Annotated in this window: 101 protein-coding genes (2 of these 101 cut by a window edge); 45 read left to right on the forward strand and 56 right to left on the reverse strand. The window is 68.6% G+C overall.

All coding sequences use genetic code 11. The annotated features are described in order from the left end of the window. Both AB0P21_RS02020 and AB0P21_RS02025 read right to left on the reverse strand, forming a co-directional pair. Window positions 1–778: the 5' portion of an ATP-binding cassette domain-containing protein gene (locus AB0P21_RS02020; protein ID WP_363693070.1), read on the reverse strand. It extends 251 nt beyond the left edge of the window; only the first 778 of its 1,029 coding nucleotides appear in the window; the start codon lies at window positions 776–778; its stop codon lies beyond the left edge, outside the window. 116 nt (window positions 779–894) lie between these two features. After that, window positions 895–1,938, reverse strand: a complete 1,044-nt coding sequence (locus tag AB0P21_RS02025) for a P1 family peptidase (protein ID WP_363693071.1) — start codon at window positions 1,936–1,938, stop codon at window positions 895–897. A 57-nt stretch (window positions 1,939–1,995) separates the two neighbouring features. On the opposite strand from AB0P21_RS02025, the gene AB0P21_RS02030 reads away from it, so the two are divergent. Further along, window positions 1,996–2,508, forward strand: coding sequence for a DUF2087 domain-containing protein (locus tag AB0P21_RS02030; protein WP_363693072.1), 513 nt, complete (start codon window positions 1,996–1,998; stop codon window positions 2,506–2,508). Window positions 2,509–2,555: 47 nt separating this feature from the next. Here AB0P21_RS02030 and AB0P21_RS02035 read toward each other — a convergent pair whose 3' ends face one another. Together AB0P21_RS02035 and AB0P21_RS02040 are read right to left on the reverse strand one after the other, a co-directional pair. Next, window positions 2,556–3,518, reverse strand: coding sequence for a phosphotransferase (locus AB0P21_RS02035; RefSeq protein ID WP_363693073.1), 963 nt, complete (start codon window positions 3,516–3,518; stop codon window positions 2,556–2,558). Window positions 3,519–3,651: 133 nt separating this feature from the next. After that, on the reverse strand, window positions 3,652–4,158 hold the full coding sequence (locus tag AB0P21_RS02040; protein WP_363693074.1) for a MarR family winged helix-turn-helix transcriptional regulator: 507 nt from the start codon (window positions 4,156–4,158) through the stop codon (window positions 3,652–3,654). Window positions 4,159–4,182: 24 nt separating this feature from the next. On the opposite strand from AB0P21_RS02040, the gene AB0P21_RS02045 reads away from it, so the two are divergent. Further along, a complete protein-coding gene (locus AB0P21_RS02045) occupies window positions 4,183–5,103 on the forward strand; it encodes a cyclase family protein (RefSeq protein ID WP_363693075.1) in 921 nt (306 codons plus the stop codon). Window positions 5,104–5,230: 127 nt separating this feature from the next. Here the strand turns inward: AB0P21_RS02045 and AB0P21_RS02050 are convergent, their stop codons facing one another. After that, window positions 5,231–6,115 (reverse strand): hypothetical protein, encoded by an 885-nt coding sequence (locus tag AB0P21_RS02050; RefSeq protein ID WP_363693076.1) that lies wholly within the window; start codon window positions 6,113–6,115, stop codon window positions 5,231–5,233. 203 nt (window positions 6,116–6,318) lie between these two features. Next, complete coding sequence (locus AB0P21_RS02055) at window positions 6,319–9,039, reverse strand: GNAT family N-acetyltransferase (protein WP_363693077.1); 2,721 nt, start codon at window positions 9,037–9,039, stop codon at window positions 6,319–6,321. A 45-nt stretch (window positions 9,040–9,084) separates the two neighbouring features. Between AB0P21_RS02055 and AB0P21_RS02060 the strand changes: the two genes are divergently transcribed. The 4 genes from AB0P21_RS02060 (at window position 9,085) to AB0P21_RS02075 (ending at window position 13,128) form a co-directional block, all read left to right on the forward strand. Further along, window positions 9,085–10,233, forward strand: a complete 1,149-nt coding sequence (locus AB0P21_RS02060; RefSeq protein ID WP_363693078.1) for an SLC13 family permease — start codon at window positions 9,085–9,087, stop codon at window positions 10,231–10,233. Between the two features lie 173 nt (window positions 10,234–10,406). Continuing rightward, window positions 10,407–12,116, forward strand: coding sequence for an AMP-binding protein (locus AB0P21_RS02065; protein WP_363693079.1), 1,710 nt, complete (start codon window positions 10,407–10,409; stop codon window positions 12,114–12,116). Continuing rightward, window positions 12,116–12,883 (forward strand): ABC transporter permease, encoded by a 768-nt coding sequence (locus AB0P21_RS02070; RefSeq protein ID WP_363693080.1) that lies wholly within the window; start codon window positions 12,116–12,118, stop codon window positions 12,881–12,883. The genes AB0P21_RS02065 and AB0P21_RS02070 overlap by 1 nt, the downstream gene beginning before the upstream one ends. Further along, entirely contained in the window at window positions 12,880–13,128 is a 249-nt protein-coding gene (locus tag AB0P21_RS02075; protein WP_363693081.1) for a DUF2630 family protein, read from the forward strand. The genes AB0P21_RS02070 and AB0P21_RS02075 overlap by 4 nt, the downstream gene beginning before the upstream one ends. Here AB0P21_RS02075 and AB0P21_RS02080 read toward each other — a convergent pair. Genes AB0P21_RS02080 through AB0P21_RS02095 form a run of 4 tightly spaced genes read right to left on the reverse strand, consistent with a single transcriptional unit; the run spans window position 13,125 to window position 15,920 of the window. Then, window positions 13,125–13,547, reverse strand: a complete 423-nt coding sequence (locus AB0P21_RS02080) for a TIGR03667 family PPOX class F420-dependent oxidoreductase (RefSeq protein WP_363693083.1) — start codon at window positions 13,545–13,547, stop codon at window positions 13,125–13,127. The genes AB0P21_RS02075 and AB0P21_RS02080 overlap by 4 nt on opposite strands. Window positions 13,548–13,576: 29 nt before the next feature. Continuing rightward, a complete protein-coding gene (locus AB0P21_RS02085; RefSeq protein WP_363693084.1) occupies window positions 13,577–13,990 on the reverse strand; it encodes a CoA-binding protein in 414 nt (137 codons plus the stop codon). Window positions 13,991–14,004: 14 nt separating this feature from the next. Beyond that, the gene (locus AB0P21_RS02090) at window positions 14,005–14,658 is read right to left on the reverse strand and encodes a response regulator transcription factor (protein WP_363693085.1); all 654 of its coding nucleotides are present in this window, start codon (window positions 14,656–14,658) and stop codon (window positions 14,005–14,007) included. Further along, window positions 14,640–15,920: a sensor domain-containing protein gene (locus tag AB0P21_RS02095; RefSeq protein ID WP_363693086.1), complete on the reverse strand. Its 1,281-nt coding sequence runs from the start codon at window positions 15,918–15,920 to the stop codon at window positions 14,640–14,642. The genes AB0P21_RS02090 and AB0P21_RS02095 overlap by 19 nt, the downstream gene beginning before the upstream one ends. Window positions 15,921–16,029: 109 nt before the next feature. On the opposite strand from AB0P21_RS02095, the gene AB0P21_RS02100 reads away from it, so the two are divergent. Both AB0P21_RS02100 and AB0P21_RS02105 read left to right on the forward strand, forming a co-directional pair. Beyond that, window positions 16,030–16,797 (forward strand): ABC transporter ATP-binding protein, encoded by a 768-nt coding sequence (locus tag AB0P21_RS02100; protein WP_363693088.1) that lies wholly within the window; start codon window positions 16,030–16,032, stop codon window positions 16,795–16,797. Next, window positions 16,797–18,773 (forward strand): FtsX-like permease family protein, encoded by a 1,977-nt coding sequence (locus AB0P21_RS02105; protein ID WP_363693089.1) that lies wholly within the window; start codon window positions 16,797–16,799, stop codon window positions 18,771–18,773. The genes AB0P21_RS02100 and AB0P21_RS02105 overlap by 1 nt, the downstream gene beginning before the upstream one ends. Here the strand turns inward: AB0P21_RS02105 and AB0P21_RS02110 are convergent. From AB0P21_RS02110 to AB0P21_RS02120, 3 genes are read right to left on the reverse strand one after another with little or no spacing between them, the layout of a single operon-like run. Continuing rightward, window positions 18,764–19,297: a hypothetical protein gene (locus tag AB0P21_RS02110; RefSeq protein ID WP_363693091.1), complete on the reverse strand. Its 534-nt coding sequence runs from the start codon at window positions 19,295–19,297 to the stop codon at window positions 18,764–18,766. The genes AB0P21_RS02105 and AB0P21_RS02110 overlap by 10 nt on opposite strands. Then, entirely contained in the window at window positions 19,294–25,014 is a 5,721-nt protein-coding gene (locus AB0P21_RS02115) for an RHS repeat-associated core domain-containing protein (protein ID WP_363693092.1), read from the reverse strand. The genes AB0P21_RS02110 and AB0P21_RS02115 overlap by 4 nt, the downstream gene beginning before the upstream one ends. 15 nt (window positions 25,015–25,029) lie before the next feature. After that, window positions 25,030–31,740, reverse strand: coding sequence for a LamG-like jellyroll fold domain-containing protein (locus tag AB0P21_RS02120; protein ID WP_363693094.1), 6,711 nt, complete (start codon window positions 31,738–31,740; stop codon window positions 25,030–25,032). Window positions 31,741–32,095: 355 nt separating this feature from the next. Here AB0P21_RS02120 and AB0P21_RS02125 point away from each other — a divergent pair, with 355 nt between their 5' ends. The 6 genes from AB0P21_RS02125 to AB0P21_RS02150 all read left to right on the forward strand — a co-directional run bounded on the left by AB0P21_RS02125 (window position 32,096) and on the right by AB0P21_RS02150 (window position 39,859). Then, window positions 32,096–34,546, forward strand: coding sequence for a DNA topoisomerase IV subunit A (locus AB0P21_RS02125; RefSeq protein WP_363693096.1), 2,451 nt, complete (start codon window positions 32,096–32,098; stop codon window positions 34,544–34,546). A 5-nt stretch (window positions 34,547–34,551) separates the two neighbouring features. Then, complete coding sequence (locus AB0P21_RS02130; protein ID WP_363693098.1) at window positions 34,552–35,262, forward strand: LppX_LprAFG lipoprotein; 711 nt, start codon at window positions 34,552–34,554, stop codon at window positions 35,260–35,262. Then, window positions 35,259–36,914, forward strand: a complete 1,656-nt coding sequence (locus tag AB0P21_RS02135; protein ID WP_363693100.1) for an MFS transporter — start codon at window positions 35,259–35,261, stop codon at window positions 36,912–36,914. The genes AB0P21_RS02130 and AB0P21_RS02135 overlap by 4 nt, the downstream gene beginning before the upstream one ends. A gap of 33 nt (window positions 36,915–36,947) precedes the next feature. After that, entirely contained in the window at window positions 36,948–37,958 is a 1,011-nt protein-coding gene (locus tag AB0P21_RS02140) for a sucrase ferredoxin (protein ID WP_363693102.1), read from the forward strand. Beyond that, window positions 37,955–38,473, forward strand: a complete 519-nt coding sequence (locus tag AB0P21_RS02145) for a carbonic anhydrase (protein WP_363693104.1) — start codon at window positions 37,955–37,957, stop codon at window positions 38,471–38,473. Before AB0P21_RS02140 ends, AB0P21_RS02145 begins: the two co-directional genes overlap by 4 nt. Window positions 38,474–38,548: 75 nt before the next feature. After that, on the forward strand, window positions 38,549–39,859 hold the full coding sequence (locus AB0P21_RS02150; RefSeq protein ID WP_363693106.1) for a hypothetical protein: 1,311 nt from the start codon (window positions 38,549–38,551) through the stop codon (window positions 39,857–39,859). 3 nt (window positions 39,860–39,862) lie between these two features. On the opposite strand, the gene AB0P21_RS02155 is transcribed toward AB0P21_RS02150, so the two are convergent. The 3 genes from AB0P21_RS02155 to AB0P21_RS02165 are packed head-to-tail and all read right to left on the reverse strand — an operon-like array spanning window position 39,863 to window position 43,104. Further along, on the reverse strand, window positions 39,863–40,324 hold the full coding sequence (locus AB0P21_RS02155) for a VOC family protein (RefSeq protein WP_363693108.1): 462 nt from the start codon (window positions 40,322–40,324) through the stop codon (window positions 39,863–39,865). A 39-nt stretch (window positions 40,325–40,363) separates the two neighbouring features. Continuing rightward, a complete protein-coding gene (locus AB0P21_RS02160; RefSeq protein ID WP_363693109.1) occupies window positions 40,364–41,023 on the reverse strand; it encodes an HAD family hydrolase in 660 nt (219 codons plus the stop codon). After that, a complete protein-coding gene (locus AB0P21_RS02165; RefSeq protein WP_363693110.1) occupies window positions 41,020–43,104 on the reverse strand; it encodes a DNA topoisomerase IV subunit B in 2,085 nt (694 codons plus the stop codon). The genes AB0P21_RS02160 and AB0P21_RS02165 overlap by 4 nt, the downstream gene beginning before the upstream one ends. A 456-nt stretch (window positions 43,105–43,560) precedes the next feature. Here AB0P21_RS02165 and AB0P21_RS02170 point away from each other — a divergent pair, with 456 nt between their 5' ends. Continuing rightward, a complete protein-coding gene (locus AB0P21_RS02170) occupies window positions 43,561–43,809 on the forward strand; it encodes a hypothetical protein (RefSeq protein WP_203590115.1) in 249 nt (82 codons plus the stop codon). A gap of 118 nt (window positions 43,810–43,927) precedes the next feature. On the opposite strand, the gene AB0P21_RS02175 is transcribed toward AB0P21_RS02170, so the two are convergent. Continuing rightward, window positions 43,928–45,406: a PLP-dependent aminotransferase family protein gene (locus tag AB0P21_RS02175; protein WP_363693111.1), complete on the reverse strand. Its 1,479-nt coding sequence runs from the start codon at window positions 45,404–45,406 to the stop codon at window positions 43,928–43,930. A gap of 86 nt (window positions 45,407–45,492) precedes the next feature. On the opposite strand from AB0P21_RS02175, the gene AB0P21_RS02180 reads away from it, so the two are divergent. Beyond that, window positions 45,493–46,122 (forward strand): LysE family translocator, encoded by a 630-nt coding sequence (locus tag AB0P21_RS02180; protein WP_363693113.1) that lies wholly within the window; start codon window positions 45,493–45,495, stop codon window positions 46,120–46,122. On the opposite strand, the gene AB0P21_RS02185 is transcribed toward AB0P21_RS02180, so the two are convergent. Beyond that, window positions 46,119–48,101, reverse strand: a complete 1,983-nt coding sequence (locus AB0P21_RS02185; RefSeq protein ID WP_363693114.1) for a glycogen debranching N-terminal domain-containing protein — start codon at window positions 48,099–48,101, stop codon at window positions 46,119–46,121. The genes AB0P21_RS02180 and AB0P21_RS02185 overlap by 4 nt on opposite strands. Before the next feature lie 41 nt (window positions 48,102–48,142). Here AB0P21_RS02185 and AB0P21_RS02190 point away from each other — a divergent pair, with 41 nt between their 5' ends. The 4 genes from AB0P21_RS02190 to AB0P21_RS02205 all read left to right on the forward strand — a co-directional run bounded on the left by AB0P21_RS02190 (window position 48,143) and on the right by AB0P21_RS02205 (window position 51,635). Continuing rightward, window positions 48,143–48,628: a DUF456 domain-containing protein gene (locus tag AB0P21_RS02190; RefSeq protein WP_363693115.1), complete on the forward strand. Its 486-nt coding sequence runs from the start codon at window positions 48,143–48,145 to the stop codon at window positions 48,626–48,628. Window positions 48,629–48,792: 164 nt separating this feature from the next. Next, window positions 48,793–49,359, forward strand: a complete 567-nt coding sequence (locus AB0P21_RS02195; RefSeq protein ID WP_363693117.1) for a hypothetical protein — start codon at window positions 48,793–48,795, stop codon at window positions 49,357–49,359. Between the two features lie 84 nt (window positions 49,360–49,443). Then, window positions 49,444–50,145, forward strand: a complete 702-nt coding sequence (locus tag AB0P21_RS02200) for a response regulator transcription factor (protein WP_363693118.1) — start codon at window positions 49,444–49,446, stop codon at window positions 50,143–50,145. Next, window positions 50,145–51,635: a HAMP domain-containing sensor histidine kinase gene (locus AB0P21_RS02205; protein ID WP_363693120.1), complete on the forward strand. Its 1,491-nt coding sequence runs from the start codon at window positions 50,145–50,147 to the stop codon at window positions 51,633–51,635. Before AB0P21_RS02200 ends, AB0P21_RS02205 begins: the two co-directional genes overlap by 1 nt. A gap of 23 nt (window positions 51,636–51,658) precedes the next feature. Here AB0P21_RS02205 and AB0P21_RS02210 read toward each other — a convergent pair whose 3' ends face one another. The 10 genes from AB0P21_RS02210 to AB0P21_RS02255 form a co-directional block, all read right to left on the reverse strand. Continuing rightward, window positions 51,659–51,850 (reverse strand): hypothetical protein, encoded by a 192-nt coding sequence (locus tag AB0P21_RS02210; RefSeq protein WP_363693122.1) that lies wholly within the window; start codon window positions 51,848–51,850, stop codon window positions 51,659–51,661. Window positions 51,851–51,950: 100 nt separating this feature from the next. Beyond that, on the reverse strand, window positions 51,951–52,859 hold the full coding sequence (gene ppk2, locus AB0P21_RS02215) for a polyphosphate kinase 2 (protein ID WP_363693124.1): 909 nt from the start codon (window positions 52,857–52,859) through the stop codon (window positions 51,951–51,953). Window positions 52,860–53,101: 242 nt separating this feature from the next. Then, window positions 53,102–53,737, reverse strand: coding sequence for a methyltransferase domain-containing protein (locus AB0P21_RS02220; protein WP_363693126.1), 636 nt, complete (start codon window positions 53,735–53,737; stop codon window positions 53,102–53,104). 57 nt (window positions 53,738–53,794) lie between these two features. Then, window positions 53,795–55,294, reverse strand: coding sequence for a hypothetical protein (locus AB0P21_RS02225; protein ID WP_363693128.1), 1,500 nt, complete (start codon window positions 55,292–55,294; stop codon window positions 53,795–53,797). Between the two features lie 37 nt (window positions 55,295–55,331). Continuing rightward, a complete protein-coding gene (gene yidC, locus AB0P21_RS02230; protein WP_363693130.1) occupies window positions 55,332–56,009 on the reverse strand; it encodes a membrane protein insertase YidC in 678 nt (225 codons plus the stop codon). A 50-nt stretch (window positions 56,010–56,059) separates the two neighbouring features. Continuing rightward, window positions 56,060–56,329 (reverse strand): DUF6412 domain-containing protein, encoded by a 270-nt coding sequence (locus AB0P21_RS02235; RefSeq protein WP_363693132.1) that lies wholly within the window; start codon window positions 56,327–56,329, stop codon window positions 56,060–56,062. Between the two features lie 20 nt (window positions 56,330–56,349). Beyond that, the gene (locus AB0P21_RS02240; protein ID WP_363693134.1) at window positions 56,350–57,648 is read right to left on the reverse strand and encodes an RNA polymerase sigma factor; all 1,299 of its coding nucleotides are present in this window, start codon (window positions 57,646–57,648) and stop codon (window positions 56,350–56,352) included. Window positions 57,649–57,869: 221 nt separating this feature from the next. Continuing rightward, window positions 57,870–58,487, reverse strand: coding sequence for an HhH-GPD-type base excision DNA repair protein (locus AB0P21_RS02245; RefSeq protein WP_363693136.1), 618 nt, complete (start codon window positions 58,485–58,487; stop codon window positions 57,870–57,872). A 1-nt stretch (window position 58,488) separates the two neighbouring features. Beyond that, the gene (locus AB0P21_RS02250; RefSeq protein ID WP_363693138.1) at window positions 58,489–58,917 is read right to left on the reverse strand and encodes a universal stress protein; all 429 of its coding nucleotides are present in this window, start codon (window positions 58,915–58,917) and stop codon (window positions 58,489–58,491) included. Window positions 58,918–59,304: 387 nt separating this feature from the next. Next, window positions 59,305–60,783: a glutamate--cysteine ligase gene (locus AB0P21_RS02255; protein ID WP_363693140.1), complete on the reverse strand. Its 1,479-nt coding sequence runs from the start codon at window positions 60,781–60,783 to the stop codon at window positions 59,305–59,307. A gap of 143 nt (window positions 60,784–60,926) precedes the next feature. On the opposite strand from AB0P21_RS02255, the gene AB0P21_RS02260 reads away from it, so the two are divergent. Both AB0P21_RS02260 and AB0P21_RS02265 read left to right on the forward strand, forming a co-directional pair. Then, window positions 60,927–62,285, forward strand: a complete 1,359-nt coding sequence (locus AB0P21_RS02260; RefSeq protein WP_363693142.1) for a DNA polymerase IV — start codon at window positions 60,927–60,929, stop codon at window positions 62,283–62,285. Beyond that, window positions 62,278–63,237 carry a tetratricopeptide repeat protein gene (locus AB0P21_RS02265; RefSeq protein WP_363693144.1) on the forward strand — a complete coding sequence of 320 codons (960 nt, stop codon included), beginning with the start codon at window positions 62,278–62,280 and terminating at the stop codon, window positions 63,235–63,237. Before AB0P21_RS02260 ends, AB0P21_RS02265 begins: the two co-directional genes overlap by 8 nt. Here AB0P21_RS02265 and ddaH read toward each other — a convergent pair. Then, the gene (ddaH, locus tag AB0P21_RS02270; RefSeq protein WP_363693146.1) at window positions 63,217–63,984 is read right to left on the reverse strand and encodes a dimethylargininase; all 768 of its coding nucleotides are present in this window, start codon (window positions 63,982–63,984) and stop codon (window positions 63,217–63,219) included. The genes AB0P21_RS02265 and ddaH overlap by 21 nt on opposite strands. Window positions 63,985–64,083: 99 nt before the next feature. Here ddaH and AB0P21_RS02275 point away from each other — a divergent pair, with 99 nt between their 5' ends. Then, entirely contained in the window at window positions 64,084–64,605 is a 522-nt protein-coding gene (locus tag AB0P21_RS02275; RefSeq protein ID WP_363693148.1) for a hemerythrin domain-containing protein, read from the forward strand. Between the two features lie 234 nt (window positions 64,606–64,839). Further along, window positions 64,840–66,075: an MFS transporter gene (locus tag AB0P21_RS02280; protein WP_363693150.1), complete on the forward strand. Its 1,236-nt coding sequence runs from the start codon at window positions 64,840–64,842 to the stop codon at window positions 66,073–66,075. Here AB0P21_RS02280 and AB0P21_RS02285 read toward each other — a convergent pair. Genes AB0P21_RS02285 through AB0P21_RS02305 form a run of 5 tightly spaced genes read right to left on the reverse strand, consistent with a single transcriptional unit; the run spans window position 66,065 to window position 70,080 of the window. Further along, window positions 66,065–66,796, reverse strand: coding sequence for an MBL fold metallo-hydrolase (locus tag AB0P21_RS02285; RefSeq protein ID WP_363693152.1), 732 nt, complete (start codon window positions 66,794–66,796; stop codon window positions 66,065–66,067). The genes AB0P21_RS02280 and AB0P21_RS02285 overlap by 11 nt on opposite strands. Beyond that, complete coding sequence (locus AB0P21_RS02290; protein WP_363693154.1) at window positions 66,793–67,185, reverse strand: YccF domain-containing protein; 393 nt, start codon at window positions 67,183–67,185, stop codon at window positions 66,793–66,795. Before AB0P21_RS02290 ends, AB0P21_RS02285 begins: the two co-directional genes overlap by 4 nt. Then, the gene (locus tag AB0P21_RS02295; RefSeq protein ID WP_363693156.1) at window positions 67,182–68,045 is read right to left on the reverse strand and encodes an alpha/beta fold hydrolase; all 864 of its coding nucleotides are present in this window, start codon (window positions 68,043–68,045) and stop codon (window positions 67,182–67,184) included. Before AB0P21_RS02295 ends, AB0P21_RS02290 begins: the two co-directional genes overlap by 4 nt. Beyond that, window positions 68,045–69,199, reverse strand: coding sequence for a saccharopine dehydrogenase NADP-binding domain-containing protein (locus tag AB0P21_RS02300; RefSeq protein ID WP_363693157.1), 1,155 nt, complete (start codon window positions 69,197–69,199; stop codon window positions 68,045–68,047). Before AB0P21_RS02300 ends, AB0P21_RS02295 begins: the two co-directional genes overlap by 1 nt. Further along, on the reverse strand, window positions 69,196–70,080 hold the full coding sequence (locus AB0P21_RS02305) for an SDR family oxidoreductase (protein ID WP_363693159.1): 885 nt from the start codon (window positions 70,078–70,080) through the stop codon (window positions 69,196–69,198). The genes AB0P21_RS02300 and AB0P21_RS02305 overlap by 4 nt, the downstream gene beginning before the upstream one ends. A gap of 73 nt (window positions 70,081–70,153) precedes the next feature. Between AB0P21_RS02305 and AB0P21_RS02310 the strand changes: the two genes are divergently transcribed. After that, window positions 70,154–70,744 carry a TetR/AcrR family transcriptional regulator gene (locus AB0P21_RS02310; RefSeq protein ID WP_363693160.1) on the forward strand — a complete coding sequence of 197 codons (591 nt, stop codon included), beginning with the start codon at window positions 70,154–70,156 and terminating at the stop codon, window positions 70,742–70,744. On the opposite strand, the gene AB0P21_RS02315 is transcribed toward AB0P21_RS02310, so the two are convergent. After that, entirely contained in the window at window positions 70,734–71,162 is a 429-nt protein-coding gene (locus tag AB0P21_RS02315) for a MarR family transcriptional regulator (RefSeq protein WP_363693162.1), read from the reverse strand. The genes AB0P21_RS02310 and AB0P21_RS02315 overlap by 11 nt on opposite strands. A gap of 57 nt (window positions 71,163–71,219) precedes the next feature. Here AB0P21_RS02315 and AB0P21_RS02320 point away from each other — a divergent pair, with 57 nt between their 5' ends. The 4 genes from AB0P21_RS02320 (at window position 71,220) to AB0P21_RS02335 (ending at window position 75,928) form a co-directional block, all read left to right on the forward strand. Beyond that, entirely contained in the window at window positions 71,220–71,687 is a 468-nt protein-coding gene (locus AB0P21_RS02320) for a DUF2269 family protein (protein WP_363693164.1), read from the forward strand. Between the two features lie 22 nt (window positions 71,688–71,709). Then, a complete protein-coding gene (gene xth / locus AB0P21_RS02325; RefSeq protein WP_363693166.1) occupies window positions 71,710–72,513 on the forward strand; it encodes an exodeoxyribonuclease III in 804 nt (267 codons plus the stop codon). A gap of 24 nt (window positions 72,514–72,537) precedes the next feature. Next, the gene (locus AB0P21_RS02330; protein ID WP_363693168.1) at window positions 72,538–74,610 is read left to right on the forward strand and encodes a S9 family peptidase; all 2,073 of its coding nucleotides are present in this window, start codon (window positions 72,538–72,540) and stop codon (window positions 74,608–74,610) included. A 358-nt stretch (window positions 74,611–74,968) separates the two neighbouring features. Continuing rightward, window positions 74,969–75,928, forward strand: coding sequence for a sigma-70 family RNA polymerase sigma factor (locus tag AB0P21_RS02335; protein WP_363693170.1), 960 nt, complete (start codon window positions 74,969–74,971; stop codon window positions 75,926–75,928). 79 nt (window positions 75,929–76,007) lie between these two features. Here the strand turns inward: AB0P21_RS02335 and AB0P21_RS02340 are convergent, their stop codons facing one another. Together AB0P21_RS02340 and AB0P21_RS02345 are read right to left on the reverse strand one after the other, a co-directional pair. Then, entirely contained in the window at window positions 76,008–76,730 is a 723-nt protein-coding gene (locus AB0P21_RS02340; RefSeq protein ID WP_363693172.1) for an HAD family hydrolase, read from the reverse strand. Between the two features lie 54 nt (window positions 76,731–76,784). Beyond that, entirely contained in the window at window positions 76,785–78,176 is a 1,392-nt protein-coding gene (locus AB0P21_RS02345; protein ID WP_363693174.1) for a CPBP family glutamic-type intramembrane protease, read from the reverse strand. Between the two features lie 49 nt (window positions 78,177–78,225). Here AB0P21_RS02345 and AB0P21_RS02350 point away from each other — a divergent pair, with 49 nt between their 5' ends. From AB0P21_RS02350 to AB0P21_RS02360, 3 genes are all read left to right on the forward strand, one after another. Continuing rightward, entirely contained in the window at window positions 78,226–79,545 is a 1,320-nt protein-coding gene (locus AB0P21_RS02350; protein WP_363693175.1) for an MFS transporter, read from the forward strand. Continuing rightward, the gene (locus AB0P21_RS02355) at window positions 79,542–80,948 is read left to right on the forward strand and encodes an aminotransferase class V-fold PLP-dependent enzyme (RefSeq protein ID WP_363693177.1); all 1,407 of its coding nucleotides are present in this window, start codon (window positions 79,542–79,544) and stop codon (window positions 80,946–80,948) included. The genes AB0P21_RS02350 and AB0P21_RS02355 overlap by 4 nt, the downstream gene beginning before the upstream one ends. Before the next feature lie 64 nt (window positions 80,949–81,012). Continuing rightward, window positions 81,013–81,981 carry a Dyp-type peroxidase gene (locus AB0P21_RS02360; RefSeq protein WP_363693179.1) on the forward strand — a complete coding sequence of 323 codons (969 nt, stop codon included), beginning with the start codon at window positions 81,013–81,015 and terminating at the stop codon, window positions 81,979–81,981. 9 nt (window positions 81,982–81,990) lie between these two features. On the opposite strand, the gene AB0P21_RS02365 is transcribed toward AB0P21_RS02360, so the two are convergent. After that, window positions 81,991–82,866, reverse strand: a complete 876-nt coding sequence (locus tag AB0P21_RS02365) for a hypothetical protein (protein WP_363693181.1) — start codon at window positions 82,864–82,866, stop codon at window positions 81,991–81,993. A 267-nt stretch (window positions 82,867–83,133) separates the two neighbouring features. On the opposite strand from AB0P21_RS02365, the gene AB0P21_RS02370 reads away from it, so the two are divergent. The 3 genes from AB0P21_RS02370 to AB0P21_RS02380 are packed head-to-tail and all read left to right on the forward strand — an operon-like array spanning window position 83,134 to window position 86,257. Then, window positions 83,134–84,681: an ATP-dependent DNA ligase gene (locus AB0P21_RS02370; RefSeq protein ID WP_363693183.1), complete on the forward strand. Its 1,548-nt coding sequence runs from the start codon at window positions 83,134–83,136 to the stop codon at window positions 84,679–84,681. Next, window positions 84,671–85,354 (forward strand): class I SAM-dependent methyltransferase, encoded by a 684-nt coding sequence (locus tag AB0P21_RS02375; protein WP_363693185.1) that lies wholly within the window; start codon window positions 84,671–84,673, stop codon window positions 85,352–85,354. Before AB0P21_RS02370 ends, AB0P21_RS02375 begins: the two co-directional genes overlap by 11 nt. A gap of 33 nt (window positions 85,355–85,387) precedes the next feature. Then, window positions 85,388–86,257: a helix-turn-helix transcriptional regulator gene (locus AB0P21_RS02380; RefSeq protein WP_363693188.1), complete on the forward strand. Its 870-nt coding sequence runs from the start codon at window positions 85,388–85,390 to the stop codon at window positions 86,255–86,257. Between the two features lie 26 nt (window positions 86,258–86,283). Here AB0P21_RS02380 and AB0P21_RS02385 read toward each other — a convergent pair whose 3' ends face one another. Beyond that, the gene (locus AB0P21_RS02385; protein WP_363693190.1) at window positions 86,284–87,045 is read right to left on the reverse strand and encodes a methyltransferase domain-containing protein; all 762 of its coding nucleotides are present in this window, start codon (window positions 87,043–87,045) and stop codon (window positions 86,284–86,286) included. Between the two features lie 250 nt (window positions 87,046–87,295). Between AB0P21_RS02385 and AB0P21_RS02390 the strand changes: the two genes are divergently transcribed. Next, window positions 87,296–87,832: a hypothetical protein gene (locus AB0P21_RS02390; protein ID WP_363693192.1), complete on the forward strand. Its 537-nt coding sequence runs from the start codon at window positions 87,296–87,298 to the stop codon at window positions 87,830–87,832. Between the two features lie 68 nt (window positions 87,833–87,900). Here AB0P21_RS02390 and AB0P21_RS02395 read toward each other — a convergent pair whose 3' ends face one another. From AB0P21_RS02395 to AB0P21_RS02405, 3 genes are all read right to left on the reverse strand, one after another. Further along, complete coding sequence (locus AB0P21_RS02395) at window positions 87,901–88,698, reverse strand: hypothetical protein (protein ID WP_363693194.1); 798 nt, start codon at window positions 88,696–88,698, stop codon at window positions 87,901–87,903. Window positions 88,699–88,894: 196 nt separating this feature from the next. Continuing rightward, window positions 88,895–89,986, reverse strand: coding sequence for a crosslink repair DNA glycosylase YcaQ family protein (locus AB0P21_RS02400; RefSeq protein WP_363693196.1), 1,092 nt, complete (start codon window positions 89,984–89,986; stop codon window positions 88,895–88,897). Further along, window positions 89,987–90,883 carry a hypothetical protein gene (locus AB0P21_RS02405; protein ID WP_363693198.1) on the reverse strand — a complete coding sequence of 299 codons (897 nt, stop codon included), beginning with the start codon at window positions 90,881–90,883 and terminating at the stop codon, window positions 89,987–89,989. A 196-nt stretch (window positions 90,884–91,079) separates the two neighbouring features. Between AB0P21_RS02405 and AB0P21_RS02410 the strand changes: the two genes are divergently transcribed. From AB0P21_RS02410 to AB0P21_RS02420, 3 genes are all read left to right on the forward strand, one after another. Then, the gene (locus AB0P21_RS02410) at window positions 91,080–91,691 is read left to right on the forward strand and encodes a papain-like cysteine protease family protein (protein ID WP_363693200.1); all 612 of its coding nucleotides are present in this window, start codon (window positions 91,080–91,082) and stop codon (window positions 91,689–91,691) included. Between the two features lie 3 nt (window positions 91,692–91,694). Continuing rightward, on the forward strand, window positions 91,695–92,453 hold the full coding sequence (locus tag AB0P21_RS02415) for a hypothetical protein (RefSeq protein ID WP_363693202.1): 759 nt from the start codon (window positions 91,695–91,697) through the stop codon (window positions 92,451–92,453). A 336-nt stretch (window positions 92,454–92,789) separates the two neighbouring features. Continuing rightward, window positions 92,790–94,919, forward strand: a complete 2,130-nt coding sequence (locus tag AB0P21_RS02420) for a DEAD/DEAH box helicase (protein WP_363693204.1) — start codon at window positions 92,790–92,792, stop codon at window positions 94,917–94,919. Here the strand turns inward: AB0P21_RS02420 and rox are convergent. Next, a complete protein-coding gene (rox, locus tag AB0P21_RS02425) occupies window positions 94,916–96,334 on the reverse strand; it encodes a rifampin monooxygenase (RefSeq protein ID WP_363693206.1) in 1,419 nt (472 codons plus the stop codon). The genes AB0P21_RS02420 and rox overlap by 4 nt on opposite strands. A gap of 139 nt (window positions 96,335–96,473) precedes the next feature. Here rox and AB0P21_RS02430 point away from each other — a divergent pair, with 139 nt between their 5' ends. The 4 genes from AB0P21_RS02430 to AB0P21_RS02445 all read left to right on the forward strand — a co-directional run bounded on the left by AB0P21_RS02430 (window position 96,474) and on the right by AB0P21_RS02445 (window position 98,648). Further along, window positions 96,474–96,830, forward strand: coding sequence for a YciI family protein (locus AB0P21_RS02430; protein WP_363693208.1), 357 nt, complete (start codon window positions 96,474–96,476; stop codon window positions 96,828–96,830). A gap of 42 nt (window positions 96,831–96,872) precedes the next feature. After that, window positions 96,873–97,319 (forward strand): hypothetical protein, encoded by a 447-nt coding sequence (locus AB0P21_RS02435; protein WP_363693210.1) that lies wholly within the window; start codon window positions 96,873–96,875, stop codon window positions 97,317–97,319. 104 nt (window positions 97,320–97,423) lie between these two features. After that, window positions 97,424–98,092, forward strand: coding sequence for a thioredoxin domain-containing protein (locus AB0P21_RS02440; RefSeq protein WP_363693212.1), 669 nt, complete (start codon window positions 97,424–97,426; stop codon window positions 98,090–98,092). Beyond that, a complete protein-coding gene (locus AB0P21_RS02445; protein WP_363693214.1) occupies window positions 98,076–98,648 on the forward strand; it encodes a vitamin K epoxide reductase family protein in 573 nt (190 codons plus the stop codon). The genes AB0P21_RS02440 and AB0P21_RS02445 overlap by 17 nt, the downstream gene beginning before the upstream one ends. 4 nt (window positions 98,649–98,652) lie before the next feature. Here AB0P21_RS02445 and AB0P21_RS02450 read toward each other — a convergent pair whose 3' ends face one another. Genes AB0P21_RS02450 through AB0P21_RS02475 form a run of 6 tightly spaced genes read right to left on the reverse strand, consistent with a single transcriptional unit; the run spans window position 98,653 to window position 105,157 of the window. Continuing rightward, window positions 98,653–99,846 carry a ZIP family metal transporter gene (locus AB0P21_RS02450; protein ID WP_363693216.1) on the reverse strand — a complete coding sequence of 398 codons (1,194 nt, stop codon included), beginning with the start codon at window positions 99,844–99,846 and terminating at the stop codon, window positions 98,653–98,655. Then, window positions 99,843–100,862 (reverse strand): multicopper oxidase domain-containing protein, encoded by a 1,020-nt coding sequence (locus AB0P21_RS02455; protein ID WP_363693218.1) that lies wholly within the window; start codon window positions 100,860–100,862, stop codon window positions 99,843–99,845. The genes AB0P21_RS02450 and AB0P21_RS02455 overlap by 4 nt, the downstream gene beginning before the upstream one ends. Beyond that, entirely contained in the window at window positions 100,862–101,548 is a 687-nt protein-coding gene (locus AB0P21_RS02460) for a metal-dependent transcriptional regulator (protein ID WP_363693220.1), read from the reverse strand. Before AB0P21_RS02460 ends, AB0P21_RS02455 begins: the two co-directional genes overlap by 1 nt. 42 nt (window positions 101,549–101,590) lie before the next feature. Further along, entirely contained in the window at window positions 101,591–103,552 is a 1,962-nt protein-coding gene (locus AB0P21_RS02465; RefSeq protein ID WP_363693223.1) for a cation-translocating P-type ATPase, read from the reverse strand. A gap of 58 nt (window positions 103,553–103,610) precedes the next feature. Further along, a complete protein-coding gene (locus AB0P21_RS02470) occupies window positions 103,611–103,970 on the reverse strand; it encodes a helix-turn-helix domain-containing protein (RefSeq protein WP_363693225.1) in 360 nt (119 codons plus the stop codon). A gap of 47 nt (window positions 103,971–104,017) precedes the next feature. After that, window positions 104,018–105,157: an aminotransferase class V-fold PLP-dependent enzyme gene (locus AB0P21_RS02475; RefSeq protein ID WP_363693227.1), complete on the reverse strand. Its 1,140-nt coding sequence runs from the start codon at window positions 105,155–105,157 to the stop codon at window positions 104,018–104,020. Between the two features lie 26 nt (window positions 105,158–105,183). On the opposite strand from AB0P21_RS02475, the gene AB0P21_RS02480 reads away from it, so the two are divergent. Next, a complete protein-coding gene (locus AB0P21_RS02480; RefSeq protein WP_363693229.1) occupies window positions 105,184–105,942 on the forward strand; it encodes a glycerophosphodiester phosphodiesterase in 759 nt (252 codons plus the stop codon). On the opposite strand, the gene AB0P21_RS02485 is transcribed toward AB0P21_RS02480, so the two are convergent. After that, window positions 105,932–106,426, reverse strand: a complete 495-nt coding sequence (locus AB0P21_RS02485; protein ID WP_363693231.1) for a GNAT family N-acetyltransferase — start codon at window positions 106,424–106,426, stop codon at window positions 105,932–105,934. The two genes, AB0P21_RS02480 and AB0P21_RS02485, sit on opposite strands and share 11 nt — an antisense overlap. A gap of 33 nt (window positions 106,427–106,459) precedes the next feature. On the opposite strand from AB0P21_RS02485, the gene AB0P21_RS02490 reads away from it, so the two are divergent. Further along, window positions 106,460–107,833 (forward strand): MFS transporter, encoded by a 1,374-nt coding sequence (locus AB0P21_RS02490; RefSeq protein WP_363693233.1) that lies wholly within the window; start codon window positions 106,460–106,462, stop codon window positions 107,831–107,833. Between the two features lie 4 nt (window positions 107,834–107,837). On the opposite strand, the gene AB0P21_RS02495 is transcribed toward AB0P21_RS02490, so the two are convergent. The 6 genes in view from AB0P21_RS02495 to AB0P21_RS02520 are tightly spaced (at most 14 nt apart) and all read right to left on the reverse strand, a layout consistent with a single transcriptional unit that may run on beyond the window. Continuing rightward, window positions 107,838–109,256 (reverse strand): polysaccharide lyase 6 family protein, encoded by a 1,419-nt coding sequence (locus tag AB0P21_RS02495; protein ID WP_363693235.1) that lies wholly within the window; start codon window positions 109,254–109,256, stop codon window positions 107,838–107,840. An 11-nt stretch (window positions 109,257–109,267) separates the two neighbouring features. Next, window positions 109,268–110,125 (reverse strand): AraC family transcriptional regulator, encoded by an 858-nt coding sequence (locus tag AB0P21_RS02500; RefSeq protein WP_363693237.1) that lies wholly within the window; start codon window positions 110,123–110,125, stop codon window positions 109,268–109,270. Then, window positions 110,122–111,555: a polysaccharide lyase 6 family protein gene (locus tag AB0P21_RS02505; protein WP_363693239.1), complete on the reverse strand. Its 1,434-nt coding sequence runs from the start codon at window positions 111,553–111,555 to the stop codon at window positions 110,122–110,124. Before AB0P21_RS02505 ends, AB0P21_RS02500 begins: the two co-directional genes overlap by 4 nt. Before the next feature lie 14 nt (window positions 111,556–111,569). Beyond that, complete coding sequence (locus tag AB0P21_RS02510; protein ID WP_363693241.1) at window positions 111,570–112,841, reverse strand: alpha-L-fucosidase; 1,272 nt, start codon at window positions 112,839–112,841, stop codon at window positions 111,570–111,572. 5 nt (window positions 112,842–112,846) lie between these two features. Continuing rightward, on the reverse strand, window positions 112,847–113,713 hold the full coding sequence (locus AB0P21_RS02515; protein ID WP_363693243.1) for a carbohydrate ABC transporter permease: 867 nt from the start codon (window positions 113,711–113,713) through the stop codon (window positions 112,847–112,849). Next, window positions 113,710–114,494, reverse strand: the 3' portion of a protein-coding gene (locus AB0P21_RS02520; protein ID WP_363693245.1) for a sugar ABC transporter permease. It continues 175 nt past the right edge of the window; 785 of the gene's 960 nt are visible here — the last part of the coding sequence; its start codon lies beyond the right edge, outside the window; its stop codon occupies window positions 113,710–113,712. The genes AB0P21_RS02515 and AB0P21_RS02520 overlap by 4 nt, the downstream gene beginning before the upstream one ends.

Consider the following 114,494-nt stretch of genomic DNA (forward strand, 5'->3'; position numbering starts at 1 on the left):
CTGGTCGGCGGCTGACCTCGTTGGCCAGGCCGACCTGCGCGAGCATCGTGCGCGCCCGGCCGATGGCCTCGCGGCGGGAGACCCCGTCGACCATCAGCGGCAGCGCGACGTTCTCGTCGGCCGGGAGTTCGGCGAGCAGTTGGTTGTCCTGAAAGACGAACCCGAGCCGCCGGCGGCGCAGTACGGTCCTTGCTGCGTCGTTCATCTGGTCAACGCGCTCGCCTGCCAGCCAGATCTCGCCCTGGTCGGGGGTGAGGATGCCGGCGAGGACGTGGAGAAGGGTGGTCTTGCCGTTGCCGGAGGGTCCCATCACGGCGAGTGCCTCGCCGGAGCGGACGGAGACGTCGACACCGGCCAGGCCGACTACGTTGCCGTAGAACTTCACCAGTCCGCGGCCGGTGAGCACATCCTGCCCAAGCTGCGGGGCCGGCTGCTGAGCCGGACGCTGGCCGTACTGCGCAGGCTGCCCCCGCCACCGCTGCGTCTCCTGCGCGACCTGCCGGTTGGTTGCAACCTGCGGAGCCGGCAACTGCTGGCCGTGGGCGGGCTGCTCCCCCCGCCACTGCTGCATCTCCTGCGCGACCTGCTGGTTGGTCGCGACCTGCGGAGCCGGCAACTGCTGGCCGCGGTTCGGCTGCGCGGGGTGCTGCGGCACCAACCGCGTGGGCTCGCACTCGGGAAGCTGCTGGGTCTGGTCTTGCGACCCGTCGGGCAACGGCGTCCAGCCGGCCTGGGGCTGGTACTGCGGGTTCGTGGCGTGGGGACCTGGATAGCTCATACCCAGTAGCTTTCCGGGACTCGCCCGCCGCAACGTCGGCCCCAAGACCTGTCTTGAATGCACCTTTCGGCGACCCATCAACCCCAGCACGTAGTACTGGAGTCGTACGCCCGCGCCTACTCCGCCGCGAAAGCCGACGGGTAAGCCTCGCGATAGCTGATGATCTTCCCCGCCGGAGGATCAACAGTCTCAGCCGCCAGCATCGCGCGCACGATCGCCCGCGACAGCGTCCGCGCACCAGCCCCGAAGATCCCCTCCAACCGCAACAACGCCGCCGGATCGGTGACACTCAACCGCTCACCCTTGCCAGTGGACAACGCGAAGATCGAGTCCCCGTCGAGCAACGTGTGAATAGGATCCAGCGCGCGAGCCAACCCATCATGAGCAACCATCGCCATCCGCTTCGCCGCAGCCTTGTCCAGCGAAGCATCAGTGGCGACAACCGCGATCACCGTGTTCATCCCAGGAATCCGCCCAGGCAGCTCCGGCGGCGCCTCAGTCGGCGTACGAAGAAAAGCGAACTCCTCCCCCAACCCATACCGATCGCCATACAGCCGACCCCGCGAGTCAACAGCCGACCCAGCCGCATTGACGATCACCAACGCACCCACCGTCGTACCGTCAGCCAACCGCACACTCGCCGTCCCAACCCCACCCTTCAACCCACCGGCCCGAGCCCCAGCACCCGCCCCATAGTTGCCCTCAGCAACCGCCCCGCCGGTGGCAGCGGCCAACGCCTCCCGCCCCCAGTCAGCATCCGGCCGCGCCTGAAACCCACCCCCACGCCCGAGATCGAAGATCACCGCCGCAGGCACGATCGGTACGACGTCCCGCTCCCCCGCCCCGACCCGGATCCCCTGCCCCTGCTCCTCCAGCGCACGCATCACCCCCGAAGCCGCGTCCAGCCCGAACGCGCTCCCACCGGTCAACACGATGGCGTTGACCCCAGGATTGGAGTTGACCGGATCCAGCAGATCGGTCTCGCGCGTCCCCGGCGCACCTCCGCGAACGTCGACTCCCGCCACCGCACCCTCCGGGACGTGCACGACCGTAGTACCGGTCAGGTACGGCGCATCAGTGCGCTCCACCTGCCCGACCAGAACACCGGAGACATCCGTAATCGCGTTGTGGGGCCCAGGTTGCAGCTGCTCTGCGGTCATGGGACCTGTCTAGCACCACCCCGAAAATCGGTTGCCGCCGACATTACGTTGGAAGACATGAATGCCGATTTGCTCTGCGGATCCCTGGCCGAACCGGCTCGCCTGCGCACGTACTCCGCCATCGTCCTCGGCGCGCGTACTCCGGACCAGATCGCCGCAGCCACCGGCCTGTCCCCCGCCGTCGTCGGCAAGTCAGCCCAACGCCTCCTGAAAACCGGACTCCTCACCGCCTCCGCCGACGGCCTGCACGCCGTCGAGGACGTCTTCAAACAAGCAGCCCGCAGCGCCCGCCCCGAGATCGAGTCCCTCGACCCTGACCCGGCCCGCGACGCCGTCCTCCGCGCCTTCATCCGCGACGGCCGCCTGACCCATTTCCCGACCTTCCCGGCCAAGACCCGGATCGTGCTCGAGTACCTCGTGACGTCCTTCGACCCCGACCGGGACTACCCGGAGCCCGAGGTCAACACCGTCCTCAACGCCTGGCACCCCGACCACGCAGCCCTCCGCCGCCTCCTGGTCGACAACCGCCTACTCACCCGCACCGCTGGCATCTACCGCCGCCTCAGCTGAGGCGGCGCTGGCCTGCAACGGGAAACCAGCGCTCGGTTGGAGTCAAGCTATCGCCGTGCTGCTTCGGCAGCTCGCTGGAGAGTTGCGAGCTCCGGCAGCGAGACCAGCAGCCCGCACACCTGCTCCTCGGCGTACTCGCGATGCTGTTCAGCCAACTCGGTATCGAGGGCCGCCATGCCCTGACCGTGAAGGAAGTTGAGCCAGATCGCGACCCCAGTGGCGAACCCGCCCGGCCCATCGATCTCCGCCGGCCCACCGGCCTTACGGTAGGCGCTGAGAACCCGCCCAAAAGCCTCCGGCCGCTCGATCTCACGCAGCAGCAACGCGCCAAGCTCGCGCTCCGGCGCCAACGGCCCGACGTTGTCCCAATCAACCAACCAGTTGCCTCCCGCAACTGTCGCCCGGAGTACGTTCGAGTTCGCAAGATCTCGATGGCACCACACCTGCTCGCCGGTCGGCATCGCGTTGACCAGCGCAGTGAGCTCCCCCAACCGCGGCCGAAGCTCACGCAGATCCACGGCCCACGCGATCTTCGCCTGATCCGCGGCCTCAATCAGCGCCGCCCAGTCGACATCCACCCGGTGGTACCAGGGCGCGATCTCGACCTCCCCGCCAGGCCAGTCGAGCGTATGGATCACCGCCATCTGGCTCGCCACCCAGCAAGCAACCTCGACATCGTCCCCATCAGGCACCTCACCTTCAGCCCACTCGTACAGCCGCCACCAGCCCTCGCCCCGCCGTACGACGTACTCCCCGTCGACGCCAGCCAACGGCTCAGGACTCCGCACCCCAACCTCCGCACAAGCAGCCCGAAACGCAACCTCCGCCCGAACCGCCGCCAGATCACCGTCGAACCAGAACAACTCCTTGGCCGCGAACACGCCTGCGGTGGTCTTCAACCGCCAGACGGCCCCCATGGCACCCCGCGCCGTAGGCAACATCTCGACCGCCTCGCCCAGCCCGAACGCCGTAGCCAACCACCGCGCGACGTCCGGCTCGCCTGCACCCATCAACTCCACCTCGGTAAGCGCCGCTCGAGCAGAATTCCTGATCGTACGGCGGCACTGCCGCGGAGTCGGCACGATTTATTCTCTCGACGCCGCGAGTGGGCCGACTCACCCAAGTGGCCGATCGCTTGGCGGGTCAGGAACGCCCGCCGGCCTGAATGGCTGTGGTCAGCCGGCCCAACAGATCCAGCGCGAACTGTCGCTCAGTATCGGTGAGCGACTGGCAGACCTCGTCGATCGTCTGGATTGCCGGCACCCAGGCCGTCAGGACGGCGATCCGCGCCGCCGTCGTACCGGTGATGGTGACCCGGCGGCGATCGACGCTGTCGCGAACCCGTTTGACGTGGCCGGCACGCTCTAGTCGGTCGACCAGTGCGGTGGTTGATGCCATTGCCAGTCCCAGCCGGTCCGCGAGGTCGGATGCACCCAGGGCTTCGTTCTCGCTGAGCAGCAGGATCGCCCTCATGTCGGAGGCGTTCATGCCCATTACGCGCGCCATCCGCCCTGCGAGGTCCTGGGAGGCGTCGATCAGGGCGCGGACGGCGTCGGTGGCGGGGTCCAGTTCCGCGATCTCCGCCGGTACTCCGTGGGTCGCGTCTTCGCTCATGTCGGCCATCTCACCCCAGCATTTTCCTTCGATCATCGAACTATTCGATAGGCTAAGCATATGACTACCGAGCGCGTTACCGAGACACCGGACCCGAAAACGCAGTCCCCGAATGCCGACCTCCCTAGCAACCGAGGACGCTGGGGCGCGGACGACGAGCTGGGTACCTTGAACCTGATTACCGATGAGGTCCGCGCACGAGCCGTGGCCCAGGCACGGACCGGACGCTGGGTGTCGCTGGCCATGCCGGTGGAACCCGCATCGATGGCCGGCGGTCCGTTCGCTCCACCCGGGCCCGCATCTCCTGCGGTGCAACAGGCGATGCTCTACACCGGTACGCCGCCGATGGGTATGGCCGAGGTTCTCATCCTGACTCCGCACCACCCCGCGCTGACTCATCTCGACGCGCTGGTCCACGTTCCGGTCGATGGACTCGTCTACCCCGGGCGACCGTTGACGGAAGCAGTCACCGCGGCCGGGGTGCAGCACGGCTCGACGACGGCGTTCGCCAGCGGCGTGCTGACCCGCGGAGTGCTACTGGATCTGGCCCCCGGTGATCGACTGCCGCCCGCACACCCGGTCACGGCCGCCGACCTCGAAGCCGCCGAGCGCCGCAGCGGAGTCGTCCTGGAGCCCGGCGATGCCGTGGTGGTGCGCGGCGGCTGGACCTTCACCTGGGGAGACAAAGCACCGACACCCGGCCTGACCGTGGACGCCGTCACCTGGCTGCAGCGGCGCGATGTCGCCCTCTACGCCGGTGACATCGGAGACGCCTTCCCGCCGCTCGACCCGCAGGTGCCGATGCCGCTGCACCAGATCGGCCTGGCCCACCTCGGCCTGCCGCTGATCGACGGAGTCGCGGTCGAGGAACTCGCCGCGACCTGCGCAGAGCTTGGCCGCTACACGTTCCTGCTGTCGATCGCGCCACCCCGGCTGCACGGCGCTACCGGGGTACCGGTCAACCCGATGGCGATCTTCTAGCCACACCAGTTGGCTCATCGCGCAGTACGTCGAACAGCTCTGTCCGGAGTGGACTCGCCGCGCATGTTGCCAGATGCCACTGGCGCCGGTGGGCAGCGCGTCTGCGGTCGGAGTGCGCCTGCTGGCGTCAGGCCATCCAGTCGCCGATCTTGTCCCACCATCGGTTGAGATTGCGTTCGGCCATTCCCTGGTCGCTCAGATCTCCGGCGCATGAGGCGACCTCACGCATGAGGGCGGTCCCGCCCGTCTCGTTGAGCCGGTGGCCGATACGCCGGATCGCGACGGCGTTGGCCAGCGCAGGCTCCGGCGTCTCGCCTGAGGTCAGCAGGCGGTCCAGGTAGTTGTCGTTGGAGCGAAGGTCACGCTGTCGTTCGTCGAGGGCGTTGTACTCCCAGTCGGCGGCAGCACAGAGCTCGACCAGCCGCGACGCCGTACCGAAGACATCGAGTGAGGTGTCCTGCTGCTCCACGGTCGGCCCGGCTTCGAGCGCCGCCAGCCGATCAGGTGGGCAGGCGTGCCGTAGGAGGTTCAGTGCGCTTCTGGTCTCCCCTGACGTGAATCCTGACGCCACGAGACCACGGGACAGCACGATGTTCAGCACCATCCGCAGCCCGGCGTCCGGCAGCCGCCAGACGGTTGCCGCTGCCTCGTGTGCGACCTCGCGATCCAGGAGCAGGTCGGCGACGCGGTCAGGGATGAGCGCCGAATTGGGGACGAGGTGCGGTGAACGCAGGCACTCGCGCCGCACTGCGGAGTCCGGATGGTGCAGGAGCACGTAGCACCACATCGCCCGCATCAATTCGTCGTCATCACCCACGAAACTGGCGAGGCCGGCGTCACCAGGGCGGACCGACGGCATGGGCTGTTGCGCTAGGAACGCGTCGACATCCGGGCGGGCAGGCACTCTGACCGGTCCGCAGTCGTAGAGCTCGCAGGTCCACGAGCCATCGAGCACGAGGTCGGGCTGCCGCCCGCCGGAACTGTTGCTGGTGCGCTTGCGCCGGAAAATCATCTGGATCGCCTCCTTCGCCAAACGCTATTGCAAGCTGCCGGCTCGGGCGGTGGACCTGGCAGGGTCCGGTCATCCGTCCTCTGTGGCGGGCGAGCTGCGTGCCTCGCGGCTGGCCGTCGACGAGATCCTCGCGGCTGGCGGTCGACGAGATCTTCGGGCCATGTCGCCTCGGCCGACGGCGGGTGCTGCCTGTTCGGTTGAGGTCAGGTGAGACGGCGGGCGGGAGTGTCCTGCCGAGGCTTTTCGTTGGGTGCGATGCGGATGGTGGTGTCGAGAATCGTGGCCCCCTGGGCCGCCACCAGTACCGAGCGCAGGTCGCAGCGGACTACCTCTTCGAGCTCCAAGGTGAGGCGCGAGACTCGGTGGAGGAGGTTTTCGATGGCTGGAATGTCGACCGGGTCGGAGCCCCGGTAGCCGTAGAGGAGCGGCGAGGCCCGGACCTCGCGGACCATCTCGGCGGCGTCGACCGTGGTGAGGGGTGGCATCCGGTAGGCACGGTCGCCGAGGAGGTCGGTGGCGACGCCGGACAGGCCGAAGGAGATCACGGGGCCGAAGGCAACGTCTTCCAGGGCCGAGATCACCACCGGTACGCCGGGGGGCGCCATCTTCTGGACGACGAACTGCGCGCGGCCGGGGTCGGAGGCGACGCCGAAGGTGTGGATCATCACGTCCCACGCTTCGCGCATATCGTCTTCGTCGTGGATGTGGCGCCAGATGTCGGCCAGGTCGGGGCGCATCCGCCATTGCTCGGCGGTTGCTTTGAGGATCACCTCGAAGCCCAGGTCGGCGGCGCGGGCTACTGCCTCGTCGGCCGAGAGGACCGGGAAGGCGGGGAGCACGCTGATGTCGTAGAAGCTCAACAGGCGTTGCCGGTCGGCGTCGTTCAGGTCGGCGCCTTTGGGGTGCCGCTGGAGGAACTCGGCGACGAAGTCTTCCGCGCCGGCAGTGTCGACGTCGGGAAGGTCGGGGATCCTGCTGTCGGCGCGGCGACGCCACTCCGCGTACTCCGTTGCTTTCGCGAGCGCCCCGACGGCGTACTGCGGGGACGAGAAGGACGGGATCGAGCCTCGCGCGGCGCCACCGTGCTCGTCAGGCACACGCAGCTGCTCGGGGACGCTGCGGGAGGCCAGGAACGTGGAGACGACCGGCTTGTCAGAGCCGGCGGCCGCGGCAGCTAGGACCCGGGCGACCTCGGCGCCGTTCGAGTGGACCGGCGGGGTGAAGATCACGATGACCGAGTCGACCCGGTCGTCAGCGAAGACCTCGCCCAGCGCGACGCCGAAGTCGGCGGCGGTCGCTTCGGCGTTGAGGGTGCGTGGCTCCCCCGCGACGTCGAGCCCGTAGCCGGCGACCGAGTCGAGGGCGAGCAGGGTGAGCGCGTCGGAGTTGCTCACGATCGCGATCCGCCGGCCCTTCGGCAGCGGCTGGTGCGCCATCAACTGGGCGACGTCGAACAACTCGCCGGGCGTGTCGACACCGATCAGCCCGCTCTGCCGGAACAGCGAGTCGACCGTTGCTGATGGCAACGTGCTGCGCCGGACCGTGTGGCCGAGCGGAACGCCCTGGGTGGCGCGGCCGGACTTCAGCGCGATCACCGGCTTGCGGCCGGCCAACCGCCGGGCGACCCGGCTGAACTTGCGCGGGTTGCCCAGGGACTCCAGGTAGAGCAGGACGACCTCGGTCGCCTCGTCGGAGTACCAGTACTGCATCAGGTCGTTGCCGGAGACATCGGCCCGGTTGCCGGCCGAGACGAAGCTCGACAGGCCCAGCCCACGGCCGACCATGTCGGCGAGGATCGACACACCGAGTGCACCGGACTGGCAGAAGAAAGCAACCCGGCCGCGACCGGGCATCAGCGGGGAAAGCGTCGCGTTCAGACTGACGCCGACGGCGGTGTTGATCACGCCGAGCGCGTTGGGCCCGATCACCCGCATCCCGTACGACCGGGCCAGGCCGACCAGATAGCGCTGCCGTTTGCGGCCCTCGTCGCCGATCTCGGCGAACCCGCTCGACACCACCACCAGCCCGCGCACACCTTTGGCCGCGCAGTCCAGGATGACGTCGGCCACCATCTCGGCGCGCACCGCGACCACGGCCAGATCCACCGGACCATCGACATCCCGAATCGTCGGGTACGCCGGTACGCCGTCGATCTCGTCGGCCTGCGTGTCCGTGTTCACCGCATAGAGCCGCCCCGGGAATCCGCCGTCGCGCAGGTTGCGCAGCAGCGCGTTGCCGATCGTGCCCTCACGCCGCGACGCCCCGATCACGGCAACCCCCGCCGGGGACAGCAGCCGGGCGATCGAAAGCGCCTCTGAGCGCTGCTCGCGGGCCTGCATCACCCCGAACGACGTGTCGGTCGGCGCGATGTCGAACTCGACCATGATCACGCCGTCCTCGAACTCCCGCATGACCTTGTAGCCGGCCTCGGTGAAGACGGTGATCATCTTGCGGTTGTCCGGCAACACCTCGGCGATGAACCGGGTGATGCCGTGCTCGCGGGCAGCCTGCGCCAGGTGCTCGAGAAACAGTTGCCCCAGGCCCCGGCCCTGGTGCGCGTCCTCGATCAGGAAGGCGACCTCGGCGGTTCGCCGCCCGGTCCGCTCGTACCGGCCGACGCCGATCATCGCGTCGCCGACCGTCACGATCAGCGCCAGCCGGTCCACGTAGTCGACCTGGGTGAACCGCGCCACGTCCCGGTCGGACAGCTGCGGATACGGCGCGAAGAAGCGGTAGTACTTCGACTGCTCGGAGACCCGCGCGTAGAAGGCCACCAGCAGCTCGGCATCACCGGGAGTGATCGGCCGCAAGTGTGCTGTCGCCCCGTCGCGCAGGACCACATCCGCTTCGTACTCCGCCGGATAGCCGTCGGGGTGCTCCACGGCATACTGGGCCGGTCGCTGAGGCTGCTCCGGCACTGTCACGCGGCCAGCGTACTCACACAGCGGACTTCGGAGGGCGGCAATTCCATGTGGTGGTTGAGTGCGCTCGGCGGGATTGTTGCGCTCGTCACCGGCCTGCTCGGCCCGTCGGAGGCGCTCGACGTGATCGAACGGATCGCGCCGGTGCTGGTCTTCCTGGTCGCCGTGACGATGATCGCCGGGCTCGCCGACGCCGCGAAGGTCTTCGAGGTCGCCGCGCGGGAGGCAGCCCATCTCGCCCGCGGCAGCGTCTGGCGGCTGTGGCTGCTGGTGGTCACGCTCGCCACCGCCCTGACCATCGTGCTGTCGCTGGACACCTGTGCGGTGCTGCTCACCCCGGTGGTGCTCGCGATGGCGCGCCAGCTCGACATCCCGCCGAAACTCTTCGCCTTCACCACCGTCTGGCTGGCCGGCACGGCGTCGATGCTGCTGCCGGTGTCCAATCTCACCAACCTGCTCGCGCTGCACCAGTTCGACAAGCTCGGTCTGGGGCTCGGCGACTACCTCGGGCTCAGCTGGCGGCCGGCGATCGCCGCGATCCTGATCACGGTCGCGGTCCTCGCGGCGCTGTTCCACAAGGACCTGCGCCGGACCTACGTCGTACCGCCGACGCCCGATCTGGATGACAAGGTGCTGTTCTGGGGCTCCGCCGCGGTGTGTCTCGCGCTCGGCCCCGCCTTCGTCACCGGTATCGACCCCGCTTGGCCGGCTACCGCGGGCGCGCTCGTGCTGCTTGTGCTCTTCGCCGTACGCCGGCGCGGCGAGCTGAACTGGTCGCTGGTGCCGTGGCGGCTGGTGGTCACGGTGGTCGGACTGTTCCTGGTCGTCGGCGCGCTCACCGCCCACGGGCTGGAGGGTCTGCTCAGCGACATCGCCGGCACCTCCCCGGGCGGCCTGGCTGCACACCTGCGGCTGACCGGCACGGCGGCTCTCGGCGCGAACGTGGTCGACAACCTGCCGGCGTACCTGGCGATGGAGCCGGTGGCCGCGGCGGACGGCACCCGGATGATGCTGCTCCTGATCGGGGTGAACACCGGCTGCCTGCTCACCCTCTGGGGCTCCCTGGCCACCCTGCTGTGGCGCGACCGATGCCGCGCCGCCGGGATCCACATCTCCTGGTGGTCCTTCCTCTGGCGCGGCCTGATCCTGACGCCCCTCGTCCTCACCGGAGCCGTCCTGGCCGTCAGCCTCGCCTGAAGGCCGAGACGACCGGGACGGCCGAGAAGACCGGGGCGAGCAAGCCGGGCACGACGGCCAGCGCACCCACGGAACAGACCAAGGATCGAACATGCGTTCGACTTTAGTCACAATCCAGGTCGTCACGCAAACCAGCGTTTGCCGATGTCGGCGGGCTGGGGAAGAGTGCGGGCATGAGCCAGGAACAGAGCACCTCGGACAACACCCGCACCTTCCGGGACGCGCGGGACTTCCTGGTCGCCTGCCGCGAGGACTACGAGACCGCGTACCGCGAGTTCAGCTGGCCGGTGTTCGAGCGGTTCAACTGGGCCCGGGACTGGTTCGACGCGCTGGCGGTCGAGCAGGCCGAGGTGGCCGCGCTGACCATCGTCGAGGAGGACGGCGAGGTCAACTCGCTGACCTACGCGGAGATGGCCGAGCGCTCCCGCCAGGTGGCTGGATGGCTCACGGCGGCCGGGCTGAAGCAAGGCGACCGGGTGCTGATCGTGCTCGGCAACACCGTCCCGCTGTGGGAGGTGATGCTCGGCTGCATCCGGGCCGGCGCGGTGATGATCCCGGCCACGACGCTGCTGACCGACGCCGATCTGGCCGACCGGATCACGCGCGGCGCAGTACGGGCTGTGGTGACGAGCAGTGCGGATGCGTCCAGATATGAGGGTATCGCCGATGACTGCATCCGGGTCAGCGTCGGTGGAGCTGTGGACAACTGGCTCGATTACGACGATTCGCGCGACTTCCAGGGCGAGGATCCGCAGCCGGATACCAAGGCCGACGACTCGCTGCTGCTCTACTTCACCTCCGGTACGACGAGCCAGCCCAAGCTGGTGGAGCACACCCAGGTGAGCTACCCCGTCGGCCACCTGTCGACCATGTATTGGATCGGCCTGCAACCCGGCGACGTGCACCTCAACGTCTCGTCCCCCGGCTGGGCCAAGCACTCCTGGAGCAACGTCTTCGCGCCCTGGAACGCCGGCGCGACCGTCTTCCTCTACAACTACACCCGCTTCGACGCCGAGAAGATGCTGCAGGTCCTGCAGACCTACGGCGTGACCACCTTCTGCGCGCCGCCGACCGTCTGGCGGATGCTGATCCAGGCGGATCTGTCCGCGGTCGAGGTCGCCATCCGGGAGTGCATCTCGGCCGGCGAGCCGCTCAACCCCGAGGTGATCGAGCAGGTCCGCAACGCCTGGGGCATCACCATCCGCGACGGCTACGGGCAGACCGAGACGACCGCGCAGATCGGCAACACGCCTGGTCAGGAGGTCAAGCTCGGCTCGATGGGCCGGCCGCTCCCGGGGTACTCGATCGCCTTGGTCGACCCGTCCACCGACGAGGTCGGCGACGACGGCGAGATCTGCATCGAGCTCGCTCCCCCGCCGGTCCCGCTGATGGTCGGCTACCGCGATGCCGAGGAGATGACCGCCGAGGCGATGCGGGGCGGTTTCTACCACACCGGCGACGTCGCGAGCCGCGACGAGGACGGCTACATCACGTACGTCGGCCGCTCCGACGACGTGTTCAAGGCCAGTGACTACCGGATCTCGCCGTTCGAGCTGGAGTCGGTGCTGATCGAGCACCCGGCCGTCGCCGAGGCCGCGGTGGTGCCGTCGCCCGACCCGGTCCGGTTGGCGGTGCCGAAGGCGTACGTCGTACTGGCGGGTGGGCGGGAGCCGTCACGCGAACTCGCCGCCGACATCCTGCAGTTCTGCCGCGACCACCTGGCGCCGTACAAGCGGATCCGGCGGATCGAGTTCGCCGAGCTGCCGAAGACGATCTCGGGCAAGATCCGGCGGGTCGAGCTGCGCGCCGACGAAGCGGCCAAGGTGGACAGCGGTGAGCGCGCCGAGCACTCCTACGACGAAGCGGACTTCGTGACTGGCTGATGTCCACCGACACCGGCCTCGGCCTCGCCGCGGTCGTGGTGCTGCCGCTGCTGATCGTGCTCGCCGTGGTCGCCTCACGACGGGCGTCGCTGCGGCACGACAAGGGCATCGTCACCGCCGCTCTGCGGGCAGTGCTGCAACTCGCGGTGGTCGGGGTTGTGGTCGGCTTCGCGTTGCAGTCGACGCTCGGCGCGCTGGCGTTCATCGCGATCATGTTGACGGTCGCAACCATCACCAGCACCCGGCGGATCCGCGCGATCGCGGTGGTACCGCATCAGCTCGCGTACTGCGCTCTGGCGATCGGAGCCAGCGCGGCAATCGTCCTGCTTCTGCTCCTGCTGCCAGGCGTCGTCCCCCGCAATCCGGAGACGCTGCTGCCGATCGGCGGCATCATCATCGGTGGCTCGATGAACGCGACCACCCTCGCCGGGCGGCGGCTGTTGTCGGAGTACGGGGCGAGGTTCGGGGAGTACGAGGCGGGCCTGTCGATCGGGTTGATGCCGCCGGACGCGTTCAAGCTGGTCGCCGGCCCGACCGCCGGTGACGCGCTCCTGCCGGCGCTCGACCAGACCCGCACGGTCGGTCTGGTGACGCTGCCCGGGGCGTTCGTCGGGATGGTGCTGGGCGGCGCCTCGCCGACCGCGGCCGCCGCGCTGCAACTCGTAGTACTGGTCGGGCTGGTGGCCGCCGAGTCACTCGCGATTCTCACCACCACCGAGCTCCTGGCCAGGGCGTCGCTTCCCGACGGGCGTACCGTTTCGGTATGACCGACGACAAGAGCCTTTTCCACCGGATCGACGAGCTCGTTGCCGAAGAGCACGATCTCCGCACCAAGCACGCCGCCGGCGACGTCACCGACGAAGACGAGCGCACCCGGCTGAGCGCCCTCGAGGTCGAGCTGGACCAGTGCTGGGACCTGCTCCGCCAGCGCCGTGCCAAGCGCGAGTTCGGCGAGGACCCCGAAGCCGCCAAGGCCCGGTCCGCCGAGACCGTCGAGGGCTACCTCAACTAGAACCCGCGCAGCTTGTCCGGCCTGATCCGGATCAGGACCGGGTAGTCGCGGTGGAAGTCGTCGGAGGTCATGTTCAAGCTGGACAGACCTTCGGCGTACTTCGCGTTGTAGGCGGCCAGCTCGTCAGGCGTGGCAGGCTTGCCGTCCAGGACGGCCTCGCCGGTGATCACGCCGACGTCGCCGCCGGTGAAGGTCGCGTTGAAGTTGAGCGCGACCCTGGGCTGCCCCGCGACGTTGTGCACCTTGGCCTTGCCGGCCTGGCTGAAGACGAGGATCTCCGCGCCGTTCCAGCCGAACCAGACCGGGTTCGGCTGCGGTGTGCCGGATTTGCCGACGGTGGTCAGCCAGATCACCTGCTCGTCGGTCAGCTGCTGCTCGATCCGCGCGCCGAATGCCGTCGAGGTGTCGATCGTGAACATGGGGCCCCTCAGTTGTTCGCCGGAACAGGTCAGGACGGACCCAGGCGCGCCCACTCGATCGCCGGGCAGCGGTTCATCACCATCGTGAGTCCCGCGTCCGTCGTCCGGGTGTAGGCGTCCGGATCCACCACATCCAGCTGGAACCAGACCGCGCGCGCGTTGATTCCCACCGCCTGGTCCGCGATCTCTCCGGCCAGCTCGGACCGGACGAAGACGTCGACACAGTCGACCGGGAACGGGATGTCGGCCAGCGAGGCGTAGCCCTGCTCGCCGTGCACGGTCTCGGCGGCCGGATGCACCGGCACGATCCGCTTGCCGTGCGACTGCAGAAACCTCGCCACGCCGTACGCCGCCCGCCGGGTGTTGCCGGACAGGCCGACCACCGCCCAGGTCTCGCAGTCGGCCAGCACCTTGCGGATGTCACCCTCGTCAGCCCACGTCATACCGAGATCCTCCCTCAGCCGCGCAAGTAGGTCAGCACGGCCGACACCCGCCGGTCGCGACCTTCGTCGAGCTGCAGCTTGGCGAAGATGTTGCCGACGTGCTTGCGGACCGCAGCCTCGCTGACCACCAGCTGCTCCGCGATCGACGAGTTCACCCGGCCCTCGGCCATCAACGCCAGTACTTCGAGCTCGCGCGGCGTCAGCGCGGCCAGCGGACCGTCGTCGCGGCGGCGGGCCAGCAACTGCCGGACCACCTCCGGGTCGACCACCGTGCCGCCGGAAGCGACCTGGTCGAGGGACGCCAGGAACTCGGTCACGTGGCCGACCCGGTCTTTCAGCAGGTACCCGATCCCCCCGGTCGTTGTCTCCAGCAACGACGACAGGTACGCGTCGGCGACGTACTGCGACAGCACCAGAATGCCGATCTGCGGGAACTCGGCCCGGATCGCCGCCGCCGCACGCAGCCCCTCGTCGCTGTGCCCCGGCGGCATCCGCACATCAGTGATGACGACATCTGGCGGCGCTTTGCGGACCACGGCCAGCAACGTGTCGGCGTCACCGACAGAGTCCCGTACCTCGTGACCGGCCCGGTCCAGGATGCTGGCCAGCCCTTCGCGCAACAGCAGTGAATCCTCAGCCAGGACGATGCTCAGTCGTCGAGCCGGCACGGGCACTCCATCCTCAGTCGGGTCGGCCCACCGAGTGGGCTGGAAAGGTCGAGTGTCCCTCCCAACGCGTCCAACCTGGTCACCAGCCCGGTCAACCCGGTGCCACGAGCACCGTCCACCGTCGCTCCGCCCACCCCGTCGTCGGTGATCGTGACGACCAGCCGATCACCCGAGACCCAGCCTTCCACCTCGCACCGGGTCGCCTGCGCATGCTTCGCGACATTGCCCAGCGCCTCGCTGACCACGAAGTACGCCGCCGCCTCGATCGGCGTCGGGAACCGGCCGGGCAGTGACATCCGCACGCTCACCGGCAGTGGACTGCGATCAGCCACCTCCCGTACTGCGGCCTCCAACCCGTGGTCGACCAGCACCCGCGGATGAATCCCCCGCACAGCCTCGCGCAGATCCGCTAACGCCGACTCGGCCTCCGCATGAGCCTTCACCACCAACCGCCGCCCATCCCCCTCCGGCAGGTCGAGTTCCGCCAGGCCGAGCGTCATCGTCAACCCGACCAGCCGCTGCTGTACGCCGTCGTGCAGGTGCCGCTCGATCCGCGCGCGCTCGGTCTCGAAAGCGTCGACCAGATCCAGCCTGGACCGCCGCAGCGCTGCCACGTTGCGCCGCAACTCCTCCTCCCGCGGACCCAGCAACGCCTTCGCCAGCTCCGCCTCCGCCCCGGCGAGCGCACCGAGGATGTAGGAGCTGACGACGTACCAGGGCGGCCCGAAGGCGACCAGGAACAGCAAACCGTCGGCGAAGGAGCTGAGCGTCCACGGCCCCATCCCCATGTCACCGTGCTGCGCGATGAACGGAGCCAGCAGCGTCACGACCAGCACAGTCGCGCTCAGACCGGCGAACGCGAGACTCAGCGGCCACACGAAGAAGCCGAGCAGCAGGCCGTAGCCGAGTGCCCGCAGCGAAGCGCGCTCGCGGCGGCGGAAGGTGAAGCGGGCGCGCAGCGTGTACCCGGCGGGCATCGCAGCGTGCGGACTCGGAACGCCGACCGGGATCATCAGCCGCGCTCGCCACCGCTCGACGATGCCGATCAACACCCCGAGCACCGGCAGCGCGGCAATCACCATGATCCCGACCAGGACCGGGATCAGCACCGTGCCGAGCGCCGCGGCGACGAACAGCACCACGATCGTCACCAGGCCGACCGGCACCGAGCTGAGCAGGTAGGCATAGCTCCGCCACGGCCATGACGAGATCAGGAACCGCCTAGAACTCAGGGCGGCCCATGCCGTGTTCGGTCTGTCCACCCGGCCAACCCTAGGTCCGCGACCGGCCCCAGGTCGGTAGCGTGCGCGCTACTCCCACTCTCTCCCGCAGGCCAGGGTGCTGACGCGGCAAGACCGGTTGGCTGGAACCATGACCAGCACCGCGCCGACACGCGCCACCGTCGTACCGAGTGAACCGCCCGCCCTGCTGCTGGACGGGATCACCAAGACCTACCGCTCCAAGGCCGGCTCGGTCGAGGCGCTGCGTGGCGTCACCTACCAGTTCGTCCGCGGCTCCTTCACCGCCGTGATGGGCGCCTCGGGATCCGGCAAGTCCACGCTGCTGCAATGCGCGGCCGGCCTCGACCAGCCGACCTCCGGCCAGGTGATGCTCGGCGGAACCAGCCTGCGCGGGCTCAACGAGGTAGCGCTCACCAAGCTGCGCCGCGAGCAGATGGGCTTCGTCTTCCAGGCCTACAACCTGCTGCCGTCGCTCACGGTCTACGACAACGTCGCCCTGCCACTGCGGCTCACCGGCCGCAAGCCACGCCGCGAAGACGTGCACCGGGTCCTCGACCAGGTCGGTCTCGAAGGCAAAGCCCGGCGGCGCCCGGCCGAACTGTCCGGCGGCCAGCAGCAGCGGGTCGCGATCGCGCGGGCGCTGATCACCCAGCCGGCCGTCTTCTTCGCCGACGAGCCGACCGGCGCGCTGGACAGCAGCACCAGCCGGCAGATCCTCGGCTTGTTGCGCACGGCAACCGACCGGGCCGGCCAGACCGTCGTGATGGTCACCCACGACCCGGTCGCGGCGGCGTACGCGGAACGGGTGCTGTTCCTGTCCGACGGCCTGGTGGCCGGCTCGATCGACCGCGGCACGCCGGCGCAGATCGCCGCGGCCATGAGCGAACTGGAGCGCTGATGCTCTTCCTCAGCCGGCAGACCGTCCGCCGCCATCTGTCCCTGTACGCCGGTTCGTTCGTCGCGCTCGCCGTCGGCGTCTTCCTCCTCGGCCTGGCCGCCACCGCAACCGCAGCCACCATCGCCTATCACGGCCCGGGGATGGAATCCATCACGGTCAACCTGCCCAACGCCGACCCGCCGACCACCGCGAAGGTGCTCCTGTCGGGTGAGGACGCCGCCGGGTTCCAGGTCGTTCTGAGCATGGTCGGGGTCATCTGCGGCTTCATCACGGTGTTCGTCATCGCGAGCACCTTCGCTTTCGCCGTCGCGTCGCGGCGCCGGGAGGTCGGTCTGATCCGGCTGATCGGCGCGACCCCGAGGCAGGTCAAGCGGATGGTCCTCGGCGAGGCCCTGGTGGTCGCGCTCGCCGCGTCGATCACCGGCGCGGTCGTGGCCCAACTGGTCACTCCTGTGGTGCTGGCCAAGGCGTCGTACACCGAGTTGGCGCCGGTGAAGCTGGAGCCGGCCAGCCCTTGGGTACCGCTGGCGATCGCCGTCACCGTCGGGCTCCTCGTCGCGATGCTCGGCGCACGGTCGGCCGCTCGTCGGGCCGGCCGGATCGGCGCTGTGGACGCCTTGCGCGAGGCGGCCCTCGAGCCACCCCGCATCGGACCTGTCCGGGTGATCTTCGGCGTACTCGTCCTGGCCGGGGCCATCGTGCTCCTCGCCCTGATCCGCCCCGGCACGGGAGACGCGGTCGTCCCCTTGGCAATGTTCACGCCGATGCTGCTGGTCATCGCACTGACTCTGCTCGCACCCCTTGTCGTCCCGCTGATCGCCTATCTGCTGGCGGCGCCGTTGATCGCCTGGACCAAGGTGTCCGGACGGCTGGCCCGCAGCAACGTGGTCGCCGCACCCCGCCGGAGCGCCTCGCTCGCGGCGCCGATCCTGGCCATCTCGGCAATCGCCGGCTCGATGGTGCTCACCCTGAGTTTCGCTGCCGACGCCTCCACGGCGACGATCCGGGAGACTGTGCGCACCCCGATCGTGATCACCGCACCGCCGGATTCCCCGGCAGTCGGCGAGCGCATCCGGAGTACGCCGGGAGTCGCGCTCGCGGACGGCGCGATCCCGGTCCAGCTGATCCGCACCGATCTCGACAGCGCCGAGCTGGAGGAGGCGGAGGCGATCGACCCCGCTGTCGCCACCAGGACCCGCGCGATCGTCCCGATCTCCGGCGAGCTGACCGAGCTGACCGGCAAAGCGGTTGCCGTGAGCAATGAGTCGGACGGCCACAAGTACCGGGTCGGCGACAAGATCGGCGTCACCTTCCCTGACCGGAGTACGGACCAGCTCGAGGTGGTCGCGATCCTGAAACCCGCAGCCGAGGTCAATCCGCTGATGTTCGTGTCGCTCGACCTAGCTCGAGAGCACGCACCGACGGCCACGCCGCCCCGCTGGTTCGTCGAGCCCACGGACGGAGTCTCGGCCGCCGCGCTGACCAGAACGCTTGCGGAACGGCTGACGGGAACGGGCGCGGCCGTAGTACCGGCTGCCGAGTGGGAGCGGGCAGAGAGCGAGGGCGTGCGCCAAGGCAACCAACTCGGCCTGATCCTGCTGCTGGGCCCAGCCGCGCTGTACAGCGCCATCGCGATCGCCAACACCCTGCTGATGGGCAGCCTGCAACGCCGCCACGAGTTCGTCACCTCCCGCCTCCTCGGCGCCACCCCCGCCCAGATCCGCCGCATGGTCCTCTGGGAGTCGGCCCTCGTCGGCTCGGTGGCCCTGACTCTCGGCACAGCGATCACGGTGACGGTCGGGGTGCTGATCCGGCACGCGATGTCGGCAGGCCTCACCGACGTACCGGTCACCGTGCCGTGGGGCACGCTGCTGTCGATCGGTTCGGTCTGTCTGGCCTTGGCGGTCGGGGCGGCGCTACTGCCCACGGCAGTGATCCTGCGCCGCTCCCAACCGTCAGCCGCCGTTCAGTCCTGACCGAGGCGTTGCCTGGTCTCGCGGACCAGGTCCATCAGGTCCGGATCGAGCTGTTGCAGGACATCCGCGTGCCCTGCCTTCTCGAGCCGGCGGATCACCTCACCGTCGACAATCTCCCACCTGTAGTCGCCGTCCGCCTGATGGATCACCCGGCGCAGCACGGCGAGCGTCCTGCTCACGACCTCGTCCCGGCCATCGGCCAGGGCCGGCAACAGCACGTCGAAGCGGACCAGGTTCGCCACCTCCACGTAGAGCGGTCCGGTCAGGAACCGCCCGTACTCGGCCGCGTTGACCAACTCCTTGCCGGCCAACGCGGCCAGGGCCGCCCGAGATTCCGGGACCGTCATCCACATCAGGTCGGCGAGCTCGCTACCCAGGCTCCATGCCATCAGCCCACCCTCGACCTGAGCGCGCTGCTCAGCTGCCAATCGGTCGGGGTCGAGCGCAGACGCGATCAGGCTGCCCCGATGCACCTGCACCGGTCCGGCCGTGGTCTCCGGCTGGATCCTGTCGTCGGACGTCATCCGGTCATCTCCTCCTGGCTCCGCAGGTACGGCTCGGCCATTCCACCCGGCCCACACATCATCCCCACCGGGTCGCCGAAGGCGCACGTGACCCCGGCGATCTTGTCGCTGGTCGTGGCACCAGGCTCGGTGACGATCTTCGACAGGTCCACGACGGTAGGGATGTAGGACAGCGCGCCCATGCCCTGCATCAGTCCCCGCGTTGTCGCGCCCTGCACCTTCACCGGCCTCTCGGTGCCGTCGGGGGCTCTGGGATGCGGCTTGCGGTCCTCGAACTTCGCGTCGGTGACCAAGGCCATCGCGGGCAGATCCGCGGCGTTCTTGATGGCGCCTCGGAAGGTCGCCTCGCGGCCTGGATCTTCGCTGATCCGCCGGCTCACCGCACCGGTGACGTCTTCCTGGCTGAACGCGTCCCAGAGGTCCCTCGCCTCGTGGACCGCGATATCGACCTCCAGATCGGTCAGTGGCACTCCGCCCAGCTTTCCGTCCTTGACCGTCAGGCCCGCCCTGACCTTGCGGTTCTCGTCCAGCAACTCCACCAGGCCCCTGAAGTCGTTGGCCCCGGACGACCAGTGATTCGCCTTCGCGGTCTCCCGGCCGGTGGCCAGCTCGTTGCGGATCGCGTCGCTGGTCTTGCCGTTGCCCACCCACTTCTTCTCGTCGGTCACGTACTGGTGCGAGACGATGTCGTCGAGCGTCTTGTTCCGGATCCCACCCGGTTTCGGTGCAGGCTTCTTGGACTGCGGCATGTCCGGCATCTGGGCCGTGGTGAACGGTACGCCCGGCTTGCAGCTGCAGTTGCCCGGGCCGATGGAGACCTCGGTGCAGTTCTCGTCGGAGCAGTACTTCAGGCCCGTCGGGTCCGAGTTGGTGATCGGGCTGTTATTCGCGTAGGCGTAGCCCTGCAGCTGTTGCGGGTCGGTCGCGTCCATCACCGGGTCCACCGAGATGAACCGTCCGGTCTCCGGCTCGTACTCCCGGGCGCCGATATGGGTCAGCGCGGTGCTGGGATCCTTGGTGCCGCCGACGAAGCTCTTCTCGTCGTGCCAGTCGACTGTTTCGCCGCGCGGTGCGCCGAATGGGGTCTGGCGGCGCTTGGTGACCGCCTGGGTGTCGGCGTTGATGCTGACCTGTGCAGTGCCCTGGTGGTCGTCCGACAGCCAGGTCAGGCCATCCGCGGTGCGGGCGGCGATGGTCGCGCCGCGATGGGTGTAATAGCGGGTGGTCTTGATCGAGCCGGTGGCGCGGTCGAGTTTCAGGTCCTGGCCGGGCAGGGTCAGCTTGGTCGTGGCCGGGTCGCGCCGGATCAGGCGGTTGCCGCTGTTGTCGTAGCTGAAAGAGGTCTTGCGACCGGCCTTGTCGGTGACTTCGGCCAGGCGGCCCTCGGGGGTCCAGCTCAGCTTGTCGTCGCGAGCGCCTGCCTTGCGAGAGATGGTGTTGCCGGACGCGTCGTACGCATAGCTGTCCGTCCGGGTGCCAGTGGTGACCGAGGTCAGGGAGTGCGGGCGAGCCGCGTCGGCAGCGGGGTAGGTGTAGTTCCGGGTGGTGTCGCCGCCCGTGGCGTGCTGGATCTCGGTAAGGCGGTTGCCTGACTTGTCGTAGCCGAACGACTGCCAGTACGGCGCAGGGCCGCTCAGCCCGGCAGTGGTCGGATCAGCCGAGCAATCGGCTCCAGGGGTCCACGCCTCGGTCAGGCGCTGCAGGTAGTCGTACCGGAAGCACTGCACGTCTCCTGCCTGGCCCTGCGGAGTGTCCGAGACCGAGGTGAGGTTGCCGCTCGGGTCCCGGGTGTACCGGACGTCGGACTGCATCGGCCGAGTCACCTCGGCGTCGACGATCTTGCGGTTCAGCTGACGGGTGTGGTCGTCGTAGTAGTACGACAGCCACGCTCGCTGAGATCCCTCACCCAGGTGCACGCGCTGGACCTCGCCGTACCGCGTGTACTCCGTGTCGAGCGCGTACTCGATCGTCGAGCCCTCCGGACCGCCGTACGTCCGCAGTGCGCGCCCAGCATCGTCGTACGTGTGGTTGAGCGTCTCTGCCGGCAGGTCCCCGGCGGCCGGGTAGGTAGTGCTCAGCTGGCTCCCATCGACGTTGTACTTGTTTGTCGTCGAGTAGGTCCCGGCCAGTTCCCCTTCTTCCTCAGGGATCGTGAACTTGGTCTGCAAAGGCTGGTTCAGCGCGTTGTACGACGTGACGGCGCTCGTGTACGCCTTGCCGCCCTCGAACCGGGTCTCCGACGCAGGCAGGCCCTTGCCGAACGAGGCGGTGTCGTAGGTCCACTTGGCCAGCAGCGTGTCGCCGTTGCTGATCGACAGCTTGCGCCGCAGGACGTCGTAGCTGCTGGTCAGGGTCACACCGCGAGCGTCGGTCTCGGTGAGCAACTGTCCGGCCGCGTCATAGGTCTTGGTCGACACGCCTTTGTCCGGGTCGTCGGCCTTGATCAACCGGCCGGCGAGGTCGTACTCGAAACGCCAACGGCTGCCCGCCGCGTTCTGGACGGATGCGAGCTTGCCCCACCGCGTGTAGGTGTACTTCGTCGCGTCGTACGCCCCGGTCGGCGTCGCCGCCTTGTACTGCCGCAGCTCCGTCGTCTGCCCCTGCGCGTCCAGGACGGAGGTGGTGGGAGTGGCACCGGCCGGCGGCGTGACGTCGACCCGGTCACCGCCGTACCGCGTGCTGGTCCGCCGCTTCTCGACGGAACCGCCCTGGTAGATCTCCTCCACTGGCCGGCCCGCACCGTCGTACTGCGCCACCGACAGCCCTGGGATGTCCGCGTCGCTGCTCGCCCGCCAGAGCTGGTCGTCGACCGCCGCATCGTTGAAGTACGGCTGCGTGGTCTTGTACACCCGGCCCTGAGAGTCGTACCGCGTGTCGGTGATCAGGCGTCCACCGCCAGGGGCCGGGGACTGGACCTGTCGTTCCCGCAGCAGTCCGTCGTACAACTGGTTCGAGGTGGTGTGGACCCCGTTCGGGCCGAGCCTGCTGCTGCTGATCACCGAAGGGCCGCTGTTGCGGATCGTGTAGGTGATCTGCTCGCTGCCGGTCGGGTTGCTGCTCCGCGGCCGGTTCGGCAACCACACCTCCACCGCCCGACCCAGTGCGTCGTACGCCGTCTCCGCCTTCCGCTGGTTCGGGTCGGTGCTCGTCAGCGCCACGCCCCACGCGGGGTCGAACGTGTTCGTCATTGTGTGACCGGCGACGTTCTTGGACAGCGTCTGGGTCGTCGGGCCGCCGGTCGCCGGCGTATAGACGATCGACGAGGTCGCTCCGAGCACGTCGGTCCTGGTCAGAACCCGGCCGTACACGTCGTAGGTACGCACCTCCTCGGTCCGGTAGACCGGGCCCGGATAGCTGGCAGGCTTCTCCGTCTTGGTCGAGTTGCCTGCTGCGTCATAGCTGAGCAGGACATCCGAAAGCGCATCGGCCGGGTACGTCACCGAGGCACCGCAGGCGACCCCCACTGCCTCGATCCGAGAGGGCTGATTCAGGATCCACTTGTCGGTGTTCCGGGTATAAGTCGTAGTGGTGCAACTGTCGTCATCGGTACGGCCGACGTCGCCCAGTTCGTTCTGCTCGATCGGCAGGCCGCGGTCGTCGTACTTGGTACTGACCTTCGTCTTGAGCCAGCCGCGGCCATTGTCGAGAGCCGTGTAGCCGACCGTGCTGCCCTGGTTGACGATGTACGCCTTGAAGTCGCCGCGGGTCGCCGTCGGGCCTTGCCAGACCGGCTCGGTGATCGACTTGCTGACCACGGTGTCGCTGTCGCCCAGGTAGGTGATGGTCTCCAGCGGTGAGCTGTTCAGCCAGTCGTGGTCGGGGTGGCTGACGCCCTCGGAGTCCGTGACGTTGACTGTGCGTTTGCCGGTGGGCAGGTGGTCGTCGTGCATACCCCGGTAGAACCGCTGCTCCGACATCGTGACCGGGCCCGACGGGTCGTTGGGTACGCCGCTGCGGATGCGGACCCGGCCGTAGCCGCGGAAGTCGTTCCAGGTCTTCTTGTCGGCTGGGGTGAACTCCGAGTCGTCGTAGTGCCAGGCGGCGCCGTCGAGGTACTCGTAGCTGGTCTGCTGCTGCGGGTTGGCGCTGATCCGGTCGGACTGCACCACCGAGGCGACGACGTACTTGTTGAAGTAGTCGGTGCGTTCGGCGAAGTTCTTCTTGGTCCAGCGGACCGGGAAGCAGCGCTTGGTGTTGGTCTCGGCATTGGTGGGCGCCGACAGGCAGTCCGGTGCCGCGTAGTTCACCGAGGTCACTCCGCCGGCCTCGGACACGATGCCGGTGAGCCGGTAGCGGATCAGCGGGGACAGGTTGTCGGCGCCCTGGTGGACCCGGTTGGCGAGCTTCGAGCCCTCGAAGGTGACCGGGTCCAGGGTGATCGGGCTGGTGCCCGCGAGACCGGTGTGGGTGATCGACTTCAGCCAGAGCGCGGCCTTCTCGCCGTCACCGGGGTCGGGGAACTGGTGGTCGAGGGTCCAGCGGTCCACCTCGGCGAAGCCGGCGGCACGTCGTACGCTCGTGGTGACCGAGGCGAGCCGCTTGGTGGTCCAGAAGGTCGGGACGTGGTGGTCCTTGCAGTTCGCCGCGCACTGTTCGTCCAGCGGGACGTCGGGGAAGTTGTCCTTCTTGTCCAGCGTGCAGGTGCTGCCCGGGACGCAGCGGTCGGCCACCGTGAAATCGACCCGGCCGGTCGCCGGTGCGTCGACCGCGTCGTTCAGGCCGTACTCGACCGAGGACAGGTAGCCGCCACGGGTGTAGGACACGGCGGTGTCCTTGAGGTTCTGCCCGTAGGTGCTCGTCTCCGGCACGTAGTTGTAGATCATCACGTTGCCGAGCCGGTCGACGACCTTGTCGAGCTGCCAGCGCCAGGCCTGGGTGCACGACGACGCCTCGAAGGTGGCGCCGTGGCAGGGCTCACCGGTGTCGTCGCCGTACACCGGTACCGTCCAGGTGGACTTCGACTCCTTCCGCGAGCCGAAGTAGTACTGCGTGCCGCCGACGTCGGTGATCCGCCAGTACTCCTTGTCGGCGTCCCCGTTGTCCGCGCCGTTGAGCCGCTCCACCCGGGAGCCGTCGTCCTGTTTGGTCCGCCAACCGTTCGCCCCGAGGATCAGCTGGCCGCCGCTCCCGCCGTAGGCGGCTGTCGCGTTGTCGGAGCGCCAGCAGAGGTCGGGGGTGTTCTGGCCCTTGGTACTGCCTTCCTTGTCGTCGGCGCAGCCGGAGTACGAGCGCTCGATGAACCCCGGTTCCAGTGACCAGCCGTCACCGGCCCAGGAGGCCTGGTTGTTGGTGGCACTGGTCCGGCCATCGACCGTCGAGCTGGAGTAGGACAACGCGAGGCTCGGCTTGAGTCCACCCGGCGCGGGCGGCACCCGCAGCGGGTACGACCACCTGAAGTCGCCGGACTGGGCCGAGACCGACCAGGTTGCCGACTGTGACAAGGAACTGGCCGAGGAGGTTCCCGACCCTTCCTTCGGGGCAGCGGACTGCTCCTGGTCACCGTGCAGAGCTTGGCTGCTGGCCTGGTCCTGCGGCCGTGCCGACATCGTCTGCTTGGTCGACGGCACGGAGGCCGTGCCGGGTAGCGGGACCGTCGGACCACTGGCGGCGGCCGCGACAGTCGGTGTGGCGACCGTGGTGGTCAGGGTCGCCGTCAGCACCAGCGCGGCCAGTACGGCCGCGGGTTTGCGGGCAGGACGAACTAGAGATCTACGCATCGGAATCCTCGGCACTCAGGCGAACGTCGGGGTGACAGCGGGCAGGGCAGTGAGGGTGTAGCCGAGCGTGCGCTCCACCGGCTGGCCCTCACAGGTGGGCGAGAGCGAGATGAAGCGCTGCCCGTTGAAGTTGCAGCGGACGACCGGCGTACTGGTCAGACCGTCCGGAGCCTGGCTCCAGACGTTGCCGATGGCACCGAGTGCCGACTTGCCCTCGCAGTCGGACTGGTTCGACAGGAAGTTGTCGACGCCGTCCCGGCAGGAGTAGAGCGGCTGGGTACCAGCGACGCCGCTCGCCTTGGTCAGCCATCCCTGCGGGCCCTCGTACCGGTATCCGGCCGATGGGTTGTCCGCTGTGGTCGTGTGATCGATCGCGGTCGGGCTGTAGTAGCGGGCCATTCGCGCGTAGGCCAGCGCGTACCCGGCCAGTTCCAGCTTGGTACCGCCCTCGCAGGCCACATCGAGCGAGTCGAAGGCATTGGCACCCTGCTTGCACCGGTACACCGGCTGCACCGCCACATTGGTCGGCCGGACCGAATAGACCAGGCCGCCCTCGATCAGTGCGGTGGTGTTCTCACCCGCCGGGACCGGCGCTCCCAGCGACCGCTCGTAGCGGTAGCCGGGCCGAACACTGGCAGAGGTGATCGCTGTGTACCGCTCCCCCGTCGCGTCGTTCACGAAGCGGCCCAGCTGCCCATCGGCCGGCCGCGGGTAACCGGCCCGCTGAGCGAGCTCAGTGTCCGGGACCATCCCGAGATCCGCTCGGACCTCGTCCAGCTGACCCGTGAAGAAGTCGCCGGCGACACCGTTGACCTTGGCACGGCCGATGCTGAACGAACCAGCCTTGTCGGCCAGGACCACGTCGTTCAAGGTCCCAGCCAGTGCACCGTTCACGTACAGCCGCAACTGGTGCGCCGCGTAGTCGTGGACTCCGGCGACGTGCGTCCACCTGCCGGCCACGGCGGGCTGGTTCGCCACCGCGTACCGCGACTTCGCGCCGTCCTCGTCACGGTCCGGTGCGCCGAACACCCACTTGCCCAGGGCCGGCCGGTACTGCAGGACGAAGGTACTCAGCTGGTCCCCGTCCTGGGCCGCGATGGTCGCGATCTTGTCCGTACGGTCCAGCTTGGCCCAGCCGGACACTGTGAAGCTGTCCTGCGGCTGCGCGCCCCACCACTGGGAGGTGATCGCGGAGGAACCGTCCAGCTGCAGGGCCTTACCGGCGATCGGGCTGGCCGGGTACGACACCACGCCGCTTACGGTGCTGGCGTTGTTTCGCGAGGTCCAGTCACGTGCGGTGTCGTCGTCGAAGCGCCAGAACCCCGTCGCCGGGTAGCCGACGTCGTCGTGCACCTTGCGCATCTCGCCGTCCGACAAGGCCCGGGTGAAGATCCGCACATCGTCGACGCCGCGCGGGAAGAAGTCGGCCGCGCCGCCGTTCCACTTGCTCCGGCCGATGGTGGTCGGCCCGGTGGCGGTCGGCAGCGTCACGCCGGTCTGGGCGGCCGACAGCACACCGTTCACGTACAGCCTGAGTGGTTTCGACTCCTCCAGCGCGTTGTACACCACGCCGAGATGGACCCACTGCCCCACGGCGGCCTTCTGCGCGGACGTGAGCACGAGGTTGTTCTCCGGGTTGTCCCTATCCGCGGACGGGACCACCACCGCCCATTTGCCCGATGCGCCGTTGAACTGCAGGAGGAAGCCGCTGGCCCGGTTGCCGTCCTGCGCGAGGACCGTCCGGCTTCCCTGGTCGGTTCGGGTCAGGTAGGCCCAGGCGCCGGCCGAGAAGCTGGCAAGCGTGTCGACCACCGGAGCGGCCGTTTCGGCGTACCCGCTGGTGCCGTCGAACCACGCGCCCGTCCCCTGCCGTCCGGAGATCCAGCCGCTGCCGCCCTTCAGCGTGGCGGTTCGGCCATGACCGGAGGAGTCAGCACCCGCCGTGCCCTGGTTCTCGTCGAACTTCCACTGTGCGGCCGCGTCGGTCGGCAGCACCGGAGTGCCGCCGCCCTTCTTCGGGTACGACGCGACCAGGCTCTCGATCCGGGACTTGTCGAGGGCACCGGCGTACACCCGGACGTCGTCGATCGCGCCGGGCCAGTACTCGGCAGCAGCGTTGGCCACCCGGCCCCGCCCGAGTTGCAGCCCACCAGAGGCAGCCCAGGCCGCCTGGAGTGTGCCGTCGCCCTGACGGGTCGCGTTCACGTACAGCCAGAGACGGCGCGCCGGGGCGTCGTACACGCCGACCAGGTGCACCCACTGGTCCACATCCGAATCCGTTGCCGAGACAGAGGCCTTGGTGACCGTACCGTCGGCCTCTGGCATCTCGAACGTCCAGGCGCCGAACTGGTTGTTGTCGGTGTCCCGGACGTGACCTAGCCGGAACTTGCTGGTGGCACCGCCGTCGAGACTGACAGCCGTCGTGTGGCAGACCTGATCCGCTCCTGGCTCACACAGCTCTCGCAGCTTGACCCAGGACGACACCGTGAAGCTCTTGGCGGTGTCGACGTCGACAGCGGCCGTACTGACCGCGTCGCTCGTGCCGTTGAAGTTCAGCGCGTTGCCAAGTCGGCCCGGCACTCGCGTCGGGCCGGCCAACGTGCCCGTCCGGGCGCCAACCGCGTCCGAGGCGGTCGGGCCGCTCGGTTCGTCCAACCGCCAGTTGTGCGCCAGGGTGAGGTCGCGACCGGCCATCGTCGCGATCTCGTCGGCGAACAGCACCCGGTTGTAGACGGAGACGTCGTCGATCGCTCCGGTGAACGGGTCGACCCCGGCGCCGTTCGACCAGGTCGCCCGGCCGACCCGCATGGTCGGCTCGCTCTGCGTTCCGGTGTGCCGATAGTTCTGGGTGCCTGCGACCACGCCGTTCACGTACAGGGACAGCAGACCGGCCGAGGCGTCGTACACGGCGGCCAGGTGGGTCCAGACGCCGGGCTGCGGCGCAGGACCGGCGGCCCGGGTCTCCACGCAGGTCATCGCGGCGTCGCAACTGCGCATCACCACGGCCCAGCGGTTGTCGAACGACGCGTGCAGATTGAAGACACTCAGCCCGCCGGCGTCCTGGGAGACCACAGAGGCCCGGCCGGTGGCCGTGTCGAGCTTGGCCCACGCGGCCACCGAGAAGCTGTTCCGCAGGTCCGGGACCGGACTCGGAGCCGACAGGTGGGCGCCGTTGCCGATCAGCTTGAGGCCGAGGTCGGAGTCTGCCGGAACGTTGCTCTGGCCGCCGGTCCACGCCGGTGTGCCGACCAGGGTGCCGGTGAGCGCCGGCGTCCGGCCGGAGCTGTCGCCCGGGTTGCCGTCCAGCTTCCAGTTGGCCACCGTGACGTTGCTTCTAGCAACGATACCGGCGAGCTCGGCCTCGGACAGTTCCCGGTTGTAGGCGCGGACGTCGTCGACCAGGCCCTTCCAGGGGTTGGCCTGGCTGCCTTCGTACCGGCCTCGGCCGATGGTCAGCGGTCCGGACGCGTTGAACCCGTTGTTCTGTGCCGTCGTACCGGCGAGCTTGCCGTTCACGTAGAGCCGCAACTGATGTGCGGGCGCGTCGTACACGGCGGCGAGGTGGGTCCAGGTGTTCAGCGACGCGGCCACGTCGGAACGGATCACGGCGTCCGTCGGTCGCGGAGCAACCTTGTCCTGCGACGGCATGTAGGCCTCCCACTTGCCGCCGTCGGCAGCGCGGTGGCCGAGGTACAGGGCGCTGTTCACCTCGCCGTCCACCGACAGCGCAGTGCGGGTGTTCCCGTCCGACGGCAGCTCGGCCAGGTTGACCCAAGCGGCCGCGGTGAAGCTCTGGTCGGTTCGGAGTACCGGACCGCCCGAGGCGAAGTCCAGTGGGTCACTGCCGGGCAGCCGCAGCGCACCGCCGAGCGCGCCACCCGTGGTGCCGGTGAACGCCGCCTTGCCGGACAGCACCAGGTCAGGGCTGCCGTCGACGTCGTTGCGAGCAGTCTTGCCGCTGAGTTCGTCGAACTTCCAGTGCGCGGTCCGGACGTTGTCGCGACCGACCGAGGCTCGTACTTCGGCGTCGCTGAGCACCCGGTCGAAGACCTGTACCTCGTCGATCGCGCCGAGCCACGGGCTGCCGACGACGCCGTTCCACTTCTCCCGGCCGATCGTGAGGGGCCCGGCCGCGTTCCAGGTGGTGAAGTTGGCGGCGAGCTGCGTGTCGCCCACCTTGACGCCGTTGTGGTAGAGCCGAAGGTGGCTGGCCGGCTTGTCGTAGACGCCGGTCACCTGCGTCCACACGCCACGCTGCAGGGCAGGCCCCTGGGCAGCGGCGGTCGCCGCGTTGTCCGTGTCCGAGGCGGCCAGCATGAAGGTGGTCTTCTTCGTGTCACCTCGGTAGTTCAGGTAGAAGCCACTCGCCCGATCGCCCTGCTGGGAGGCGATCGCCATCCCCCTGGCGTCCGTGGCCGACTCGGGCTTCACCCAGGCCGAGACGCTGAAGCTGTTGTCGGTCCGCGCGGCACTCGGAGCGGTGAAGTAGTCGTTGACCCCGTCGAGCTGCAGCGCGTTGCCGACCGCACCCGGCCCGTACTTCGGCTTGCCCTGCAGCGTGCCGTCCCTGTCGCCGAGGAAGGCCTCGTCCAGGGTGTTGCCGTTGAGCGGGTAGCTGGTCAGCGCGCCGTTGCCGGCCCGGACGTAGATGTGGACGGTCTTGGTCTCGCTCCGGTTGCCGGCCCGGTCGACCGACTGCACGAACACGTCCTGCGGCCCGTCGACGGTCGGGACGAACTCGAAGGTCGCCGAGCCGCCGAGACTGTTCGCCTCCGCCCGCCTGGTCGGCGGGTTCACGGTGTCCCACAGATAGTGGTCGACGTCCTTCGTGCCGTCGTCCGGCAGCGCCTTCTCGGTTCGCTCGACCGTGAAGGTGCCCGGTACGCCGACGCCGCCGTGCCACTGGTTGTCCTCGCGGTACAACGAGCCGCTCACCTTCGGCATCGAGCTGGGCGGTGTCCTGTCGACCAGGAACGGGCCCTGTCCGTGCACCCACGGGCCGGCGTCGAGCCGGTTGCCGTTGTTCTCGTCGGTGTCCCAGGCCCGTACGAACCACTCCATCTCGGCACCGTCCGTCAGGGTGACGGTGGTGTCGTGCCGCGCCCCGGACGCCTGGAACCCGCCGTACCGGTTCTCGACGACGCCGTTGGTGTAGATGTCCCACTGCGGCTGGACCGCGTTGTTGTCGGGATCCGACAAGGTCGCCTTCAGGCTGATGGTGTTGCCGCTGAAGTAGGTCTTGCCCTCACACCACTTGCACGGCGCCGGCAGCACCGGATCGGTGGCCGGGTCCTGCGGGGTGCCCGGGGCAGTGTTGTAGCGGACCCGCAGCTTGGTCGCCGCCGGGTCGTACTTGCGCCAGTAGCTGCTGTCGGACTCGCTGCCCGCCACCAGGTAGTACGTCGAGGCGCCGTAGATCCCGACCGCGCTCGCCGGGATCGGGAAGTGGACCTCTTTCCAGCCGCCACAGCCACCGGTCGAGTTCGCCCGCGGGACGTCGACGCCGGACAGGTGCGGGCCTTGCGGCATGTTGTTCCACGTCGTACCGCTGCCCACCGCGGAGCTGCCGTACAGGTTGTGCCGGCTGTCGGTGCAGTTGCCGCTGTGGACGACCGCGGAGTCGAGCGTGGCGCCCATGATCCGCTTGCCCTGCAGGAATCCCCAGGCTCCGGTGTCGAACTGGAAGTAGGACCGGGCCACGCCGATGCCGTTGCATCCGGAGAAGTTGCACAGGCCGACCTGGGCGACGTCGCTGCCGCCGGGGCTGGTGTTCGGGTACGCCGTACCGCCGTTGCCCGACACCACCGAGGTCCAGTAGGTCTTGTCGTAGGTCCGCCAGTCCGGGTCGATCGTCACCGGGTAGACGGTCTTCGGGCCGCGCAGCAGGGCCAGATCCGGGACCAGGGTCAGCGACCCGGCAGCCAGCTTGACGCCTGCGACAGCCCGGCCGGCGCCCGCGTCCCACATCGCCGACGGCGGAGCGGTGAAGGCGATCGCGCCCTTCGCGTCGCGCGCCTCCAGGCCGCCGTTGGCCGTGCTGGTGATCGCCAGGTTCTTCGTGGTCAGTCCGAGCCGGATCTGGTCCAGCGCGGGGTTCTTCGCCGCTGCCGCGGTCTTCACCACGAGGTGCTGGGTGTAGCCGGTCGCGGTGGCCTTCAGGATCAGGTCGATGCCGGGCAGGACCTCCGCGTACGTCGCGGTGTCACCGCTCACCTTCGGCGTCGGCAGTGCACCCGGCCAGGTCAGCGCGAGCCGCTTGCCGTCCTTGCCGTAACTCACCATCGGGAGCTCCGAGCCGCCGCCGCTGAACGCGAGCTCGACAGTCGCCGACTTCGGCACCAGCGCGCCGTCGGCCCGGCGTGCCAGGCCGGTCTCGACCGGCGTCCAGGTGTCACCCTTCTTCGCGCGAACCGGGACCGAGCTGATCTCGAGGTTCAGCTCGCCGTTCGGCTGGGCGACGACCGTGCGCGTCTCGGAGCGCAGTGCCGCCACCTCGACCGGTGTGCCCTGCCGGGTGGCGGCCGCGCGGGCCTGCGCCTCGCTCGGCGCGACCTCGATCTTCGGTGGCTTCGCCGTGGCCGACGGCTTCGGTACCGACTTCGGTGACGGCTTCGGCGACAGTCCGGCCGGCGGCTTGGCCGCTGGTTGACCGGCACCGGTGGCGGTGACCGCCGGCAGCGTGATCGCCACCAGCGTCAGCGCCGTCGAGCCGATCAGGGTCCTCACCCATCGGCTTGTGGCACACCTCGAACGCATCCGCATCCTCCCCAGTGAATGTGGGCAGCGCACAGCACTCCCCCAGCTCCCCACGACATCGCCGGGCGGACGATGTCGGCGGGGAGAAGTAGACCAATCAAACTGGTCTAGCGCACCTCGGCTTCGACCGGCGCTGAAATGGTTGACAAGACCGCGAAGCTGTGGTTCGCGCGGAGTACCGGCCTGGTGGCGCCGCGCGCCGAGGGATCGAATCGGGCCGATACCCGGGTCGGTGCTGGGTTCAGGCACCCTGTCCAGTGACAATGGGCCCCAGCCGCCACGCAGCTCGACGGAGTTGCTGTCACCGAGGAGCACGCAGAACCGCATGGCACGCCGTACCAGCAGCACCGCCGAACCCGAGGACTACGAGGAGCACATCCTCGATGTCGACGTCTCCGACGAGATGCGCAGCAGCTTTCTGGAGTACGCCTACTCGGTGATCTACTCCCGGGCCCTGCCGGACGCCCGGGACGGCCTGAAGCCCGTCCAGCGCCGGATCCTGTTCTCGATGGCGGAGAACAACATCCGGCCGGACCGCGGTCACGTGAAGAGCGCCCGCGTCGTCGGTGAGGTGATGGGTAAGTACCACCCGCACGGTGACGGCGCGATCTACGACGCCCTGGTCCGGACCGCCCAGCCGTGGTCGATGCGGCTGCCGCTGATCGACGGGCACGGAAACTTCGGCTCGCTCGACGACGGGCCCGCCGCGATGCGGTACACGGAGTGCCGGATGGCCCCGTCGGCGGTCGCGATGACGAACGGCCTGGACGAGGACGTCGTCGACTACAAGCCGAACTACGACGGCCGGGAGGAAGAGCCGTCGGTGCTGCCGGCCGCCTTCCCGAACCTGCTGGTCAACGGCGCGGCCGGGATCGCGGTCGGAATGGCGACCAACATGGCGCCGCACAACCTGGTCGAGGTGATCCAGGCGCTGCGGCACCTGATCAAGACCCCGGGCGCGGACGTCGACGACCTGATGCGCTTCATCCCCGGCCCGGACCTGCCGACCGGCGGCAAGATCGTCGGCCTGGAAGGGATCAAGGACGCCTACCTGGCCGGCCGCGGCAGCTTCAAGATGCGGGCCACCGCGCGGATCGAGAACGTCACCCCGCGGCGCAAGGGCATCGTGGTCACCGAGCTGCCCTACACGGTCGGCCCGGAGAAGGTGATCGAGAAGATCAAGACGCTGGTCCAGGCCAAGAAGCTGCAGGGCATCGCGGACGTCAAGGACCTGACCGACCGCGCGCACGGCACCCAGCTGGTGATCGAGGTGAAGAACGGCTTCGTCCCCGAGGCGCTGCTCGAGCAGCTCTACAAGATGACGCCGCTGGAGGACTCGTTCTCCATCAACGCGGTCTGCCTGGTCGACGGCCAGCCGCGCACCCTCGGCCTGAAGGAACTGCTCGAGGTCTACCTCAAGCACCGCTACGACGTCACCCGGCGGCGGACCGAGTTCCGCAAGAAGAAGGCCGCCGACCGGCTGCACATCGTCGACGGCCTGCTGATCGCGATCCTGGACATCGACGAGGTGATCCAGATCATCCGGTCCAGCGACGACGCCGCCGCGGCCCGGACCCGGTTGATGGACATCTACGACCTGACCGAGGTGCAGACCAACTACATCCTGGACATGCCGCTGCGCCGGCTGACCAAGTTCTCCAAGCTGGAGCTGGACACCGAGAAGGCCGCGCTCGAGGCCGAGATCGCCAAGCTGTCCGCGATCCTGAACGACGAGGCGCTGCTGAAGAAGACCGTCTCCGAGGAGCTCGCCGACGTCGCCAAGACCTACGGCAGCCCACGCCGTACGGTGCTGCTGGAGTCGTCCGGCGCGACCAAGACCGCGGCCGTGCCGCTCGAGGTCACCGACGACCCGTGCTGGGTGCTGCTCAGCTCGACCGGCCTGCTGGCGCGGACCAACAACGTCGAGCCGTTCGGCACCGGCGAGGACCGGGCCAAGCACGACGCGATCGTCTCCGCGATCAAGAGCACCGCGCGGGGTCACTACGGCCTCATCACCAGCGCGGGCCGGCTGATCCGGCTGGAGTCGCTCGACCTCCCCGCAGTACCGGCCACCGCCAGCGCGCCCAACCTGCAAGGCGGCGCACCGGTGGCGGAGTTCGTCTCGCTCGAGCCGGGCGAGAAGGTGCTGGCGCTCACCACGATGGATCCCGACTCCGTCGGCGTCGCCCTCGGTACTGCGACCGGCGTGGTCAAGCGGGTCACCCCCGACCATCTGAGCAACCGCGACTCGTGGGAGATCATCCGGCTCAACGACGGCGACGAGGTGGTCGGCGCGGTCGAGCTGACCACGGGCGAGGAAGAGCTCGTCTTCGTCTCCAGCGACGCCCAGCTCCTGCACTACAGCGCCTCCGCGGTCCGTCCGCAGGGCCGTACTGCGGGCGGCATGGCCGGCATTCGGTTGTCGGCCGGAGCCAAGGTCACGTACTTCGGCGCGGTCGAGCCGGGCAGGGAATCGCAGCTAGTCACCATCTCCGGCTCGTTCTCGGCCCTGCCGGGCACCGAGGTCGGCCAGGTCAAGGTAACGCCGTTCAGCGAGTACCCCGCCAAGGGCCGCGCCACCGGCGGTGTCCGCTGCCACCGGCTGCTCAAGGGCGAGGACGGGCTGATGCTCGCCTTCGTCGGAGCGGCTCCGATCAAGGCCAGCGCCAACAGTGGCGCCCCGGTCGAGCTCCCCCCGCTGGACCCCCGTCGCGATGGTTCCGGCGTACCGGTGGCTCAGCCGATCGCGGCCTGTGCCGCAGACCTGGCAGGCTGAATTCCATGAAGAGACTCGTCGCGTTCGGCGCGGCCCTCGTGCTGTCGGTGTCATTGGCCGGCTGCAGCGACAAGAAGGACGACGGCGGCGGCGGTGCCAAGGCCGACGATCCGGTCGCGTTGCTGACCGAGGTCAAGAAGACGATCGACGAGGCTGCCAGCGTGCACCTGGTGATCACCGGGCGGGACCTGCCGGACAGCGGCCAGGTGCTCGCCAGTGGTGACGGCGTCGCGACCCACGCCCCGGCGTTCAAGGGCAAGCTGACGGTCCGTGCGGCCGGCTCGCCGATCGACGCCGAGGTGGTCGCGGTCGGCAGCAAGGTCTACGCGAAGCTGCCGTTCACGCCGAAGTTCATCGAGCTGCCGCCGTCGCAGCTGGCCGGTCTGGGCGCACCCGACCCGGCCGTCCTGCTCGACCCGGACAAGGGCCTGACGGCGGTGCTGCCGACACTGAAGGACCCGAAGATCAAGGGTGAGACGCGGGACGGCGCGAAGGTGCTGACCGAGATCACCGGCGCGGTCGACGGCAAGACGCTGCAGGGCATCTTCCCGAAGGCGCCGTCGGGTCAGGACTTCCCGAGCACCTTCAAGATCGACAAGGACACCAAGCAACTGGTGTCGGCCACCATCACCGGCCCGTACTACGACGGCGCCACCAGCAGCTACGACGTCACCCTCGACAAGTACGGCGAAACGGTGGAGATCACCAAGCCGTGAGCGCCAGCCCGAGGGCGCGGCTGACGCTCGCGTCGGTCGCGGTCGCCTTCGCGGCGGCCGACACCTACGTCGTCGTCCTGGCGCTGCCCGACATGATGTCCGGGGTCGGCCTGTCTGCGGACCAACTGCAGCGGGCCGCCCCGATCGTCTCGGGCTTCCTGCTCGGCTACATCGCGGTACTCCCCCTGATCGGCCGGATCGCCGACGTGGTCGGCCGTACGCCGGTCCTGGTCGGCGCGCTGATCCTGTTCGCAGTCGGCTCTCTCATCACGGCCGGCGCGTACGACCTCTCGCTGGTGGTCATCGGGCGGTTCCTGCAAGGTGTCGGCGGGGGTGGTCTGGTCCCGGCGACACTTGCCCTCGTGGCCGACCTCTGGCCGGCTGACAGACGTGGGCTGCCACTAGGGATTGTCGGGGCAGTCCAAGAGCTCGGCTCGGTCCTCGGCCCATTGCTGGGCGCAGCCGTGCTGGCGATTGCCGACTGGCGCTACATCTTCTGGCTGAACCTCACTGTCGCCGTCATCCTCGCTCTGCTTCTCCGCGGCCTGCAGAGACCGCCACTGTCCGCCGCAGTCGGGTTACTGGCCTGCATAGCGCTCGGCCTCACCCTGACCGCACCAGAGCGGCTAGCCAGCGGCATCACCCTCGGCCTGCCGTTCGTACCCTTCAGCGGTGACTCCCGGCTGCTTACGCCCATCGGTGTCGCCGCACTCGTGCTGCTGGTCCTATGGCTGGGGCTCATCCTCTTCAAGGCCCGCGGAACTCTCGCTGGGCTGGTCAAGCAGGTGGACCTGCTCGGCGCGCTGCTGCTCGCCCTGGCGTTGGCAGGCGTAGTACTGGCGTTCGCTACGGCTGACCCCGAGAAGGAGGTGATGGCACCAGCCGGCCCTTGGCTACTGGTCGGTGCTGCTGTCTTCGCTGTCGCCTTCGCCGTCTGGCAACGCCGTACTGCGCAAGCGATCATCCCGCCCGGCCTGCTGGGCGCCAAAGCGGCATGGGGATCCCTGCTGGTCAGCTTCCTCGTCGGAGCCGCGCTGATCGCCGCACTGGTCGACGTCCCCGTCTTCGCCCGTACTACGCAGAGCGGCGGCCAGCTCGCCGCCGCCCTCGTCCTGCTGCGCTTCCTGATCGCGCTACCGATCGGCGCCGTCGTCGGAGGCTGGCTGACTCGCCGCTACGGCCTCGGGCTCATCACCGGTGCCGGGCTGGGCCTGGCCGGCGCGATGTTCGTCCTGATGGCCTTCTGGGACAAGGACGCGCTCAAGCACGCACCTGCCACCATCACCCTCCTCGTTTGCGGCTTCGGGTTCGGGCTCGCGCTGTCGCCGGTCAACACCGCGATCCTGGCCGCTACCCGGCCGGACAGCCACGGCCTCGTCAGCGCGCTCGTCGTGGTCGCCCGGATGGTCGGCATGCTGGTCGGCGTCTCCGCACTGACGGCCATCGGACTGCGCCGGTACTACACGCTCGTCGCGGACATCAAGTCGCCGAATGAGCTGTGCCCGGGCAACGCGGCATCCTGTCGGCCGTTCATCGATGCGCTCCGCGACGCGGGCATTTCACAAGTGCACACGATCTTCGCCGGAGCGGCGATCTGCGCCTTCGCGGCCGCCGTTCTGGCAGTTCTGCTACTCGGTCGGCGGGTTAAGTAAGGCTTACCTTTACACCTGGCGTACCTTAAGCCTGTGAGTGCATCACACGAGCAGGCCGGCAGATCGGACCTGTGCTCGATCATCTGCCGTTCGCTGCAGGAACCGCTGGCGGGAACCTCCATCATCGCCACCGGCTGGATCCTCGTGGAGCAGCCCGGTCCGTGGGGTCACGACGCCATCACGCAGAGCCATCTCGACCCGGTGTTCGGGGCCGAGTTCGATGCCGAGGCCAAGAAGGCCGACCTGCGCTTCGGCCTGATCCGCTCCCCCGGCAAGCATTCCGACGCCGTACCCCGGGCGCACCGGGTCTACGTCGCCAGCACCGTGCCCGGCCGCAGCTGGATGCTCACCGGCTGTGTCCCCGACCCGACCATGCTGGCCGACCTCGACCTCGAAGCGGTTCGGCACGGCGATCTCAAGGGTGCCGTCGCGTCGCTGCCAGAGCTTGCCCCGGTCAACGAATCGATCCTGCTGGTCTGCACCAACGGCAAACGCGACGAGTGCTGCGCCGTGCTCGGCCGCCCGATCGTCAAGGCGGCCTCGGCCACCGCACCCGGCCGGGTGTGGGAAGCAAGCCACCTGGGCGGCCACCGGTTCGCGCCAACAGCTACGCTGCTGCCCGCAGGGATCACCTACGGCCACCTCGACGTGGAGACGGCCGCCGCCATCCTCGCCGCGGCCGACCGTGGCGAGACCGTCCTCGAGAAACTGCGCGGCCGGTCCACCTGGACCAAGCGCGGTCAACTCGCCGAGATCACCGTCCGCCACCTCATCGGCGAGGCCGGACTCGACGCCCTCAGTGTCGTCACGGAAGACGTGGAGACCGTCACGGTCCAGCACGTCGACGGACGCGTCTGGACCGTCGAGGAGATCGGGGAGACCGCCTACCCACGCCGCCCGGAGTCCTGCGGAAAGGAGCCTTTCGCCATGTCGATCCTCCGTGCCGGAACAATCACCCCCGGACGTGTCGCACCCGGAAGAATCACCTCTGGAGCCACTGAAATCGTCAGCCCCGAAGCCGTCGCCACCGGAGCAGCGCGATGACCGCCGGTGACACCCCCGCGCTGACCGGCTTCGAGGACCTGCTCGCCGCCAACGCGGAGTACAGCCAGAACTTCCAGTACAGCGGCTTCGACGGCATCGCCCACGCCGGCGTCGGCTTCGTCACCTGCATGGACTCCCGGATCCCGCCGCTGGAGCTGCTCGGCCTCAAGCCCGGCGACGCGAAGGTACTGCGCAGCGCCGGCGCCCGGGTCACCGAGCTGACCCTCACCGGCCTGGTCCTCGGCGTCCAACTGCTCGGCGTCCGGCGGATCATGATCGTGCCGCACACCCGCTGCGCGATGGCGTCGATGACCGAGGACGAGATGCGCGCCAAGGTCGAGCTGGCAGCAGGCAAGCCGGCCGGCTACCTGCCGCTGAACGTCATCCCCGACCAGCTCGAGGCACTGCGGCACGACGTCGCCGCGGTCCGCGAACATCCGCTGATCGGCGACGAGATCCTGGTCGGCGGCTTCATGTACGACGTGGACAACGGCCGGCTCACCCAGATCAGCTGACGGTCAGGGCCTGAATACCGTCCGCAAGCCCGCAGATCCCTCGGCCCGCCGCCCGGGATCTGATAGAAACCAGGTATGAGACTCCGCCCAAGCTCTCTTCCGCGTTTCGTCCTGCTCGGAGCGCTGGCCCTGGCCACCGCCCTGACCGCCGCTCCGGCAGCGACGGCGACCCCGCTCACCGACCAGTCCCGCAAGCCCAGCTGCTTCGACGCAGGGGTCGCCGGGACGGTCGAGGAGCAGCGTCTCGACAACGGCATCGCCGGTGGCCCGTCGGTCCCGGCGGAGATCTTGGCGAGGTCCGGTTTCGACCGCCAGGTCAGGCTCTTCAGCAAGCTGCTCTGCGCGACGCCGAGCAAGGCGGCGGCCAATGCTCTGGTCCGCGTCCAGGGCGAGGTGCTGTGGCGTACTGCGACACACCGCGCCCAGCACCCGCAGACCGCGCCAGCGCTGCCGTCCACCGATGACCGCGGCCTGTACTGGGCCCGCATCTCGATGGCCTACGCGCTGCGCCAGTGGCAACCGCACTTCACCCTCGGTACGGCGGATCGCGCGGAGCTGATCCGCACTCTCGAGTACTCGTCGCGTGGCATCACCAGCACCCGGTTCTCCCCCGGCGTCCAGAAGATCCTGGTCACCGGGTTCGACCCGTTCACGCTGGACGCCGACATCCGGATCGGCAACCCGTCCGGCGCCAACGCGCTCAGCCTCGACGGGCAGCGCTGGAAGGTGAACGGCAAGACCTACGAGATCCAGACCCTGGTGCTCCCGGTCCGCTACACCGACTTCGACGAGAGCATGGTCGAGAACGCGCTCGCGCCGCACTACCGGGGCGGCCCGCAGCACGCCGACCTGGTGATGACCGTGAGCCAGGGCCGGGTCGGAATCTTCGACCTGGAGGCGTTCAACGGGCGCCGCCGGTCGGTCAGCTCGATCGGCGACAACAACAACCTCTGGGGCGGCGGCACCGTCAACGCCCCGGTCGTCTCGCCGAGCATGCCGGCCGGACCGGAGTGGATCACCTCCAGCCTGCCGCTGGCCCGGATGGCGGCCGCCGAAGTACCGGCCCAGTTCCGCACCCGCGTGAACACCTCGGTGCTGGAGATCCCCGCCGGCCAGACCCTGCCGGTACGCCGTCCTGACGGTCCCACCGCCGGCTCGATCGCCTCCGAAGGCGCCGGCGGCGGCTACCTCAGCAACGAGGTTGCCTACCGCAACACTCTCCAGCGCGACCTGCGTGACCCGTCGATGCCGGCCGGCCACCTGCACGTCCCGGTCCTGCAATTCGACGTGGCCAACAAGACCGCGATCACCGACCCGACGTACGAAGCCAACCGCGACCAGATCGTCGCCGGCGCCCACTCCGTACTGCGCAAGGCGCTCGGCTAAGCCTCACTTGTTGTCGGCGAAGCCCGCCTTGGCTGCGTCCAAGGCTGCTTCGCCGACATCGCGCAGATGGGTCGCGACCGACCAGCGGACGCCGAACGGGTCGCGGAAGGTCGCGGCGCGAGCGCCGTAGAAGGTGTCGGCGAGCGGCTTCTCGATCGTCGCACCGGCCTTCTCAGCGGCGTTGACGGTCGCGTCGACATCCGGCACGTAAAGGTTCAGCGCGTACGTCGGAAGCCCGTCCGCAGCAGGTGACGCGACGCCTACCTCCGGGTAGGCGTCGGACAGCATGAAACCGGCGCCGGCGATCTCCAACTCAGCGTGACCGATCCGCCCGTCGGCGCCGACGAACGGCGTCTCGGTCGGGCGCGCGCCGAACACCTCGCTGTACCACTCGATCGCTTTGGCCGCGTCGCGGCAGCACAAGTACGGCGTCAGAACCCGGCCGTGCGGCGGAAGGTAGCTCATGGCCGCCATCCTGTAGCAGCCGCCCTGGCGATGACCAGATCAGCTCGCGAGTATGACTGGAAAAGCCTGCAGTACTGACGCAAAGTGATGGGTCGCGGTGCGGTCCGGTGTCGCGGCCGCCGGGTGATGGTTGCCCACCAGCACGGTCGACAGCCCGGCCGCGATCCCACCGGCGATGTCGTACGCCGGGTGGTCGCCGACCATCCAGCCGCCGATCAGCGTCGCGCCGGTCTGGGCCGCGGCGATCCGGAAGATCCGCGGATCGGGTTTGCGGACGCCGACCGCTTCGGAGATGCAGCAGTAGTCGACGACCGCGCCGATCCCGGTCCGCTCCAGCTTGAGCGATTGTTGCCTGACGCCACCATTCGTGACGACGGCGACCCGCCAGCCCGCAGTACGGAGGGAGACGAGGCCGGCCACCACCGGGCGTGCCACCGAGACGAAGGTCGGATGCTCCTGGTCGTAGGCGTCGACCATCGCCGACACCTCGTCGGTCAGCCCGAAGCGTTCCTTGACTCCTGCGAACAGGTCAGGACGCGGCCGGAAGCCGCCCTCGTCCTGCGCCAGCAGCCACTCGACCGCCTCCGCGCCGAGCCCCTCGCGCCGGACCCACCACTCCGCCCACGCACGGAAGGCCCTGTCTCGATCGATCAACGTGTTGTCGAGATCGAAACAGGCCAGCCGCGGCACCGGGGTCATGCGTCGATGCGGTTCTCGTCCAGCTCGTAGGCGCCCTGCACGATGAACTCCTTGCGGGGTGCGACGTCGTTGCCCATCAGCAGGTCGAACACGCCCGCGGCGGCTTCACCGTCGTCGACGGTCATCCGGCGCAGGGTGCGGTGCCGCGGGTCGACGGTGGTCTCCGCCAGCTGGTCCGCGTCCATCTCGCCGAGACCCTTGTAGCGCTGCGGGGGCTCCTTCCACTTGACGCCCTTCTTCATCAGCTCGGCGGACTTCCGCTGGTACTCGGCGTCGGAGTACGTGTAGATGTACTTCTCCTGCCCCTTCTTCGGGTTGGTCAACTCGAAGCGGTGCAGCGGCGGCACGGCGGTGTAGACCCGGCCCGCGTCGACCAGGGGCCGCATGTACCGGAAGAACAGCGTCGCCAGCAGGCAGCGGATGTGCGCGCCGTCGGAGTCGGCGTCGGCCATGAAGATGATCTTGCCGTAGCGGACCTGCTCCAGGTCGAAGGTGCGGCCGGAGCCGGCCCCGACCACCTGGATGATCGAGGCGCACTCGGCGTTCTTGAGCATGTCGGCGACGGACGCCTTCTGCACGTTCAGGATCTTGCCGCGGATCGGCAGCAACGCCTGGAACTCCGAGTTGCGAGCCACCTTGGCGGTACCGAGCGCCGAGTCGCCCTCGACGATGAACAGCTCGGAGCGGTCGACGTCGTTGCTGCGGCAGTCGGCCAGCTTGGCCGGCAGCGCCGACGACTCCAGCGCGGTCTTGCGGCGCTGCAGCTCGCGGTGCTGACGGGCGGCCACCCGGGTCCGGGAGGCCGCGACGACTTTCTCCATCACCGCGCGCGCCTGCGCCTTCGCCACGCCCTTGGTGGAGCTGAGGAAGGCCTCCAGCTCGGTCTGCACGACCTTCGCGACGATCCGCGAGGCGGCCGGGGTGCCGAGCACCTCCTTGGTCTGGCCGTCGAACTGCGGCTCGGACAGCCGGACAGTGACCACCGACGTCATGCCCTCGAGCACGTCGTCCTTGATCAGCTCCTCGCCGCTCTTCAGCAGCCGGGTGCCGGTCAGCGCACTGGTGAACACCTTCGGCAGCGCCCGCTCGAAGCCGGCCACGTGGGTGCCGCCCTTCGGCGTCGCCACGATGTTCACGAACGAGCGCAGCTCGGTCTCGTAGCCGTCGCCCCAGCGGACCGCGATGTCGACCTCGAGGTCGCGCTCGACGTCGGTCGGCGTCATGTGGCCGGCGTCGTCGAGCATCGGCACGGTCTCGGTGAAGTGGCCGGTACCGGACAGCCGGACCACCTCGGTGACCGGCTGGTCGGTGGCCAGGAACTCGCAGAACTCGCTGATCCCGCCCTCGTGCTTGAACGACTCCTCGGTCGGCTCGTCCGTGCGCTCGTCGCGCACGACCAGCTCGAGGCCGGGCACCAGGAACGACGTCTGCCGGGCCCGGGTGACCAGCTCGTCGTAGTTGAAGGCGGCGTCCTTGGTGAAGATCTGCCGGTCGGCCCAGTACCGGATCCGGGTGCCGGTGACGCCCTTCTTCGCGCGGCCGGCCTTGCGCAGGCCGATCGCCGGGACGAAGCCCGCGTCCGCGCCGTCGGCGTCGAACTCGCCGGCCACCCCGCGCCGGAACGACGTGGTCCAGGTCACACCGCCGCGGTCGACCTCGACGTCGAGCCGCGCGGACAGCGCGTTCACGACGGAGGCGCCGACACCGTGCAGACCACCGGAGGCGTTGTACGAGCCGCCGCCGAACTTGCCGCCAGCATGCAGCTTGGTGAAGACCACCTCGACGCCGGAGAGCTTGGTCTTCGGCTCGATGTCGACCGGGATGCCGCGGGCCTTGTCACGGACCTCGACCGAACCGTCGCCGTGCAGGACGATGTCGATCCGCTGACCGTGACCGGCCAGCGCCTCGTCGACGGAGTTGTCGATGATCTCCCACAGGCAGTGCATCAGACCGCGACTGTCGGTCGAGCCGATGTACATACCGGGCCGTTTGCGGACGGCCTCCAGCCCTTCGAGGACTAGCAGGTTGCGCGCGTTGTACGTCGGGTCGAGCTCGGTACTACGAGGCGTCGGGGCGGCCACTGGGCTCCTTCACTGGTTCACAAGCAGACAGCGCACGCCGGCCGGAACCGGCGTACCCGGACAGCCTACGCAGCCGGACCCCCGAATTCCGCCCACGCCACCCGGTGTCAGCCGGTCCTCCCTGGTTGGTGTATCAGGCAACCATGCTGGGTACTGACCCAGAACCAGATACCGTTGGCCAGGAAAGGCGTTCCAGCAGATATCGATCCGGACTCGTCAGCGTGTTTTACGACACTCCGCTCATGTGCACGCAGTGACCAAGAAGTAGCGCACAGTGAAAGAAGACACGCCCGACACCGGTTGGAAACAGCAGATCACCCGAATCCGAAACGATTCCCCGTCAATATGCGTCATAAGGGAACGGGTAGTTCGTCTCACATTCGGACACGCTGTCCCTACCGGGAAGTGATCCGCATGTCAGGATGTTGCTATCTGGTGAGTACGGAACTAGATGAGATGAGGCCTCAAGTGACTACAGCACTCGCCCCGAGTTCGACCCTGTCGGCTGCGGACCGTTGTGACCGCTGCGGTGCGCAGGCCTACGTTCGGGTGACCCTGACCAGCGGTGGGGAGCTACTTTTCTGCGCCCACCACGGACGGGAGCACGCGGACAAGCTGCGCAACATCGCGATCACCATTCACGACGAGACGGGCAAGCTCGAAGACAAGCCCGCCGAGTCGGTCCCTGCAGAGGGCGACCGGTAACCCGGCCTCGCGGCGCCAACGAGGGCGCCTCCCACTCCTGAGCTTCGATGGCGGTCACCCGGAAGGGTGGCCGCCATCCTTCATGTCCGCGGCCGTCCACAGGTCAGCCGCTGTGCGTTCACACGATCGTCGGTACGGCGTCCGCCGGCCCGTGCCGCCGCAGCTCGCGCCACGCCGAGGCCAACCGGTCGACCGCCACCGACATCACCTCCGCGGAGTAGCTGAACGGCACCCGGAGATGGTCGTCGTGCTCCCCGGTCGGATCCATTGCGCGTCCCGCAACGACCTCGACGCCGTGCCGCAGCGCCACTTGCGCGAAAACCCGGGCATCGGTGTCCGGTAACTGGATCCACAATGCGGAACCACCAACGGGTTCTTCCCACCGCCATTCCGGTAGGCGTTCCGTCAACAACTGACCCATCAGGTGTTTTCTGCTCGTCGCCATTTCCGCCCGGGCCGCGGTCAGCTCGGTCAAACGCGGTAACAATCGCGCGGTGAGGGCTTGGTCGATCACCGGACTGCCGAGATCGGCCAGCGCCTTGTGCCGGGCGAGCCGCTCCGCCAGTGGTCTCGGCGCGCGGATCCAACCGATCCGAAGGCCGCCCCAGACAGCTTTCGACACCGATCCGATGGTGAGCACCTCAGCTTCCTTCGGAGCGTAGGCAGCCAGCGGCGCGGGCAGGTCAGGACCAGTTGGATCCCAGGCGGAGTACGCGTTGTCCTCGACGACTACGACACCGTGCTTGGCTGCCAGCTCAGCAACCTGCCTGCGTCGCGCGGCCGACATCAGCCGGCCGGTCGGATTGTGGAAGGTCGGCATCACGAACAGCATCGCCGGCTGATGCTGCTGGAAAGTTGCGGCCAGCAGATCGGGGCGTACCCCCGCGTCATCCAGCGGTACGCCGACCACGCGACCACCGGCGGCCCCGAACAGGTCGAAACAACCCGGCCAGCTCGGCTGCTCGATGGCGACCGCCGCGCCGGTGCGCAGATACATCTGGGTCACCAGGGCGATCGCCTGATGGGCGCCACTCGTCACCACGATCTCGTCGGGGCTGGTCGGCAGGCCGGACTCCGCGAAGTGGTCAGCGATGCGCTCCCGCAGTACCTCCAGGCCTCGTGGGTGGTAGCCGACGCCTTGCAGCAGCAACGGCAACTCGGTGCGCGCCAGGTCTTCCACCTCGGCCGCCAGTTCGGGGATGCCGGGGTCGACGGCGTACGTCATCGCGATCACGTCGCTCGGGCCGTGGGCGATCCGGTGGAACAACGATTCGCCGTACCCGGTGGGCATGCGCTTGTCGGCGCCTGACCGGCCCTTCGCGGCGGCCTGGGCGACCGTCGTACCGCTGCCTCTGCGGCTCTCGACCAAGCCGCGAGCCCGCAGTTCGTCGTACGCCGCTACTACGGTCGAGCGGCTCACCGCCAAGGCGTCGGCGAGTGGACGCTCGGCGGGCAGCCGGGCGCCGACCGGCAGCTCGGACGAGCCGATCAGCGCGGCGATCGTGTCCGCGAGCCGGCGGTAGAGGCCGCCGGACCGGTTGGTCAGCTGATGTCCGATCACGGCAGCCAAGGCGGCCGGGTCGCCAGAACGGTCCACTTCTCCCTCGATTGGCTCGGGTGGACTGGATCCACTCTCGCCAGGCTAGTACGTGGCAGTCCAATTCGAGAGTGGTGGAGGGTGAGATGGGGATCGGGCAGGCGCTCGGGTTCGTCGGAGCGACAGTGGTGCTGGTCGGGATGCCGGGGCCGAACAACATCTACATCTCGTTGCGCAGCATGACCCAGGGCCGGCGCGCGGGGGTGGTCTCCGCCTTCGCCATCGAGACCGGATCGATCGTGTACATCCTGCTCGCCGCGCTCGGTCTGGCCGCCGTGGTCCAGGCGTCGCCGGTGGTCTTCACCGCCATCTCCCTGGCCGGTGCGGCGTACCTGGCATTTCTCGGACTCCGGAGCCTCCGCTCGACTGACGGCTCAGGAGTCGGTGCCGTCAAGGTGACCTCGCTCGGCCGGATCTTCCGCGAGGGCGTCCTGGTCAACCTGATGAATCCGAAGGCGGCGCTCTTCTTCCTTGCCTTCCTCCCCCAGTTCACCACCCGCGGCGCCGGCACCGGCCAGGTCCGCAACGAGATGCTGCTACTCGGCCTGGCGGTGCTGGTGATCGGACTGCTGTTGGACCTCACCTACGCGCTGGGCGCCGACACGCTGGCTCGCCGCTTCAGGACGGCAGGGCGGGGCCGTGGTGTGGCGAAGTACGTTGTGGCCGGCATCTATCTGAGCATCGCGGCGGTCGCCGCGATCGAAGTGCTCGCCTAGCTGACGGTCAGGACGCCGCCGTTGAGCTCGACCGACAGTCTGTGGTCGCCGACCCGCAGCCCAGTCAGCTTGAGGCGTCGCCAGGCGAGCTGGTCTGCGGGAGCCACGTCGAGGGTGCCAGCAGGGACGTTGGGGTCGATCCCCAGGGCTGCGACCACGACGGCGACTGCTGAGGCCGCAGCCCAGGCCTGCGGGCGGCAGGAGAGTGGGTACGGCGTTGGGCGGCTCTCCTGGTCGGCACCGTCGCCGCCGTACAGCTCGGGAAGGCGGTAGTCGAAGGCTTCGGCTGCGTTGATGAGCCCGCGCACGTACGACGTCGCAGTGGCGGCGTGGCCCGCGGCGTACAGGCCCTGGACGGTCATCGCGGTGTCGTGTGGCCAGACGCTGCCGGTGTGGTAGCCGAGCGGGTTGAAGCGAGTCATTGCCTTGGACAACGTTCTGAGGCCGAAGCCGCTGTTCAGGTCGAGGCCGGCGAGTTGGTTGGCGACCGCTGCTTCCTCGGCCTCGCCCAGCAGACCGGTGCCCAGCAGGTGACCCATGTTCGAGGCCGGACCAGCGACCGGCCGCTTGGCCCCGTCCAGAGCGATGGCGGGGTAGCCGTCGACCCAGAAGCTGGCGCGGAAGCGCTCTCTGAGACCGGCCGCCCACTCCCGCCAGGCGTCGCCTCCCTCGAACGCGAACGCGTCCAGCAACTCGGCGCCCGCGATCGCGGCGGCGTACGCGTAGCCCTGGACCTCGCAGAGCGCGATCGGGGCGGTGGCCAGCGTGCCGTCAGGCCACTGGACCGAGTCCCGGGAGTCCTTCCAGCCCTGATTGGCCAGGCCGTGCCCGGTCTCGTCGAGGTACTCGAGGAAGCCGTCCCCATCGGGATCTGCGAAGTCGCGAATCCAAGTGAGCGCTCTCTGCAGGTTCGGCAGCAACGCCCGTACTTCGTCGGTCGGCATCCCCCAGCGCCACGCCTTGTGCAGGGTGGTGATCCAGAGCTGGGTCGCGTCATGCGTGCCGTAGTACGCGGCGGGGAGCACCAGGCCGCCACCGTGATCGGCGACCTCGGCTCGCAGCTCGTGCGGGATCTTGCCGGGCTGCTCGGCGGCCGTGGGATCGACGCGGGTGCCCTGATGCGCGGCCAGCGCGCGAAGCGTCCCGGCGGCCAACTCGGGGTCGACCGGGATGAGCATGCCGGCCGAGATGAGCGAGTCGCGACCGAAGAGCGTCAGGTACCAGGGCGGTCCCGCGCCGAGATAGCGCTCTCCCCCGTCGGCTGCCAGCTGCAGCCCGGCGAGATCGTCCAGGGACCGTCCCACCCAGCGAGCGACTCGCTGGTCGTCACAGTCGAGCGAGATGTCGTCGTACGTCGGCCGGCTCGCCGGAGGCTCGATGCTGAAGCCGTCGGCGGGTGGGAAGCTCGCCGTCAACCTGAGGGTGATGGTGATCTCCTGACCGGCATCGACCTTCAACCTCCAGCTTTGGTTGAGGTCTGGGGCCGGATCGAAAGTCACGCTGACCCGGGTGCCCGAGCCGTCTTCCCAGTGCAGGCCGTCGACGTCGACGGTCGGCTCCAACGCGGGGAGGTCGGCAGCTGCCTCGCTGCGGACGGCCGCAGTACCGGCGAGATCGGTGCCCAGCGCTACGACCAGCTCGCAGTCGATGGTGGTGTGCGACCGGTTCACCAGCGTGAGGCGCTCGGTGACGCCGTGGCCGTCCACCTGGCGAGTGCGCCGCAGCGTCACGGTCGGGTCGTGGCCGTCGTCGCCGAGACCAGCGAGCACAGCGGCGTACCGGGTGGTGCTGGTGGCGGGCTCGTCCACCTGGACCGGCGTCGGGAGCCGGCCGTCGACGGTGACCTCGAAGCGGGACAGGATCCGGCGGTCGCGGGCGTAGACCCCCTCGGCGCCGGTGCCGGTCAGCTGGCCCGATCGCGGCGACAACACCACCCAGGGAGCGGCCAGCGTGGTGACGAGATCATGAAGGTCAGGCATAGGTCCACCCTAGGACGGCCGATCTACGGCAGAGTGGCGGCGTGAACACCGTTGCGACTCTTCTGGTCGGCGTGGCGATCTTCGTCGGCATCATCGGCATCATCGTTCCGGTGCTGCCCGGCGCGATCCTCAGCCTGGCCGCGATCCTGGTCTGGGCGCTGGAGGTGCAGAGCTCCATCGGCTGGATCGTGTTCGCGGCCGCCGTGGTCCTGATCGGTGCCAGTCAGGTGGTCAAGTACATCGTGCCGGAGCGCCGGTTGCGCGAGTCCGGCGTACCGCGGCGGTCGATGTTCGTCGGGGTGCTGCTCGGCATCGTCGGGTTCTTCGTGATCCCGGTGGTCGGCATGTTCGTCGGCTTCCCGCTCGGCGTCTACCTGTCCGAGCGGCAGCGCCTCGGCGCCCACGACCGGGCCTGGGTCTCCACCAAGCACGCGCTGCGGGCGACGGGGCTGTCGATCGTGATCGAGCTGATCGGTACGTCGCTGGCGGCGGCCGTCTGGCTGGTCGCGGTGCTGTTCCTGGTCTGAGGTCCCAGCCTGCGTCGCGGGGTTGCCAGGGTTCGGGTCGCCAGGGTTCGGGTTGCCAGGGTTTTGCCAGCACCGGCGAAGGCTCGTCTCAGGTCCGCTGCGGAGAGTGGGACGACCAGTACCAGGTGACCCGCTTGGTACGCAGTACCGGGAGGCACTACAGCATGGAGTCGAACCAGAAGCTGACCAACAAGAGCTGGCGGGTGGCCGGCACCGTTGCGGCGGTCGTGGTCACCACCGCGGCCGGCGGAGTCGCCTGGGCGACCACCAGCGCCGATCCGACCCCAACTCCGAACCCGACCGCTTCACCGTCGGCACCGGCCAAGCCCAACGCGACCGAACCGGCCAAGCCCAACGGACCTGGTGGACCGGGCGGACCTGGCCGGCACGGTGAGCTCGGGATCGGGATGGGCCGGGCGCTGCACGGCGAGTTCACGGTCGAGAAGGAAGGCGGCGGCTACCAGACCGTCGCGACCCAGAACGGCGAGGTGACCGCGGTCAGCAAGGACGCGATCACGGTGAAGAGCGCCGACGGCTACAGCAAGGAGTACGTGGTCACGGCCGACACCCTCGTCAACGCGACCCGGGACGGGATCACCAGCATCAAGACCGGCAACACGGTGACCGTCTCGGCGATCGTCGCCGACGGCAAGGCGAGCGCCACCAGCGTCAGCGACGGCAGCCAGCGCGACGCGGCGCAGAAGAAGTGGGGCTTCAAGGGACCCCGCTAGTTCGGGGCTGATCCGGCGGACACTCACAGCCGATTGCCAGGAACCTCCCAGTGATCGCACACCTGCGGGCGTAAGACTGTGACCATGAGCCCGCATCTCCTGGTCGTCGACGACGAGCCCAACATCGTCGAACTGCTGTCCGCGAGTCTGCGCTTCGCCGGGTACGACGTGACCACGGCGACGCACGGCGCCGAGGCGCTGCGCAAGGCGCGCGAGGTCGAGCCGGACCTCGTCGTACTCGACGTGATGATGCCGGGCCTGGACGGCTTCGAGGTGGTCCGCCGGCTGCGCGGTGAGGACCGGCACGTACCAGTGCTGTTCCTCACCGCGCGCGATGCGGTCGAGGACAAGGTGCTCGGCCTGCACACCGGCGGCGACGACTACGTGACCAAGCCCTTCAGCCTGGACGAGCTGGTCGCCCGCGTCCGCGCGCTGCTGCGCCGCTCCGGCCACCGCGAGCAGACGACGACAGAGGCCGCCGTACTGCGGTACGCGGACCTGGAGCTGAACGAAGACAGCTACGAGGTATTCAAGGCAGGTGAGGCCGTGCAGCTCTCGCTGACCGAGTTCAAACTGCTGCGCTGCCTGCTGGAGAACGCCGAGCGGGTGATGTCGAAAGGCCAGATCCTCTCGGCCGTCTGGAACTACGATTTTGCGGGCGACGCCGGCGTGGTCGAGTCGTACATGTCGTATCTGCGCCGCAAGGTCGACACCGGCGACCAGAAGCTTTTGCACACGGTCCGAGGCGTCGGCTACGTACTGCGCACTCCCCGGGGCCCGAACTGATGAACGGCCATCGGCGCATCACTGACCGCTACCCGTTGCGGATCACCATTGTCCTGGTGCTCCTCACCCTGGTCACGGCCGCGCTACTCGCCTCAGGTCTGGTCGCGACGACCATCATGCGCGGCTACCTGATCGACCGGGTCGACGGCCAGTTGCAGGATGCGGCGAAGCAGCTGACAGCACCCCGCAACGCCCCGTGGCAAGGCGCACCCGATCCGGGGCGCGGGCCGAAACTCCCCAGCGTCTTCATCGTCCAGCGCTTCGATCCGAGCGGAACCCGGATGGAAGGGCCGATCCGCCAGCCGCTCGACCAAGCGGCGGCGCAGCCGGCGCTTCCGTCACTGACGCTGGTCCAGGTCCAGGGACGAGGCCTCAGTGCCTTCGATGCGTCTGCCGCCTCCGGTGACGAGTCCTTCCGCGTGGTCGCCACTCCGCTGCCCAACGGCGATGGCTATCTGATGGTGGCTCAGAGCCTCGGCGACATGAAGCAGACCCTGCAGAAGCTGGTTGGCGTGCAGATCGCTGCCGGAATCATCCTACTCGTGCTGTTGGCCGGCGTGGCGACGTATGTCGTACGGCGAAGCCTCCGCGGTCTCGAAGACGTCGAGCACACAGCGGTCGCGATCGCCGGTGGTGACTTGAGCCGCCGCGTGCCGCAGCGTGATCCGCGGACCGAGGTGGGGCGCCTCTCGCTTGCGCTGAACCAGATGCTCGGGCAGATCGAAGGCGCCTTCGCGCAGCGGACCGCCTCCGAGTTCGCGGCCAGGCGGTCCGAGGATGCTGCTCGGCGATCCGAGGAGAACGCGCGGCAGTCGGAGGAGCGGATGCGCCGGTTCATCGCCGACGCTAGCCATGAACTCCGGACGCCATTGACGTCCATCCGCGGGTTCGCGGAGCTGACCCGGCAGAAGGGTGCGGCGGCCGATCCGGCGACGATGAAGCGGATCGAGGACGAGGCCAAGCGGATGGGTCTGCTGGTCGACGATCTGCTGCTGCTCGCGCGACTCGATCAGCAACGGCCGTTGCAGCACCAGCCGGTCGACCTGCTCACGCTGGCGGGCGACTCGGTGCACGACGTACAGGCCGTTCAGCCTGGGCGGCAGATGAAGCTGCAGATCCTGCCGGACTCCGGCGCTCCGGTGGTGAGCGGCGACGAGGCGCGGCTGCGGCAGGTGCTGGGCAACCTGGTCAGCAACGCGCTCCACCACACTCCGGTCGAGGCTCCGATCACGCTGTCGGTCGGCACCCGGGCCGGTGAGGCGATCCTCGAGGTGGCCGACACCGGACCTGGTCTGGACGACCAGCAGAAGGCGCGAGTCTTCGAGCGCTTCTATCGCGCCGACTCTGCACGGACACGAGTCACCGGCGGCTCAGGGCTGGGCTTGTCGATCGTCGCCGCGCTGGTCGCGGCCCACGGCGGCAAGGTCACCGTCACCGACACGGTCCCCCACGGCGCCACCTTCACCGTCCATCTACCGATCGCGGAGTAGCAGCCCGCCTCCGGCGCCAGGCGTCAGCCGCTCGCCGCCACCTTCACCGTCCACCTACCGATCCCCGAGTAGCAGCCCGCCAGCAGCATCGCGAACGCCGCCACGACCACCTGCACGATCGTCATCGCCGAGACCGCGACAGCGCCGACTGCCTGCTGCTCGCCGAGCTCGCCGGCACCAGGCGGCAGCCGCTCGCCGCCACTTTTACCGTCCACCTGCCGATCGCGGAGTAGCAGCCCGGCTCCGGCGCCAGGCAGCCGCTCGCCACCACTCCCGCGCCGCCGCTCTGGCGAGGCCGCTCCGCGGCCGAGTAGTTCAGAGTTCCGGGAATTGCCTGGTGGTGGACTCGCCGTGCTCGAAGACCTGCGCGGCCGGGCCGAGGATCTTCGGGTCGGCCTGTGCCACCAACTCATGGTCCTTGTTGTCGTACTCGAACAGGCCCAGCACATGTCGCATCGCCGCCAGCCGGGCGCGTTTCTTGTCGTTGCTCTTGACCACGGTCCAGGGCGCGTGCGGCGTGTCGGTGTAGTGGAACATCGCCTCCTTCGCCTCGGTGTAGTCACTCCACTTGTCGAGTGACGCCAAGTCTGTAGGCGATAGCTTCCACTGCCGGACCGGATCGATCTGGCGGATCATGAAGCGGGTCTGCTGCTCGGCCTGCGACACCGAGAACCACAGCTTCACCAGCTGGATCCCCGACCGGACCAGCATCCGCTCGTACTCCGGCGTCTGCCGCATGAACTCCTCGTACTGCGCATCGCTGCAGAACCCCATCACCCGCTCGACACACGCGCGGTTGTACCAGGACCGGTCGAACAGCACCATCTCGCCGGCGGCCGGCAGATGCTCGACGTACCGCTGGAAGTACCACTGGGTCTGCTCGCGCTCGGTCGGCTTCTCGAGCGCGACGATCCGGGCACCGCGCGGATTGAGGTGCTCCATGAACCGCTTGATCGTGCCGCCCTTGCCGGCCGCGTCCCGGCCCTCGAAGACGATCACGAGCTTCTGCTTGGACCGCTTCACCCAGTACTGCAGCTTGAGCAGCTCGATCTGGAGCAGCCGCTTGTCGCGGTCGTAGACCTCGCGCGCCAGGCGTTCGCCGTACGGGTAGCCCTCGCGCCAGGTGTCGACCGGGGTGCCGTCGCCGCGCAGCAGGACCGGATCGTCGTCCTCTTCGTCGAGAACGCGGAAGCCGAGCTCGTGGACCAGATCGGGGGTGCTCATAGCGTCCAAGATTCGCCGGAGCAGACCGTCCGGCGGTGAACATGGACTGACCGCGCGATGAACACCTTCCCGATCAGCAACCGCGAGCCAGCCCAGTCAGCCCGGGCCGGCTTAGTCAGGGCTCGGCCGGCCGTGTCAGGGCTCGGCGGGCCGCCTCAGACCGCCCGGCGGCGGGCCGCCTCAAGGGCGTGCCGCCCGGCGCAGGGGCATGGCGGGCCGCTTCAGCGGCGTGCCCGGCCGCCTCAGACCGCTCGGCGGCGGGCCTTCACCGTGCCGTCCCGACGGGTCAGCGGCTTGCCGTCGATGAGCTGCTCGCGCTCGTGCGCGCGGCTGACCAGGATCTCCCACCGGTCGTCGGTCAGCCCGAGATCGGCGATCACCTCGTCCGGCGTAGGGAAGTGCACGTCCGGGTGGTCACCGTGCTTCGCCGCGTCCGGCCAGTCCAGGTGGCCCTCGATCAGCAACACCCCGCCCGGCGCGACCGCCTCGGCTGCCGTTCGCAGGATCTCCTCGCGCGGCAGGTCGACCGTCGAGTGCAGGAACTGCGCCGACACGAGATCGAACGTCCCCTCCGGGAAGCTCTTGCCCAGCTCGTGCTGCTGCCACGTGATCCGATCGGCGACCCCGGCCTCCTCAGCGTGCTGAGCAGCTCGGGAGAGCGCTACCTCGGACACGTCGACCGCAGTCACCCGCCAGCCCTGCTGTGCCAGCCAGATCGCGTCGCCACCCTCACCGGAGCCGAGGTCGAGAGCGCTCCCTGGCTTCAGATCGGAGACCTCGCCGACCAGCTCCACGTTCGGCTTCCCACTCCAGATCCGGGTGCTCTCGCGGTAGCGGTCGTTCCAGTACTCTTCGGCAGTTCTGTTGTCCGCAGTCATAAGACCAGCATCCGCCAGCCCGGCCGAACTGACAAACTTCCTTGCCGTTCCAGCAAATCACTCCAGGAACGAGCGCCGCGTCTCTGCGATCAGCCGGTAGAGCTCGGCCCGATCAACCGGCAGCTCCTCGACCTCGGTGTTCAGCACCCGCTGCAGCAACCCGTTGACCTGCTCCGTCCTGAGCAGCGTCGGGATGCTGTAGGTCAGCTCGTCGATCGTACTGCCCGGCAACGGCGGCACCGGCGGACAATCGGCGTACCGGTCGAGCAGCGCGCGCAGATCGTCGAGCGACTGGACCATTTCGCTGGTCGCCACGAACCGCGCGTGCTCGGTCGGGATCCCGGCCTGCGGCGCCCCGATCGCGTCGAACCACCGCCATCCCAGGCCGGATAGCTCCTCGACAACCAGCCACTCCTCGACCGCCGGCGCTGCCTCCAGCCCGATCCGCAGCAGATACCCGAAGACCGTGTTCAGCGCAGCGCCATGGACCTGCTTGCCGATCCCCACCAACTGATACGCGAACTCCAGCGGCTCAGCCTTGTCGAACCAGCGCTGCACCGTCCACGCCTGATCGACCAGACACAGCTTCGACGCCGCCGTGACCAACGCGATCAGGTCGTCGGGCCGCAGATTCAGCCACCACTCCCCCGGCTTGAGCAACCAGTACTGCGGATCCGCCCACCGCCCCCGCGTGAACAGTCCCCGTACTCCGATCGGCGTCACCCGCAACTGACCGTCCTCCACCACGACCGCCCCCAGCCGCCGCAGCATCGCCATGCCAGCACTGTCAGGCACCGCCACCGACCCGTCGCGAAAGGCAACTAAGAGAGGCTCAATCAGCTCAGACCACTCGGTGAGCGCCACCCGATAGGTCTCCAACCAAGCCTCAACCTGCTGCTCACGAAGCACCTCCGCAGTCCACGCATGCATAGCCGGCCCGTACTGCGGCCGCACGGGACTCGGGCAAACCCATCCCGCCATTACTGCGATCCGCCACAACTCGTGGTCCGGCTTGTCGGCCCTGTTCTCCACCACCCGCTGGGCGAACTCGGCCAGCTCACCGAGGAACTCCGAGTTCTCCGCCTCCGCCTCCAACCGGGTCGGCATCTCCGCCACCGGAGCGGGTGAACCAGGCAACGGCTCCACCGGCAGCTCGACGGGCCGCTCCACCGGACCGGCCAACGCGTTCTGCTCACTCCAAGAGAGCGCTTCCCACCGTGCCTGCCAGTCACTCTCGTTGCCAAGAGCAATCATCGCCCGGCGGCGCAGGCTCCAGCTGACCGGATCGGCCCGGCCCAGCTCGGGATCGTTGAACGCGGCCCCTGCCTCGCCGGCCAGCAGGTCGGCCAGACCGCCCCTGCCGGTCTGCCGGAGAACGGAGAGAAACTGCGGAAACGCGACCCGCAGCTCCTCGATCCAGCCGTCCCGAACGCTCCCGGAGTACGGCAGCACGTCGTACAGCACGGTGGACAACGCGCCGGGCTGAGGGTGGTCGAGGTCAGCAGCCAGCTCGTCCTTGGCCACCGCGAGCAGCAACTCGATGATCTCCTCGTCCACCCCAGCAACGTACAGCGGCCAATCGGCTCTGGTCAGGTCAGCGCATCAGAATCGTGCGCTCGGCCAGCGTCCAGGCCGTCGTTGTCAGGAGATAGAGACCCGCCGCCAGCGGGATGAAGGCCGCCGTCACGAGCGTGCCGAACGGCAGGAAGCGGGCGATCCTGCGCGCCATCGGCGAAGCGGTCTCGTCCAGCAGGCGCAACTGCCGGCGAGCGGAGAAGAAGGCAACGACCGCGAGCAACAACGCCAGCCCCAGGTACGCCGGGGTCGAGGCGAACATCGGCCAGTGGATCCCGAGCGGGGCGCCGAAGATCGTGCCCGCCAGCAACTGGTTCGACTGACCGGACACGACGGCGGTGCTGAACAACGTGTACATCACCCAGAAGAACGGCAACTGCGCGAACATCGGCAGACAACCGGCCAGCAGGGTGGTGCCGGACTCCGACTGGAGCTTGGCCACTTCACGCTGGACCCGCTCCGGATCCTTCGCATGCTTCTCGCTGATCTTCCGGATCTCCGGCATCAGCACGGCGCGGGACTTCTCACCGCGGATCGCGGCGAGGCTCAACGGGAGCAGCAGCAGACGGACGGCGAGGGTACAGAGCACGATCGCCACAGCAGCGGCGTACAGGCCGGTGAGGGGTTCGATCGCCGTGGCGATCGCGTTGACGAGGTGGTAGGCAGCGCTGATCGGCGCGTCGAGAAAAGCAGGCATGACGAAACTCCACGAGTGAGAAAGGGAAATGCAGGTAGCGGGGAAACTCGCTACCTTCCCGGTGCTCGTGGGCGCGGCCGACCGGCGGCGTCGGGATCGCGGAGCAGCAGATACGCGGTACGGCGGGAGTTCGCGCGGGTGGCGCTGGCCAGTGCGGGCACTGGCGAGGCGAGCGGGCGCTGGGCCGCGGTACTGGAGAGCTGGACGACGGCAAGCAAAACGGCCGCCGCCGTGAACACGGCGACGGCCAGTAAGCCGGAGTCCGGACCGAGAGCAGGCATCACCAGCATCCAGATGCCGGTGAGTGCCCTCTCGATCATGACCCCATCATGACACTCGATCAGTCCAGGTAGTCGCGGAGCACCTGGGAGCGCGACGGGTGCCGCAGCTTCGACATCGTCTTCGACTCGATCTGACGGATCCGCTCACGGGTCACGCCGTAGACCTTGCCGATCTCGTCCAGCGTCTTCGGCTGGCCGTCGGTCAGCCCGAAGCGCATCGAGACCACGCCGGCCTCCCGCTCGGACAGCGTGTCCAGGACCGCGTGCAACTGCTCCTGCAGCAGGGTGAACGAGACGGCCTCGGCCGGCACGATCGCCTCGGAGTCCTCGATCAGGTCGCCGAACTCGGAGTCGCCGTCCTCACCCAGCGGGGTGTGCAGCGAGATCGGCTCGCGACCGTACTTCTGCACCTCGATGACCTTCTCCGGGGTCATGTCGAGCTCCTTGGCGAGCTCCTCCGGAGTGGGCTCGCGGCCCAGGTCCTGCAGCATCTGACGCTGGACGCGGGCCAGCTTGTTGATGACCTCGACCATGTGCACCGGAATACGGATGGTGCGGGCCTGGTCGGCCATCGCGCGGGTGATCGCCTGCCGGATCCACCAGGTCGCGTACGTGGAGAACTTGTAGCCCTTGGTGTAGTCGAACTTCTCGACCGCCCGGATCAGACCGAGGTTGCCCTCCTGGATCAGGTCCAGGAACAGCATGCCGCGGCCGGTGTAGCGCTTGGCCAGCGAGACGACCAGTCGCAGGTTGGCCTCGAGCAGGTGGTTCTTCGCCCGGCGGCCGTCCTCCGAGATCCACTCGTACTCGTCCTTGACCTTGTCCTTCAGCTTGGTCTCGGCGTCACCGATCTGCTCCTCGGCGAACAGGCCGGCCTCGATCCGCTTGGCGAGCTCGACCTCCTGCTCGGCGTTCAGCAGCGGGACCTTGCCGATCTGCTTCAGGTAGTCCTTGACCGGGTCGGCGGTCGCGCCGGCGACCATCACCTGCTGCTCGGGCTCGTCGGTCTCGTCGGCCTCGGAGACGATGAAGCCCTGGTCCTCGGTGAGCTCCTTCTCCAGCGGCTTGACGGCGTCGGCGGAGAAGTCGGACTCGTCGACCTCGTCCAGCGCGCGCGGCTTGCCGGTCTTCGGGTCGATCGCGAGACCCGCCTCGGACACGGCCTTCTTCGCCGGCGCCTTCTTCGCGGCGGCCTTCTTCGCGGGAATACCGTCCTCCTTGGGGGACACAGCAGCCTTCTTGGCGGGGGCGGCAGTCTTCTTCACACTGGCGGTGGTCCGTTGAGTCGTACTACGGGCGGTGGCGGCCACCGCCCGAGTGGACTCGTCGGGGAGATTCTCGGACGAGCTGGACGACACGAATTACCTCTCGTCTGACGATTCAGTCTGCAGGGTTTCTGAAACAGCAACTACGGTGGTGCGGGTACTGCGAGTCGGTGGCCCCGCGCTGGTCAGGCGGCAGCAACACTTCATTGTAATCCGGCCGCCAAGCACAGACGTCCCACGACCCCCTCAACGGCGTGCCTCACCGGTACCAGTCCACCCTTCGTACTGGTACCGGTATCGCTTCGGTAAAGCTTTCAACTGTTCCTGGTCTGCCGCAGTGGCCGCGCCACCACCCGCTTCTCGACCTGCTGCTCCTGCTTGAACTGCCGCACCTTCACCAGGGACGCCACGTCGATCACGTCCGCGACCGACTTGTAGGCGCCGTCCTCGCCGTACGGCTCGGAGGCCTCCCGCCAGCCGCGCGGCCGGACTTTCAGCTGTTTGCCGAGCAGCGCGACGAAGATCTTCGCCTTCTGCGCGCCGAAGCCCGGAAGAGCCGACAGCCTGGCCAGCAGGTCGTCCCCACTCTTCACATCGGCCCAGACCGCCGAGGCGTTACCGCCGTACTCCTCGTCGAGATGCTTGGCCAGCGTCTGGATCCGGGCCGCCATCGCGGTCGGGAACCGGTGCACGGCCGGTGGGCCGGCCACCACCTCGACGAAGCCGTCGGGGTCGTACGCGGCCACCGTGGACGGGTCGAACGGGCCGTCCATTCGTTGCGAGATCGCAACCGGACCGGCGAACGCGCGCTCCATCGGGATCTGCTGGTCGAGCAGCATCCCGACCAGCAACGCGAACGGGTCTCTGCTCAGCATCTCGTCGGCGTCGGGCTGCTGTGCGAGGCACAGCTTCTTGCTGCGTGTCGAAGTCACCTCAGTCCTCCCCACTTTCGATTAGCTCAGCGTCGGCCTTCACGGCCAGCACCGGACACGGAGCGTCGAGCAGCACCCGCTGGGCATTGCTGCCGAGGATGAGTTTGCCGACCGCGGACCGGCGCCTCAGGCCGATCACGATGAACTCCGCGTGGACTTGCTCGGCGACGGCCACCAGGTCCTCCGCCGGATCCAGCCCACGCACCAACTGCCGCACCTCGTAGGGCACGCCGGTCGAGTCGAGCTGCTCCCGTACCTCTGTCAGCGCGGCGTCACTCGCCGCGGCCTCGTCGCTGTCGAAACTGCGGCCACCCCGGTGCGAGTTCACCACCACCAGTTTGGCGTCGCGCAGCGTCGCCTCCTCTGCCGCCCGCCGGAGCGCCGCGCGCCCTTCGGCCTTCGGCACATAACCCACGACGATGGTCGTCATCGACTTGCCTCACCTCCGGGTGTCCATCACCTGAAACGGTCGACCCGTTCCGAACGATACTGCCCTGAACTCGCTCCGGCATCTGTGGAAATGCACTATCTGTGTCGCGACCGTGACGCTTGGGCGATTGCGCCCGCAACACAGCCGTGCCAAAGAGTCGCCGGTCAGACGCGACCGGTCACCGTCCCCCAACGGTTCACGACGACATACCCAGCGTGGCGCGATCTAACCTTCGTGGCGCACACCTTTGCAGGGTTGCGCCCCGACGCGCCAGCCCCCTCGTTCAGGTCCAGTCCTCAACCCGGGCAGGAGTTCGTACGCCGTTGCCCTGGGCAAGCGCGCCGGGGCGACCCCGGAGTTCGTTCTTGTCCTTCGTTGTCTCGACGGCTAGTCGATCGGCCACTCGTGCACGGGCAGGTTCTCGTGCATGTGGTCGCGGTACCGGCGCAACATCCCGCGGAGCGCGTCCCGGCGATCGTGCGATCCCCTGGTGTACAACCGGTGGAACTCCTCGGCCTGCCAGGAGGCGCCGTTGCGGTTGGTCAGGCAGCGCTGCTCGATGATGCCCAGCAGCCGGTCCCGGACGTCGGCGTCGACCCCCCAGGAGTCCAGCCCCTGCGATGCCAACGGCAACAGCCGGCGCAGTACCAGCTCGGTGGCGCGCGCGGTACCGACGCCGGGCCAGAAGACCTCCGCGTCGATGCCCTGCCGGGCCGCCTCGTGGAAGTTCTCCTCCGCCGCGCTGAACGACATCTGCGACCAGATCGGCCGTTCGTCATCGGCCAGCGCGCGGACCAGGCCGAAGTAGAAGGCGCCGTTGGCCATCGTGTCGACCACGGTCGGCCCGGCCGGCAGCACCCGGTTCTCCACCCGCAGGTGCGGCTTCTCCCGGACAACGTCGTACACCGGGCGGTTCCAGCGGTAGATCGTCCCGTTGTGCAGCCGCAACTCCGAGAGAGCCGGGGTGTCGCCGCGGTCCAGGACGGCGATCGGGTCCTCGTCGGAGGTGACCGGCAGCAACGCCGGGTAGTAGCGCGAGTTCTCCTCGAACAGGTCGAAGATCGAGGTGATCCAGCGCTCGCCGAACCAGACCCGCGGCCGGACGCCCTGCGTCTTCAGCTCGTGCGTGCGGGTGTCGGCGGCCTGCTCGAACAAGGCGATCCGGGTCTCCCGGTTCAGCTCCTTGCCGAACAGGAACGGCGAGTTGGCCCCGATCGCCAGCTGCACGCCGGAGATCGCCTGGGCCGCGTTCCAGTACCGCGGGAACGCCTCGGGCGTGACCTGCAGGTGGAACTGCGTCGACGTACAGGCCGCCTCCGGCACGATGCTGTCGGCGGTCACCTGCAGCCGCTCGATCCCGTCGATGGCGATCTGCACGTCCTCGCCGCGCGCCTGGAAGATCTGGTCGTTCAGCAGCGCGTACCGCGGGTTGGTGCTGAGCGCCTCGCGGTGGATGTGCTCGGTCAGCAGGGTCGGCAGGATGCCGACCACCACCATCGACGAGCCGGTCCGCTGCGCCTTCTCCTCGGCCGCGTTCAGGCTGGCCCGGATGGACTCCTCCATCTTGACCAGGCCGGTGCCGTCGATCTTGCCCGGCGGCACATTGATTTCCACGTTGAACTGACCGAGCTCGGTCTGGAACGCGTCGTCCTCGATCGCGCTCAGCACCTCGGAGTTCTTGAACGCCGGGTCGCAGTTCTCGTCGACCAGGTTCAGCTCGATCTCGATCCCGGTCATCGGCCGTTCGGACTCGAACCGCGACTCGCGCAGCATCCGCGCGAACGCGTCCAGATTGCGATGGACCTGATTGCGGAACGCGGTCCGATCCGCCCGGGTGAACTCGACCCGGTCGACTTCCTCGCCCATCTGCGCCTCCCCTGTCGGTACTTTGTGTCAGTCTGCCCGACCGACGTCCGTTCCGTGTGCCCACTCGCGTCGCTGTTCACCCGCTGGAACGCCGATCGGGCCCTCACGGGGAAAATGTCGGTGCCGGCGGGGAGACTGGAGCAGTGCGTACCGATTCGTCCATCCTGCACGTCGACCTGGATGCGTTCTTCGCAGCGGTCGAGCAGCGGGACAAGCCCTCCCTGCGCGGCAAGCCGGTGGTGGTGGGCGGAATCGGCCTGCGCGGAGTCGTCTCGACGGCGTCGTACGAGGCCCGCAAGTACGGCGTGCGCTCGGCGATGTCGACCGCCGAGGCGCGCTCGCGCTGCCCGCACGCGGCATACCTGGGACCCCGGTTCGAGGTGTACCGCGCGACCAGCCAGGCGGTGATGGCGCAGATGCGGGCGCTGTCCCCGCTGGTGGAGCCGCTGTCGCTGGACGAGGCGTTCGTCGATCTGGCCGCGGCCGGGCTCAGCAACCTGACCATCGACGACGTCGAGGCGATTGCGAACGATCTCAAGGCCGCGATCACGCAGGCCAGTGGCGGGCTGACCGCCTCGGTCGGCGCGGGCACCTCGAAGCTGATCGCGAAGATCGCCAGCGATCTCGACAAACCCAACGGCGTGGTCGTCGTTCCGCCGGGCACGGAGGCCGAGTTCCTCGCGCCGATGCAGGTGACGGTGATCCCCGGTGTCGGTCCGGCGACCGCGCAGCGGCTCAGCATGGCCGGCGTCCGCACGGTCGGCGATCTGCAGCAACTGGCGGAGGACGAGCTGATCCGGCACGTCGGCTCGGCGCACGGTTCGAGCCTGCACCGGCTGGCGACCGCGTCCGACGACCGGCCGGTGGTGAGCGACCGGGAGACGAAGTCGATCAGCATCGAGGACACCTTCGAGACCGACATCATCGACCGCTCGTTGCTGGCGGCCATCGGCGATCGGATGGCGCACCGGGTCTCCGAGCGGCTGCAGAAGGCGTCATTGTCCGGCCGGACAGTGACGGTGAAGACGCGGATGCACGACTTCACCACGCATACCCGCTCATCGACGCTCGCCGGCCCCACCGACGACCCGCGGGTGATCGCGCGGATGGCCCGGCGGCTGCTCGAGGACAGCGATATCTCGGGCGGGATCAGGCTGCTCGGAGTCGGCGTCTCGTCGCTGGCCGACTGGATCCAGGACGACCTGTTCACCGAGAGCGAGCACGAGGACACGCCCGCCGAGGTGATCGAGTTGCCTGAGCGGCCGCGAGACCGGCTGGTCGGCTACTACCCGGGGCAGGACGTGGTGCACACGCAGTACGGGGAGGGCTGGGTCTGGGGCTCGGGGCGGGGCCGGGTGACCGTCCGGTTCGAGACCGCGCAGACGCCGGCCGGGCCGGTCCGGACCTTCGCTGTGACCGATCCGGAGCTGGCGAAACCCCCGGCGCCCAGCGCCGAAGAGGACAAAACCGCCGAAACCGGCCAAGATGGGCCGAATGACTGACGTCCGCGGCGGGGTGTACCCGTTCTGCCGAGCCTGCACCGCGTCGTCGACGGCCTGGCGCGCGCCGGACGCGATCACCCGGCTGAGCGGCATCGGCAGCCGCTTCTACGGCCACCGCGACGTCTGCCCGGACTGTGGCTCGTCCGTGCGGATGCTCTACTCGACCTTCCTGCTCGTCCCGGTGGCCCGTCGTGGGGCGTTCCGGATCATCAGGACCGGCGGCCGCAGCTACGTCGGGCGCAGGCTGCTCGATCGGCCGATGGCGGTCCCCGGCCCGCCGCCGCAGGATCCGCCCGCGTCCGAGTTCAAGAACCATCCCGAGCTGGTCGACGCGACGTACGAGCAGGCTGAGGCGCACTGGGCCGCCAAGGACTCGGCAGGCGCACTCCCGTTGTACGAGATCTCCCTCGCCGCGTGCGAGAAGGTGCTGAAGGCCGACGACCCGGCGACGCTGCAGGTCCGGCTCCGGGTCGCGCAGGCCCTGTTGGCGACCGGTGACTACGCCTCGGCGATCGGCTGGTTCGAGCTGATCACTCCGCAGCTGACCCGCGTCTTCGGGCCCGAGCACGACCTGCCCCGGATCGCCATCGAGGGCGTGACCGGTGCCCAGCTGATGGTCGGCGGGCCACGCGCCGAGGCGAAGCTGCTGACCGAGCTGCTCGACCACGACGAGAAGACCCTGGGCCACCAGCACCCGAAGGTACTGCGTACTCGCGCGGCGCTGGGCCGGGCGACGATGTTCGCCGGCCAGCTCGGCGCCGCCATCCAGGTGCTCGAGACGACGCTGGCCGACAGCATCGACGGCCTCGGCGCCGACCATCCTGACACCGACACCTTCCGCAGCATCCTGCTCGAGGCGTGCGACGCCGCCGACAACCGCGGCCGGAAGAAGGACCGGGAGCTGTCGGCCGCGGCGCGGGACCGCTGGTCGTTAGCCCCGAAGACGGACTGACAAGCAGGTCACACAGCCTTCGAGCTTCTCGAACTCGCTGATGTCGACCACCACCGGCGTGTAACCGCGCTCGCGGAACAACTCGGCGGTCCTGGGCGCGGAGGCCGCCATCAGCAGGCGGTCCTCCCCCAGCAGGACGACGTGCGCGCCACCCTCCTCCGGTACTGCGAGGAACTTCGGGAAGGCCGCCGGGTCGTCGGTGAGCGGCTCGTACCCGATCACCGTGCCGTCCGGCAGCGCGGTGACTGCCGACTTCAGGTGCAAAACCTTCTGAACCGGTACTGCGACGACCTCGGCACCGAGCGGAGCGAAGTACTGGCGGAGCTGGTCGATCCCGGCCTGGTTGGTCCGGCCGCCCAGTCCGGCGTACACGGTGTTGCCGACCTTGAGGATGTCGCCGCCGTCCATCGTGCCCGGGTCGGCGATGTGCGCGATCCGATAGCCCTGACCAGCAACAGCCCGCTCTGCCTCGGCGGCCTCTGGGCGACGCTCGTCGGCACCTGCGCGGGCGATCACCGCGAGGTCTTTGTAGACGACCATCGTGTCCTCGACGAACACGCCGTCAGGGCAGTCGTCGGCAGGTGGGACCTCCACGCAGCTCCAGCCTGCCTCGGCGAGCACGTCGACGTACTGCTGCCACTGCTGGGCAGCGAGATCCAGGTCGACGGGGACCCGGTCGAGGTGAGTGAGCAGCCCTTCGGCGAGACGCGGGCTCGGGCGGCGGACGAGTGCGCGGACGGTGACCATCCACGCAGGCTAACCCGCCTCCGCGGTCAGTTCAGCGCATGAGGACGGCGGTCGCGGGTACCGGTGGGCAACAGTGGTTCGAACTTGGAGGACATGAGCATGCCGAAGATCCTGCAGCAGACCGGTGGCGACGTCGTCGAGGTGATCCTGGCCGACCATCGCTGGTTCGAGGAGGCGTTGCGTGAGCTGCGCGACGTCGAGGCCGACCGGGCCGCCGTCCTCGCGGATCTCGCCACCGTGCTGGTCGCGCACGCGGAGGCCGAGGAGTCGAAGGTGTACCCGTCGCTGAACAAGCGCGACGCGATCGACGACGAAGAGGTCGAGCACTCCACCCACGAGCACGACGAGGGCAACGAGGCGCTGCTGGCGTTGATGGAGGTCGAGGACACCGCCAGCGAAGAGTTCAGCGAGAAGACGCACGAGCTGTCCGAGGCGCTGTCCCACCACCTCGACGAGGAGGAGCGGGACGTTCTCAACCCGGCCAAGACCGACGTCGACGCCGATGCCCGGGTGAAGCTCGGCGAGGTTTTCGCCGAGGAGCGGGCCCGGCTGATCGACAGCGACTGCGGTTCGATCGAGAATGTCCGCAAGCTGGTCGAAGCAGCCAAGAAGAAGAGTTGAGCAAGCCCCTGAACTGATCGGCCCCGCCCCCGGGGACCGATCGGCCGCCCACCGCCGGCCGGCGGGGTGCTGCGGTGGAGCCTGCGGCCTTGAGCACGGGCCAGTCGCCAGAATCGGCGTCAGTGCGGCTGGCCCGTGCCCAAGGACGCGGGCCCTGGCCGGAGCACGGCAGCTCGGCGCTCGCGGGAGCACAGCGGCAGGGGCCTTGGCCGGAGCACGCTCTAGGGTTCGGGGATGAGCCGCCGGTACCCGTTGCTGCAGTATCCGGGCTACGTCCGGTTCTGGTCCGCGGACGCGATCTCGGTGGCCGGCTCGTCGTTCACGATGCTCGCCATCCCGTTCATCGCCGAGAAGACGCTCGACGTGAGCACGACCGAACTAGGCGTACTCCGCGGCGCAGGTTGGTTGCCCTACCTGCTGTTCGGCCTGCTGGCCGGCGTCTTCGTAGACCGGCACCGCCGCCAACCGATCCTGGTCGGCGCCGACTTCACCCGAGCAGGCATCCTCGCGGTGATCCCGATCGCCGCCGCTCTGGATGCTCTCACGCTGCCGGTCCTGCTCGGCGTCGTCTTCGCCTTCGGCGCGGTCTCCATGCTGTACGACGCCGCCCACCAGTCGTTCCCGCCCGCTCTGGTGCCCAAGCCGCTGCTGACCGCTGCCTGGGCGCGGCTGGAGCAGTCCAACGCCGTCGCCGGCACCGGCGGTCCCCCACTGGCAGGCGGCGTGATCACCCTGCTCGGGGCCCCGATCGCGATGCTGATCGACGCGGTCTCGTACCTCGTCTCCGGCATCCTCCTGGCCGGTGTCCGCCCGCTCCATCCCGAAGTTGCCCTCGGCAAGAATGAGCCACGGAACCTGCGCCGGGAGATCCGCGAGGGACTTGCCTGGGTCTACCACCACGAGGCGTTCCGCCCGTTCGCGCTGAGCTCGCACCTGTGGATGTTCGCCCAAGGCATGCTCACGACACTAATGCTGGCCCTGCTGCTGGACGAGATGGACCTGAGCGGCCTCAAGGTGGGCATCATCTTCGCCGCCGCCGGGATCGGCGCGGTCTTCGGCTCGACCGGATCGGAATCGTTCGGCCGCCGGTTCGGCGTCGGCCCGGCCATCCTCGCCTGCCGCTGGCTGTCCCCGATCACCTACGCCACCGTCCCCCTGGCCGGCGACTCGACCAGCGGTCTCGTGCTGCTCTGCGCTGGTCAGTTCGTGTTCGGCATCTCCCTCGGCCTCGACGGACCGATCGAGATGGGCTACCGCCAGTCCGCCACCCCGCCCGAGTTGCTGGGTCGGCTGAACGCCACCCTGCGCTCACTGAACCGCGGCATGATCGTCATCGGCGCCCCGCTCGGCGGCTTCCTCGGCGACCGCATCGGCCTGCGTCCGGCCCTGTGGATCGGCGTCGGCGTGATGGTCGCCCAGGCCGTCGGCCTGCAACTGTCCCGCTTCCGCCACGCCCGAATCACAGACTGAGCACCAGGCCCTCCTCAGCAGCGACCACCTCGCCCCTAAACACCTGCTGCGCCTCGGCTACGGAGACGGTTCGATCCGATCCCGGCCAGAAGTGCGTCAGCAACAGCTTCCTGGCCCCGACCGCTGCGGTCGCCGCTTCAGTCGCCGTCATCACATAGCGAGGTGTTGTCTGCGGCGACGGACCCTGCAGCGTCGCGTCGCAGATGAACAGGTCCGCACCAGCGGCCAGCGCGGCGGCCTCCGGACCCGGGCCGCTGTCGCCTGTGTAGGCGATGGTCAGGTCAGGCGCGTTCAACCGGACGCCGAGGTTCAGCACGTGATGCGGCATCACAGCGGTCTCCAGGCGAAACGGTCCCACCGCGGTCGACTCCCCCAGGTCCCGGACGTCGAACACGGTCGCCGGATCGGGATTCGGTTCCAGCGTTCGGAGTACGGCGACAACACCCGGTGGGCAGTAGAGCGGGATCGGCGCGGCTTCGGGGGCCAGGTAGTAGCGAACGCGGGCCAGCGCGCTCACATCGACGCAGTGGTCGGGATGCTGGTGCGTCACGATCACCGCGTCGACCGCGGCCTTGGGGCAGTGCCGCAGCAGTTCCGGCAGGGCCGCGTAGCCGAGGTCGAGCACGAGCTTGAATCCGTCGTACTCGAGCAGGAAACCCGCGCACGCGCGGCCCGGTTCGGGCCACGCGCCGCAGGAACCCAGAACGGTCAGGGACCTCAACGGACGGCGAAGGCGGCGTCGCTGGGGACGATGTCCTTGCCGAGGGGAAGCAGTGAGATCGGGATCAGCTTGAAGTTCGCCAGGCCGAGCGGGATGCCGATGATCGTCAGGCAGAGCGCGATCCCGGTGACCATGTGGCCGAGCGCCAGCCACCAGCCGGCGAAGATCACCCAGATCACGTTGCCGAGCACCGAGCCGGCACCCGCGCCGCGCTTGTCGACGATGGTCCGGCCGAACGGCCAGAGCGCGTAGCCGGCGATCCGGAACGACGCGATCCCGAACGGGATGGTGACGATCAGGATGCAGCAGATCAGCCCGGCCAGAACGTAGCCGACGGCCAGCCAGAAACCGGCGAGCACCAGCCAGATCAGGTTCAGAAGCGTTCTCATGCCCTCCAGCCTGCCACCCGGCGGGTGTGCTCGAGGGTCAAACGGGTCACCAGTCCGGGATCATTCCGGGGCAACCAGTGGCCACCCCTGACCACCTGCACGCTGAGATTCGGGGCCCACCGGGACACATCGGTCTGCAGCGGCGTCGTGACGAAGGCATCCCTGTCCGGCGAAACAGCCAGCACCGGTACGCCGGTACGCCGCTCCTGCGGACGCAACAACCGCGGCACGACATTCGCGCGGTACAGGTTCAGCCCATTGACGTAGTCACCCAGAGAGCGCTCCCCGCTGTCCGCGCTCGCCCCGCCCGCGCTGCTCTCCAACCGCCCGAACACCTTGTGCGCCCAGCCCTTCCGCCAGCCGAGCTCCGGCAACCACGGAAGGTGGAAGTAGAAGACGTACCAGGAATGAGCCAGCTGCTTCAGCCCCGCCCACGACAGCCCGCGACGCCGCAGGAAGTAGCCGGCATGGTCGAGGGACGGCCCGGAGATCGACACGAACGACGCGATCCGGCCCACCAGCCGCTCGCTGGTGACGAAGTGCCATGACTGGATTGAGCCCCAGTCGTGTGCGAGCAACTGGACCGGCTGGTCAGGCGCGACTGCGTCGATCACCGCCGTGAAGTCCTCCTCCAACCGCTCCAGCCGGTACGCCGACCGCTGCCGCGGCTGGTCCGACTCCCCCGCGCCGCGCACGTCATACGTGACGACGCGAAAGTGTTCCGCCAGCCGGGTCGCGACGCCGTCCCAGAGCCCGGCGTTGTCCGGGTAGCCGTGCACGCAGACCAGCACGGGCGCGGCCGGATCGCCGTACTCGTGGACAGCGATCCTCGTGCCGTCCGCGCTGGTCACGCGTCGCATCAGTAGTCCTCGACCAGCAACGTCTCGAAACCGATGCCTGCGGCAACCAATCGCCGGCGCAGCGCGGGTCCCATCGCGACCGCCGTGGTGACCTGACCAGAGGTCTCGGGCAGGCTGTCGAAGGCCAGCGAGAGCGCGCACTCGGCCAGCATCTTGGAGGTTTCGCCGTAGCCGGGATCGCCGCCGGACACCTCGGTGACGACCCGCTTACCACCGCCCTCGCCGATGAAACGGACCTTGAACCAGGACTTGGCCCGCCGCTCCTCGCTCGGTCCGTCACCGGCCTTGAACCTGCTCAGCAACGCGTCCCGCGCAGGCGGAATCTGCGCGGCGACCGCCAGCAGCCCGAAGCCCGCGATCCCACCGGCGACCACCGGCAACTGCTTCACAGCCACGTAGTGCGAGTACCGAAAATCTGGCCCGTACTCCGGCAGCAGCGCCGCCGAGTTCGCGACGATCTGCGGGTCTACCGTCGGCAATGGCACCGCCCAGAAACCCTGGCTGCGATGGATCTTCCCGGCGGCAGCCTTCACCGAACGACCCTCGAGTCGCGGCTGCGCCTTGCGGCGAGCGCGGTGAGCCTCGATGCCTTTCTTGCCGCGCGACAGCACCGTGACCACTGTGCTCAGCGTGCCGGAGGACGGCTTCGCGCCCGCCCGGATCAGGCCGTCCACCTTGATCGGCACGTTCTTCGGCAACTGCTCGACGGTGAACTGCACCCCGAGGTCGTACGGGATCGAGTCGAAGCCGCAGCAGTGGATGATCCGCGCACCGGTCTCGGCCGCCTTCGCGTGGTACGCGACGTACATCCGGTCGACGAACTCCTGCTCACCGGTCAGGTCGAGATAGTCGGTGCCCGCCTCGGCGCAGGCGGCCACCAGCGGCTCGCCGTACCGGAGGTAGGGGCCGACGGTGGTGATGACGATCCGGGTGGCCTCGGCCACCGCCTTCAGCGAGGCGGGGTCCTCGACATCGGCGATCAGCAGGTCGACGTCCACGCCGAGCTTGGCGCGGACCGCCTCCAGCTTGGCGCGGTTGCGGCCGGCCAGCGCCCAGGTGAGCTCGGCCGGCGCGTTCTTCGCCAGGTACTCCGCGGTGAGCGCGCCGGTGAAACCCGTCGCGCCGAACACAACTACGTCGTACTGACGGCTCATCGCTTGGCAGCCTTCTCGGCGTCGGCGCGACCGCCGGCACCGGAGGCGCGTGAGGACGCGGCCGCGCCGCGGGCCTCGATATCGGCCAGCGCGGCCCGATCCGCCTTCGGCACGTTGAAGCGCGCACCGAGCTCGATCACGTGCGGGATCAGCGACCGGAAGATCTTCAGCACGCCGATCCAACCGGGCACGTGGACGACGCGAGAGCGCTTCCTGATGCCCTGGGTGAACTTGTCGACCGCGAACTCGAGCGGGTAGGTCTTGCCGACCAGCGGGATGCCGGTGCGGACCTTCCCGAACACCGGGTGCTCGTCGACGCCGCGGACCATGTCGGTGTCGACGAAGGTCATGTGCGCGACGCCGACGGTCACGCCGAGGTGCCGCAGCTCGGCGCGCAGGCTGTTGCCCATCGCCTCGACGCCGGCCTTGGCGACGTTGTACGACGCGAGCCCGGGGATGTGCACGACAGCGGCCAGCGACGACACGAGCAGCAGATAACCCTTGCTCGCGATCAGGTGCGGCAGCGTCAGGTGCACGGTCCGCCAGACGCCGTACAGGTCGACGTCGAGAACGCGCTCCCAGACATCAGGGTCCATGCTGCGGGTGAAGCCGGGCGCCGCGATCCCGGCGTTGGCCATCACGACATCGATCCGGCCGTAGCGCTCGGCGATCGCCTCCACCGCGGTCCGCAGCGACTCGGTGTCGGTGACGTCGGCCTCCCACCAGCCGGCGTCCGGGCCGCAGTCCTCGGCGACCTTCTTCAGCTCGTCGGGTTCGAGACCGACCAGGGCCAGGGTGTCCCCCTCGCCCGCCAGCCGGCGGGCGACGGCGGCGCCGATCCCGCGGGACGCGCCGGTGATGAGTACGACCTTGCCAGCCATCGTGGACCTCCGACTGTTGAGTGGATACTCAACAGTAAGTGCTTGTTGACCGATTACTCAATACACTGGCCCCGTGAGCCACACCTCGTCCGCCCGGCTGCAGCCCGAGGAGCGCCGGACCCAGATCCTCGACGCCGCGCGCCGGGTGCTCGAAGCCGACCCGCATCGCGAGCTGAGCGTGGAGGTCGTCGCCGCCGAGGCGGGCGTCTCCCCCGCTCTGCTGTTCCACTACTTCGGCTCGAAGAAGAAGTTCCAATACGCCGTGATCGAAGCGGCCGCCGCCGAGGTGATGCTGCGGACCGCTCCCGATCTCTCCCTGCCGCCTGCCGAGCAGCTGCGCAGCGGGATCCGGGCCTTCGTCCGGGCGGTGCTCGAAGCGCCCCAGCTGTACCGGGCGACCTTGCTGATGTCGGCGGCCGGCGATCCCGCAGTACGGGCTCTGCATTCGGAGCTGCGGCAGGTGTTCAGTCAGTGGGTGATCAGCGCCGTCGCGCAGCGAGGCATCACGGTCACGCCGGCCGTTGAGCTGGCCTGCCACGGCTGGCAGGGCTACGTCGAGCAGATCCTGCTCACCTGGATCGATAACCCGACCGTGCCACCAGCCGATCTCGAGCACCTCTGCGAGAGATCTCTCGACGCGATCCTCGCCACCGCTACTGCTTGAGCGCCATCAGGGCCTGCAGCGCGAACCCGGCCAGCAGCTCGCGATTTTCGTTGCCAATGGCATCCAATAGCCGACGGTCGGCATTGCGGAGTACTGCGCGACCGCGCTCCAGCAGGACCTGACCGGCCTCGGTCACCTGGAGATCGGCGGTCCGGCCACGACCGGGCTCGGTCAGCCGCTCGACCGCGCCGAGCTCCTGCAACTGCCGCAGCGTCGCCTGCATGCTCTGCGCGGTGATGCCGTCGCGTCGCGCCAGTTCGCTGTACGACAGCCCGGGGTGGTGCGCCAGGTGCCCGAGCGCGGAGAAGTGCCGCATCGACAACCCCAGCTCACGCAGGTCGGCCTCGGCCTGCTCGCGGAGCCGCCGGCCGAGCATCATCAGCAGCAGCGCGGGACTGGGGGCCGGCGGAGTAGTCACCTGGACATCATGGCAGGTTGAGTTACAGTCTGACTGAAACTCATCTTGAGGAGAACGATGAACAAGCTCTTGCTCAGCCTGCACGTGCTGGCCGCGATCATCTTCATCGGCCCGGTGACGGTCGCGGCGAGCATGTTTCCGCCCGTGGCGCGACGCGAACTGGCCGCCGACCAACCGCAGACCGCCGTACTGCGTGTGCTGCACCGGATCAGCAACGTCTACGCGATCGGCGGCATCGCCGTGCCGGTGTTCGGGATCGCCGTCGGGGCCGGGCTCGGTGTGCTCGGCGAGGTCTGGTTGGTGGTGTCGATGGCGCTGACCGCGTTGGCGGCCGGAGTACTGGTACTGGCTGTGCTGCCGGTTCAGGCCGAGGTACTGGCTGTTGCTGGGCAGGATCACGAGACGCGGGCTGCGCTGATCCCGCGGGCTCGGCGGCTGTCGATGACGACCGGAATCTTCGGGCTGCTGTGGGCGACAGTCACAGTCCTGATGATCATCCGGCCCGGCTCGACGACCGGGGTCTGACTCCGGGCGCTAAGGTTCCGGGGTGCTGAAGGTTGCGACAGTGAATGTGAACGGGATCAGGGCGGCGTACCGGCGAGGGATGGCCGGATGGCTGGAGGAGACCGATCCGGACCTGTTGCTGCTGCAGGAAGTTCGCGCCACCGACGAGATACTCCGCGACCATCTCGGCGCCGACTGGCAGATCGCGCACGCGGAGCCGGTGTCCGAAGGGCACAAGGGCCGTGCCGGAGTCGCCGTGGCGAGCCGGCGGCCGATCAAGCAGGAGAACGTCGAGATCGGGCCGGAACGGTTCAGCGGCAGCGGCCGTTGGGTCGAGGCGGACGTCGTACTCGAGGATGGCTCGACGCTGACCGCGATCTCCACCTACGTGTTCACCGGCGAGTTCGAGACGCCGCCGCGGCAGGCCGAGAAGTACGCCTTCCTGGACGCCTTCACCGACCGCCTGACCGCACTGCGCGCCGACGGCCGGCACGTCCTGGTCTGCGGCGACCTGAACATCGCGCACCGCGAGGTCGACCTGAAGGCGTGGAAGGCGAACCGGAAGAAGAGCGGCTTCCTGCCCGAGGAACGGGCCTGGATGGATCGCTTGTTCGAGGCCGGCTGGGTCGACCTCGGCCGGCGCTTCGGCGGCGAGGGACCCGGGCCGTACTCCTGGTGGTCGTGGCGCGGAAAAGCCTTCGACAACGACGCCGGCTGGCGGATCGACTACCAGATCGCCTCCCCCGAACTGGCCGACGCCGCGACCTCCTGCGTGATCCATCGGGCCCCGACGTACGCCGAACGCTGGAGCGACCACGCGCCGGTCGTCGCGACGTACGAGATCTGACGCGCTGCGAGGTAGTCTCCGGGCATGTCCGAGTTGAAGCCGCCAGTTGCCGCCCGTAAGCCGATCGAACGCACTCACCACGGAGACGTTTTCGTCGACGACTACGAGTGGCTGCGGGACAAGACCAACGACGAGGTGCTCGACTACCTGCGGGCCGAGAACAGCTACACCGAGGCCCGCACCGAGCACCTGGAATCGTTGCGCGAGGCAATCTTCTCGGAGATCTCCGACCGGACTCTGCAGACCGATCTCAGTGTGCCGGCCCGGCGCGGCGGCTACTGGTACTACTCCCGCACCATCGAAGGCCAGCAGTACGCGATCAGCTGCCGGGTGAAGGTGACCGGCGACGAGCCGCCGGCGACCGACGGTGAGATCGCCGGCGAGGAGATCCTGCTGGACGGCAACGAGCTGGCCGGCGATTCGGAGTTCTTCTCGCTCGGCACGGTCGACGTCTCCCCCGACGGCCGGCTGCTCGCGTACTCCGTCGACCTGCTCGGCGACGAGCGGTTCACGATGTCGATCAAGGACCTGGACAGCGGCGAGCTGCTGCCGGACCAGCTGCCCGGCGTGCACTACGGCTCGGCCTGGTCCGCCGACGGCTCGACCATCTTCTACTCGAAGGTCGACGACGCCTGGCGGCCGTTCCAGGTCTGGCGGCACACCCTCGGCCAGACCGAGGACGTGCTGGTGATGGAGGAGCCGGACGAGCGGTTCTGGATCGGCGCCGACCTGAGCCGCAACGAGCAGGCCATCCAGATCTCCATCGGCAGCAAGCTGACCAGCGAGGCCTGGCTGCTGGACGCCAACGACCCGACCGGCGAGCCGGTGCTGGTCAAGCCCCGGCAGGAGGGCGTCGAGTACGACGTCGAGCACGCCGGCGACCAGCTGCTGATCGTGCACAACGCCGACGCGTCCAACTTCTCGCTCGCGACCGCGCCGCTGGACGCCCCCGGCGACTGGACCACGCTGCTGGAGGGCGACGAGTCGAGCCGGCTGCTCGGGGTCGACGCGTTCGCCGAGCACGTCATCCTGTACCGCCGCCGCGACGCGCTGACCGAGCTGGCGATCATGCGGCGTACCGGCGACACCTTCGCGGCGCCGGAGGCACTGACCTTCGACGAGCCGATCTACACGGTGTCCCCGAGCCGCAACGAGGAGTGGCACGACACCCGGTACCGGTTCGGCTACACGTCGCTGGTGACGCCTGGCACGACGTACGACGTGGATGTGGTGACGGGTGAGCGCCGCAAGCTGAAGCAGCAGCCTGTGCTCGGTGGCGTCGACCTGAGCGCCTATACGCAGTACAGGGAATGGGCGACCGCCTCCGACGGCACCAAGGTGCCGATCTCGCTGGTGGCCCGCAAGGACGTCGCCAAGGACGGGAACGCGCCGGTCGTGCTGTACGGCTACGGCTCGTACGAGAGCTCGATGGACCCGTGGTTCTCGATCCCGCGGCTGTCGCTGCTGGACCGCGGCGTGGTGTTCGCGATCGCGCACGTGCGCGGCGGCGGCGAGCTCGGCCGGCACTGGTACGACGACGGCAAGATGCTGGCCAAGCGGAACACCTTCACCGACTTCATCGCGACCGCCGAGCACCTGGTCACCGACGGCTGGTCGCGGCCGGACCGGATCGTCGCGCAGGGCGGCAGCGCCGGCGGCCTGCTGATGGGCGCGGTCGCCAACCTGGCCCCGCAGGCCTTCGGCGGCATCGTCGCCGAGGTGCCGTTCGTGGACGCGCTGACGACCATCCTCGACCCGTCGCTGCCGCTGACCGTGATCGAGTGGGAGGAGTGGGGCAACCCGCTCGAGGACCCGGCGGTCTACGAGTACATGAAGTCCTACGCGCCGTACGAGAACGTGTCGGCACAGCAGTACCCGCGGATCCTGGCGATCACCAGCCTGAACGACACCCGGGTGTTCTTCGTCGAGCCGGCCAAGTGGGTCGCGAAGCTCCGGGCGACCGCCAGTGGCGACGTCAACGTGCTGCTGAAGACCGAGATGGACGCCGGCCACGGCGGCCGCAGCGGCCGGTACGACGCCTGGCGCGAGGTGGCCTTCACGCTGGCCTGGGAGCTCGACACCCTCGGCCTGGCCTGAGAGTCAGGGAAGTCCGCGGGGACTTTCGGCGTTGCAGAACTACGAGAGCAACTGAATGTGTGTGTCCTCTGACACATCGGGCAGCCCCGAATCGCTGATTCAACAGCTATTCGGGGCCGTTCGAAAAGAAACCTGAGAAGTGACCGAACGGCCTCAAAGCCCACAGATCAAGCCGATTGCGCGCAACCGGTGTGTGAGTCGGGTTCAGCCGGGGCACTGAGCGTGCATCAGGCGGCGGTTCCGGCCCCATGCGGGTGCCGGGAAATCTCAGGGAACGTTCAGGCTGTTTACACACTCATCGTGGAATCTTGAACCTCACTCGAGCGTTGCTCTCCATGTAACGACGAAGGGAGTTTCGGTGGCTCGCATGGCTCGTGTCCGGTCAATGGACGAAGGTATCGACGGTAAGGACAGCGTCGGTCTCTACCTGGAAGAGATCGCTCGCACTCCTTTGCTGACGGCGGAAGAAGAAGTCGAGCTCGCTGAAACGGTCGAGGCAGGTCTCCTGGCGGAGCAACTGCTGGCCGAGGGGCGAACTGGACGGAAGAAGGGCGGAGCGCCCAAATATGCGACGGCGGAGGAGCTCGAGTGGCTGGCCGAAGAGGGCCAGCGCGCGCAGCAGCGGTTCGTCACCGCGAACCTGCGCCTGGTGGTCTCGATCGCCCGCCGCTACGGACGGTCCCAGATGCCGCTCCTGGACCTGGTCCAGGAAGGCAACACGGGCCTGATCCGCGCGGTGGAGAAGTTCGACTACCGCAAGGGATTCAAGTTCTCGACGTACGCGACCTGGTGGGTGCGGCAGGCCATCACCCGCGGTATCGCGCAGCAGGCCCGAGTGGTCCGGCTGCCGGTGCACGTGGTGGAGCAGCTGAACCAGATCGGGTCCGCCCGGCGGACGCTGGAGCGCAAGCTCGGGCGTGAGCCGGAGATCGCCGAGATCGCCGAGGAGCTGGGCCTGGAGCCGGAGCGGGTGACCGACCTGATCCGGATCGGCCGGGACCACATCAGCCTGGACAACCCGATCGACGACGAGGGCGAGACCTCGCTGGGCGACCTGATCGCGGCCGAGACCGCGCCGGGCCCCGACCAGCTGGTCGCCGACGCGTCGGACCGCTCGGGCCTGTTCAGCCTGGTCGACCAGCTCGACCCGCGGTCGGCGGACGTGATCCGTCGCCGCTACGGACTGCATGACGGCCGGCAGGCCAAGCTCGCCGACATCGGCGCCGTGCACGGCATCTCCGCCGAGCGCGTCCGCCAGATCGAGCGCGAAGCGCTGGGACGTCTCCGCCTGATGGCGGACCCGACCCTCGCTGCCTGACCGCCACCACCAGCTCCCCCCAGAGAACCCCCGAGGCCGTGATCCGGCCGCGGGGGTTCTTCGCGTCCCAGGGTCCTGGTCAGCTCTTGGTGTTCCAGGAGTCGATCAGTGCGACCAGGTCGGACAGTTCGTGCACGGTGGCGTCGGGGACGCCCTCGGTGTGGCCGATCTGGTTGGCCGGGATCGCGCTGTGCGGAATGTGCGCCGCCCGCATCCCGACGTTCTGAGCGCCCCAGACGTCGTCGAAGAGCCGGTCGCCGACGAACAGACAGCTGGCCGGCTCAGTCACGCCCACGGCCTTCATCGCCGCCAGGAAGGCCTCCGGGTGCGGCTTCGTCCACGGCACCTCGCTGGTGTAGACAGCGCCGTCGAACAGGTCGAGCACCTCGTCGCGAGCGAAGATCTCCTCGTGCCGCCGGCGCGACCAGATGGTGTTCGACAGCACCCCGAGCTTCAGTCCGCGAGCCTTCAGGGCCTTCAGGGTCTCGATGGCGTCCGGCGCCAGCTCGGTGTGCGGGTGCCACTGCAGCTCGTACTCCGCGTGCGCGGCCGGGGTCAGCTCCACCTCGGCGAGCAGACAGACTTCCTCCAGCGTGCTGCTGCGGTGCTCGTCCCGCGAGCGCAGCCAGACGGAGTTCTCGGCGGCCAGCAGCCGGGTGGCCAGCTCGTCGGCGCGCTCCTCGTCGACCAGGCTCGCCACCGACCGCCAGACGGCGTACAGGTCGATGTCGTGCCAGGTCGCCAGCGTGCCGCCCCAGTCGAACAGGACGGCCTCGATCGGTTCACTCTTCACGTTCGTCACGGCGGACACCTTGCCAGAGGTCGCCGACAGAACTCGCCCGAATTTCGGCCCGGCTCAGCTGACTCGCGCGATCTGCTGCCGCTTGGCCAGCCAGAGCACGGCGTACGCGTACAAGGCGATGCACGGGACGTCGAGCACGAACACCGGCCACGGGGCGCCGCCTTGGTCCGACCAGCCGTCCAGCTGGCCGAGCGCCGCCGGGACCATGAACGCGACGATGTTGTTGACCGAGTGCAGCGCGATCCCGGTCTCCAGTCCCCCGGTCCGGATCGTCAGCCAGCCCACGGTCATCGCGAACAGGAAGATGTCGGCCATCGCCCAGCCGGTGTACCCGTGGCCGAACACGAACGCCACGCTGCTCACCACGAGCGCCGGCCAGGGGGTGCGGAAGAGTCGCTTCAGGTTCTGCACGAAGGGTTTGCCGTCGGTGTTGTCCGGACCCCACGAGCCGATCGCCTGGACCAGCCAGCCGCGGAACAGGAACTCCTCGGCCGCCGACTGGAACGGGACCAGGAAGAGGATCACCAGCGCCGGTACGACGAAGCGCGCCCAGCCGACGAAGGAGCCGTCATCCGAGGGGTCGGTGCCCTCTGCTGTGCCCGGGAAGAGCTCTTCGAAGGCGGCGCCCAGACCGAAGTTGAGCGCCATGTAGCCGAGCGCCGGCAGGCAGCACAGCAGCATCCAGCGCCAGCGGATCTTCTGTAGCACCGACGCGACGCTGAGCGCCGGCCGACGCTGGATCCACCACGCGGTGAACAGCACCACCGGGGTGAGGGCGCCGAGCATCACCAGATTGACCGCGATGTCCTCGGTCGGGTTGTCGAACAGTGCGTCCACCGAGGCCGGCTCGGCGAAGTCGCCGGTGATCATCGCGTGCACGATCTCCCACCCGATCACCACCGCGATCGTGGCGGCGATCGCGCCGAACGCGAGCACCAGGGTGCCGACGATCGGGCGCCACCATTTGTGCACGCGGGTGCGGGCGAGGCGGTGGTACGGCGTACCGGGTGGTGGTGGGACGGCGCGGGGTTGTTTGGCCGCGTAGTGGTGTGGATGGACGCCGTACGGCGAGGGCGCGTAGGGCGGCGGGCCGGGGTAGGGCTGTCCTACTGGTGGGCCGTACTGCGGTTGGCCTCCGTACTGCGGCGCTCCTGCGTAGGGTGCTGGCCCCGGGAGCTGCCCGTACGGCGAAGGCCCCGGCGGCAGGTGCGGCGCTCCTGCAGGCGCACCGCCGTACGGCGGCTGGCTCGGCGGCCGCCCCGGCGCTTGCCAACCACCAACCCACCCCGCTGGCTCCCCCGGGGCTGGGCTCCCGACCTGCCCCACTGCCCACTGCTCCCCCTGGCCTCCACCTGACGTGGCTGGCGGCTGCGGGTTGCCTTCGGCCGGCGGCTGCTGCCGATCGCCGTCAGCGGAGCCCTGCGGTGTCTGGTTGTCGGGAGCCATAGGACGACTCTATGAGAACCGTGGGTGCGTGGGGTGGCATGCTTCGGGGATGAGTGGCGTGGGGGTTCGCGTTCGGGTCGGTTACTCGCTGGGGTCCGTCGCGACCGGCTCCTTCGGGACGGTGCCAGGTTTGCTCCTGCTTCCGTACCTCACCGACACCCTCGGGATCGCCGCAGCGGCCGCCGGCGCGATCGTCTTGTTGCCGAAGGCACTCGACGTGGTGCTCAACCCGATCGCGGGACGGATCTCCGATCGGCATCAGTCCACCCGAGGTCCGCGCCGGCCGTTCCTGCTCGGTGGCGGGCTGGCGCTCGCGGTCTGCTTCGCGCTGCTGTTCGCGGCGCCGGACCTCGACAGCCAGGCCTTCGACGCCGCCTGGGTGCTGGTCGCCTTCGTCGGCTGCGCGACGGCGTACGCGTTCTTCCAGGTCCCGTACGTCGCGATGCCCGCCGAGATCACCGACGATCCCACCGACCGCACCCGGATGATGACCTGGCGCGTCGCCGTGCTGACCATCGCGATCCTGATCAGCGGCGGCAGCGCACCCGCCATCCGGGACGCGCTCGGCGGCCGCGACGGCTACCGCGCGATGGGTCTGACCGTCGCCCTCCTGCTCGTCATCGGCACCCTCGGCGCGTACTACGGCACCCGCAGCGCCCCGATCGGCCAACCTCGCGAGACCACCGGCACTCTCCGCGAGCAGCTCCGCGTGGTCGCCCAGGACGCCAACTTCCGCCGCCTCCTCACCACCCTGGTCCTGCAGGCGCTGGCGCTCGGCTCGCTGCTGGCCGGCATCGACTATTTGGCCCGCTACGTACTGCGAAACCCCGCAGCCGCCTCGATCGGCTTCGTCTGCGTGGTCGGCCCCGCGCTGCTGGTCAGCCCGCTTTGGCTTGCCATAGGCAACAAACTGGGCAAGAAGACCGGCTTCCTGATCGCCTCCGCAGTGCTCGGCGTCGGCGTCCTCTCGCTCTCCACCGCGCAGCACGTGCCGAGCTGGTGCGTGTACCTGGCCATCGCGGTCGTCGGCGTCGGGTTCACCGGCGTACAGGTCTTTCCGCTCGCCATGCTTCCCGATGTCGCGGCGGTGGACGCGGCGCGCAGCGGCATTCGCCGGGCCGGCGTCTTCACCGGCATCTGGACGGCCGGCGAGACCCTCGGCCTGGCTCTCGGGCCCGGCCTGTACGCGTTGGTGCTCGCGGCCGGCGGTTACGTCTCCTCGACCAACCGCGACGCGATCCAGCCGGACTCGGCGCTGACCGCGATCGTGCTCGGACTGTCCGTGGTACCTGCTTTGCTGATTGCCGTCAGCTTCATCTCGCTACGGCGTTACCGGCTGACCGCCGACGAGGTTCTGGAGGCCCGATGAGTGACGTACTGGCCCGGCTGCGCGCTTTGCAGCAAGGCGATCTGCCGACCCACGGCGGCCGGACGCTCGCCTATGTCTACGACTCCGGCCTGGCCGAGGCCGACGAGATCGGCCGCCAGGCGCTCGCGCAGTACGGCGCGACGAACGGTCTCGACCCGACCGCGTTCCCCAGCCTGCGCACCTTGGAGAACGAGCTGGTCGCCTGGGCCGCTCGCTTGCTGCAAGGCGACGGCGCGGTCGGCACCGTCACGTCGGGTGGCACCGAGTCGATCCTGCTGGCCGTGCAGACCGCGCGCGATGCCTCGCCCGGCGTCGACCGGCCGAGCATGGTGCTGCCGTCCACAGCACATGCCGCGTTCCACAAGGCGGCTCACTACTTCGGCGTCCGCGCGGTCTTGGTCGACGTCGACGCCAAGACCTATGAAGCTGATCCAGTTGCGATGGCGGCAGCTTGCGACGACACGACGGTGCTGGTGGTCGCCAGCGCTCCGTCGTACGCGCATGGTGTGGTCGATCCGATCCCGGAGATCGCCCAGCTGGCGAGCGACCGTGGGATCCGGTGTCACGTCGATGCGTGCATCGGCGGCTGGGTTCTGCCCTATCTGCGGGCCGATGGCGTCGACGTCGCGCCGTTCGACTTCGCAGTACCGGGGGTGACGAGTATTTCGGTCGACCTGCACAAGTACGCGTACACCCCGAAGGGCGCGTCGATCCTGCTGCACCGGACACCCGGGCTGCGCCGACCGCAGTACTTCGCCCATGCCGACTGGCCGGGCTACACAATGCTCAACTCGACCACCCAGTCGACCAAGTCGGGCGCTCCGGTGGCCGCCGCGTGGGCTGTTGTCCAGCACATCGGCGACGAGGGCTACCAACGGCTCGCCCGTACGTCGTACGACGCGACGCTGCGGCTCGCCGAGGCAGCGGCAGCCGTTGACGGCTTGACCGTGCTCGCCCGCCCGGCGACGACTCTGCTCGCGCTGCGCAGCGACGACCGGGCCGACGTCTTCACGATCGCTGACGAGATGACAGCCCTTGGCTGGTTCGTGCAGCCGCAGCTCAGCTTCCGCGACCAACCTGCTTCGCTGCACCTCTCGATGAGCGCCGCGACGGCAGCCGGGCTCGACGAGCTGATCGCGGCCCTGCACCAAGCGGTCGCTGCCGCGCAGACCGCCGGGCCGGTGCAGGTCGCGCCGGAGCTCGCCGAGGCGGCCAAGGCGCTGGACCCGGCGCTTCTCGACGACGCCGCGTTCGACGGCCTGCTGGAGATCGCTGGGCTGGGGACGGGCGAGACTCTGCCGGACCGGATGGCGCCGGTGAACGCGCTGCTCGACGTCGCTCCCCCGCGGCTGCGCGAGGCGCTCCTGATCGCTTTCCTCGATCGGCTGATGCGACCCGCCTGAGGGCCGGCAGCACCGTTTATTGCATGCTTGGCAAGCCTTTGAGACGACCTGGAGGAGAACCTCGATGGTGACTGATCCGACCGCTGGACCGACCGCGTCGACCCGTGCCCTGCCGCAGTCCGTGCTGACGCCGCTGACGGGTTCGGCGATCTTCCTGGTGGTCCGGATCGAGCCAGGCGGCGAGGAGAAGGCCCGCGACCTGCTGGAGCGCGTCACCGGGCTGACCCGCGCGGTCGGCTTTCGGGTTCCGGCGGGCAGCCTGTCCTGCGTCACCAGCATCGGCTCGGACGCGTGGGACCGGTTGTTCAGCGGTCCACGTCCGGCCGCGCTGCACCCGTTCATCGAGCTGCAAGGCGCCAAGCACAAGGCGATCTCGACGCCCGGTGACCTGCTGTTCCACATCCGGGCCGGCCAGCTGGACATGTGTTTCGAGCTGGCCCGGCAGATCATGAAGGAGCTCGACGGCGCTGCGACCGTGATCGACGAGGTCCACGGCTTCAAGTACTTCGAGATGCGCGACCTCCTCGGATTCGTCGACGGCACCGAGAACCCGACCGGCGACGAGGCCGACGAGGCCGTCCTGGTCGGCGCGGAGGACCCGGACTTCGCCGGCGGCAGCTACGTGATCGTGCAGAAGTACCTGCACGACATGAAGGCGTGGAACGCGCTCACCGTCGAGCAGCAGGAGCTGGTGATCGGCCGGACGAAGCTCGAGGACATCGAGCTGCACGACGACGTGAAGCCGGCCAACTCGCACATCGCTCTCAACGTGATCGAGGACGAGGACGGCAACGAGCAGCAGATCCTGCGCGACAACATGCCGTTCGGCACCATCGGCAGCCAGGAGTTCGGCACCTACTTCATCGGCTACGCCAAGGATCCCGGCGTCACCGAGCTGATGCTGCGCCGGATGTTCCACGGTGAGCCCGAGGGCAACTACGACCGCATCCTCGACTTCTCCACCGCGGTCACCGGCACCCTCTTCCACACGCCGACGGCAGATTTCCTGGACGACCTGCCGCCGGCACCCTGACAACGGACCTCAGCCGTCGCCGCGGAAGATCTCCATATCCGGAATCGTTCCCCAGCGGAACCACGCCGGCTTCGCGAAGCTGCCGGGGATCTTGCCCCGGCTCTCGATCGCCGTCTTCGCGCCGTTGGCGTGACCGATCGCGTACAGATAGGCCGAGTCGGTGTCGCTGTCGATCGCAACCACCACCTCACCCAGGCTGCACGACTGCGCGACGAGCGTCTCGAATCCCTGCCAGGTCCCTGACCGGACCATCGTGAGCACCGGCTTCAGCGCTGCCGTGGTGGGGATCCGGATCGTGTACAGCGCACCGCCGCGGGTGTTCGCGAGGAAGGTGTCGAAGGAGTAGTTCTTGCTGATCAGCGCGATCGACTTCAGCGAGGCGTAGCCGGGGACCGCACCGGCCTTCTGCCAGGCGCCGGACGGGCTGATGGTCCAGCGGTGCAGCGTTCCGTCGTTGTGCACCGCGTAGACGCTGCGCCGGAAGGGAACGGTCGTGTTCGGCGACTGCCACTGCACCTGCTCGAGGATCTTGAAGCCGTCCCAGCCGCTCCCGACCCGCTTCCGCTTCTGCGGCGGTACTGCGGCGCCGCTGGTGTCGGTCGCGTACGCGGTCTCGTACATCACGCCTTGCTGGACCGCGAGGCCTTCCGCGTAGCCGTCATTGGCGACACCTGGCTCGTAGGTGAAGTAGCTCTGCAGCGCGGGCAGACCGCCGACCGGATAGACGCCAGTGGTCGTCCTCTGCTCGGTCACCGTGATCGGTGTCGTCGCCCTGATCTCCTGCAGCACGTGGCCACCCGCCGGAGTCACGGACCCGAGATTCACGGTGCAGGCGAGGGCAGCTGCGGTCGACCCCTCCGCGACCGTCCCTGCTGCCCTCGCCACCCCGGGCGTAAGTCCTGCTGTCAACAGCGTCAGCCCCAGTACCACGGAGGCACCTCGTACTCGTCCCTGTCCGCCAGCCACCATCTCGTCCCTTTCGCCGATCGGTACCGGTCTAGACCTACGCCCGATAGTCAAGCCTGGCTAGGGAGTCAGATGCCGACGGCACGGGAAAAGTTATCCCCCTGATGCCGAGCCTTGATCTCCCCGGATCCCCCCGGCTCCCGTCGGTTGCCGGAAACTGTCGGTGTGGTGGGCGAGACTGGATCCATGTTGCTCGCAGATGTGGTCGCCACCTCGACGTCGCTGAGTCAGACCAGGTCACGCCGGGCCAAGGCCGACCTGATCGCGACCCTGCTGACCACCGCGACCGAGGCGGTCGAGACCGAGATCGTGGTCACCTACCTGTCCGGCGAGCTGCGTCAACGGCGTACCGGGGTGGGCTGGCGGACGCTGGCCGACGCGGCGGCGCCGGCCGACTCGTCGTCGTTGACGATCGAAGAGGTCGATCAGGCGTTCGCCGAGCTGTCCGAGTTCGCCGGCGCCGGGTCGCAGGCCAAGCGGCGGGAGGCGGTGGACGCGCTGTTCGGCCGGGCCACCGAGGACGAGCAGCGGTTCCTGCGGCTGCTGGTCAGCGGTGAGCTGCGGCAGGGCGCGCTGGACGGGGTGATGGCCGACGCCGTGGGCAAGGCGACGGGGATCCCGTTGGAGAAGATTCGCGCGGCGACCATGCTGCGTGGGGCGGCCGCGCCGGTCGCGGTGGCCGTGCTGACCGAGGGTGAGGCCGGGCTCGACCAGTTCGGGCTCGAGGTCGGGCGTGGCGTGCAACCGATGCTGGCCCAATCGGCGACGAGCATCGCGGAGGCGCTCACCAAGACCGGGACGCCGGCCGCGATCGAGTGGAAGCTCGACGGGATCCGGATCCAGGTGCATCGCGACGGCGACCAGGTCGTCGTCTACACAAGAACTCTGGACGACATCACCAGTCGCGTGCCCGAGGTGGTCAGCGCGGTCCTCGCGTTGAAGGCCAACAAAATCGTGCTCGACGGCGAGCTGATCGCACTCCGTCCGGACGGTCGCCCGGAGGCGTTCCAGGTCACCGGTTCCCGTACTGCGACACGCGCCGCGACCGGTCCCGAGACGGTCCCGCTGACGCCGTACTTCTTCGACATCCTGCATCTCGACGGGCACGACCTGCTCGGGCTCGACTCGACCGAGCGGCACGAGTGGTTGAGCACGGTGGTGCCTGAGGAGAGCCGGATCCCGCGGTTCGTGACCGAGGACGCCGAGGCGGGTGAGGCGTTCTTCACGGATGCGGTGAAGCGCGGCCACGAGGGCGTGATGGTCAAGTCGCTGTCGGTGCCGTACGAGGCCGGCCGGCGCGGTTCGGGGTGGGTGAAGGTGAAGCAGACCCACACGCTCGACCTGATCGTGCTCGCGGCCGAGTGGGGCCACGGCCGGCGGACGGGGTGGCTGTCGAACCTGCACCTCGGCGCGCGCGACGAGGAGACCGGCGAGTTCGTGATGCTGGGCAAGACCTTCAAGGGGCTGACCGACGAGTTGCTGCGCTGGCAGACGGAGAAGTTCCAGCAGCTCGAGGTCAGCCGGGACGACTACACGGTCTATCTGCGGCCGGAGGTGGTGGTCGAGATCGCGTTCGACGGCGTACAGACCTCTACGCGGTATCCGGGCGGGATGGCGTTGCGATTCGCGCGGGTGCTGCGGTACCGCGAGGACAAGACCCCGTCCCAGGTCGACACTGTGCAGGCTGTCCGCGCGATCCACGAACCGACAGAAGGACCGAACGATGACGACTGACCCCGTCGACCCCGACCTCGCCTCCCGCCGCCTGGCCCGCGAATCACTCGGCCAGGACGACCCCACCGGCTGGTTCGAACGCCTGTACTCCGCCGCGTCCGAGGGCACCGCGGTCGTCCCTTGGGATCGCGGCACGGCGCACCCGCTGCTGACCGACTGGGTCGACACCGCACAACCGTCAGGCGACGGCCGCAAGGCGCTCGTCGTCGGCGCGGGCACCGGCTGGGACGCCGAACTGATCGCCGACCTGGGCTACGACACCACGGCCTTCGACATCTCCCCGACCGCGATCGAGACCGCCCAGCAGAACCACCCGGACTCGAAGGCCACCTACCAGGTAGCCGACCTGCTCAACCCACCCTCCGAGTGGCACCACGCCTTTGACCTGGTGATTGAGATCTTCACCGTGCAAGCCCTCCCGATCCCGCTCCAACCCGAAGCGACCAGCCACGTCTCCGACTTCGTCCGCCCCGGCGGCACCCTCCTGGTGATCGCCTCCGCCCGCGACGACGAAACCCCCGACGACGCGATCGACGGCCCACCCTGGCCGCTCACCCGAGCCGCCGTCGACGCCTTCACCGCCCCGGACCTGAAGCTGATCCAGCTCGACCGCTCCCCCAGCCCCAACTCCGCCACCACCCACCGCTGGCGAGCCGAGTACCTCCGCGACTAGAACATATGTTCGATAATACGTTACTGTGGAGGTATGGCTGGGCGGAGTGAGGCGGGGCCCACCGCGTTGCGAATCATGTTGGGCGCGCATCTGCGGCGGTTGCGGGAGCGGGCCGGGGTGACCCGGTCCGATGCCGGATGGGCGATTCGCTCCTCGGAGTCGAAGATCAGCCGGATGGAGCTCGGCCGGGTCGGCTTCAAGGAGCGCGACGTCGAAGACCTGCTCACTCTGTACTCGGTTTCCGACGCCGCCGAGCGGGAGCGGCTGCTGCAGCTGGCCCGCGATGCGAACAACCGCGGCTGGTGGTACCGGTATCACGACGTCACCCCGCACTGGTTCGACGACTACCTCGGGCTCGAGGCCGCCGCGGAGCTGATCCGCACCTACGAGACCCAGTTCGTGCCGGGGCTGCTGCAGACGCCGGAGTACACGCGAGCCGTGGCCGGACTCACCTCCGGCACCGAGCGGACGACGGAGGAGCTCGACCGGATCGTGGCGTTGCGTACGACTCGGCAGGCCGTGCTGTATCGCGATCCACCGCTGCGACTCTGGGCAGTCGTCGAGGAGTCCGTACTACGCCGGCCGATCGGCGGCCCTCAAGTGCTGCGTGAGCAACTCGCCGCGCTGCTCGAGGCGATCCAGCAGCCGAATGTCACCCTCCAGATCATCCCGCTGAGTGCCACCGGTCACGCCGCGACCGCCGGCGCGTTCAGCGTGCTGCGCTTCCCGCAGGCGGATCTCCCCGATGTGGTCTACCTGGAGCACCTGACCAGCGCGCTGTACCTCGACAAGCGCGACGAGCTGGACGCCTACACGCACGTCCTCGACAACCTCACCGTCGCCGCTCCGCCGCCGCAAGAGGCCGAGGAGCAACTCACCACGATCCTCGAGCAGCTCGACTAGATTCCTGCTGCGCCGCTGTCCGTTCCTCAAGGTCTGCGAGCGACAGCATGGATCAGCTGGGTAGACACCTGCCCGGTGCTGAGTAAAACGCCGACTCGCCGACTCTGCTCTTCGGCCTCCAGGTACCCGTCATCGCGACCGTGCGCGGCCCCGATCACCTCATCCACCCGATCAGCACGCTCGCTCCACGACAGCGGGACCTCGACAGGTGCCGCGACCTGCTCGCGTACGTCGAATTCCGCCTTGTCCAGCAGGGCATCCAGCTCATCCTGCAACGGGAAGACGTTGCCCTCTGGCATCGGTTCCAGCGGTCCGGCCTGCTGCGCCACCAACACGAGCAGCCCAAGAGATCCACCAGGAGCCAGTACGCGATGCAGCTCCTGCAGCAAAGCAAGCTTGTCGTCCACGGTGCACAACACCCCCAGCGACCAGGCCACATCAACCGACCCGGTCTTCAGCGGGACCGCCAACCCATCAGCAGCCGCGACCGGCAAGCCGAACAGCCGAGCTGCAGCACGACAAGCCCCCGGCATCGGATCCACCAGCACAGCCTGTACGCCGTACCGTCGGCTCACCCACGCGGCCGGTCCACCGACACCCGCACCCAGGTCGAGCAGCAGATCTCCCGCACCGAGCCCGCATGCCTCCGCCAGCCAAGCCAACGAGGCCGGGCTCGCACTGCCGCGACAGCCGGCCGGAATCGCGTACTCCGGACCCAGTGTCTCCACCGCGTCGGCTGTCCATTCCGCGACTGAGTCGAACTCCTCGTGCATCGCCGTATCAGCCATCAAGCACCCTCCCAGACCTCAGTACCCCGGCCCCAAGCACGGAGGCTTGCCGAGAGTAAGTAAGTACCAGGGGTTGACACAGCGCGGTCAGGTGACAACTATTTGTCACGTCACCGCCCCTGACAAGGTTGTCATTCGCGCCTGCCAGCGCTTGACGGCCGTCCGCCCACGCCGGTAACTCACGAGCGGTCGACAGTTCCTGGCACCGGCCAGGTCCATTCCGTGTATGAGGACCGGAAGGACGATCACCATGAAATCGACCGTATCCCGTGTAGCAGTGTTGTTCGCGGCAGTGGCAGCAACAGTTCTCGGCGCCATCCCAGCGGCTTCCGCGGCACCCGCCCCGGACCAGCCGACCATGCAGCTGAGCGCCACCACCGCCGACCCTGAGGGCGTGCGTTTCGTGCCGGGCAAGGGTCAGGCCGTTCCGCCGAAGATCACCGGCTGGGACGTTCCGAACGCCCGCCAGTACTACCTCGAGGCCTCCTGCAACCAGTGGGCCGGCGAGATCCGCCAAGGTGCGGCCGCCTGGAACCAGTTGAGTGAAGGCGGCGGCACCCCGGTCGGCTGCCAGACCAGCTACATCACCGACTGCGGTGGCACCGGCGCGATCATCGGCTGCAACTACGGCGCCGGCGGCCGCATCACTTTGGTGCCGACGGCAACCGGTCAGGTCGCGTTGCTGGCGGCCCATGAGTTCGGCCATGACTGGTACGGCCACTCCGGCGACGGCTGCGCCAACTGGAACAGTCCCGCCGACGTGATGCGAACGACCATCTGCGGCTAGAGCCCGACAAGCCAGTGGCGTGCCGCCCCCCACGGGATCGGCACGCCACTGGTTCGGTTCCGGTCGGATCAGGTGCCGGCGAGCGGGTAGATCAGCGGCAGGATCTTGTAGTCGTCAGCATTCGGGACCAGCGAGATGTAGGTCCCGGAGTACAGGCAGCTCGAGGTCGACGTGTTGTGGTTCAGCGCCAGCGCGTGGCCGAGCTCGTGGCAGGCGACCGTGCGGTGCTCGTTGGCGGTCAAGGTGTAGCTGTCGTTGAGCTTGACCGAGACCGGGCCCTGAGTGTTCGGGGTCCAGCTCGTCTGGCCGTACCAGCCGGTGCTGCCGTAGGAGCCATTGGCAACGGTCACGCAGTGCACGCCGCTCGGGCAGGCCGTCCATCCGGACTTCCAGAACGAGTCGATGCCGGTGGCCCGGTTCCACTCGGTGACCGAGGCAACGACCGGCCAGGCCGACGAGGTGGAGTCCAGGAAGTAGACCTGCGGGTCCTTGTAGCTGCCGTAGTCCCACTGGTGGTCACACCACTGCCGAGCCGTTCCCTCGCTCAAGCAGGCCAGGGCTTTCGGCGCGGCGGGCTGACTGGACGGCGGCGCCTGTCCCTTGCTCAGTACTCCGGTGACGCCGCTGCTGCGGAGCTTCTCCCGCAACTGGTCCGGTGTGACGCCCTTGGCGGGGTCGTAGATCGTCACCGTCGTGTTGCCTGCCCGGTCCTTGCCGGTGACGTAAACCGTGTCGTGATCGGAGTCCGCGGCTGCGACGGTGGCCGCGGCTGGTTCTACTGGCTGGGCGTTACTGCTGGTGCTCAGTGCGACGGCGGCGAGCATGCCGGCGGCGCCGATGGCAGCAATACGTTTCGCTAGCCTCACGATGTCCCTCTCGATAGCGAAGTGCGGTTCCCCTGAGTGATCGAACCGCCACTTCACCGCAACATCGATGGCATTGTTTGGCTAGGTGTGAAACGTTTGATCATCACCGTTCAGGCGTGAACGGCATCCACGATCTGGGACGGTCGGTGAGACGGCCCGAACGAGAAGCCGTCTTCGGTGCCCAGCTCTCCCGAACTCAAAACAAGCGCTGAATTTCGGCCAGTCCGAGCCACTCGGCCAGGCTGTCCAATTCACCCTGAATGCCCTTGTGCACCGCACGGGTGAAAGGGACGTCCTCGTGCAGCGCGTTCACCCGCAGCACCGACGCCTTGCGATCGGCGAGCACGTCGGCCTTGCCCACCAACTGGTCGCCGTGCAGGATCGGCAGCGCGAAGTACCCCCAGCGGCGCGCGGCCACCGGCTTGTACATCTCCAGCGTGTACTCGAAGTCGAAGATCTCCTGCGCCCGGCCACGATTGTGGATCAGCCGGTCGAACGGTGACAGCAACGCAGTACGGCCGGCGAAGTCATCGGCCTCCAGCAAGGCCGGATCCACGCGCCACTCCCCCTTGGTGCCTTCGACCTCGGCGGGCTCGCCGGCCAGTCCGACGATCCAGGGCTCGACCGGCACCGCCGTGCCCTTGGCCCGCGCGATCCCCAACGACTGCAGGCGTCGCTCGTTCTGCCGCCGCGTCGCCTCCTCAACTGTCGGAACGACCACATCGGCCGGATAGACCCGCTCGGCCAGATCCCACTTCCGCTCCCGGCCGACCCGGCCGGCGATCGCCACCTCGCCGCGCGCCATCAGGCATTCGAGCATCTTGGTCACGTTGCGATCGTTGGTCCAGCCGGTCGACGCCCACGGTTCCACCGAGGTGTCCGGGATCTCGCGCGAGACCAGCGGCCCGCGCTCGCCGAGCAGCCGCAGGATGTCCTGATGCAAGCCGTCGTTCTTCCGCATCCACTCGCGGGCCCGCTCCCACGTCGGCTGCTCCTCCGAACCGGCCAGGTACAACCCGACGTCACTCGTCGGGCGGACCAGCGCGTTGTACTCGAAGAGCGTCCGATCCACCTCCAGCGCCTGCCGCAACTGCGCCGGCTCGTACGCCGCACCCAACCGACTCCACGCCACCAGATCCGCATTGGGAGCAACCGCTGCCGTCGGATCGACCTGCAGCAAGGTCAACCGCTCGACCACCGTCAGCAGGTCCGTCGGCCGATCAGCTGTCAGCAACTGCGCCCGTACTGCGATCCGCCGCGCCTGCTGCTTCGTCAGCCGGTGAACCATTCAGTCCCACTCCCAGTCGATACCCACCACGCCACGATCGGCCGACGGTACTACGAGGTGGACACGCCCGTCCGGCGTCATCATCAGCTCGCGGCGCAGGAAGTCCGCCCCGCCGGAGTTGTGCCGCCGGAACTCGCTCACCCGCACCGGCAACGCCTCCCTGGCGAACTGGATCTCCAGCACGTGATGGGCGCCGGCCCACTCGTGGAAGCGGTAGTAGTGCGTCGACGGCATCCCGTTGAGGTCGACGATCTCATAGTGCACGACCGCGGTGTCCCCGACCATCAGCGTTCGATCGAGCAGCAGTTCGCCGAGGACAGCGCTGGCGTCGTGATCGCGGGCCACCCGGCCGGTGCGGCAGCCGGCCAGGCCGCGAGGCACGATCCGCGCCGCGTCCGAACCCGGCTCGCCCTGGTGCACGACGATCTGGCGATCCACCTCCTTGACCGCGACCAAGGCCTGGATCACCCGCTTGGAGACCAGACTGTGGTCCGCGCCGATCACGATCTCCTCGACCACCGTGATGCTGCGCATCCGGCCGTGGGCGTCCCGGCGTACCTCGTCGAGCAGGCGGATCAGGGTCGCGGCGTTCTCGGCCACGGAGTACGGGCGGGTCGGCGCTTCGGGGGTCGGCGGGATCCGGACAGCGAGCCAGCCGGTCGGCAGGTCCAGCAACTCCTCGAGGGCCGTGACCACGGCCAGCGAGCCCGCGCGCGGATGCCGACTGCCGCCCTGCCAGGTGCTGAGCGTCGCGACACCGACATGCAGACCTTGATCGGCGAGCCGGGCCTGGATTCGGTTGAGGGCCAGCCCACGGTTCGCGATCGCGGCGCGGAGCGCATCGGCGAACGGCGCTTCCGGGCCGACATCCGGGACGTGGAACCGCGCTTCCGTCATCGTCCGCTCCCGTGCCGGGGCCAAGTCGGCGTTCAGTGTAAACGTTCACAACCCCGCCGAGCAGCTACCGGCTCACTGCTGTTCACCTCGTGTCGGTTGTTCACACCAGCGCGGAGAGGCCCGAATCACACCTTGTCCCGCCGTGCCCGAGTGATCACGATGAGTGCCCTCACCGCCCCAGTGAAGGAGGCCCCCTATGAGGAGGGTCAGCATTCCCCGCACCAGGTCGTGGCTCGCGGCAACGATCGTCGGACTGGCAGCGCTGCTGCCGCTCGCGCCGATCGCGTCCGCCGCCCCCGCACCCGCCCCCGCCACGTCGAAGGTGCTGGCCAGCCGGTACCTGAACGTCACCGGCCAGGCCCAGGAGAAGTCGAACTGGTGCTGGGCCGCGACCGGCAACAGCATCGCGAAGTACTACGGCAAGAACTACTCGCAGAACCAGTTCTGCAACCTGGCCTTCGGCTACAACCAGAACGCCAGTTGCCCGAACAACCAGGCGACGCTCGCCAACGACCAGCGCGCGTTCGGCTCGATCGGGATCAGCCAGGGCAGCTACGTCAACGGCACCCTGAGCTTCAACACCATCGTCACCGAGATCAACGCCAACCGCCCGGTGATGACCCGGATCGGCTGGAAGTCCGGCGGCGGTCACATGATGGACATCATCGGCTACGACTCGTCCAACTCGTCGATCGAGTACTACAACCCGTGGGGCAGCGATCCCCGGTACAACTACTCGACCTACAACTGGTACCTGAACAACTCGCAGTTCGCCTGGACGCACTCGCTCTACCGGATCGGAGCCTGAGCCATGATCCCCGTGAAGCACCTGGTACTGCGCGCAGCCGCCGGCCTGGTCGGCACCTTCCTCGCCTTCTCAGCCACCGGAACGGCGCTGGCGGCCACCGGCCCCGACCTCGCCGCGGCCGCCACCGCGGCCCACTCGACCGAAGCCACCCAACTCCTCGACAAGGCCGCTCAGGGCGCCGGATTCGCCAAGAGCGCGGCCGGCTCGAAGCTCGCCGTCCAGCAGGCCACCATCCCGGTGTACGCGCTGAGCGCCGACTTCGTCCGCACCGGCGCCGGTGACGTCGGCACCCTCTGGTACGTCGCAACCCCGGCCGCGAAGGGCAGCGCCAAGCTGACCGTCTTCACCGCCCCCGACCAGGCCGGCGCCTGGCACCCGGTCAATGTTGCCAGTGGCAATACCGAGGCCACGATGGCGGCGGCGGCGCGGGGCGGCAAGCTCCTGACCGAGCCGCAGATCGGCGCCTGGTACTCCGTCACCGGCAGCACTCTGCGCGCCCTCAACGCGGAGGCGACCAAGGCGGTCGGCAGCAGCTCGATCAGCCTGACGGCGTACCGGCAGCAGGTCAGCAGCCGCTACGCGGACAAGCAGGCCGACAGCGCCTACGCGAAGAACGGCGCCGCCGGCGGCTACAGCGAGTCGGTCACCACGCAGCAGCCGGAGGACGGCAACGGCACCTGGCTGATCCTCGCGGCCGGTTCGACGGTGGTGCTGGCTCTCGGCGCGACGACCCTGATCGCCCGCCGCAAGCGCACCGCCTGAGCACCACCTGAGCAGTACCGGATCGCCCGGATCGCCCGGGTCCGAGGAGCCCCTCCCTCGGACCCGGGCGATCTTGCCGTGAACTTTTCCTGACCTGAAATATCCAGCGGACCCTCCTGCGGCTACGATTGGGACAGCACCAAACACCGGCGACGCTTCTCGCGCCGCCGATCACCTCGTGACGGCTGCGCCTGCTGACTGGCATCGACTGTCGATGGTCGATTCCACCCGGTGGCCCGGACCACTTCCTGCGACGTTCGTGTCGTCCACGCGAGGGCGTGCGGTGCCGCCGTACCGCCTCGGCAAACTCGCCGGGGCAGTTTTGAGGAGGAAAGTTTGGCCCGACGAGGCCAGCGTCAGCCCGACGCTCGGCGTACCGCTGCTGCTCCCCGTAAGCGCCGTCCTGCCCGCGATGCCGAGGGACTGATCCCGGTACTCGCGCGCGCCGTACGGGAGATCGAGGCCGCCGTCGAGCGGTCGAACGTGCAGCCGTCCGTGCGGACCAAGTTCCAGGTCGTCGCGCTGCTGGTGCGCGAGGAGCGGGCCCGGGTCAACGGCGACGCCAAGGCCACCGAGGCCTACCGCACCACCCAGCTGCGCCGGCTGGACGGTCTCGCGACCATCCTGGCCAAGAGCGCCGCGCTCGAGCCGTCGCTGCTGATGCTGCTCGCCGAGGACGCGGTGGTCTCCGAGGCCGCCTCCGCCCTCAAGCGCGACATGCAGCGTGCTGCCGGCGAGGAGCCGCCCGAGGTCGAGACCCCGGTCTTCGAGCCGCCGACGCCGGCCGTCGCGCCGCCGCGGCAGGTCGTGCCGCAGTCGGTCGTCTCGCGACAGCTGGCGAACCCGTTCCTCGCTCCCGACTTCAGCGCCGCCGCTGCCGTCCCGCGCCAGTCGCAGGCGCGTCGCCTGTCCGGCTGGGAGCTGATCAACCCGCTGCTCAAGTCCTTCGAGTTCGCTGCCGCGTCGGCGAGCAAGTCGCTTCCTGCGCCCGCGGCTCTGCAACTGCCGGGCGGCCAGGAGTTGATGCCCCACCAGGCGCAGCTGGTCGCGGCTGCCGCTGAGGGTCACCGCACCTTCCTGCTGGCCGATGAGCCGGGCCTCGGCAAGACGGCCCAGGCGCTGCTCGCCGCACAGGCGGCGAACGCGTACCCGCTGCTGGTCGTCGTACCGAGCGTCGTGAAGACGAACTGGGCCCGCGAAGTCGGGATCTGGACGCCGAAGCGGGTCGCCACCGTGATCCAGGGCGACGGCGACACGATCGACGGTTTCGCCGACATCGTCATCGTCAACTACGAGGTGCTGGACCGGCACGTCGGCTGGCTCGGCGAGCTGGGCATGCGCGGCATGGTCGTCGACGAGGCGCACTTCATCAAGAACAAGAAGTCGCAGCGCTCCCGCAACGTACTGGCGCTGGCCGAGCGGATCCAGTCCCGGACCGTCCGGCCGCTGCTGATGGCGCTGACCGGCACCCCGCTGATCAACGACATCGACGACTTCAAGGCGATCTGGCAGTACCTCGGCTGGATCGACGAGAAGGCGCCGCGGGCCGAGCTGATGGCCAAGCTCGACGACACCGACCTGACCCCGGCCGACCCCGGTTTCTACGCGGCCGCCCGGTCCTGCGTGATCGACATGGGCATCGTCCGTCGCCGCAAGGTCGACGTCGCCGCCGACATCCCGGCCCGCCGGATCGCCGACCTTCCGGTCGAGCTGGACGGCGCGGCCGGCCGCTCGATCCGGGCCGCCGAGCGTGAGCTCGCCGACCGGCTGGTCAAGCGGTACGAGACCGCACTGCAGACCCGTACGTCGGGCGTCACGGTCGAGGGCATCGACCACGACCTGGTCCGCGCGGTCGCGGGCTGGGAGCGCACCGAGCAGGCCAAGGCGAAGAACGGCGACAACATCTTCAGCCTGGTCCGCCGGATCGGCGAGGCGAAGGCCGGCCTGGCCGCCGACTACGCCGCGCAGCTCGCGCACAACGTCGGCAAGGTGGTCTTCTTCGCCCGGCACATCGAGGTGATGGACACCGCCGAGGCGCTGTTCGCCGAGCGCGGTATCAAGTACGCCTCGATCCGCGGCGACCAGACGCCGAAGAAGCGGCAGACCAACATCGACGCCTTCGTCAACGACCCCGAGGTCTCCATCGCGGTCTGCTCGCTGCTGACCGCCGGCGTCGGCCTCAACCTGCAGGTCTCCTCGAACGTCGTGCTGGCCGAGCTGTCCTGGACGAACGCCGAGCAGACCCAGGCGATCGACCGGGTGCACCGGATCGGCCAGGAAGAGCCCGTCACGGCCTGGCGGATCATCGCCGCCCAGACCATCGACACCCGGATCGCCGACCTGATCGACGCCAAGGCCGGCCTCGCCGCCCGAGCCCTGGACGGCTCGGACGAAGAGGTCACGTCCTCGGCAGACCTTCAGCTGGAAGCCTTGGTCACCCTCCTCACCAACGCCCTGGAGCGCTAGCCGAACCACTTGGTGAGGTGTGCGGCGAGGTCCTGCTGGTCCTCGCCGATCCACGCCACGTGGCCGTCGGGGCGCAGCAGTACGGCGGGAGCATCCAGCTCTTCGCTGGTGTCGACGACGTGGTCGACCCGGTCCGACCAGCCTTCCACCGAGAGCTTTCCGCCGGTCTGGTCGAGCAGTAGCCCACGACCTGTGTGCATCAGCTCGTACAACCGTCCATCGGTCAGCGTCACGTCCCGCAACCGACGGCCGAGCAGGTCAGGACCTTCGCCGAAGTCGTAGCGGATGCCGATCGCGATGATCTTCTCGGTCAGGAACCGGTTGACCTCGTCGAAGTCCATCAGCTCGGTCATCAACCGGCGGACCGCCTGCGGGCCGGGCTCGGTGGACATCAGCACGCCCTGCGCCCGGGTGTTGGTCAGCACATCGGCCGCCACCGGATGCCGCTCGGAGTGATAGCTGTCCAGCAACCCTTCCGGCGCCCAACCGTTGACCTCGGCAGCCAGCTTCCACCCCAGGTTGAAAGCATCCTGTACGCCGAGATTGAGCCCCTGCCCACCCAGCGGTGGGTGCACATGCGCCGCGTCACCCGCCAGCAACACCCGCCCGGTCCGATACCGCTCGACCAGCCGGGTCGAATCCCCGAACCGGGACAACCACCGCGGCGAGTGCACCCCGAAGTCGGTCCCAGCCGTCACCTGCAACTGCTTCTTGAACTCCTCCAGTGTCGGCGGCACCGACCGATCCCCGACCAGCCCATCAGCCGGTACGACGATCCGGTACCTCCCCTCACCAACAGGCCCCGCGCCGAAGAACAACTGGGTTTTGCGCACCTCGGTCATCACCGCCGTCACCACCTCGGGATCGGCGGTCAGCTCCATCTCCCCCAGCAGCGTCTCCGTCGTACTCGGCTCACCGGGGAACTCGACCCCCAGCAGCCGCCGCACCGTACTGCGCCCACCGTCGCACCCGACCAGGTACTTCGCTCGCAACTCCTCGCCATCGGCCAACTCGACCGTGACGCCGTCGTCGTCCTGACTCAGCCCGACGACCTCACACCCACGCCGCAGCTCGGCGCCGACCTCGGCCGCATGTTCGAGCAGCACCCGGTCCGTCACCGGCTGCAGGATGCTGAGGACATACGGATGCGCCGTGTCCAGCCCCGGCGCCTGCGGTTTGGAGATACCGGCGAAGAAGCCGCCCAGCGGATATTGCTTGCCCAACGCAAGGAACCGGTCGAGCAGCCCGCGCTGGTCCATCACCTCGATCGTGCGCGCGTGCATCCCGAGCGACCGGACGATCGGCGTCGGCTCGAGATCCCGGTCCAGCACCAGCACGTGGACTCCGTGCAGCCGCAGCTCGGCGGCCAGCATCAGTCCGGTCGGTCCGGCTCCGGCAACAATCACGTCGTACATGAAACCCCCGAATCACCTGCGTTTTCTGCCAACGGTCGAGGATTCTCCAACACCACCCGGGCCTTGCGGCAAGCCCACCCCTGCGCTATAAATTAGAAGAGGCAAGAAGAGACTCTCTTCTTGCCTTTAGTGTTGCCCCATGAAGTTCGACCAGTTCACCGTGACGATCCTGACGTTGCGCCCCGACGCTCCCGTGCTGACCGACGAGGAAGCCGCCGCCCTCCAGGACCGCCACCTCGCCCACGGCGCCGACCTGCAGGACCGCGGCATCATCCTGGCCCGCGGCCCGCTGACCGACCAGGACGACGAAAGCCTCCGCGGCATCTCCATCTGGTCGGTCGACCAGGCCACCGCCCGCGCCCAAGCCGAAGCCGACCCACCCGTCCAGATCGGTCGCCTCTCGGTCCAGGTGATGACCTGGCTGATGCCCGCCGGCAACCTGTCCTTCACCCAGGTCCGAGCCCCCCGCTCCATCGCCGAAGCCACCTCCGACTGACCTTCGCCGTGCTGGGTTGGGGTTGTGGGTAGCCTGGTCTCGATGATTACCGGGCGTGCGGTGGTGGACACCGTGCTGTCGCGCGTCGTGTTCGCGCTGGGTGTGCTTGGGGTCATCGGGGTGATCGTCGGGCACGGGGTCACGCTGGATCGGGCGGCGGTGGGCGGTCTGGTCGATGGGCCGACTGTCCAGCAGGTCGTCGTCATGGATGACGGTGTCGAGCTGCTGAGTGTGCCGGTGGCCTGGACTCTCGAGTTGGCCGAGGTGCTGGTGGCGACGCCGACCGCGCCGCCCGACCATTGCAAGGATGCCTGCGCGGCGTTCCTGTCGTCGGGGACCGTGTTGCTGTTCGGCTGGGCGGCTTGCCGGCTGATCAGTGGCAAGCGGCAGCTCACGCCACGGCGTACTGCGATTCACGCATTGACGGCGGCCGATTCCCACGGCTGGCGGGTTCTCTCGCCGGTCAAGCTCGGCATTCTGCGGATTTAGACCACTCGCACCTTTCGGGATCGGTTTGCCGGGCGTCGTCGCCGGCGGCCTGGTCCTGCCTTGTCCCGTCCTGGTGGTCCTGAATCCGTAACAGCGAGGTACTCATGAGCTTCAACGCACGTCTTTCCATCGGCATCGCCGCGGCCTTCGCCGTGGTGGTGATCGCCCTGCTCGCCCTGAACGGCGGCGGGTCCGACAGCAACGCCGCTCCATCGGCCGGCAGCAGCACCGGCACCGACCGGCACGAGCGCCTGGTTCGATCCGACAGCCACAAACTGAACGTTGCTACAGACAACAAGGTGACCTTCGTCGAGTTCCTCGACTTCGAGTGCGAGTCCTGCCGGGCCGCATTTCCCGCCGTCGAGCAACTCCGCAAGGAGTACGCCGGCAAGGTGACCTTCGTGGTCCGCTACTTCCCGATCCAGTCCCACTTCAACGCCGAGCGGGCCGCCCGTGCTGTCGAAGCCGCCTCGAAGCAGGGCAAGTTCGAGCAGATGTACCAGCGGATGTACGAGACGCAGACCGAGTGGGGCGAGCAGCAGGTCCCGGCCGACGCGCGGTTCCGTGCGCTGGCCAAGGAGCTCGGCCTCGACCTGGCCGCGTTCGATCTCGCCTACAACGACCCGGCCACCCTCGAGCGGGTGAAGCGGGACGCCGCCGACGGCGAGGCGCTCGGAGTGACCGGTACGCCGACGTTCTTCGTCAACGGCGAGAAGCTCGAGCCGAGGTCCATCGACGACCTCAAGGCGAGTATCGATGCCGCCCTCAAGTAGCGCGACCGGGCCGATCCCCCGGGTGTTCCCGTGGTTGCTGCTGATCGGCGGCGTCGCGGGAACGCTCGCGGCCGGCGTGCTGACGGTGGAGAAGTTCGCCGTACTGCGTGATCCCAGCTACGTCCCGTCGTGCAGTATCAACCCGGTGCTGTCCTGCGGCACGGTGATGACCAAGCCGCAGGCGGAGGCGTTCGGCTTCCCCAACCCGCTGCTAGGAATCGCCGGTTTCGCGATGGTCGCGGTGATCGGCGCCGCGCTGCTGGCCGGCGCTGCCTTCCGCCGCTGGTTCTGGCTGGGCCTGCAAGCGGGCGTGACGTTCGGGGTCGTGTTCGTGCACTGGCTGATCTTCCAGAGCCTCTACCGGATAGGCGCGCTCTGCCCGTACTGCATGGTCGTCTGGGCAGTCACCATCCCGCTCTTCTGGTACGTGACCCTGCACAACTTCAACCTCAGAGCCATGAGCCGGTACCACGGCGTCGTGCTGACCGTCTGGTTCGTCCTGCTGCTCACGCTCATCGGCGAGCAGTTCTGGTCGTACTGGCGCACGCTGCTCTGACAGCTCAGACGAGCAAGCCGGTGGCGTACATGACCAGCAACCCAGCCGCTACGCCACCGGCCACCGTCGGATCCAGCAGCTTGCCCGTGCTGGACTTGAGGCTCGGCGCGAGCTGGATGATCACCTGAACGATCGCGCCGACCCCAACGCCGAACAGCGCCGACGCGAGCGCGGCATCGTTGACGGAGGCACCGATCGCCGCGCCGATAATCGCTGGTCCGCCGGCCAGCAAGCCGAGGCCGAGGAGCCGGAGTACGGGCGGTCGGTGGTGGGCCAGCGGTGCCACGATGGCCAGACCCTCGGTGGTGTTGTGCAGGGCGAAGCCGACCACCAGCGCGGCGCCCAGCGCCAGCTCGCCGACGGCGTACGCCGAACCGATCGCGAGCCCTTCGCCGAGGTTGTGCAACCCGATGCCGATGGCAATCATCAGCGCGAGCCGGCTGCCGTCGCGCCGCGCGCCGGGCCCAGCCTCCGTCTGCTTCGACTCGCGGCCTTTGAGCCACCGATCGACCGCCGTCAACGCCAGGAAGGACAACCCGGCACCCAGAACGACCAGCAACGGACCCCCGAACGCCCCGCCCGACCCGGCGGCGAGTTCAAGCCCTTCGATCGCCGCATCAACGGCCAGGAACGCGAGCAGCCCGACCGTCAGCGCCATCAACCACCGCATGACCCGCACCCGGACTCTCCGCAGTACAGGCAGGAAGATCATCCCGAGCGCAACCGGGATGACACCCACGTAAGTGCCGAGCAACGCCATCAACCCGAGCAACCCCGCGCCTGCCCCGGGCGACTCAACAGCAGCCGGGATCTCGTGCTCGATCACCGCGCCGGTCGAGGTCAGCATCGCGACCGTGTACGGCTGCCCCTCGGCCCACGGGTAGTCGACCCGAACGACCTCCCGGCCGAGCCGGCCCAACGGCTCCTCAGCTCCGGTGAAACCCGCGTACGCATCGTTGACCGCGATCTGAGCGACCTGAACCGGATCAGGTCCGGTGTTGCGCAGCGTCAGCTCGATGATCCCCGGCGACAGCGATACCCGCTCGACAGCCAACTCCTCCACCGGCGGACCGGTCCGCTCGGGCAGACTGCGGCTCCCGAGGACGGCGAGCGCGGTCAGCCCGATCGCCACCAGCACCGCCAGACCGATCGCAACGGCCAGCACCGGCGGACGTCCACGAAGGTCGGAGACGCTCACTCGGTCACCTCGAAGAAGCCCATCCAGCCCAGATCGGCGAACTCGCTCTTGTGCGCGTGGAACATGTACTTGCCCAGATGCGGGAACCTCAGTTCGCAGATCCCGCGCTGCCCCTGCGCCTGGACCACGGTGTCGGTGTACTCCGAGGGCTCCAGCCGGGTGCCGGTCGGGTAGTAGTCGAAGAAGTTGCCGTGCAGGTGGAAGCTGTTGATCGGGTCGTACTCGAGGATGTTCGACAGGTAGATCCGCACCAGCTCACCACGCTTCACCTGCACCGGCTCGTGCATGTAGTGGAACGGGATCCCGTTGACGGCGTACAGCTGATTGCCCTGGGCATCGAAGTTGGTGTTGTAGCCGTTCATCACCATCACCAGCTCGTCCGCCTTCGGGCGCGGCTGCGGCGGGTCGATGATGAAGGTGCCGTACAGACCACGCGCGATGTGCTCGGCCAGCGGCCCGACATGACAGTGGTAGAGGTGGATCCCGAACGGCTCGGCGTCGAACTCGTAGACGAACTCGCCGCCCGGCTCGATCACCCCGCGGCCGATCCCCGGCACACCGTCCATCTCGGCCGGATGGATGCCGTGGAAGTGCATCGTGTGCGGGTGCTCGGAGCCGTTGACGAACTTGATCCGCAGCCGGTCCCCGGCCGTGCAGCGCAGCGTCGGTCCGGGCACGCTCCCGTTGAAGGTCCAGCTGGGGAACCGGACACCGGGCGCGACCTCGATCTCCCGGTCGATCGCGAAGATCTCCCACTCCCGCAGCGTGCGGCCGCCGGGCAGTTTGGAGGTCTTGCCGTAGTCGAAGCTGCGGAGGATCTCGGTGGGGTTGAACCCGTTCGCGACGTGATCGACCTGACCGCCGCGGAAGCTCGGACCGTTGACGCCACCGCCGTGCGCTGCATGGGAACCGTGCTGGACTGGTGGGGTCGGATCGGCGTAGGAAGCTCCAGGGATGGCACCCAAGGCAACTCCCGCTCCACCGACCAGGAACCCTCGGCGAGAAGCGCCGGACATCAGGCGACCTCTCCGTGCACGAGATCTGCGAGCATCGGCGCCAGCGCGTGCCGCTCCGCACCGACCTTCACCCACAACGGCCCGCCGAACGGCTCACGATCAATCACCTCCAGCTCAGCCCCCGGGGTGACGCCACGCTCAGCCAGGTACCGCAACGCGGCGCTGTCATCATCGGCAACCCGCTCGACCCGGAACCTGCTCCCAGCCGGTACGCCGCCCAACGGCGACGCCCACGACTCCACATGCCGCCCCTTACGCGGCGGGATCGGGTCACCATGCGGGTCATGCGTGGGATGCCCGAGGTACGCGTCGATCCGATCCTCGAGCCGCTCGCTGAGCGCATGCTCCAGGATGTCGGCCTCCTCGTGCACCTCGTCCCAGTTCAGCCCCAGTACTTCGACCAGGAACGTCTCGACCAGCCGATGCCGCCGGGTCACTCCCCTGGCGTGCCGCTCCCCGTGCCCGGTCAGCCTGATCTCGTGGCCCGCCGACCTGGTCAGCAGCTCACCGGCTTCGAGCCGCTTCAGCATCGCCGAGACCGTCGGCGGCGCGACCCGCAACTGTTCTGCCAGCCCGGAGGTCGTCACGGGCACCTTTCGGCCGGCCAGCTTGAAGATCGTCCGCAGACAGTCCTCGACCGCCTCGGTATGGGAGATCTCGCAGCACTCGGCCGTTTGAGGAGTCACAGCCAGAGATTAGCCTTGTCTAATCCTCAGGGCCAGCCGTCGCTAACTCAGCCTGATCTTCCGGCCCGCGCGGATGCCGTTCCCGATGACCAGCACCTCAGCCAGCTCATGGGAGGCGACCACCGCGGCCAACCCGAGCATGCCGGTCGCCGCCAGCGGCACCAGAATCACCAGGATTCCGCCGGAAAGCAGCAGATTCTGGGTGAAGATCCTGCGCGCCGCCCGGGTGTGGGCGATCGCGTCGGGCAGCCGGCGGAGATCCTCTCCCATCAGCGCGACCTCGGCTGCCTCGATCGCCACGTCGCTGCCCATCGCGCCCATCGCGATCCCGGCATCCGCGGTCGCCAGCGCAGGCGCGTCGTTGATCCCGTCGCCGACCATCGCCACCGGCCCGCGAGCCTGCAACTCGGTCACGATGCGCGCCTTGTCCGCCGGCAACAACTCGGCCCGTACGTCGCTGATCCCCGCCTCGGCGGCAATCGCGGCCGCAGTACGGGCGTTGTCGCCGGTCAGCATCACGACGTCGATCCCCAGAGCCCTGAGCCGCGCCACCGCCTCAGCCGCCTCCGGCCGAATCTCATCGCGGACGGCGATCGCACCAAGCAGAACGCCGTCCTGCTCGACCAACACCACAGTCGCCCCGGCGTCCTGCAACCGCTCGACATCAGCCGCCAGCGAGCCGGCCGCAACAAACCCAGGCTTCCCCAACCGCGCCTCCCGCCCATCCACACGCCCCCGCACCCCGCGTCCAGGCACGGCTTCCGTCGCAGTTGCCCGACGAGGCTGCACCAGCAAGTCGTTGAGCAGTAACCGCGAGCCGGTGCCGACAACTTGAGGTTCGGCGGCGATCGGCGCACAACAATCCGTGCCACCACAACAAGAACTCAGCGAGTCTCCAGAATCACCAGCCTCGGCGAGGATTGCGGCGGCCAGCGGATGCTCGCTGCGCACCTCCAACGCAGCTGCCACCGCGAGCACCTCCTCTCGCGACCGACCCGGCGCAGCGACGATCTCGATCACCCTCGGCTGGTTCCGAGTCAATGTCCCGGTCTTGTCGATCGCGACCACCCGCACCGCCCCGAGCGCCTCGACAGCAGCACCACCCTTGAGCAGCACCCCAGCCTTCGACGCCGATCCAATGGCAGCGACCACCGCCACCGGCACCGACAACGCGAACGCACACGGCGCAGCCGCCACCAGGACAACCAACGACCGCCCGATCCACACCCCAGGATCACCCAGCAGACTCCCCAGCCCAGCAACCAACGCCGCCAGCACGAGCACGCCAGGGACCAGCGGACGGGCGAGCTTCTCCGCCAGCCGCTGGCTCGCCCCCTTCCGCTCCTGCGCCTCGTGCACCAGGTGGACCAGCTTCGACAACGAGTTGTCCTCAGCCGTCGCCGTGACAGTGACCTCCAGTACGCCGGCACCATTGACCGTCCCAGCGAAAACCTCGACCCCCGGCCCGACCTCGACCGGCACCGATTCGCCAGTGACCACCGACGTGTCCACCGCACTACGCCCGGACGCGACCACCCCATCCGTCGCGACCCGTTCCCCCGGCTTGACCACGAACGTCTCGCCGACGCGCAGATCCTCCGGAGCGACCTGTACCTCCGCGCCACCTCGCAGTACCGTCGCGATCGGCGGCACGAGACTCAGCAGCGCGCGCAGACCGTGCTGGGTCCGCGCGATCGCGTACTCCTCCAGCCCCTCGGCGATCGAGAACAGCACCGCCAGCATGGCGGCCTCGCCATAGTTGCCCAGCGCAACCGCTCCGGCCGCGGCCAGGGTCATCAACAGGCCGACCCCGATCCGGCCCCGCAGCAGCCCGCGGAGAGTGCCGGGCACGAACGTCGCCGCGCCGATCAGCAGCGCAATCAGCTCAGCGGCCCGCGCCCAACCGTCCGGCAGGACAAGAGCACTCAGAAGAATCGCAGCGGCAACCGCTGCAGCCTGGAGCTCGCGCACCCGCCAGACGGCAGCCGGCGGAGTCGCGTCCAACGCACCACCAACCTCACGATCAGCAGCAGCCGACGACCCGCCAGTCCCGCAGCAGGCGTCACCCACGAGACACCGGCGAGCAGTCATAGTCCTCAGGACCACAGACCTCATCCGCCGCGCCGTCATGATCGACCAGCAGCACCAACGCCGACAATTCCGCGAGCGCATGCGCCAGTTTCGGATCAGCCAACTCGTACCGCACCCGCCGCCCGACCTGAACGGTCTTGACCAGCCCGCACCCACGCAGACAAGCCAGATGGTTCGACACGTTGCCGCGCGTCATCCCTAGGGAATCCGCCAGATCCGACGGATACGCCGGCTCGACCAGCAGAGCGAGCAGCAACCGCCGGCGATTCTCGTCCGCCAACGCCGTCCCGACCCGCGCCAACGCCCCAGCATCCACCGCCACCGAACTCATGCGGATGACGATACAGCGAGCGCTGAATCAAGCCAAGGCTGTATCAATCACACCAGCGGCGGCAGCAGGTCAGCGAGACGCTGGTAGTCGTCCGGACTGTTGTACGCATGCGCCGACAGCCGAATGAACACCCGGGTGTCGAAAGCCGTGAGGGTGATCTCCGCCTTCAACTCCTGGGACACCTTCGTCTTGAAAGCCTCGCCCGCCTCGGGCGAAGGGATGCCGTCGAAGGGCAACTCCACCAGCCGCATGGTGGCCGCAGGACGAGCCACTTCGGCGACCGACGTACCCAGCGCCTTGGCGACCACCCGAGCACCCTCGTCGATCATCGCCGACAACTCCGACCGCCGACGCGGCCACTCCAACTCAGCGAGCACCCGCAACGACTCAGACGCGGCGATCCAGGGCGCGTAGTCATACGTCCCCTGCATGTCGAACCGCTCAGGCAGCCGCTCGTCATGCTCCGACCAACTCACGATCAGCGGCAGCGTCGCAGTACGCCACTTCTCAGCCACCACGAAGCCGGCCGTCGCCCGCGGAGCGGCCGGCCACTTGTGGAAGTTGCCGGTCCAGAAGTCGGCACCGTCCTCGGCCGGAGCGTCGAGCAGCGCAGGCGCGTGAGCGCCGTCCACGATCGATGGGATCCCCCGCGACCGGCACAGCTCAGCGAGGCGCCGGATCGGGAACACCATCGCGGTCGCCGAGCTGATCTGGTCGACGATCAGCGCCGCGGTCCGGTCGTCCAGCGCGGCTTCGATCCGCGCGACCACGGAGTCGTCATCGGCCTCCAGCGGTACGTCGACGACGACCACCTCGGCCTGGTTCGCGCGGGCGAACCGCTGGGCGGCGTACAGGACGGCGCCGTAGGCGTGGTTGGTCAGCACGATCCTGCTGCCGGCCGGAATCGGAATGGTGGCGAGCGCGGCCGTCACGCCGGCACTCGCATTCGCGACCAGCGCGAAGCCGGCCGGGTCGGTCTGCAGGAAGGCTGCGAGCTCCAGCCGGCTGGTCGCCAGGCGGCCGGCGACCGAGCGGAACCAGCGCATCGGGTTCGCCTCGGTCTCGGCGCGGAGCGCGGCCAGCACTTCCTGGGTACGCCGCGGAACAGCGCCGTACGAGCCATGGTTCAGGTGCAGCAGGTCGGGGTCGAGGGTCCACAGGTCGGGGCGGGGGCTGAGTACCTTCACCACCCAAACGGTACATACTTCTCGGCGTGTACCCCTATCTCGACCACGAGGGGCCGATCGCGATGGCTCACCGCGGCGGCGCTCTGCACCCGGCGAACCTCGGCTACGAGAACTCGATGCACGCCTTCGAGCAGGCGGTCGGCCTCGGCTACCGCTACCTCGAGACCGACCTGCACGCGACCAGCGACGGCGTCGTGGTGGCCTTTCACGACAACCGGCTGGACCGGGTCACGGACCGTACCGGGCTGATCTCGGAGCTGCCCTGGGCAGAGGTGCAGCAGGCCCGGATCAACGGGCACGAGCCGATCCCGTTGCTGTCCGACGTGCTGGAGCGCTTCCCGGAGGTTCGGCTCAACCTGGACATCAAGGCCGACATCGGTGTCCTCCCCGCCGCCCAGGTACTGCGTGAGCACAACGCGATCGACCGGGTCTGCGTCTCCTCGTTCTCCCAGGTCCGCGTCACCCAGATCAGGCGAGAGCTGGGCGAGCGGCTGGCCACCGGGTTCGGGCAGCGCGAGATCGCCCGGCTGCGGTTCGCGCCATACCGGATGGTGTCGACGGGCGCCTGCCTCCAGATCCCCGAGTACTACGGACGCCTACGCGTCCTGACCCCCGGCCTGCTCCGCCGCGCCCACGCGCTCGGCAAGCAGGTGCACGTCTGGACCGTGGACGACCCGGCCGCGATGCACCGACTGCTCGACGCCGGCGTTGACGGGCTGATCACCGACCGGACCGACCTGCTGCGCGAGGTGCTGATCGAGCGGGGCCAGTGGGTCACACCGTGAACGACAGCCAGGTGTCCGGCTCGACCTCGGGCTTGCCAGGAACCGGTCGCAGCTCGTCCTTGTAGCCGTCCCGAGCCGTCTCGGCCGCGACCCGCCGCCAGAAGCGTGCAGCACCAGGATTGTTCTCCTGGAACGCGATCTCCCAGTCGCCCGGATGCAGCCGCAGGACCTGCAGCGCCGCCTCCCAGCCGACCTGCTGCCGCCGCGCGGCCCGGAGTACGAAGAACTCGCCCATCACCCGCAGGCCGATCGCGAGACCGCGGACCAGCACGAATCCGGCCACCTGATCACCCTGCCGGACGAGATAGCCGCAGCGGTCCGGCTCGGTGAAGAACGACCTCAGCCGCTCGGTCGGATACAGCCCCGCCGCGTCGGGATAGGTGCCCCGGTACTCCGACAGGTCATGCCGGTACAGCTGCCACAACCGCTCGGTCAGCGGGTGATGTTCAGCGGTGATCGGCTGAAGTGTTATCGAAGAAGGCACCGAGTCATCCTCACACCTGCCACACTCCTCCGCATGGGAATTCTCTCGGCTCCGGCGGGTGTCGACAAACGTGAGTACTGGGGCTTCAGCCTCTACGACTGGGCCAACTCCGGCTACGTGACCACAGTCGGTACGGTGCTGTTCGCGCCGTACCTGACCTCGGTGGCCGAGACCGCCGCCTGCGGCCGGGTCGGTACGACGGAGGACCCGTGCACCACGAACCTCCAGGTGCTCGGCCTCGGCATCTCCCCCGGCTCGCTGGCGTTCTACGTCGTCACCGTCGCCACCCTGCTGTCGGCGCTGATCCTGCCGATCGTCGGCGCGATGGCCGACCGGTCGCCGCGCAAGAAGCTGCTGATGTGCGGCTTCGCCTGGGCCGGCTCGCTGGCCGCCTGCAGCATGGTCTTCGTCGCCGGCGGCCGCTGGGAGCTCGGCGCGTTGCTGCTCTTCCTCGGCAACCTGTGTCTCGGCTCGTCGATGGTGGTCTACGACTCGATCCTGGTCGACATCGCCGGACCGGACCAGCGCGACGACGTCTCCTCCCGAGCCTGGGCCTTCGGGTACCTCGGCGGGTTCATCCTGCTGGCGATCAACCTGGGCGTGGTGACCGGGCATGAGGCGCTCGGCCTGGACAAGACCACCGCTGTCCGGCTCAGCCTGCTCAGCGCGGGGCTGTGGTGGGGGCTGTTCACCTTCGTCCCGTTCGTCAAGCTGAAGAACCGGCCACCGGCGAGCGTCGTACCGGTCGGGGACGGCAGCCTGATCAAGCAGAGCTTCGGGCAGCTGTTCGCGACGCTGCGGCACGTCCGGACCTACCCGATGACGCTGCTGTTCCTGGTCGCCTACCTGTTCTTCAACGACGGGATCCAGACCGTCATCTCGGTGTCTTCGACGTACGGCGAGAAGCAGCTCGGCTTCGAGACCCAGATCCTGATCATGACCATCCTGCTGGTCCAGTTCATCGCGTTCTTCGGCGCGCTCGCCTTCGGCCGGTTCGCCCGCCGGTTCGGCACCAAGAACACCATCATGGGCGGCCTGGTGATCTGGATGCTGATCGTGGTCGCGGGCTTCATGCTGCCGGCCAAGCAGATCGCGCCGTTCCTGGCGATGGGCGCGGCGATCGGTATCGTGCTGGGCGGCACCCAGGCGCTGTCCCGGTCGGCGTTCAGCCAGCTGATCCCGAAGGGCCGCGAAGCGGAGTACTTCAGCCTGTACCAGGCCGGAGAACGTGGCACCTCGTGGCTCGGCACCCTGGTCTTCGGCCTGGTCCATCAGATCACCGGGTCGTACCGGCCGGCGATCGTCGCGCTCGGGCTGTTCTTCGTGATCGGTCTGGTGTTGCTCGCTCGCGTCGACATGCGCCGCGGTATCGACGAGGCGGGCAACGCCCAGCCGACCCTCATCTAGCTCGTCAGGTCGCGCTCGGGCCGACGTCGGCGGCGGTGAGCGGGCGGCGTACCGGGGTGGCTGTCGAGTACTCGTCGGCGCCCACGTCGTACGGCGCAGTACGGGCGTGGCCGTCGACGTCGTCGGTGACTCGCGATGCGTGGTTCATGCTGGTCGCGTTGATGGCGGCGCTGCCGGTGCCGAGCCGGTAGACGCCGTCCGTGCCCGCGGAGAGTTTCGGGTCGGCACGGGTGAAGCCGCCGGACGGGATGTTGCCGTTGGAGGCCGAGCCCCAGAGGATGTTGCCCGACCAGGTGATGCCGCCCAGGTAGGGCATGTCGACCAGGCTGCCGCTGGAGCCGACCAGCAAGTTGTCCGAGATCCGGCAGGCCAGTGGCGCGAGCGTGCGCTGACTCTCGCCGACCACTCCCTCGGCGTTGTTGCGCAGCGTGTTGAGCACGATCGTCACCCGGTCGGGCGCGTCGTTGCCCTTGCGGGACTCGGCCGACTCGTCGGAGGTGTGGTCGCGGACCGTGCCGCTGCCGAGCACGATGCCCGCGCTGCCGAGGTCGCCGAGGTAGTTGTTGACGATCAGATGGTCGTTGCCGTAGATCCGGATTCCGTTGCTGCCGGCCAGCAGATGGTTGCCCTCGACCCGGTTGTTGTTACCGTGCCGCAGCACGATCCCGCCGAGGCTGTCGCGAATCGTGTTGTAGCGGATCGTGTTGCCCGACGACTTCACCGAGATGCCTTCGGGATCGCCGTCGGCCCGCTCGAACAGGTTGTACTCGACCGTCGCGCCGGCGGTGTCGAGCGCCCGGCTGCTGACGCCGAGGCGGATCGGCTCGCCGCCGTTGGAGCCGCTGAAGGAGTGGTCGCGGAAATGGTTGCGCAGGATGTAGGTCCGCTTCGCCATCACCGTGCTCGACGGGCCGTCTATCACCAGGTAGCAGCCGATCGTGGACTTGTCGTGGAAGACGTTGCGGTCGACCTTCACGTCGTCGCCGCGGACCACCAGCCAGTGGCTGGCGGCCGAGCCGAGCTGGAAGTCGTTGCGGGTGATCCGGATCCGGGTGCAGCTGGACGGCAGGTCGAACGAGCTGGTCTGCTGGAAGACGAAGCCGCTGACCGTGATGTACGACGAGTTCGACATCACGAAGCTCTGCGAGCCGGTCAGCGTGACGCCGCCGCGGGTCTCGGCCTGGATGGTGATCGGCGCGGAGCTGGTGCCGTTGCGGCCGCTGACGGTGATCGCCGACGACACGGCGTACGTGCCGTTGGCCAGGGTGATGGTGGTGCCGGCCGTGGCGGAGTTGATGGCCGACTGGAGCTGGGCAATCGAGGTGACCAAGGCGGTCGTCTTCGCGACGGCCGTCCCGGGTCTGGGCAACTGCAGGGCGACGGCAGCGACACCGATGCTGCCGAGAAAGGAACGACGATCCATGACAAGTCTCCTCAACCGTTGGGGCGGTACAGCTTCCGGTATTCGCTCGGCGTCACCGAGCTGACTTGACGGAACACTTTGGAGAAGTACGACTGGTCCATCCCGACCTCGGCCGCGATCTCCTCCATCGGCCGGGTGGTGGAGGCGAGCTCACGCTGCGCCCACTCGATCCGGACCCGCTTGATGTACTGCTTGGGCGACAGCCCGAACTCGGTCCGGAACCGGCGGACGAACGTCGCCAGGTCCTGACCGAAGTGCGCGGCCAGCTCCTCGACCGTCAGTGCGGTGCCGAGGTTCTGCTGGATGTACTGCGCGACGCTCGACTCACTCGTCTCCTGCATCGCCAGCTGGACCGACCCGGCCGGCGCGCTGTCCAGATAGTGCGCGAACAACGCCGTCAGCGCGGATCGCAGCCGCAACGGCGTCGCCAGCCCGGGCGGGTCGCGATCCGCCGCGCCGACCTGCTCGAACAGCGCCGCGGCCTCCTCGGGCGCCCTGCTCTTCACGATGTACGGCAGGGTCAGCACCTCGCCGATGTCGCGATCGCCGATCAGCGCCGAGAAGTGCAGCCAGTGCTTGCGGAACACGTTGTCGCTGATGGTCTCGTACGACACCGGCACCTCGGCGGGGAGATAACACAGGTCACCAGGCTCGGGGTACAGCTCCTCCTCCCCGACGACCAGCTTCCCCTCCCCTTCGAGGATCAGGTAAAGCCGCGAGAACGGGTCGGGTTGTAACGGCCGCGACCACTCCCGATGCACCCGGGTGATTCGCGCGGCGACGACCAGGTCCAGCCGCAGCCGGTCCAGTTGGGTCCGGATCAGTTCGTCCGTACGCCGGGTGTTGGCGGGCGCCTTGGTGGTGATCATCGGGCGTTGGGCCCGACGTCGGCAGCGGTCAGCGGGCTGAGTCCGGGGCGACGCCGCGAGAACTCGTCGGCGCCGACGTCGACCCGCCCGGTCCGCCGGTCGCCGTCCAGGTCGCAGTCGACGTCACGGTAGGGACGGCTGGCCGCGTTGATCGCCGGGCTGCCCGCAGTGAGCCGGCGAATGCCGTCCGGGCTCACGGCCAGTCGTGGGTCGACCCGCCGGAAGGCGGTCAGCGGCGCGTTGCCGTCGGTCGCCGTACCCCAGAGGATGTTGCCCGCCCAGCCGATTCCGTCCTGGAACGGCACGTTCACCAGTTGCCCGTTGTCAGCCACCAGCAGATTGTCGGTGATCGTGCAGGCCAAGGGCGGCAGGGTCCGGTGGCTCTCGCCGCTGACCGCGGTCTCGCAGTCCAGCACGGTGTTGAGGGCCAGTTGCACCCGGTCGGGAGCGTCGTTGCCGCGCCGTGAGGCCGGTGTCTCGCCGGGGAAGTGATCGCGGACGTTGCCACTGCCGAGCACGATCCCCGATCCGCTGATCTTCTCGACGTAGTTGTTCACGATCCGGTGGTCGTCGCCGTAGATCCGGATGCCGTTCTGGCCGGAGAGCAGGTAGTTGCCTTCGACCCGGTTCGCGTTGCCGTGCCGCAGCACGATCCCACCAAGGCTGTCGCGGATCGTGTTGTGCCGGATCACGTTGCCGGACGACTTCACCGAGATCGCCTCGGGGTCGCCGTTCGCGCGCTCGAACAGGTTGAACTCGACCACCGCGCCGGCTGTCGACAGTGCCCGCGGACTCACGCCGAGCCGGATCGGCTCACCGCCGTTGTCACCGGGGAAGCTGTGGTCGCTGAAGTGGTTGCGATAGACATGGACCCCGGTCGCCATCGCGTCCGAACCGGCCCCCTCGATGCCGAGGTAGATGCCGAGCGTCGTCTTGCCGTGGAAGGCGTTGTGGTCGACGGTCGAGTGGTCGGCCCGGACCATCAGCCAGTGCAGGCCCTCGATATCGGCCAGCTGGAAGTCGTTGCGGGTCAGCCGGATCCGCTTGCAGTCCGGCGGGATGTCCAGGGTGGTGCTCTGCCGGAAGGCGAAGCCGTTCAGCGTGATGTCCGACGATCCGGTCAGCACGAAGCTCTGCGCACCGGTCAGCACCACGCCACCGGGCGTCTCCGCCCGCAGTACGATCGGCCGGCCCGGCGCGCCACGCTTGCCGGTGATCGCGATCGGTGTGCCGGCCGGGACCGGGTAGTGGCCGTTGGCAACGGTGATCAGGGTGCCGGGGCCGGCGGTGGCGAGCGCGCGCTGCAGCTCCTCGAGCGAGCGGACGTGACGGCGGTCGCGGGACCGGGCGGAGGCGGGCAGTCCGGCGGTCAACGAAACTCCTGCCAGGCCGGCGGCGGTCCCGGCGGCGATGAAGGTGCGGCGGTTCATGAGTTCTCCAGGGATCAGGCGGGCGGAGTCAGGAACAACTCGATGACCGGTACGGCGACCTCGGGGCGGCGTACCGGGAGTTGGAGGGTCAGCGTGCCGGGCGGCTGGCCGCCTGGCTGAGTGTTCTCGTGCAGCCGGCTCGCGTCGGGCTCGACCAGGTGGATCTCCGAGGCGTCGGAGAGCAGTTGCGCGTAGTCGACCTTCCCGGCGAGGTCAGGCAGGTGCACGTGCTTGAACGGCCAGCTGAACAGGTGCAGGTAGAGCCGATCCCCCGCATGGGTGTAGCGGCTGTCCGGCGGGGCGACGTACGACGAGGCGCCACATCCGCGGATCGACCGCTCGTGCAGCCGGGTCCACTCCCCGATCGCGGTCAGCGTCGCCTCGGCCAGTGGATCGATCTCGCCGCGACCGTTCGGTCCGACGTTGAGCAGCAGGTTGCCGTCTTTGGAGACGCCGTCGATCAGCATCCGGATCAGCAGCTCGGGGCTCTTGTAATCGAAGTTGTCGCGGTCGTAGCCCCAGCTGCCGTTGAGGGTCTGGCAGGCCTCCCATGCGATCGGCCCGTCGGGACCCGACATCGGGCCGGCCGGCTGGTACTGCTCCGGCGTCACGAAGTCCCCGGGCAGCCCGGTCCGGTCGTTCACCAGGATGTCCGGCTGCAGCTCGCGGACCATCGCGAGCAGCTCCTCGGCGCCCCACTCCTCCGCGCCCTTGCCGCCCCAGGTGTGCGAGCGGCCGGCGTACGAGAAGTCGAAGAAGAGGTAGTCGATCTGGCCGAAGTCGGTCAGCAGTTCCCTGACCTGACCGTGCAAGTACGTCCGGTACTCCGAGATGTCACGACCGGCCGCCCGCGCCTTGTACTCCTCGTCGTCGCGCTGCGGGTGGAACCCGTCGACCGGGAACGACGGGTGATGCCAGTCGATCAGCGAGTGATAGAACCCGACCTTCAGCCCTTCGGCCCGGCACGCGTCGACGAAGGGCTGCAGCAGATCCCGCCCGTACGGCGTGTTCGTCACCTTGTAGTCGGTCAGCGCGCTGTCCCACAGACAGAAGCCGTCGTGGTGCTTGGTCGTCAGTACGACGTACCGCATGCCGGCCTTCTTGGCCGACCGGGCCCACTCGCGCGGGTCGTAGAGGTCGGGGTCGAAGCGTGCGAAGTACCGGTCGTACTGCGCGTCGGTCAGCCGTTCACGGTTCTTCACCCACTCGTGCCGGGCCGGCAACGCGTACAGACCCCAGTGGACGAACATGCCGAACCTGTCGTGCCGGAACCATTCCTTGGACATCCGGATCAGCCTTTCAGGGCGCCTGCGGTCAGGCCGCGGGCGAACGAGCGCTGGAAGAACAGGAACACCGTCACCGACGGCAGCAGCGCGAGCAGCGAGGCCGCCATCACCACGCCGGGCGTCACGACCGGGTCGATCCGGAGCGTCCGCAGCGCCAGCGGCAGCGTGTAGGACTCGGAGTTCGTTGCCACCAGCAACGGGAGCAGGTACTGGTCCCAGATCATCGTGAAGCCGAAAACGCCGATCACGCCCAGGGCCGGCTTGCACAGCGGCAGGATGATCTGGGCGAAGATCCGGAACTCGCCGGCACCGTCGATCCGGGCCGCCTCCTCCAGCTCCTTCGGCACGTCCTTCATGAACTCGGTCATCACCAGGATCGAGAAGGCCCAGGCGCCGAGCGGCACGATCATCCCGGCCAGGGTGCCCATCAGGTTGAGATGCACCAGCGGCAGGTCGGCCAGTACCAGGGTGAGCGGCAGCGCCAGGATCTCCTCGGGCAGCATCATGGTGGCCAGGATCGCGACCATCACCAGCGTCATCCCGGGGAAGATCTTGCGGGCCAGGGCGTAGCCCGCCAGCACCGAGACGGCGACCTGGAGCAGCAGCCCGAAGCCGACCACGAAGAACGAGTTGAACAGGTACTTCAGCACACCGTGGTCGAAGGCGATCCGGAAGTTGTCCAGCGTCGGGCTCTTCGGCACGATGCTCAGCTGGGTCGGGTCGGAGACGTGGTTGAACGAGCCGACCAGCAGCGCCAGCAGCGGACCGGCGAAGACGACGAACAGCCCGGCGTACACGACGAACTTCACGGCCTTGGCGACGGCGCCTCTGCTCTCGGTGAGACCCAGCGCGGTCTCGGTGGCGGCACTCATGCGGATCTCCTCTTCCGGAGCAGCTGGACGCAGACGGTCAGGATCAAGGTGGCGACGAAGAGCAGCACCGCTCCGGCCGACCCCACGCCCAGCCGGTTCTGCTCCAGCCCGAGCTTGTAGATCAGCGTCATCACCACTTCGGTGGAGCCGTTCGGCCCGCCGTTGGTGAGCAGGAAGACCTCGGTGAAGCTGCGGAACCCCCGCACCGCCGCGAGCACGAAGAGGATCGCGAACACCGGCCGCAACCCCGGCAGCGTGACGTGCAGGATCCGTTGCCTGGTCGACGCGCCGTCGACGGTCGCCGCCTCGTACAGGCCGCGGTCGATCCCCGCCAGCCCGGCGAGGAAGATCATCATGTCGTACGGCGCGCCGCGCCAGATGCCGGTCACCGCGATCGACGCGAGCGAGGTGTCCGGGTCGTTGATGAACCCGGACGGGCCCAGCCCGACCAGGCCGATCACCTGGTTGAGCAGGCCGTCGCTGGTCGGGTGGTACATGATCCGCCACAGCTCGGCGACCACCGCGATCGGGACCACGACCGGCAGGAACGCCGCCGACCGGATGAACGTCAGCTTGCGGGTCTGGCCCTCCACCAGCAGGGCCAGGCCGAAGCCGAGTGCCATCGAGCCGAAGGTCTGCCCGATGGCCAGCAGGATCGTGTTCCAGGTCGCGGACCGGAAGCCCTCCGACGACAGGATCTCGGCGTAGTTCGCCGTACCGACCCAGGTGTTGCCCAGGTAGGGGCGGACCTCCTGCACGGACATCGAGACGGCCTGCGCCA

The organism is Kribbella sp. NPDC056861, assembly GCF_040687575.1.
Classification (GTDB): domain Bacteria; phylum Actinomycetota; class Actinomycetes; order Propionibacteriales; family Kribbellaceae; genus Kribbella.

Excerpts from the sequence above, each read along its gene's own strand:
- AB0P21_RS02045 (WP_363693075.1), top strand. The coding sequence starts at position 4,183 with ATGACTACCGAGCGCGTTACCGAGACACCGGACCCGAAAACGCAGTCC.
- AB0P21_RS02030 (WP_363693072.1), top strand. The coding sequence starts at position 1,996 with ATGAATGCCGATTTGCTCTGCGGATCCCTGGCCGAACCGGCTCGCCTG.
- AB0P21_RS02495 (WP_363693235.1), bottom strand. The coding sequence starts at position 109,256 with ATGGATCGTCGTTCCTTTCTCGGCAGCATCGGTGTCGCTGCCGTCGCC.
- AB0P21_RS02280 (WP_363693150.1), top strand. The coding sequence starts at position 64,840 with ATGAGCCGCCGGTACCCGTTGCTGCAGTATCCGGGCTACGTCCGGTTC.
- AB0P21_RS02375 (WP_363693185.1), top strand. The coding sequence starts at position 84,671 with ATGACGACTGACCCCGTCGACCCCGACCTCGCCTCCCGCCGCCTGGCC.
- AB0P21_RS02405 (WP_363693198.1), bottom strand. The coding sequence starts at position 90,883 with ATGACGGAAGCGCGGTTCCACGTCCCGGATGTCGGCCCGGAAGCGCCG.
- AB0P21_RS02470 (WP_363693225.1), bottom strand. The coding sequence starts at position 103,970 with ATGAGTTCGGTGGCGGTGGATGCTGGGGCGTTGGCGCGGGTCGGGACG.
- AB0P21_RS02295 (WP_363693156.1), bottom strand. The coding sequence starts at position 68,045 with ATGCGACGCGTGACCAGCGCGGACGGCACGAGGATCGCTGTCCACGAG.
- AB0P21_RS02180 (WP_363693113.1), top strand. The coding sequence starts at position 45,493 with ATGGGGATCGGGCAGGCGCTCGGGTTCGTCGGAGCGACAGTGGTGCTG.
- AB0P21_RS02385 (WP_363693190.1), bottom strand. The coding sequence starts at position 87,045 with ATGGCTGATACGGCGATGCACGAGGAGTTCGACTCAGTCGCGGAATGG.
- AB0P21_RS02025 (WP_363693071.1), bottom strand. The coding sequence starts at position 1,938 with ATGACCGCAGAGCAGCTGCAACCTGGGCCCCACAACGCGATTACGGAT.
- AB0P21_RS02350 (WP_363693175.1), top strand. The coding sequence starts at position 78,226 with ATGAGTGGCGTGGGGGTTCGCGTTCGGGTCGGTTACTCGCTGGGGTCC.
- AB0P21_RS02455 (WP_363693218.1), bottom strand. The coding sequence starts at position 100,862 with ATGTCCGGCGCTTCTCGCCGAGGGTTCCTGGTCGGTGGAGCGGGAGTT.
- AB0P21_RS02370 (WP_363693183.1), top strand. The coding sequence starts at position 83,134 with ATGTTGCTCGCAGATGTGGTCGCCACCTCGACGTCGCTGAGTCAGACC.
- AB0P21_RS02035 (WP_363693073.1), bottom strand. The coding sequence starts at position 3,518 with ATGGGTGCAGGCGAGCCGGACGTCGCGCGGTGGTTGGCTACGGCGTTC.
- ddaH (WP_363693146.1), bottom strand. The coding sequence starts at position 63,984 with ATGGTCACCGTCCGCGCACTCGTCCGCCGCCCGAGCCCGCGTCTCGCC.
- AB0P21_RS02070 (WP_363693080.1), top strand. The coding sequence starts at position 12,116 with ATGTCCACCGACACCGGCCTCGGCCTCGCCGCGGTCGTGGTGCTGCCG.
- AB0P21_RS02040 (WP_363693074.1), bottom strand. The coding sequence starts at position 4,158 with ATGATCGAAGGAAAATGCTGGGGTGAGATGGCCGACATGAGCGAAGAC.
- AB0P21_RS02185 (WP_363693114.1), bottom strand. The coding sequence starts at position 48,101 with ATGCCTGACCTTCATGATCTCGTCACCACGCTGGCCGCTCCCTGGGTG.
- AB0P21_RS02155 (WP_363693108.1), bottom strand. The coding sequence starts at position 40,324 with ATGAGCTACCTTCCGCCGCACGGCCGGGTTCTGACGCCGTACTTGTGC.
- AB0P21_RS02330 (WP_363693168.1), top strand. The coding sequence starts at position 72,538 with ATGTCCGAGTTGAAGCCGCCAGTTGCCGCCCGTAAGCCGATCGAACGC.
- AB0P21_RS02290 (WP_363693154.1), bottom strand. The coding sequence starts at position 67,185 with ATGAGAACGCTTCTGAACCTGATCTGGCTGGTGCTCGCCGGTTTCTGG.
- AB0P21_RS02105 (WP_363693089.1), top strand. The coding sequence starts at position 16,797 with ATGCTCTTCCTCAGCCGGCAGACCGTCCGCCGCCATCTGTCCCTGTAC.
- AB0P21_RS02080 (WP_363693083.1), bottom strand. The coding sequence starts at position 13,547 with ATGTTCACGATCGACACCTCGACGGCATTCGGCGCGCGGATCGAGCAG.
- AB0P21_RS02265 (WP_363693144.1), top strand. The coding sequence starts at position 62,278 with ATGACTGACGTCCGCGGCGGGGTGTACCCGTTCTGCCGAGCCTGCACC.
- AB0P21_RS02235 (WP_363693132.1), bottom strand. The coding sequence starts at position 56,329 with ATGATCGAGAGGGCACTCACCGGCATCTGGATGCTGGTGATGCCTGCT.
- AB0P21_RS02515 (WP_363693243.1), bottom strand. The coding sequence starts at position 113,713 with ATGAGTGCCGCCACCGAGACCGCGCTGGGTCTCACCGAGAGCAGAGGC.
- AB0P21_RS02355 (WP_363693177.1), top strand. The coding sequence starts at position 79,542 with ATGAGTGACGTACTGGCCCGGCTGCGCGCTTTGCAGCAAGGCGATCTG.
- AB0P21_RS02100 (WP_363693088.1), top strand. The coding sequence starts at position 16,030 with ATGACCAGCACCGCGCCGACACGCGCCACCGTCGTACCGAGTGAACCG.
- AB0P21_RS02510 (WP_363693241.1), bottom strand. The coding sequence starts at position 112,841 with ATGTCCAAGGAATGGTTCCGGCACGACAGGTTCGGCATGTTCGTCCAC.
- AB0P21_RS02380 (WP_363693188.1), top strand. The coding sequence starts at position 85,388 with ATGGCTGGGCGGAGTGAGGCGGGGCCCACCGCGTTGCGAATCATGTTG.
- AB0P21_RS02170 (WP_203590115.1), top strand. The coding sequence starts at position 43,561 with ATGAGGCCTCAAGTGACTACAGCACTCGCCCCGAGTTCGACCCTGTCG.
- AB0P21_RS02440 (WP_363693212.1), top strand. The coding sequence starts at position 97,424 with ATGAGCTTCAACGCACGTCTTTCCATCGGCATCGCCGCGGCCTTCGCC.
- AB0P21_RS02060 (WP_363693078.1), top strand. The coding sequence starts at position 9,085 with ATGTGGTGGTTGAGTGCGCTCGGCGGGATTGTTGCGCTCGTCACCGGC.
- AB0P21_RS02505 (WP_363693239.1), bottom strand. The coding sequence starts at position 111,555 with ATGAACCGCCGCACCTTCATCGCCGCCGGGACCGCCGCCGGCCTGGCA.
- rox (WP_363693206.1), bottom strand. The coding sequence starts at position 96,334 with ATGTACGACGTGATTGTTGCCGGAGCCGGACCGACCGGACTGATGCTG.
- AB0P21_RS02255 (WP_363693140.1), bottom strand. The coding sequence starts at position 60,783 with ATGGGCGAGGAAGTCGACCGGGTCGAGTTCACCCGGGCGGATCGGACC.
- AB0P21_RS02360 (WP_363693179.1), top strand. The coding sequence starts at position 81,013 with ATGGTGACTGATCCGACCGCTGGACCGACCGCGTCGACCCGTGCCCTG.
- AB0P21_RS02320 (WP_363693164.1), top strand. The coding sequence starts at position 71,220 with ATGAACAAGCTCTTGCTCAGCCTGCACGTGCTGGCCGCGATCATCTTC.
- AB0P21_RS02415 (WP_363693202.1), top strand. The coding sequence starts at position 91,695 with ATGATCCCCGTGAAGCACCTGGTACTGCGCGCAGCCGCCGGCCTGGTC.
- AB0P21_RS02220 (WP_363693126.1), bottom strand. The coding sequence starts at position 53,737 with ATGACTGCGGACAACAGAACTGCCGAAGAGTACTGGAACGACCGCTAC.
- AB0P21_RS02305 (WP_363693159.1), bottom strand. The coding sequence starts at position 70,080 with ATGGCTGGCAAGGTCGTACTCATCACCGGCGCGTCCCGCGGGATCGGC.
- AB0P21_RS02115 (WP_363693092.1), bottom strand. The coding sequence starts at position 25,014 with ATGCGTAGATCTCTAGTTCGTCCTGCCCGCAAACCCGCGGCCGTACTG.
- AB0P21_RS02300 (WP_363693157.1), bottom strand. The coding sequence starts at position 69,199 with ATGAGCCGTCAGTACGACGTAGTTGTGTTCGGCGCGACGGGTTTCACC.
- AB0P21_RS02435 (WP_363693210.1), top strand. The coding sequence starts at position 96,873 with ATGATTACCGGGCGTGCGGTGGTGGACACCGTGCTGTCGCGCGTCGTG.
- AB0P21_RS02445 (WP_363693214.1), top strand. The coding sequence starts at position 98,076 with ATGCCGCCCTCAAGTAGCGCGACCGGGCCGATCCCCCGGGTGTTCCCG.
- AB0P21_RS02160 (WP_363693109.1), bottom strand. The coding sequence starts at position 41,023 with ATGACCCCGGTGCCGCGGCTGGCCTGTTTCGATCTCGACAACACGTTG.
- AB0P21_RS02345 (WP_363693174.1), bottom strand. The coding sequence starts at position 78,176 with ATGGCTCCCGACAACCAGACACCGCAGGGCTCCGCTGACGGCGATCGG.
- AB0P21_RS02145 (WP_363693104.1), top strand. The coding sequence starts at position 37,955 with ATGACCGCCGGTGACACCCCCGCGCTGACCGGCTTCGAGGACCTGCTC.
- AB0P21_RS02150 (WP_363693106.1), top strand. The coding sequence starts at position 38,549 with ATGAGACTCCGCCCAAGCTCTCTTCCGCGTTTCGTCCTGCTCGGAGCG.
- AB0P21_RS02400 (WP_363693196.1), bottom strand. The coding sequence starts at position 89,986 with ATGGTTCACCGGCTGACGAAGCAGCAGGCGCGGCGGATCGCAGTACGG.
- AB0P21_RS02075 (WP_363693081.1), top strand. The coding sequence starts at position 12,880 with ATGACCGACGACAAGAGCCTTTTCCACCGGATCGACGAGCTCGTTGCC.
- AB0P21_RS02200 (WP_363693118.1), top strand. The coding sequence starts at position 49,444 with ATGAGCCCGCATCTCCTGGTCGTCGACGACGAGCCCAACATCGTCGAA.
- AB0P21_RS02500 (WP_363693237.1), bottom strand. The coding sequence starts at position 110,125 with ATGATCACCACCAAGGCGCCCGCCAACACCCGGCGTACGGACGAACTG.
- AB0P21_RS02065 (WP_363693079.1), top strand. The coding sequence starts at position 10,407 with ATGAGCCAGGAACAGAGCACCTCGGACAACACCCGCACCTTCCGGGAC.
- AB0P21_RS02085 (WP_363693084.1), bottom strand. The coding sequence starts at position 13,990 with ATGACGTGGGCTGACGAGGGTGACATCCGCAAGGTGCTGGCCGACTGC.
- AB0P21_RS02125 (WP_363693096.1), top strand. The coding sequence starts at position 32,096 with ATGGCACGCCGTACCAGCAGCACCGCCGAACCCGAGGACTACGAGGAG.
- AB0P21_RS02195 (WP_363693117.1), top strand. The coding sequence starts at position 48,793 with ATGGAGTCGAACCAGAAGCTGACCAACAAGAGCTGGCGGGTGGCCGGC.
- AB0P21_RS02250 (WP_363693138.1), bottom strand. The coding sequence starts at position 58,917 with ATGACGACCATCGTCGTGGGTTATGTGCCGAAGGCCGAAGGGCGCGCG.
- yidC (WP_363693130.1), bottom strand. The coding sequence starts at position 56,009 with ATGCCTGCTTTTCTCGACGCGCCGATCAGCGCTGCCTACCACCTCGTC.
- AB0P21_RS02410 (WP_363693200.1), top strand. The coding sequence starts at position 91,080 with ATGAGGAGGGTCAGCATTCCCCGCACCAGGTCGTGGCTCGCGGCAACG.
- AB0P21_RS02430 (WP_363693208.1), top strand. The coding sequence starts at position 96,474 with ATGAAGTTCGACCAGTTCACCGTGACGATCCTGACGTTGCGCCCCGAC.
- AB0P21_RS02490 (WP_363693233.1), top strand. The coding sequence starts at position 106,460 with ATGGGAATTCTCTCGGCTCCGGCGGGTGTCGACAAACGTGAGTACTGG.
- ppk2 (WP_363693124.1), bottom strand. The coding sequence starts at position 52,859 with ATGAGCACCCCCGATCTGGTCCACGAGCTCGGCTTCCGCGTTCTCGAC.
- AB0P21_RS02130 (WP_363693098.1), top strand. The coding sequence starts at position 34,552 with ATGAAGAGACTCGTCGCGTTCGGCGCGGCCCTCGTGCTGTCGGTGTCA.
- AB0P21_RS02050 (WP_363693076.1), bottom strand. The coding sequence starts at position 6,115 with ATGATTTTCCGGCGCAAGCGCACCAGCAACAGTTCCGGCGGGCGGCAG.
- AB0P21_RS02110 (WP_363693091.1), bottom strand. The coding sequence starts at position 19,297 with ATGACGTCCGACGACAGGATCCAGCCGGAGACCACGGCCGGACCGGTG.
- AB0P21_RS02275 (WP_363693148.1), top strand. The coding sequence starts at position 64,084 with ATGCCGAAGATCCTGCAGCAGACCGGTGGCGACGTCGTCGAGGTGATC.
- AB0P21_RS02205 (WP_363693120.1), top strand. The coding sequence starts at position 50,145 with ATGAACGGCCATCGGCGCATCACTGACCGCTACCCGTTGCGGATCACC.
- AB0P21_RS02390 (WP_363693192.1), top strand. The coding sequence starts at position 87,296 with ATGAAATCGACCGTATCCCGTGTAGCAGTGTTGTTCGCGGCAGTGGCA.